Below are 114,314 nucleotides of genomic sequence, written 5' to 3' on the forward strand. Positions count from 1 at the left end.
CCGCCGACGTGGACGCCGGCCGGGCCACGCAGGACCAGCTGACCGACGCCCCGCAGGCGCTCGTGGTCGTCCCCACCCGCGAGCTGTGCCAGCAGGTCACCAACGACCTCCTGACCGCGGGCAAGGTCCGCAACGTCCGGGTGCTGGCGATCTACGGCGGCCGCGCCTACGAGCCCCAGGTCGAGGCGCTGAAGAAGGGCGTCGACGTGGTCGTCGGCACCCCGGGCCGGCTGCTCGACCTGGCCGGCCAGCGCAAGCTGAGCCTGGCGCACATCCGCACGCTGGTGCTGGACGAGGCCGACGAGATGCTCGACCTCGGCTTCCTGCCGGACGTCGAGAAGATCATCCAGCAACTGCCCGTCAAGCGGCAGACGATGCTGTTCTCCGCGACCATGCCGGGACAGGTCATCTCCCTGGCCCGCCGCTACATGTCGCAGCCCACCCACATCCGCGCCACCGCGCCGGACGACGAGGGCGCGACGGTGGCCAACACCGCGCAGCACGTCTTCCGGGCGCACTCGCTGGACAAGGTGGAGATGGTCTCCCGGATCCTGCAGGCCACCGGCCGCGGACTGGCGATGATCTTCTGCCGCACCAAGCGGACGGCGGCCGATGTGGCCGACCAGCTCTCGCACCGCGGTTTCGCCGCGGGCGCGGTGCACGGCGACCTGGGCCAGGGGGCGCGCGAGCAGGCGCTGCGCGCCTTCCGCAACGGCAAGATCGACGTGCTCGTCTGCACCGACGTCGCCGCCCGCGGCATCGACGTCGAGGGCGTCACGCACGTGATCAACTACCAGACGCCGGAGGACGAGAAGACCTATCTGCACCGCATCGGCCGCACCGGCCGCGCGGGCAACACGGGTACGGCCGTCACCCTCGTCGACTGGGACGACATCCCGCGCTGGCAGCTGATCAACAAGGCGCTGGACCTGGACTTCAACGACCCGCCGGAGACGTACTCCACCTCCACGCACCTGTACGAGGCGCTGGACATCCCCGAGGGCACCAAGGGGATACTGCCGCGCGCCGAGCGCACCCGCGCCGGGCTCGCGGCCGAGGAGGTCGAGGACCTGGGCGAGACCGGAGGCCGGGGCAGGGGCCGCGGCCGCGGGGCCGCGACCACCGCCACCGCCACCGCCACCGAGGAGCGCGCGCCGCGCACCCGCACCCCGCGCCGGCGCCGCCGTACCCGCGGCGGCCTGTCCATGGAGCACCCCGGCGCCGACACCGCCCCGGAGCCGGCGGGCCCGGCCGGCGAGGCCGAGGACGCCGGATCGCCGGCGGACGCCTCCGGCGAGACCCGCAGGCCGCGCCGCCGCCGTCGCACCCGCGCCGGTTCCGCTCCCCAGGCAGGCCGGGCCGAGCAGTCCGCGCACGCCGGGGCCCCGGCCGCGCAGGGCGGCGAGGGCGCACCCGCGGACGGGCGGCGGACGCCTCCGGCGATGCCCGCAGGCCGCGCCGGCGCCGTCGTACGCGCGGTGGAGCCGGCGCCCGCTCGGCGACTCCGGAGACCACCCCGGAGAGCTGACGGCACAAACGGCGCGCCCCCGGGCGCGCCGTCGCACACCGGACGCCCGCCCCCGCCGCACCCGCGGCGGGGGCGGGCGCCGTCATGGGTGCGGGTATGGGCGCGGGCGGTGGCCGCTAGCCTCGCCTCCATGAGCAAGCCGCCGACCCTGACCCTGCCGCCCGGCGCCCGGGCGTACCGCCTGAAGACCGCGCGCGGCGAGTTCGCCGTTCACGACGCGGGTGAGCCGCGCGCCGGTACGGCCCTGCTGGTGCCCGGGTTCACCGGCAGCAAGGAGGACTTCATCGCCCTGCTCGCCCCGCTGGCCCGCGCGGGCTTCCGTGTGGTGGCCGTGGACGGCCGCGGGCAGTACGAGACCGAGGGGCCGCGCGAGCTCGGCGCGTACGCCCAGGACGAGCTGGCCCAGGACGTACTGGTCCAGGCGGAGGCGCTCGGCGGGAACGTCCACCTGCTGGGGCACTCCCTGGGCGGGCTGATCGCCCGGGCCGCCGTGCTGCGGGACGCGGCGCCCTTCCGCTCTCTGACGATCATGAGCTCCGGCCCCGCCGCCATCGCACACCTCCAGCAGGAGCGCACCAGGATGCTGATCGAGGCGCTGGCGGTGCTGGACATGGAGTCCGTGTGGCGGGCGATGCGCGACCTGGACCCGCCCGAGGCCGCGGACGAGGCCACCGACCCCGCGGTCGGCGAGTTCCTGCACCGCCGCTGGCTGGCCACCGTCCCCGAGCAGCTCGTCGCCACCGGCCGCCAGCTGCTGACCGAGCCGGACCGGGTCGGCCCGCTGGCGGCCGTGCCCCTGCCCAAGCACGTGCTGTCGGGCGAGGTGGACTACGCCTGGCCGGTCGCGCTGATGGACGAGATGGCGCGGCGGCTGGACGCCCGGCGCACGGTGGTGGCGGGGGCCGAGCACTCGCCGGGGGCCGAGCGTCCCGCGGAGACGGCCGAGGCGCTGGCCGCCTTCTGGCACGACTGCGGGGACGGGGCGGAAAGCGGGACGGGGCCCGGGTCCGGGGCCGGCTCCGTCTAGCCGCCCTGGATGAACCGGGTGACGCCGTTGGCGATCTGCTGCACCGCGATCGCCGACAGCAGCATGCCCGAGAGCCGGGTCACCAGGACCACGCCGCCGTCCTTGATGACGCGGATGATCAGCAGCGAGTACCGCATCACCAGCCAGAGCACGATGTGCAGCACGACGATGGCCGACCACACCGCGGCGTGGTCGGCCGGCCCGTCCGCCCGCTGCACGGCCAGGATGACGGAGACGATCGCGCCGGGCCCGGCCAGCAGGGGCATGCCCAGCGGCACCAGCGCGGCGTTGACGTCCTTGGTCTGCGTGGGCTCCTCGGCCCTGCCGGTGAGCAGGTCCAGGGCGACCAGCAGCAGCAGGAGACCGCCCGCGACCATCAGCGCGGGGATCGACACGTGCAGGTAGTCCAGGATCTGCTGCCCCAGCAGACCGAAGACGGCGATCACGCCGAAGGCGACGGCGGTGGCCTGGAGCGCCATCCTGCGCTGGACCTTGACCGGGCGTCCGGAAGAGAGGGCGAGGAAGATCGGGATGATGCCGGGCGGGTCCATGATCACGAAAAGCGTGACAAAGACGGATCCGAAGAGGGCGACGTCGAACACGGTGCTGCCTTGCTTGATGTGCGCGGTGCGCGCGGTGCGGATCTGAGGGCGGTTCAGGCGGAGACGGGCGCCGTGCCCGACCCGCGGGCGGCGATCTCGGCGTAGACGTCGGGGTCGGTGGTGTACTCCCCGAGCCGGCAGGTCTTGCGGCTGCCGTGGTAGTCGCTGGAGCCGGTGGCCAGCAGACCGAGGTCGCGGGCCATGCCCCGCAGCCGCTCGCGGGTCGCGGCGTCGTGGTCCATGTGGTCGGCCTCGATGCCGTCGAGCCCGGCGGCGGCCAGCTCCGCGATGGCGCTCTCCGGTACGCACCGCCCGCGTTTGACGGCCAGGGGGTGCGCGAAGACCGCGACTCCGCCGGCGCCCTTGATCAGCCGGACCGCCTCGAAGGGGTCCAGTTCGTGCTTGCCGACGTAGGCCCGGCCGTCGTCGGCGATCCACTCGGCGGTGAAGGCGTCGGAGACGGTCTCGACGACGCCCAGCTCCACCATCGCGCTCGCGATGTGGGGACGGCCGACCGAGCCGTCCCCGGCGATCCGGGCGACCCGCTCCCAGGTGATCGGCACGCCCAGCTCGCGGAGTCTGGCGACCATGCCCTGGGCCCGCGGCACCCGGTCGTCGCGGACGAGTTCGCGCTCGCGCGCCAGCTCGGGCTCGGCCGGGTCGAACAGATAGGCCAGCATGTGCAGGCTCACACCGTCCAGGCGGCAGGAGAGCTCCGCGCCGGGGACGAGGGTGAGGCCCGCGGGGAGGGCGGCGATCGCCTCGGCGTACCCGGCGACCGTGTCGTGGTCGGTCAGCGCCACCACGTCCAGTCCGGCGGCGGCTCTGCGCACCAGCTCGGCGGGGGTGTCGGTGCCGTCCGAAGCGGTGGAGTGGGTGTGCAGGTCGATGCGCACGGTATGTGACTCCCACGGCGGACGGCTGAGGCGGACACCCCAGAGTAGAACAGGCGCGCGCCCGGCCCCTCCCCCGCCCGGTCCCTGCCGCGCCCCGCGCCCGTCCCGCCCCCGGCCCGGCCGCCGGTCAGGCCCCTGGGCGGGTGAGCAGCTGGGGGGAGAGCGCCCCGCACGGCACCAGCTCCACCTCGGCCCCCGCCTCCCGCAGATCCGTGAGCACCAGCTCGTCGTACATCAGCATCCCGGACTGCTCGGGCCAGACGATCGCCCACAGCCACAGGCCGCGGGCCTCCCCCGCGAACACCGCCCGGTCCTCGGGCGCCTCGTCCACCAGCCACAGCGGGGTGGGCCGTCCGGCCGCCAGGACCTTCGCGTGCGGGGGCCGGTCCACGTCGATCAGCGGGCCGGGGTCGGGGCCGGGCACTCCGGCGTAGCGCGCCCCCAGTCCGACGCCCAGCTCCTCGGCGACCAGCAGCAGTTCGCCGGGGCCGCCGAGCGGGCCGGGCCCGGAACAGGCCACGGCGGTGGCGCGGCCGCCGCTGCGGTCGTCGCCCGCGTAGGCGATCCCGGTGAACAGCCAGCCGATCGGCAGCGGCCAGGGCATCCACACCGGGACCTGGGCTCTGTGGAGGACCACGCCGAGCGCCTCGACGCTCGGCGGGAGCACCGGCTGCAGCGGATGGACCGTGCCGTGCACATCGCACTGCCAGGAGTCGGCGAAGAGACCGGGCGCCCTGACACGGCCGCCGCACTTCGGGCAAGTGGGTTCGCCCCTCATGGGGCCCACGGTCCTCCCCGGGAAGCCCGGCGTCAAGGACGATCACTCGTACGGATCGTCCGGGGCGCGCCCGGCGGCGGCCGGCCGGAGGGCGCGGACGGTGCTCCGGACGGGGTCCGGGCGGGATCTCAGTCCGTCAGGGAGACGGACGCCCGCCGGGGATCGCGCAGGTCCGTACCGCGGGCCAGCCAGCGCTCCTGTAGCTCCGCCGCGCCGTGCACCCGCTTCCAGGCCGCCTCGTTGGGCGTCATCGGCAGCAGGGGGAGGAAGCGCACCGGGTCCATCGGCGGATCCAGTTCCAGATCCTCCACCAGTCCTCCGGGCTCGGCGACCAGCACGGAGGTGAAGGGGGCGCCCGGCCACAGCGGCTCGCCCACGTCCAGCGAGGCGCCGGGGGCCACGACCACGCCCTCGACCTGGGGGGAGGCGGCGAGCACGGCGAGCGGGCGCAGCACCTTGTCGGTGTCGGCCAGACCGGCGCGCACCGTCAGCACCAGCTCGGCGCGGGGCCCTCGTTCGGGGTCGGCCAGTACGGCGGCGGGGTCGGCCATGGGAGCGGCGGACATCCCCAGGGTGGCGTAGCGCACCAGGCCGTTCCCGCCGCCGGAACCCTCCCGGGTGTCCGGGAAGCGCAGCACCTCGATCCGGTCGGCGCCCAGGAAGGTCACCGCCGCCCGTGCGTCGGGCTCGCCCAGGGCGCTGCGCAGCCGGGCCTCGACCAGTTCCAGAACGTGTGCCATACGGCGAGCATAGATCGTGTATTGATCAGGCAAAGAGGGTACGAGTCGGCCCCGGAGCGGGAGGTGAGGAGCGTCCGCGGGTGCTACCGTTGACTGCTGGTCAAGGCGTGTACACAGATTTCCCCCAGCGGGGACCGGCCGGAGGAGGTGGGGCTGCGATGGATCCGAGTCGACCGTGCAGTACCAGCCGCTCTTCCGTACGGCAGCCACGTCCCCTTGCCTGAGGGCCTTCCTCCCCCCACCGCCGAGCGGTGAAACCCTGGAAGTCCCTTTTTTCTCCTGCGGACCGGCTTCGCGGAAGAGCGCATGAGTCCCCTGCTCGACCGACGTTCTCAGCGAATGCCGCCTGTGCGTACGGTCCCGCGTGGTGCCCGCTTTGCAGACCTCCGGCCCGTGGACTTCCCGTCGACGGCCCCGTAGGCCCCCATTCCGGGCAGCGCTGCGCCCGTTCACCGGCGGCTCGGCACGCGAAGGAGCCCAGCATGTCGATGATCCGTGACCTGCGCGCCGCGGTCCGCCCCACCCTGCGCCGGGGCGGCCGCTCCCCCTACGCCCACGACGCCTCCGGCGTCGACACCACCGCGACCAGCGCGGTGGTGGACTGCGCCGTCTACCGCGACGGCCGCCGCGAGTCGCGGCACATGACCCCGGCCGAGGCCCTGCGCTCCCTGCGCGCCGGGGAGCAGCAGGGGCCCCAGGGGCCGCAAGGGGGTCCGGGCGGCGGGGCGTTCGTGTGGATCGGTCTGCACGAGCCCACCGAGCGGGAGTTCTCCGGCATCGCCCGCGAGTTCGGCCTGCACCCGCTCGCCGTGGAGGACGCGGTGCACGCGCACCAGCGGCCGAAGCTGGAGCGGTACGACGACTCCCTGTTCACCGTCTTCAAGACGATCCACTACGTCGAGCACGCCGAACTCACCGACTCCAGCGAGGTGGTGGAGACCGGCGAGGTGATGTGCTTCACCGGCCGGGACTACATCATCACCGTCCGGCACGGCGGTCAGGGCTCACTGCGCACCCTGCGCCACCGGCTGGAGGACGACCCCGAGCTGCTGGCCAAGGGCCCCTCGGCCGTGCTGCACGCCATCGCCGACCAGGTGGTGGACGGCTATCTGGCGGTCGCCGACGCGGTGCAGGACGACATCGACGAGGTGGAGATCCAGGTCTTCTCCGAGAGCGCGGGCAAGGGCCGCCGGGGCCGCGACGCCGGGCGGATCTACCAGCTCAAGCGCGAGGTGCTGGAGTTCAAGCGGGCGGTCTCGCCGCTGCTGCGGCCGATGCAGCTGCTGAGCGAGCGGCCGATGCGGCTGGTCGACCCCGACATCCAGAAGTACTTCCGCGACGTGGCGGACCACCTGACCCGGGTCAACGAGCAGGTGCTCTCCTTCGACGACCTGCTCAACTCCATCCTCCAGGCGAACCTGGCCCAGGCGACGGTCGCGCAGAACGAGGACATGCGGAAGATCACCTCATGGGCGGCGATCTTCGCCGTCCCGACGATGATCGCCGGGATCTACGGCATGAACTTCGAGTACATGCCGGAACTCCAGTGGCGTTACGGCTACCCGGCCGTCATGGCCGTGATCGTCGGGATCTGCTACGCCATCCACCGAGGCTTCAAGCGCAACGGCTGGCTGTAGGAACGGCCCGCCGCGGGGCCCGGGGGCGGGGACCGGAGACCGGACGGGGCGTCAGGTCCGCGCGCGGCGCGCGGGCCCGGCGTTGCCCCGGACCACCAGGGCCAGGCCGAGCAGGATCACCGCCAGCGCCCCGTAGACGGCCGCCGGCGGGTTCTGGCCCAGCCAGAGCGCCGCGATGAGAGCCGCGCCCGGTGTCTCCAGCAGGATCGCCGTGGAGGTGACCGACGGTCCGAGCCCTCGCACCACCCGGTTGATCAGCGAGTGGCCCAGCAGTTGCGCGGTGACGGTGAGGACGGCGAGTTTGATCCAGGTCTCGCCGCTGTAGCCGCCGAGGTCGGCGCCGAAGACCAGGCAGGCGGCCAGCAGCAGCACGGACGTGGTGCTGTAGCAGACGTAGGTGTAGGCGGTGGTGGAGACCGTGCGGCGCACCTCCGCCCCCAGCAGGACGTACCCGGCCGCCGCCATGCCGCCGCCCAGCGCCAGGGCGTCGCCCGCCAGCGCCCGCGGCGAGAGCGACAGGTCGACCCCTGTGAGGATCACCACTCCGGCGAAGGCGACCGCCGTGCCCGCCCAGACCAGGGCGGGCGAGCTCTGGCCGCGCAGCCGCAGCAGCAGGGTGGTCCAGATCGGGGTGGTGGTGACCAGCGCGGTCGAGGAGGCGACCGAGGTCATGTGGAGGCTGGGCAGCCACAGCGCGAAGTGCAGCGCGAGCAGCGCGCCGGCGGCGGCGGCCAGCAGCACGTTGCGGCGTCCCATGGCTCGCAGTCCGGCCCGGTGGCGGAGGAGGGCCAGCGGGGTGAGGGCGCCGACCGCCATGGCGTTGCGCCAGAATGCGATGGCCAGGGCCGGGGCGGCGGTGGCCGCGATCAGGGGCGCGGACAGGGAGATGCCGGACACGGCGACCGCCAGCAGGAACAGGTCCAGGCCGGTGCCCGGGTGCCGTCCCGCCACGGCTCCGGCTGCCTGTCGGGGCGCGGCGGTACGGGTCCTGACGGCGCGCACTGGGCTCCTCTCCGGGGCTGCTGAGGTCCCGACCGGGGTCTTCGGGACCCGGTTCGGGACCGGAACGGGTCGGGGCGCCGGTGGGCCGCGCCGCCGGCCACCAGCGTAAGGCGCGTGACCATGCCGCGGTACTGACCGTCCGGCTGCCGGACCCGCCCCCGGGCCTCCGGCACGGCCGGGGCGGCCGGGGCGGCCGGCGCGGCGGTAGGGTCGCCCCATGGCCGATCCGTCCGTTCCCGCCGGCTCCCGGATGTCCCCGGCGCCCCTTCCCGTGTCCGACCGGGCGCTGATCGAGGAGTCGGCGAAGAAGTCCGCGCTGGTGTGGGTGCGCGGCCCCCGGGGGCCGGAGCGTGCGCTGTGGCACGTCTGGCACGACGGCGCCGTGCACCTGGTGGGCGACGGCCCCGCGGAGCAGCCGCTGGAGCCTCTGGGGCTCACCGGCGGCGCCGCCGCCACGGTCTCCGTGCGCAGCAAGGACAAGGGCGGGCTGCTGGCCGTCTGGCCGGCCCGGGTGGTGGAGCTGCCGCCGGGCGGCGAGGAGTGGCGGGAGGCGGTGGCCGAACTGGCGGGCAGGCGGCTCAACGCGCCGGACACCACGACGATCGCCGAGCGCTGGGCCCGCGAGTGCCGTGTGCTGCGCCTGGAGCCCGCCGGAGCGCTTCTGGAGGGACCCGGCTCGATGCCGGAGGGGCTGCGGGCCGCCGTCCCGCCGACGACGCCGGCGACCACGCGCCGCCCGGTCCCGGCCGGGCTGCCGAAGCTGCTGCGCCGCGGCCGGCCTGGGAGGAAGGGCCGGTAGGACGCCGGGGAGCGGCGCCGGGGGACGGGACGGAACCGACCGGAGGGAACCGGGTGGCGGGCGCCCGGCTCCGTCACTCCGCCGTCACTCCGCCGCCGAGATCTTCTTGCCGTAGTCGACGATCTGGTCCTTCTCCGGGGCGCGCAGCGTGAACTCCTTGTCCCACTCCAGCATCTGGACCACACCCGCGTCGCCGCCGCGCTCCAGCCGCAGCGGGTAGGGCGTGCCGATCAGCGAGACGCTGAGTATCCCGCCGTCGCCCTCGGCGGCCCGCACCTCGACCGTCCGCACGCCGTCGACCTCGCCGTGGTCACCGGTCCCGCGCTCGCCGTTCAGGGTGAGCAGCCCGTCGAGCAGCACGTCCTTGTCCGTGAATCCGCTGAGCTGCTTGTAGGCGGGGTCGCCGGAGGGCACCTTGACGTACTTGCCCTCCAGCTTGCGGGCCGCCGTGAGGTCGGCGTCGTCCGGCTTCTCGTCGCCCTTGCCCTGGTCGGCCCAGAAGTCGGCGTTCGCCTTGATGTAGAGGTCCTCGCCGACCCGCAGCAGCTCGAAGCGGGGGCCGCCCCTGGCCGAGACCTCGCCCAGACCGCCGTTGTCCTTCAGCCGCATGTCCAGCCGGTAGGTGCGGCCCTTGCTGACCACGCTGCCCGACAGCCGTACGGACTGCGCCGCCCGGGCGGCCTTGGCCGCCCTCTCCTCGATCTCGGCGGCCGGGAGTCTGCCGACCCCGTTGGTCCCCTCGTTCGGGTCCTTCGACCCGCATCCCGTGAGCAGGGTCAGCAGGACCGCGCAGACCGCCCCCACCGACACGGCCTTGCTCCGGGCGCGAACACCGTGGACCCACGCAGTCACGTCAGCTCTTCCTCCTGATGCCGGGGCAGGACGACGGCACCCTACCGGGGGCACCCGGAGCGGGTCGCGGGCGACCGTACGGCCGGTGCCGCCGCACGGGGCCGGAACGGGGCGCGTTAGCCTGAAAACCGCATTCGGGTTACGCCCCGCATGCGGGCACTCGGCCACACGCGGGTACACGGCACACACGGCAGGTACGGCGCGTACGGCGGATGCGGAACCTGCCGCACGCGGCGGACCGAGTGGGAAGCGGAGGATGGACCATGGTGCTGGGCGCCCAGCGGGTCTTCGTCTCGCACCTCTCCGGCGTGGCCGTCTTCGACCCCGTCGGGGACCAGGTCGGCCGGGTGCGGGACGTGGTGGCGATGCTGCGCGTCGGCGGACGTCCGCCGCGCGTGCTCGGGCTGGTCGTCGAGGTGGTCAGCCGGCGGCGCATCTTCCTTCCCATGACCCGGGTGACCGGCGTCGCGTCGGGCCAGGTGATCACCACCGGTGTGGTCAACATGCGGCGCTTCGAGCAGCGGCCCACCGAGACGCTGGTCCTGGGCGAACTGCTGGACCGCCAGGTGACGCTGGTCGAGACGGGCGAGAAGGTCACCGTGCTCGACATCGGCCTCACCCAGGTCCCCGGGCGCCGCGACTGGCTGATCGACAAGGTCTTCGTACGCCGCGGCGGCGGCGGGCTGCGCCGGCGGCGGGCGGGCGAGACGCTGACCGTGGAGTGGTCGGCGGTGACCGGCCTGTCACTGGAGGAGGAGGGCCAGGGCGCGGCCAACCTGCTGGCCACCTTCGAGCAGCTGCGCCCGGCCGACCTGGCCAACGTCCTGCACCATCTGTCGCCCAAGCGGCGGGCGGAGGTCGCCGCCGCGCTGGACGACGACCGGCTGGCGGACGTGCTGGAGGAGCTGCCCGAGGACGACCAGGTGGAGATCCTCGGCAAGCTCAAGGAGGAGCGCGCCGCCGACGTCCTGGAGGCGATGGACCCCGACGACGCCGCCGACCTGCTGTCCGAGCTGCCGGAGGGGGACATGAACCGGCTGCTGGAGCTGATGGAGCCGCAGGACGCCGCCCCGGTGCGGCGGTTGCTGACGTACGAGGAGCGCACCGCGGGCGGCATGATGACCACCGATCCGATCGTGCTGCGCCCCGACGCCACGGTCGCCGACGCGCTGGCCCGGGTGCGTGTGCAGGACCTCTCGGCGCCGCTGGCCGCCCAGGTGTACGTGTGCCGCCCGCCGGAGGAGACCCCGACCGGCAAGTACCTGGGGCTGGTGCACTTCCAGCGGCTGCTGCGCGAGCCGCCCGGCACCCTGGTCGGCTCGGTCGTGGACACCGATCTGCGGCCGCTGCCGCCGGACACCCCGCTGCCCACGCTGACCAGCTACCTGGCCGCGTACAACATCGTGTCGGTGCCGGTGGTGGACGAGAGCGGATCGCTGCTGGGCGCCGTCACCGTCGACGACGTACTGGACCACCTGCTGCCCGACGACTGGCGGGAGGCCGCCGCCCGGGAGACGTTCGCAGTGCACGAACAGACGGAGAACCGCCAGTACGGCCCAGGGACCGCCGATGGCTGACAGGGAACGGGACGAGCGCATGGCGCGCAGGGAACGCGAGCGGAGCCTTCCGCCGGCCACCGGGCGCGCGGCCCGCGCCCGGCTGGACCAGCCGATGGTGCCGCGCCGCAGTCCGCTGCCGGAGTACGACCCGGAGGCGTTCGGGCGGCTGTCGGAGCGGATCGCCCGTTTCCTGGGGACCGGCCGGTTCATCGTCTGGATGACGTTCACCATCGTGGTGTGGGTCATCTGGAACATCGTGGCCCCACCGGACCTGCGCTTCGACGAGTACCCGTTCATCTTCCTGACCCTGGCCCTGTCCCTCCAGGCGTCCTACGCCGCCCCGCTGATCCTGCTGGCCCAGAACCGGCAGGACGACCGGGACCGGGTGAACCTGGAGCAGGACCGCAAGCGCAGCGAGCGCTCCATGGCCGACACCGAGTACCTCACCCGGGAGATCGCCGCACTGCGGATGGGCATGGGCGAGGTCGCCACCCGGGACTGGATCCGCTCCGAGCTCCAGGACCTGCTCAAGGAGCTGGAGCAGCGCGGCGCCCTGGAGCCGCCGCCCGACCGCGAGCGGTGATCCGGCCCCGTCTCCCGGCTGCCCCCGGCTGCCCCCGGCCCGCCCCGCCCCGTCCCGGTGCCCTCGGGCGGTGACCCGCGTCTCATCCGCCGCCTTCGGCGCCGCCGCCGGTGCGCCGTACCATCGGGGCATGGCTACTGACACGTCCGCGGCATCCAGCCCCGCCCCCACCGAGGACGCGGTCCGCGCCGCGCTCGCGACCGTCGACGACCCCGAGATCCACCGTCCCATCACCGATCTGGGCATGGTGAAGTCGGTGGAGATCGGCGACGGCGGCTCGGTCGCGGTCACCGTCTACCTGACGGTCTCCGGCTGCCCGATGCGCGAGACGATCACCGAGAACGTGACCCGGGCGGTCCGCGGCGTGGCGGGCGTCACGGATGTGGCGGTCTCCCTGGACGTGATGAGCGACGAGCAGCGCCGCGAGCTGGCGGCCACGCTCCGCGGCGGCCAGGCCGAGCGGGAGATCCCGTTCGCCAGGCCCGGCTCCCTGACCCGGGTCTACGCGATCGCCTCCGGCAAGGGCGGCGTCGGCAAGTCCTCGGTGACGGTCAACCTGGCGGCGGCGATGGCGGCCGACGGTCTGAAGGTGGGCGTCGTGGACGCCGACATCTACGGCCACTCGGTGCCGCGCATGCTGGGCGCCGACGGCCGCCCCACCCAGGTCGAGAACATGATCATGCCGCCGTCCGCCAACGGCGTGAAGGTCATCTCGATCGGCATGTTCACCCCGGGCAACGCCCCGGTGGTGTGGCGCGGGCCGATGCTGCACCGCGCCCTCCAGCAGTTCCTGGCCGACGTCTACTGGGGCGACCTGGACGTGCTGCTGCTGGACCTGCCGCCGGGCACGGGCGACATCGCCATCTCCGTGGCGCAGCTCGTCCCCAACGCCGAGATCCTGGTGGTGACCACCCCGCAGCAGGCGGCCGCCGAGGTGGCCGAGCGCGCCGGGTCCATCGCGGTGCAGACCCACCAGAAGATCGTGGGCGTGGTCGAGAACATGTCCGGACTGCCCTGTCCGCACTGCGACGAGATGGTGGACGTCTTCGGCACCGGCGGCGGCCAGCGCGTCGCCGACGGACTGAGCCGGACCACCGGCACCACCGTGCCCGTGCTCGGCTCCATCCCGATCGACGTGCGGCTGCGCGAGGGTGGCGACGAGGGCCGGCCGGTGGTGCTGACCGACCCGGACTCCCCCGCGGGCTCCGCGATCCGCTCGGTCGCGGGCAAGCTGGGCGGGCGCCGGCGCGGGCTGGCGGGCATGTCGCTGGGGATCACCCCGCGCAACAAGTTCTGAGGGCTCCGTCGGGGGCGTGCGGGAGGGCGGTGGGCCCCGGGTGGCATCGCCGCCCTCCCGTACGCCCCCGCGCGGCGTGCGCGCACCCGCGCCGCGCGTACGGCTCCGGGCGGCCGGCGGCCCGCCTCAGTGCCCGTACTCGCCGAGGTCCTTGATCACCGAGAAGCCCAGCCCGTACGCGCTCATCCCCCGCCCGTACGCGCCGATGTGCACCCCCTCGTGCGCCGGTCCGGCCAGCACCCATCCGTACTCCGACTCCCGGTAGCGGAAGTCGGTGGGGGCGCCGTCGACCGGCAGCGAGAGGGTGGACCAGGCGGAGCCCTCCAGGTCGTCCGCCAGTTCCCAGGCGATCGCCGTCTGCTGGTCGAGCCAGCTCTGTCTGAGCCCGCGCTCCATCCGGGCGGGCCAGGTGCACGACAGCAGGCCCGACCCGGCCAGCCAGGCGGCTGACGACACCGAGGTGGCCTCCAGGACCCCCGTGCCGTCCGGGCTGCTGCGCACCGGACGGTCGGCGACCGTCACGACGACGGCGAAGCGCTGGCCTTCCGGGCCGGGCTCGGCCCGGAAGGAGGGCTCGTCCCCGTGGCCGGTCGAGCCGTGCTCGACCGTGCCGTCCGAGGCGGCTCCCACCCGCATCAGCCAGCGCGGGCCGGTGAAGGCCTCGTCCAGGCCGTACCAGGGGAAGCCGGCCATCAGGTAGCCGTCGATCACCCCGTCCGCCCCGGACGCGGGTACCTCTCTCGGCTCTACCCGGCCCGTCGTCTCCATCTGTGCGACGCCTCCTCGTGTGCCCCGTGTCGTGGGAGGCCCGCCCCCCTCGGACGGCCCGACCCCGGACACAGGGAGGATAGCCACCCCTGTGCGCCGAGCCGGGCAGGACCGGCTGCGGAGTACGGGAGGTGGCCCTCCCGGTTCACCGGCGGGAGGCCTCAGGTCGCGTCGGCGTCGTACGGCGGGGGGTCGGTCCTGGGCGCCTGGCCGGGCTTGTGCAGATCGACCCCGGATCCGCCCGCGGAGGGCGCGGCCGTGCCCGTCCCGGAGGCGGCCGAGCCGCCCGGGGCGATCTCCCGGCCGTTGACCGCGTCCGTGACCTCGGCGAGCTCCTGGCGCAGGTCGAAGCCGTTGCGGATCTCCTTCAGGCCCAGGTCCTCGTTCTCCAGCAGGTGCTTGCGCGCGAAGTTCTTCGGGTTGAGGTCCTCGAAGTCGAAGTCCTTGAACTCCGGTCCCAGTTCCCTGCGGATGTCGTCCCGGGCGCTGTCGGAGAACTCCCGGACCTTGCGGATGAACCGGGCGGTGTCCTGGATCACCTTCGGCAGCTTCTCCGGGCCGAAGACGAGGATCGCGAGGATGACGAGAGCGATCAGCTCGAGGGGTCCTATGTCGAAGAACACCGTTCAGCTCCCTCATGTGCGTCCACGACCCGTGCGGCCACAGTCACGGTACCCGGCGCGGCGGCGGGGTGGGAGTCGGCGGGGCGAACAACGGCCGTCGTGGCGGTCCGGGTGACGAGGGTCACGGGCCGGCCGCCGAGCCGAGGACGACCTCCACCGAGCGCCGGCCGCCACCGCGCTCGACGGTGAGCTCCAGCCGGTCGCCGGGGCGCCGGGCGCGGATCCTGACGATCAGTTCCTCACCGCTGCGCACCCGGACGCCGTCCACCTCGGTGATCACGTCGCCCTCCTCGATGCCGGCCGTGTCGGCGGGTCCTCCCGGCACGACCGCCGTGCCCTCCTCCCCGGCGGGCAGACCGACCCGGGCGCCCTCTCCGGGATGCCCCATGTCGACGGTGACACCGATCACGGGGTGGGTGGCGCGTCCGGTGTTGATCAGTTCCTCGGCCACCCGCCTGGCCTGGTTGACGGGGATGGCGAAGCCCAGGCCGATGCTGCCGCCGGCGCCCGTCCGGGGCAGGTCGCCGCCCGCGGAGCGGATCGCGCTGTTGACGCCGATCACCCGGCCGCCGGCGTCCATCAGCGGGCCGCCGGAGTTGCCGGGGTTGATCGGGGCGTCGGTCTGCAGCGCCTCCACGTAGCTGATGTCGCTGCCCCCGCCGCCCTCGCGCTCGCCGCCCGCGGTGACGGGGCGCTGCGTGGCGCTGACGATCCCGGTGGTGACCGTGCCCGCCAGGCCGTACGGCGAGCCGATCGCCACGACCGGATCGCCCACCCGCACGGAGTCGGAGTTGCCCAGCGGCAGCGGGCTGAGACCGCGGACCTTCTCCACCCTCAGCACCGCGAGGTCGTAGCCGCTGTCGGTGCCGACGATCTCGGCGGCGGCGGTCTCACCGCCGTGGAAGATCACCCTGACGCCGCCGCCGTCCCCGGCGGACTCCACCACATGGTGGTTGGTGAGGAGGTGGCCGCGGCCGTCCAGGACGAAACCGGTGCCGGTGCCCTGCTCTCCCGTGCCGCGCACCTGGACGGTCACCACGCCCGGCAGGGCCCGCTCGGCGATCCCGGCCACGCTGTCCGGGGCGCGGCCGGTGTCCTGCGCCGGGGCCTGGGAGAGCCGGACGGTGCCGATGTCGCCGTGGCGCTGCGCGTACGCCCCGATGCCGCCGCCCACCGTCCCGGCGACCAGCGCCAGTACGACGGCCGCGGCGACCGTCCAGCCCCGGCGCGGCGAGGGGGGTCCCGGGGACGGCGGGTGCGGGATGTGCGGCGGGTGCGGGCCCGGCGCCGCGGCGGACGGCGGGGCCCACGGGTCGTAGCGCGCGAAGACCCCGGGCGGCGCGGTGTGCCCGGCGGTGTGCTCGGAGGCGTGCCCGGCGGTGTGCTCGGAGGCGTGCCCGGCGGTGTGCTCAAAGGCGTGCCCGGTGGCCTGCGGCCCGGCCGGCAGCGGGGTGCCCCGGGCCGGTGTCGCCGTGGGCCGCTGGACGGGCGGGGCCGGGGCCCAGGGGCCGAGGCCGCCGTAGGGCGGCGTGCCGTACGGGTCCTCCCCGTGCAGCGGTGCCTGTGCTCCCCGGGCCGTAGGGGCGCCTCCCGCCGCCGGACGCGGGGCCGAGACCCCGCGCGGACGGCTCCACCACGTCGGCCGCTGTCCGGCGGCCCTGCCCTCGTCCATGTCCTCCCCAGCATCGGCCCGCGTCGCGCTTCGCGCGGACTCGCACCACATCCCCACGATTGAACCAGTTCCGCCCCTGCCGGCGAAGCCGGACCGGCCGGGACCCCGCGGGGTGTCCACGGGGAGCCGCCCGGTGCGCCGCCGGGGTGCGTCGCGGCACCCCGGCGGCACACCGGGCGGCGGAGGCTCATGGGAGGCGCGGACGGACGGGCCGCGCGGGGCCGGGGCCGGGGCCGGTCAGCGGCCCGGCGGGAGCGTGGGCGCGGGGGTGGTGGTGCCCACCGGAGCGGTGGCCGAGACCGAGGCCGTGGCCGTGGCCGAGGGAGCCGAGGCCGAGGGAGCCGCGGCCGTGGGAGCCGCGGCCATGGGGCTCGCCGCGATGAGCGGCTGCCTGACGGACTGGTACTGCTCCGGCTGCCCCCCGCCGGGCGGCGCCTGGTGCTGGGTGGGGTGTATCCGCGGCGGGTGCAGGGTGGGCAGCACATCGATCACCGGCACCACCGTCAGCCTGTGGTGCCGGGGGGCGTAGGCGGCCTCCAGGGGCGAGACCGACAGTACGGGCGGCTGTGTCGGCGCCACGGCCGGTCCGCTGGGCGCGCCTGTCCGCCCCTTGCCCGTTCCCTCCCCCTGTCTGCCGCCGCGCTCCCCGCCGCGTTCCGTCCCGACGGCCGCCGTGCGCGGCGAGCGGGCGCTCGTACCGCCGTCCCCGCCCGCGGTGACCGTGGAGCCGCCGGTGGCCGCGGAGGTGAGCGCGCCGCCGATGGCGAAGGCCGCCAGTGAGACCGCACCCGCCGCCGCGAAGGCGAAGCGGCGGCCGCGCGATGACGGCCGGTCCGTCTCGTGGGCCCGGTGGATGCGGAATCCGCGGTCGGAGGTGAGCACGCTGCCGGCCGGCAGGTACTCGAAGTCCCAGGGCGACGCGGAGGAGTCCGGCGGCCCGCCCCTGCCCCCTCCGGGTTCGTCGGCCAGGCCCCCGGGCAGCCCCTGGAGCCTGGCGAGCAGCCCCTCCGAGGGCGGCGGGGGCGCGGCGTCCGCGAAGACGCTCTTCAGCCTGCGCTGTGCGTCGGCCTCCGCCTTGCAGGTGTGGCAGGTCGCCAGGTGAGCCAGGACGCGCTCGCGCGTCTCGTGCCCCAGCTCGCCGTCCACCAGGGCCGCCAGCCGGTCGCCCAGGTGCTGCTCGGCCGGGGTCGGCTCCAGATCGGGTACGCCGTCGTATGTGCCGCTCACGCGGTGCCGCCCTCCCCTCCCACGGCACCGGGGAGCGCCCCGGCCAGAGCGCGCTGCCCGGAGCGCGCCCGGGGGGACCGGTGCTTGAGGGCCTTGCGCAGGTGGGAGCGGCCGCGGTGGATACGGCTGCGGACCGTGCCGAGCTTCACACCGAGCGTCGCGGCGATCTCCTCGTACGACAGCCCCTCGATGTCGCAGAGCACCACCGCGGCCCGGAACTCCGGGGCGAGGGTGTCCAGCGCCTGCTGGACGTCGGCGTCGAAGTGGGTGTCGTTGAAGTGCTGCTGCGGCGAGGGCTCGCGGCTGGGCAGCCGCTCGGCCGCGTCGTCGCCGAGGGCGTCGAAGCGGATGCGCTGCTTGCGCCGCACCATGTCCAGGAAGAGGTTCGTGGTGATGCGGTGCAGCCAGCCCTCGAAGGTACCGGGGGTATAGGTGGACAGCGAGCGGAAGACCCGGACGAAGACCTCCTGGGTCAGGTCCTCGGCGTCGTGCTGGTTCCCGGTGAGGCGGTAGGCGAGGCGGTAGACCCGTGCGCTGTGGGTGCTGACGATCTCCTCCCAGGTGGGAGGCGTCCACGCCGGAGCGTCCGCGTCGGTTGCGAAGGTCGCGGTGGTCACGGAGTCTGCGGCGTGGCGGTGGTCAGCGGTGTCGTTCACGGATTTCGGCTCGCCGGACGACCTGAGGAGGCGCCTGAGCACCCCCCGGTCCCCGGCCGCAGCCGCACCTCCCCTGTCGGCTCTGGTGGTGTCCAGTGGAGTCCCTACCATAGCCACCTCGCCCGTTAGCTCCGGATAAGCTTCTTTGACCCTCTTGCGGCCATGTGCCATGTACGTTCCCCGCCACTCGCCGCACGGCCTCTGCAGAACCAACGCGCGGTCCCATCTGCGGGTTCCCGACGCCAACGGATACAGTCACGGTTGCGGGCACCACGGGGACAGGAGAGGGCGATTACCGGCAACCGGCAGACGAGCTGGGCGTTCGCCGACGCGTACGGCGCGGAGAACGTCCAGCACGCCGAGCGCTCCGAGCACTCGGCGGCGCTGCGCTGGGCTCGCGACCGGGCCCGGGAGGCGGGCCTGCGCGCGGTGTCGGACGGCACGGGCGCCGCGCTGCGGCTGCTGGCCGCGGCCGTGGACGCCAAGGCGGTGGCCGAGATCGGCACCGGCACCGGGGTGTCGGGCATCCACCTGCTGCACGGCATGCGGCCCGACGGCGTGCTGACGACCGTGGACACCGAGCCGGAGTGCCAGCAGATCGCCCGCCAGGCGTTCCGCGCCGCGGGCTTCGCGGCCAACCGCGCCCGCTTCATCCCGGGCCGCGCCCTGGACGTCCTGCCCAGGCTCGCCGACGGCGGCTACGACCTGGTCTTCTGCGACGGCGACCGGATGGAGTGCCTGGAGTACCTGGGTGAATCGTTGCGCCTGCTGCGCCCGGGCGGGCTGGTCTGCTTCGAGGGCGTCTTCGCCGACGGCCGCACCGTCGACTCCTCGTCCCAGCCCGCGGAGGTCCTCAGACTGCGCGAGCTGCTGCGCACCGTCCGGGACAGCACCTCGCTGCTGCCCTCGCTGCTGCCGGTGGGCGACGGCCTGCTGTGCGCGGTCAAGCGCGACCACTGACCGCGGCACCCGCCGCCCCCCGGAGAGCCCCCGGAGAGCACGGCCCCGGGGGGCCGACAGCACACCGCCGCCCCCGGGGCCGTGCTCTCCGGGGGCGGCGGTGGTGGTGCGAAGGCGGTGGTGGCGCCAGAGGTCTTGTATGGCTCCTCAGCCGCAGGCCTTCTTCAGAGCTTCGCCGAGTGCATCCGCCTCGTCAGGGGTCAGCTCGACGACGAGTCGTCCACCGCCTTCGAGCGGAACGCGCATGATGATGCCCCGCCCCTCCTTGGTCACCTCGAGCGGGCCATCGCCCGTCCGCGGCTTCATGGCCGCCATGCTCGTTCCCCTTCCTGAAACCAGCTGATCTCAGCCGGGCAACCCAGGTGTCGCCGGCGTCGAACACATTGCTTCCCGGTCATTATCCCGCATCGCGCGACCTCATGACCAACATCGGTCCGTATCCCTTGCGCAACGCCCTCGCGCAAAACCACCCAATTCGGGGATCGGGCTGCAATACTGCGCCCTTTCTCCCCCCGGAGGGTGCCGCGGCCGTTTGACGCAGGTCACACGCGGCTCGGATGCGGACCCGTACCGGCCCCCGCCGTTCCTTGCCATGCTGGCCCCCATGTCAGACAACGTGGTCTACGAAGTGTCCGGGGGGCTGGCGACCGTCACCCTCAACCGCCCCGACGCCATGAACGCGCTCGACACCGCGCTCAAGGAGGCGCTGCGGGACACCCTGCGGGAGGCGGCCGGCGACCCGGCCGTACGCGCGGTGCTGCTGACCGGCAGCGGGCGGGCGTTCTGCGTCGGGCAGGACCTCAAGGAGCACGTCGAGGCGCTGCGGCGCAGCGGCGGCGGCGCTCTGGACACCGTGCGGGAGCACTACAACCCGATCACCCTGGCGATCGCGTCCATGCCCAAACCGGTGGTGGCGGGCGTCAACGGCGTCGCGGCCGGTGCCGGGGCGGGTTTCGCCTTCGCCGCCGACTACCGGGTGGTCGCCGACACCGCCGCCTTCAACACCTCCTTCGCCGGGGTGGCGCTCACCGCCGACTCCGGGGTGTCCTGGACCCTGCCGCGCCTGGTCGGCCCGAGCCGCGCCGCCGAACTGCTGCTCTTCCCGCGCAGCGTGAAGGCTCAGGAGGCCCTGGAACTGGGCATCGCCAACCGGGTCGTCCCGGCCGACCGGCTGGCGGCCGAGGCCGAGGAGGTGGCGCGGCGGCTCGCCGAGGGTCCGACGGTCGCGTACGCCGCGCTCAAGGAGTCCCTGGCCCACGGTTCCTCGCACTCGCTGGCCGAGACGCTGGAGAAGGAGGCCGAACTCCAGGCCAGGGCCGGCTCCTCGGAGGACCACAGGGCCGCGGTGGAGGCATTCGTCGCCAAGGAGAAGCCCGTCTACCGCGGCCGCTGACGCCCCGTCGGGGAGCGCGCGCCGCGCCCCCCGGCGCGGCGCGCGGGGCGCCGGGCTCAGCCGGCGGCGCGGGGGGCGCGGGCGCAGCAGTCCGCCAGGTGGTCGTCGACCAGGCCGCACGCCTGCATCAGGGCGTAGGCCGTGGTGGGGCCGGTGAAGCGGAAGCCGCGCTTCTTGAGCGCCTTGGACAGCGCCGTGGACTCCGGTGTGACCGCGGGCACCTCGGCGAGCGTGCGCGGCGCGGGGCGGCCGGCCGGGTCGGGGGCGTGGGACCACACCAGGGCGTCCAGTTCGCCCGGCTCCCACTCGGCCGCGACCTTCGCGTTGGCGATGGTCGCGTCGATCTTGGCGCGGTTGCGGATGATGCCCGGATCGGCGAGCAGCCGTTCCCGGTCGGCGTCGGTGAACCGCGCCACCCGAGCGATCCGGAAGCCCGCGAACGCCGCCCGGAAGCCCTCCCTCCGGCGCAGGATGGTCAGCCAGGACAGCCCGGACTGGAACGCCTCCAGGGACAGCCGCTCGAACAGCGCGTCGTCGCCGTGCACCGGGCGGCCCCACTCGGTGTCGTGGTAGGCGGTGTAGTCCTGCGCGGACAGGCCCCACGGGCAGCGCAGCCGCCCGTCCGGGCCGGGGAGCGCCGCACCCCCGGCGGTCACCGCCGCTCCCCGGAGCCGTCGCCGGGAGCCGTGCCGGGGCGGTCCCCGGGGTCCTCGCCGGGCCTGCCGAACATGTCGGGCCCGCCCAGCGCGGCCGCCTGCGTGCCCGCCAGCGACGCCTCCAGCTCGGCGATCCGGGCGTCGCGCTCGGCCAGTTCGGCGCCGAGCCGGTCCAGCACGTCGTCCACCTCCTCCATCCGGTAGCCCCGTACGGCCTGCGGCAGCCGCAGCGCGTCCAGGTCGGAGCGGTTCAGGGGGCGGTCGGGCGGCAGCCAGGCGTCGGTCCGGTCCGGGAGGGCGTCGGCGAGTCCGCCCGTCGCGGTGCGGCCCGGCCCGTCGCCGCTCCCCACCACCGCCAGCGCGACCGCGGCGACCACCACGACCAACGCGATCAGCAGAAACCAGAACACGCCATCTCCCCGGGTCCGACACGCCAAACGGCAGGTACAGGTCTCCTGTGATCGTGCCACGGCGGGAGGGCTAGGGTCGGCTGCGGGGCACTGTGCGGTGCCGGGGGACCGCGGGAGGAGAGGACAGCGGATGCTGCGGCTGGGACGGCGCGAGTTCGGCGAGCACGAGACGGTGGTCATGGCCATCGTGAACCGGACTCCGGACTCCTTCTACGACCGGGGCGCCACCTTCCGCGACGGACCGGCGCTGGACCGGGTCGGCCAGGCGGTCTCGGAGGGCGCCGCCATCATCGACATAGGGGGTGTGAAGGCCGGTCCCGGCGAGGAGGTCTCCGCCGAGGAGGAGGTGCGGCGCACCGCGGGTTTCGTCGCCGAGGTGCGGCGGCGCTGGCCGGACGTGGTGATCAGCGTGGACACCTGGCGGCACGAGGTCGGCGAGGCGGTCTGCGAGGCGGGCGCGGACCTGCTCAACGACGCCTGGGGCGGCGTGGATCCGAAGCTGGCCGAGGTGGCGGCGCGGTACGGCGCCGGGCTGGTGTGCACCCACACCGGCGGCGCCGCGCCGCGCACCCGCCCGCACCGGGTGGCGTACGACGACGTCATGGCCGATGTGCTGCGCCGTACGGTCGCGCTCGCCGAGCGCGCGGTCGCGGCGGGGGTGCGGCGCGACGCGGTGCTGATCGACCCCGGGCACGACTTCGGCAAGAACACCCGCCACTCGCTGGAGGTCACCCGGCGGCTGGAGGAGATGGTGGCCACCGGATGGCCGGTGCTGGTGTCTCTGTCCAACAAGGACTTCGTCGGGGAGACCCTGGACCGGCCCGTCAAGGAGCGGCTGACCGGGACCCTGGCCACGACCGCGGTCTCCGCCTGGCTGGGCGCGCGGGTCTACCGCGTCCACGAGGTGGCCGAGACCCGGCAGGTGCTCGACATGGTGGCCTCCATCGCGGGTCTGCGCCCGCCTGCCGTGGCCCGCCGCGGTCTGGCCTGAGCCGCGCTCCGGCCGGGGCCGCGCCGGCCGGGAGTGCCGCTCCGGTCGGTGGCGCCGGCCGGGGTGCGCCGGGCCGGTCAGTCCGGGTCCTCCGCCCGGAAGCCGTCCCCCGGCGCGCCCTTGCCGGAGGTCTCCTTGGTGACCAGCGCGATCGCCTCGTCCACGTCGTCGGTGAGGTGGAAGAGCTCCATGTCGTGGGGGCTGATCTTCCCGCTGGGCACGACGGTGGCGCGCAGCCAGTCCACCAGCCCCTGCCAGTAGTCCGTGCCGAACAGCACGATCGGGAAGCGGGTGACCTTCCGCGTCTGGACCAGGGTGATCGCCTCGAACAGCTCGTCCATCGTGCCCATGCCGCCCGGCAGGACGACGAAGCCGCTGGCGTACTTCACGAACATCGTCTTGCGCACGAAGAAGTAGCGGAAGTTGACGCCGATGTCGACGTACTGGTTCATCCCCTGCTCGAAGGGCAGCTCGATGCCCAGGCCGACCGAGGTGCCGCCCGCCTCCCTGGCGCCCTTGTTGGCCGCCTCCATCGCGCCCGGGCCGCCGCCGGTGATCACCGCGAAGCCGGCCTCCACCAGCGCCCGCCCGATCCGCACCCCGGCCTCGTACTCGGGTGAACCCTCAGGGGTGCGCGCCGAGCCGAAGACGCTGATGGCGGGGCCGATCTCGGTCAGGGTGCCGAAGCCCTCGACGAACTCCGACTGGATGCGCATGACCCGCCACGGATCCTGGTGCAGCCAGTCCGAGGGGCCGGCGGTGTCCAGCAGACGCTGGTCGGTGGTGCTGTGCTGCACCTGGCCGTGGCGGCGCACCACCGGTCCGAGGCGCTGCTCCCGCGGCGCGTCCCCCTGCTCGAACTCCTCCGCACTGGCCATGCCGTACTCCCTTGTCGACGCCGATGTACAGGCCGCCAGGGTACGCAGGTCCGGATCACGCGGAGCGGAACTTCCCCGGACGCACCGGCGGCCACCGGATGTCGCGGGGCCGCACCGGCGGCGCGGCCCCGCGGATCAGCCGATACCCAGCGGATCAGGCGGTAAGCCAGGCGCGCAGCCGCTCCTCGCAGTGCCCGATCAGCGCGGTCTCGACCCTCTCGTCGCGCTTGTGCGCCAGATTCGGGTCCCCGGGGCCGTAGTTGACGGCGGGCACGCCCAGTGCGCTGAACCGGGAGACGTCGGTCCAGCCGTACTTCGGCCGCACCTCGCCGCCGACCGCCTCCACGAAGGCCGCCGCGGCGGGGTGCGTCAGGCCGGGCCGCGCCGGACCGGAGCTGTCGTCCACCTCGAACTCCGCCACGCCGCAGTCGGCGAACACCTCCCGCACGTGGGCGAGCGCCTCCTCCTCGGTGAGGTCGGGCGCGTAGCGGTAGTTGACGGTCACGGTGCACTCGTCGGGGATGACGTTGCCCGCGACGCCGCCGGTGATCCCCACGGCGTTGAGGCCCTCGCGGAACTCCAGCCCGTCGACCACCGGCCGCCTCGGCTCGTACGCGGCCAGCCGGGCCAGGATCGGCGCGGCGGCGTGGATGGCGTTGGCGCCCGTCCAGCCGCGCGCCGAGTGGGCGCGCTGCCCGGCCGTGCGCAGCCCGACCCGCAGCGTGCCCTGGCAGCCGCCCTCGACCTGCCCCTCGGAGGGTTCCAGCAGCACCGCGAAGTCCCCCGCGAGCCAGTCGGGGTGGGCCTGCGCCAGGTGGCCCAGGCCGTTGAGGTGGGCGGCGACCTCCTCGTTGTCGTAGAAGACGAAGGTCAGGTCGCGGTTCGGCTCGGGCACGGTGGCGGCGATCCTGAGCTGTACGGCGACCCCCGCCTTCATGTCGGAGGTGCCGCAGCCCCACAGCACGCCGTCCTCCAGCCGCGAGGGCACGTTGCCGGCGATCGGCACGGTGTCGATGTGCCCGGCGAGGACGACCCGTTCGGCCCGGCCGAGTGCGGTACGGGCGACGACGTTGTTGCCGTACCGGTCCACGCGCAGGTGCGGCAGGGCGCGCAGCGCGGTCTCGATCGCGTCCGCGAGCGGTTTCTCGCCGCCGCTGACCGAGGGGATGTCGACGAGGCGCGCGGTCAGCGACGCCGCGTCCAGGGTCAGGTCCAGGCCCTCCTCGGGGGCGGGTCCTGGGATTTCGGGGGCACGCTCCATGCGGCCGACCCTACCTGGCGTCCGTCCGTGGGATCCGCATCACGTCCGGGTCCCGGACGCGGTGGGCCCGGTACCTTTGTCGCGTGTCCGAGCGAGCTTCAACTCCGCGCCGCGGCAGGCTGCTGCGCCTGGCCGCCGCGTGCGTCGTACTGCTCGGACTCGCCGGGTACCTCCTCGTGCGCCACGATCCCGGCGGGTCCGGACCGGCGCGTTGCACCGTGACCGCGGCCGGCGGCGAGCCGTACGTCATCGAGCCGCAGCAGGCCGCCAACGCCTCGACCATCCAGGCCGTCGCCTCCGCCCGCGGACTGCCCGAGCGGGCCGTCACCATCGCCCTGGCCACGGCCATGCAGGAGTCGGCGCTGCGCAACATCGACTACGGCGACCGCGATTCCGTCGGCCTCTTCCAGCAGCGGCCCTCCCAGGGCTGGGGGACGGCGGAGCAGATCATGGACCCGGTGTACTCGGCCGGAAAGTTCTACGAGCACCTGGTGGAGATCCCGGGTTACTCGCGGCTGCCCCTGACCGTCGCCGCGCAGCGGGTGCAGCGCAGCGGCTTCCCCGACGCCTACGCCAAGCACGAGTCCAGGGCGGCGCTGCTGGCCGCCGCGCTCACCGGCCGCCGGGCCGCCGCCCTGAACTGCGTGCCCGCGAAGGCCGCTTCCGGGGAGGCGGCCGCCGGAGACCCGGTGCGGGTGCGCGAGCGGCTGGTCCGCGAGTTCGGCGCGGACGTCCTGCCCGAGTCCTCCGGTCTCGACGGCGGCGGCGCCGGGCGCAGCGCGCCCGGCCCGGTGGTCTCCGTCCCCGTCCGCACCCCGGCGCGCGCCGGTGAGGCGGACGCCGACCGCCGCGGCTGGGAACTGGCGCACTGGGCCGTGGCCCACTCCCATGAGCTGGGGATCGAGCGCGTCTCCTACGGGAAGCGGGTCTGGGAGGCCGACCGGGCCGCCGAGGGCTGGCGTACGGCCGGGGACGGCACCGGCACCGAGGTCGTCATCGCCGCCTCGCGCTGACCTCCGCCCCGGCGCCGTGCGGCGGCGCGGTGATACGACGATACGGCGAAGGCTCCGCGCCGCCGCGTCACCGCACGGCGTCTCCCCCCGTCACCCGAACGGGGGTCTTACACCCCGGCGGCCGAGTCCCCGAAAGCCGTCGGCGCGGCCCCTCGCCGGGCCCGGTGAAGTCACGGAAAATCCTTGGCCGCACCGGGGTCCGGCGCTTTCCGGGCCCCCCTCGGGGCGGCCCCTCCCTCCGCTTCCCCCACCACCGGGGCGACCGGCGCATTGCAAATCCTTTACCCGGACGACCGCAACCTCCGAGCCTCCCGGCCCGATAGGCACAGCGTCCGGGGGGCGCCGCCCCGGCCGGATGAGCAACGACGCCCTCCGGGCCCGACGGCCCGCGGGAAACCTCAGCAAGCCTCTTCTCCGTCGAAGGAGCAACATGTCCCTCCCCCTCTCGCGCCGGATCGCACGGACCGCGCTGCTGGTCGCAGCGGGTGCCGCCTCCGCAGTCGGTGCGGCCGGTTCCGCGAACGCCGCCGAACTCCTGCCGCCCGCCAAGAACCTGGGCGGAGTGAGCAACCTGGACGGCGCGAACCTGGGCGACACCATCGACGACACCTCGCGCAGGGCGAGCACCCAGGTGGCCGAAACCGGCGGCAAGGCCGTCGAGAAGACCGTGCCGACCGCGGGCAGGACCGTCGGGGCCGCGGGCAAGGCCGCCGTCCCGGCCGTGCAGAAGACCGCCGACGACACGGTGGGGACCGCCGGTTCCCTCCTCGGTGAGGCCTCCAAGCCCGCCACCGGCGGCAAGGGCAAGGCCGCCAAGGCGGGCAAGGCCGTCAAGTCCGCCAAGGGCAAGATGCCCGCCGTCGGCAAGCAGGCGAAGGCCGACTCCCTGACCGACGGCCTGCCGGGGGCCGGCAAGCTGCCGCCGGTCGGAAAGAACCTGCCGCTGCTCTGACGCCGGTCCGGCGCCGGTCCGGCGCCGGCAGGCGCACGCACCACGGCCGGCGGGGCCCGGGGATCGCGCGATCCCCGGGCCCCGCCCGCTTCCCCGCGCACCTCACGCGGTCAGGCGCCGCACCGCCTCCCCCACACGCTCGTCGGTGGCCGTGAAGGCGACCCGTACGAACCGCTCGCCCGCGGGGCCGTAGAAGTCGCCGGGCGCCACCAGCACCCCGCGCCGGGCCAGCTCCCCGACCGTGTCCCAGCAGGGCTCGTCGCGCGTCGCCCACAGGTACAGCGACGCCTCGCTGTGCTCGATCCGGAAACCGCTCGCCCGAAGCGCCGTGCGCAGCGCCGCGCGCCGTGCCGCGTAGCGCTCGCGCTGCACGGCCACATGCGCGTCGTCGCCGAGCGCCGCCACCGTGGCGGCCTGCACCGGGGCGGGCACCATCATCCCGCCGTGCTTGCGCACCCGCAGCAGCTCCGCCAGGATCGCCTCGTCCCCGACCAGGAACGCTGCCCGGTAGCCCGCCAGGTTGGACCGCTTGGACAGCGAGTGGACGGCGACGATGCCCTCGTGGCTGCCGCCGCAGACGTCCGGGTGGAGGACGGAGACCGGCTCGGCCTCCCAGCCCAGCTCCAGGTAGCACTCGTCGCTGAAGACCAGCACCCCGTGCTCGCGCGCCCAGGCGACGGTGGCCTTCAGCTCCTCCTTGGGCAGCACCCGGCCGGTGGGGTTGGAGGGGGAGTTGAGCCACAGCAGCCGCAGGCCCTCGGGGTCGAGCTCACGCGGCGAGTCGTCGTAGACGACCGGCTCGGCGCCCGCCAGCCGCGCCCCCACCTCGTACGTCGGGTAGGCCAGCCGCGGGTACGCCACCTTGTCGGCGCCGGCGCTCCCGCCGGCGCCCGCGCCCCCCGCCCCGATGCCGAGCTGGATCGGCAGCCAGGCCACCAGCTCCTTGGAGCCGACGACCGGCAGGACGTGGGTGTGCGCCAGTCCCCGCGCGCCCAGCCGCCGCTCGCTCCAGCCGACGATCGCGTCCCGCAGCTCCGCCGTGCCCCAGACCGTCGGGTAGCCGGGGCTGTCGGCGGCCCCGGCCAGCGCCCGGCGGACCACCTCGGGCACCGGGTCGACGGGGGTGCCCACGGACAGGTCCACGATGCCGTCGGGGTGTTCGGCCGCGGTCTTCTTGTACGGCTCCAGCCGGTCCCACGGGAAGACCGGCAGGCGGGAGGACAGGGGTGGCACTTGGCTTCGCTCTCTTTCCTGGAAAAGCCCCGGTCCCGCACGGCTGCGGGGCCGTACGGGACCGGGGTCAGTGCTGCGGGTGGCGCGGGGTCACTCGTCGTGGCTCTGCGGAGGGAGCGCGGCGACGAAGGGGTGGTCGCGCTCGATCAGGCCGAGCTTGCTGGCGCCGCCGGGCGAGCCCAGCTCGTCGAAGAACTCGACGTTGGCCTTGTAGTAGTCCTTCCACTCCTCCGGGACGTCGTCCTCGTAGAAGATCGCCTCGACCGGGCAGACCGGCTCACAGGCCCCGCAGTCGACGCATTCGTCCGGGTGGATGTACAAGGACCGCTGGCCCTCGTAGATGCAGTCGACGGGGCACTCCTCGATGCATGCCTTGTCCTTCAGGTCCACACAAGGCTGCGCGATGACGTAGGTCACGCTGTCGTTCCTCCTCGGTAGGGCGCGGGCAGCCGGTCCGGTTGTGGCTGAGCCGCGTGGCGCGCGGGAGCGCGGCGTCGTCGATGCCCGCCTCTAGTATCTCCGTTCCCGGGCAGGAGACGAACAGGAGGGGTGGTCACGAACGTGGAGTTCACCGTGGGCGGACGACTTGAGCTTCGCATCAGCGCCGACGACGTGGGGAAACGTGTCTCGGTGCGCAGTCTGACCGGATCCGCGGACGCCGGTGCCGCCTTCACCGACACGGTCGGCGTTCTCACATCCTGGGAGGACGGTGTGCTCTCCATCACACGGCGTGGCGGGCAGAGCGTGGTGATCGAGGAGTCGGCCCTGGTGGCGGGGAAGACCGTGCCCGCCGAGCCCGCCCGCCGCCGCGGCCCGGCGGCGGGGGTGCGGGAGCTGGTGGAGGTCGCGGCGCGCGGCTGGCCCGCTGTGGAGACCGCCCGCCTGGGCGGATGGCTGCTGCGCGCCTCCGGCGGTTTCACCGGTCGCGCCAACTCCGTCCTCCCCCTGGGCGACCCCGGCACCGGCCTGGACGCGGCCCTGGCCGAGACCGTGCGCTGGTACGGCGAGCGCGGGCTGCCCGCACTGGTGCAGATCGCCACGGGCGCGGCTGGAGGCGACGAACTGCTGGCCGCCGAGCTGGAGCGGCGCGGCTGGACGGCCGAGCGGTTCGCGGTCTTCTGCACCGGGGCGCTCGCGCCGCTGGCCGACCGCGAGCCGGACGGCCGGGTGCGGCTGTCGCGGCGGCCGGACGCGGCCTGGCTGTCCGCGTACGGCCGCGGCGCCTCGGGGCCGGCCGGCGACGCGCTGAAGGTGCTGGCGGGCGGCCCGTCGGTGTGGTTCGCCACCGTGCCGGGCGACAACCCGCAAGGCGCCCCGGCGGCCGTCGGGCGGTGCGTGGTGGACGGCCGGTGGGCGGGGTTCGCCGCCGTCGAGACCGCCCCGGAGCGGCGGCGCGAGGGGCTGGCCACGGCGGTGATGGCCGAGCTGGCCCGCACGGCACTGGCGGAGGGGGCCTCGGCCGCGTACCTCCAGGTCCAGCCGGAGAACACCGCCGCACGGGCGATGTACGCCCGGATGGGCTTCGCCGATCACCACTCCTACCACTACCGCCGGGCACCGCGCGGCTGAACCGGGCAGGGAGGGCCTGATGGACAGTTCGGAAACCGCGGGCGCCGACTCGGTGCGGGAGCGCTTCGCACGGGCCGCGCGGGCCGAGCGGCCCGATCTGGCACTGCTGTGCCTGCTGGTCGACGCCGAGGCCGACCCCGCCGTACGCGCGGAGGGCGGCAAGGGCGTGGACGGTCTCGTCGACGCCGCCCAGATCGAGCTGGACCGGCTGACGGGTCTGCTGCCGTACGCGCCCTCGCGCACCCCCGCGCAGTGGGCGCACGCCCTGGCCGAGCTCCTCGGCGGGCGCCACGGCTTCCACGGCACGCCCGCCGACTACCGCCGGCTGGAGTCCTCGCTGCTGAGCGAGGTGCTGAGGCGGCGGCGGGGGCTGCCGATCCTGCTGTCGGTGGTGTGGATGGAGGTCGCGCGCCGGGCGGGCGCGCCGGTGTACGGGGTCGCCCTGCCCGGGCACTTCGTGGTCGGCTTCGGCGATCCCCGCGGCGAGCACGTCCTCGCCGACCCCTTCGCGGGCGGTCTGCCGCTGACCGGGCAGGACGTCGAGCTGCTGGTGGCGGGCACGGCGGGAGCGCCGCTGTCGGAGGCGATGCTCCAGCCGGCCGGCCCCGTGGAGATCGTGCTGCGGGTGCTGAACAACATCCGCGCGTGGGCGGCGGCCCGCCCCGAGCACACCGACGTCCAGCTCTGGGCGGTGGAACTGTCCCTGCTGCTGCCGCACCACCCGGCCCGGCTGCGCTACGAGCGGGCGCGGCTGCTGGTGGAGCGGGGCGACTTCGTCGGCGGCGCGCGGGAGATGGAGGCGTACGCCGACATGGTCGCCGCGATGGAGCCCAACGCCGCGGTCGCCGTGCGCCGCGAGGCGCGGGCGGCCCGCTCCCGGCTCAACTAGCGCCGTGCCGGCCGGGGGAACCCCGGCCGGCCGGTGCCGGTGCCGAAACAGCACCGGCACCGGCCGGAGGCGGACCCGCAGCCGTCTACCGCGGGTCGAGCTCGATGACGCCGACCCGCTTGGCCGGGTCCGTCTGACGGAGCGCCTCGCGCAGCGCGCCCGCGACGTCCTGGGGGGTGACCGGCGTCTTGGACCCGTTGCCGCGGGCGATCAGGACGCCGTCGAAGGTGCTGCCGTACAGGTCCTTGAGCACCTTGAGGTCGTAGGTGTCCACGAGCTTGCCGTTCACCGGCTTCATGGACAGGAACTTCGGCAGCGACCCGGTGGGGCTGAACGGGATCGACCTGTCGCCCGCCTTCACCGTGACCAGTCCGGACATCGCCGGCTCGCCGAACTCCCGGATCGCCCGGTCGATCTCCTCCTGGTCGACCGAGGGCTGCCGGAGGGCGACCGGCAACTCGACCGCCTCGCTCCTCCCGGTGGCCACCTGCGCCCGGTAGGCGTCCTCCAGCAGACCGGCGCCCTTGTCGACGTCGACCTGCTTGTGCGGCTTGCCCGGGACGCCGACGGCCTTGCCGTCGACGAACTTCACCATCCCGTCCTGCGGCGCACCGCCGCCGGACGATCCGGTGAGGTCCCTCAGAGCCGCCGTGAGCTTCTCCTCGTCGACCTTGAAGACCGGCTCGGCCTGCCGGGCGCCGCCGAGGAGCGATCCGATGACGGAGACGGGGTTGTAGTCCCGCCCCGAGGCGCCTCGCACGGTGTTCTCGGTGTCCAGCGACAGTCCCGCGACACTCGGCTTGAGCGTCTTCTGCTCGCCCTCCACCTCGAGGACCAGCGGTGTGCGGGCCCGCTCGCCGAGAACGGCGTCGAGCCTGTTCATCGCCTCGTCCTTGCCGGTGCCGCCGATGTCCACGCCGAGCACGGTGGTGCCGTTGGGCACGTCGGCGTGGTCCAGCAGCAGGCCGGCGCCGTACGCGACGCCGAGCACACCGAAGGTGGCGACGCCGAGCAGGACCAGCTTGGAGCGGCCCCGCTTGGCGGGAGCCGGTGCAGGCGGCCGGGCGTCGTGGTCCTCGTCGGAGGGGGCGGACCGGCCGTCGTCGTCGGCCGCGGGCACCCGCGGGATGCCGCTGACCAGGGTGTCGCCTGAGACCCTGCCGCTGGAGGGGCCGGGGCCCGCCTGGAAGTCCGGTCCGGCGGCGGGGCCGCCGAGGTCGAGGGCCGGTCCGCCGGTGCGCGGCGGCTCGGGCGCGGTGACGGGACCGGGGCCGGTGACGGGGCCGGACGCGGGACCGGTGGCCTCGGACACGGTGGGCTGCGGCCCGGTGTCGCCCGGACCGGGCGGACCGGGCGGTGGGCCATCGTGCTGCTGCCGGAACCCCGGAGGCAGCAACGGCATCTCCCCGGTGGCCGGTCCGGTGGTCGGCCCGCTGGGGCCGTCGCCCCGGGCCGACGGCGGCGCGGCGGGGAAGCCGTGCGGCGGGGTGCCGTCCGGCCCGTGCGGCGGAGTACCGCCCGGGCGGACGGCTCCCATCGGGCCGGTGGCGTCCGCCCCTCCGGCCGGGAAGCCGTGCGGCGGGGTGCCGGTGCGCTGCCGCGGCGGTCCCGCGGGGGCCGCGGCCCCCGGGGCGGGCGCGCCGCCGTTCGCACCACCGGGCGCACCCTGTGCGCCGCCGGACGGGGGCTTGCGCGGGGCGAACCACGAACTGGTCTGCTTTCCGCCGCCGTTGGCCGAGGAGCCCCCCGGCCCGGCCGGGCCCGGCTTCGCCGGCGCCCCGTTCGGTCCCGGTGCGCCCGCCGCGGACGGCGCCGCGCCACCCGGGGCGTCCGACAGGCCGTCCGGCCCCGCCGTGCTCCCACCGGCGCCGGACGTCTCGTCGCCGGTCCCACCACCGGCCTCGCCTACGGGCTTGCGCACGACGACCGGCGGGATGGGGCGGGAACCCGGGATGTTGATCCGGATGCGGGTGGTCAGCGTGGTCTCGGTCTTCGGCTCGCCCGGCCGCGCGGTGGGCTCGCCCGCCGGTGCGGCGTACGGCTCGTTCCCCGGCGGACGGGCGGCGCCGCCCCGCGCCCCGGGCCCGGAGGACGGACTGTCAGTTTCACGGCTCAATGCAGGATCTCCCGGTTGGATTCGCCGCCCGTCATGGTTCCGATCGGCTCGCACGAGCGGCTCGCCGGCGCGCACCACCTTACTGGGGGCCGCCGCCCCGGGTCCCGGGAGTGCCGAATCACCGCCCCGGCGGACCATGTGCGGATGCCGCGCCGGCATATCGCCGCGCGGATTCTCGGCCACTTCGGGGCCGGTTGTCGACCGGAGGCCGACCGCCTCCGGTCGTTTCACCTTCCCTTCACGAGATCCGCGGGGCCCGTGGTTCCCGCGGGCGGGAGGTGCCCGGAGGGCGCGACCGTGGCGCACATCACAGCGGCGAACGTCCCGCCCAGCAGGAAGACGTAGGAGCCCAGCCCGGTGCCGAAGACGAAGTCGCCCTCGGGGCGCGACGCGGTCAGCAGCAGCACCACCAGCATCCAGCCCCCCGCCGGGGCCGCCGCTCCCACCTTCGTGCCCGTCAGCCGCGCGCCGCCGTGGAACAGCGCCATGGCCGCGCCGAGCGCCAGCAGCAGCCCCAGCGGGAACCAGCCAGCCTGGACGAGGGCGCCCGCGACGGCCACCAGCGCGCCCAGCACGGTCAGTACGGCGTATGCGGCGATCCGTGCACCGCGCGCCCTCACCGGGGGCCCTCCGCGCTTCCGGCCGTCCCCACCAGCCCCTCGAAGAGGTCGCGCAGCGGCGTGCCGGGGGCCTCCGCGCCGTCGGCCAGCCGGAAGTGCTCGGTGCGCAGCAGCGGCTGGCTGAGCCGGTTGGACAGGGCGAAGGACCCGGGCGGCCCGGACGGGGAGTCGGCGACCACGATCTGGGTGGCGTGGGCGCGCATCGCCGCGGCCTTGGCCGCGGCCTCGGCCTCACCGCCCTCGATGACGGCGTCCACCTCGGCGTCGTCCACCACGCCGGGGACGTCCTCGATCGAGGCGAGTTCCGGGAAGGGGCCGCCGGCGGCGCGCAGGCGGGCGAAGCCCTCCTCGACCGCCGAGCGCGCCGCGCAGTTCCAGTAGACGCGCCCGACCCGGTGCGGCTCCCCGTACCGCTCCGCGCGGTACGCGGGGTCGGCCGCCAGCTCCACCGCGCGCATCGCGACCCGGTGGGTCTGGATGTGGTCGGGGTGGCCGTATCCGCCGTTCGGGTCGTAGGTGACGAGCACCTGGGGGCGCACCTGGCGGATCTCCGCGACGAGGTGGGAGGCCGCCTCGTCGACGTCCGCCCGCCAGAAGCAGCCGGCGCGCTCGTTGGCCGGGGTGCCGAACATCCCCGAGTCCCGGTAGCGGCCCGGGCCGCCCAGGAAACGGTGGTCGGCCACGCCCAGCTCCCGCATGGCGTGCCGCAGTTCGCCGATCCGGTGCGGCCCCAGCCCGTCCTCGCGGTCGGCCGCGAGATGCGCCAGGGCGGGCGGGATGACCTCGCCCTCCTCCCCCAGCGTGCAGGTCACCAGGGTGACCAGCGCACCCTCGGCGGCGTATCGGGCCATGGTGACGCCGTTGGTGATCGACTCGTCGTCGGGGTGCGCGTGGACCAGCATCAGGCGGCGCGCGGGAAGCTCGGTCATGAGGGCGAGCCTACGCCGCCGGTGTCAGAACTTGATGCTGCCGATCATGCCCGCGACATTCGAGGTCAGTTCGCTGATGGTGGGAGCGATCGACGAACTGGCCATGTAGAAGCCCAGGAGCATGCAGACCAGTGCGTGGCCGGTCTTCAGTCCGGATTTCTTGATCAGCAGGAAGACGATGATCGCCAGCAGCACCACCGCCGAAATCGAGAGTGCCACGGCGGTTCACCTCCAAGAGCGCGCGGTCGACACGGAATCAGGATGCTTGTACGACAGGGCAGTTGTGAAACTACATACCCCATCGCGAACCATGCGCAACGGATCATAACTTTCCGTGAGTCGGCACGGATCGGTGCACGGGTGCAGAAGAGGGGCGCACACCCGTGTGACCTTGGACACGTTCCCTTCTGCGGACTGCCTTCCAGGCCCCTGGAAGCCTCTGGAGGACGGGCGGGGACCGGTGGCGGGCGCACACGGGGAAACGGCCCCGGAACGCCGTACGCTCGCCCCATGGTCATGTCGTTTCCACGCCAGTACGCCAGAACGCAGCGCTTCACCCTGGGGGCGCCGCGCGCCTTCACCGTGGCCCCGGACGGCTCCCGGACCGTCTTCCTCCGCTCCCGCGGCGGCACCGACCGGGCGAACCTGCTGTGGGTGCGGGACCTCGGCGGCGCCGGCGGGCCCGGCCCGGACGGGGACGGGGAGCGCGCGGTGGCCGACCCGGCGGAGCTGCTCGGCGGGGCGGACGAGGAGCTGTCGCCCGAGGAGCGCGCCCGGCGCGAGCGGAGCCGCGAGGGGTCGGCCGGGGTGGTCGGCTACGCGACCGACTCCGCGGTGGAGACGGCGGCCTTCGCCCTGTCCGGGCGGCTGTTCACCGCCGATCTGCGCACGGCCGCCGTGCGCGAGGTGCCCACCCCCACCCCGGTGGTGGACCCCCGCCCCTCACCGGACGGCCGGCGCGTCGCCTACGTGGCCGACGGCGCCCTGCGCGTGGTGGACCGCGAGGGCGGGAACGACCGGGTGCTGGCCGAGCCGGAGGAGACCCGCGGCGGCCGTACGACCTGGGGTCTGGCGGAGTTCGTGGCGGCCGAGGAGATGGACCGCTCCCGGGGCTTCTGGTGGTCCCCGGACGGCACCCGGATGCTGGCCGCCCGGGTGGACGACTCGCCCGTGCGCCGCTGGTGGATCGCCGACCCGGCCAATCCCGGGAGCGAGCCGGCCGAGGTGGCCTACCCGGCAGCCGGGACGGACAACGCCGAGGTGACGCTCCATCTGCTCGACGTCCCCGACGGGGAGGACGTCCTCGACGGGGAGGAAGCCCGCGACGGGGAGGAAGCCCGCGACGGGGAGGAAGCCCGCGACGGGGAGGAAGCCCGTGACGGGGAGGAAGCCCGCGACGGGGGCGGGGGCCGCACCGAGGTGGTCTGGGACCGCGTCCGCTACCCCTACCTCGCGCGCGTCCACTGGTCGGCCGCCGGGCCGCCCCTGCTGCTCGTCCAGTCGCGCGACCAGCGCAGCCACCTCTACCTGACCGTCGACACCGTCACCGGCCGCACCGCGCCCCTGCACGCGGACGAGGATCCGGCATGGCTGGAACTCTTCGCCGGCGTGCCCGTCTGGACGCCCGACGGGCGCCTGGTGCGGATCGCCGACGAGGGCGGGGCCCGCGTCCTGGTGGTCGGGGACCGGCCGCTGACCTCGGCCGCCCTGCACGTGCGGGCGGTGCTGGACGTCGGCGACGAGGACGTGCTGTTCTCCGCCTCGGCCGGGCCGGACGCGCCCGAGGACTCACCGGTGGGCGAGATCGCCGTCTACCGGGCCTGGTTCCGCGGCAGCGGCGACCAGGGCGGCTGGGAACGGGTCTCCCCCGAGGGCGCGCACATCGCCTCCGCCGTCCGCGGCGGGGACACCGTGGTGCTGTCCACCGCGGCCCCGGACCGCCCCGGCGCCCGCGCCGAGGCGCTGCGCCTGCCCGAGACCGGCAAGGGCGCCCCGACACCGCTGGCCGTCATCGCCTCCCACGCCGAGACGCCCGTGCTGACCGCCCGTCCCCGGCTGCTGCGCGCGGGTGCGCGGCGGATCCCGGCCGCCGTACTGCTGCCCACCGGGTACCGCGACGGCGACGGGGCGCTGCCGGTCCTGATGGACCCCTACGGCGGCCCGCACGGCCAGCGCGTGGTGGCCGCGCACAACGCGCACCTGACCTCGCAGTGGTTCGCCGACCAGGGGTTCGCCGTGGTGGTCGCGGACGGCCGCGGCACCCCCGGCAACTCTCCCGCCTGGGAGAAGGCGGTGGCGGGCGACCTGGCGGGCACCACCTTGGAGGACCAGGTCGAGGCCCTGCACGCGCTGGCCGGGGACCACCCCCTGGACCTGGGCCGGGTCGGCATCCGCGGCTGGTCCTACGGCGGCTACCTGGCCGCGCTGGCCGTGCTGCGCCGCCCGGACGTCTTCCACGCGGCGGTGGCGGGCGCGCCCGTCACCGACTGGCGGCTGTACGACACCCACTACACCGAGCGCTACCTCGGCCTGCCCCAGGAGCGGCCGGAGGCGTACGCGGCCAACTCGCTGGTCACCGACGAGGGGCTGTCGGCGCCGGCCGAGCCGCACCGTCCGCTGATGATCGTCCACGGTCTGGCCGACGACAACGTGGTGGCCGCCCACACCCTGCGGCTGTCCTCGGCGCTGCTGGCGGCGGGCCGCGTGCACGAGGTGCTGCCGCTGTCCGGGGTGACGCACATGACCCCGCAGGAGCAGGTGGCCGAGAACCTGCTCCTGCTCCAGGTCGCCTTCCTCAAGCGGTCGCTGGGCGTGGCGTGACCGCCCCGGGAGCCGGGCCGCCGCACCGGGCGTCCCGGCTCCCCGCCCGCGTCCCACGCGCACGTCCCGCGCCCGCACCCCGTCCGCGGCCCCGCACAACGCGGACGCCGCCGCGCCCCTCGCGGGGGCGCGGCGGCGTCCGGGGACGGCGGCGCGGTGCTCAGGAGTCCTTGCCCGAGTCGGCGGCGTCGGCGCCCTTGTTCTCCATGGCGGCCAGGCCCGGGTCGAGGACGATCTCCTTGCCGCCCTCGATGGTCCCCTCCTCCGGGAAGTGGCACGCCGTCAGGTGGCCCGGGACGTTGCCCTCGATCTGCACCAGCGGCGGCACCTCCGTCGCGCACTTGTCCTGCGCCTTCCAGCAGCGGGTGCGGAAGCGGCAGCCGGACGGCGGCGAGATGGGCGACGGCACGTCGCCGGCGAGGCGGATGCGCTCGCGCCCCTCGGTCTCGTCCTCGTCGCGCAGCACCGCCTCGGGGACGGCGGACAGCAGCGCGTGGGTGTAGGGGTGCCGCGGCCGGGTGTAGATCGACTCGCGGTCCCCGACCTCCACGATCTTGCCGAGGTACATCACCGCGACACGCTGCGAGAAGTGCCTGACGACCGCCAGGTCGTGCGCGATGAAGACGAAGGCGATGCCCATCTCCCGCTGCACCTGCTGGAGCAGGTTGACGACCTGCGCCTGGATGGAGACGTCCAGCGCCGAGACGGGCTCGTCGGCCACGATCAGCTTCGGCTCCAGCGCGAGCGCGCGGGCCACTCCGATGCGCTGCCGCTGGCCGCCGGAGAACTCGTGCGGGAAGCGGTTGTAGTGCTCGGGGTTGAGCCCGACGATCTCCAGCAGCTCGCGGACCCGCTTCTCACGGCCCCCGGGCGGGTTGATGCCGTTGATCTCCATCGGCCCGCCGATGATCTTGCCGACCGTCTGGCGCGGGTTCAGCGAGGAGTACGGGTCCTGGAAGATCATCTGGATCTCGGACCGGATCGGCGCCAGCTGCTTGCGCTTGGCGTGGGTGATGTCCTGGCCCCGGTAGTTGATCGTGCCGCCCGTCGGTTCCAGCAGACGGGTCAGCAGCCGGCCGGTGGTGGACTTGCCGCAGCCGGACTCGCCGACGAGGCCGAAGCTCTCGCCCGCCAGCACGGTCATGTCGACCCCGTCCACGGCCTGGACCGCGCCGACGGTCCGCTTGATCGGGAAGCCGCCCTTGATCGGGAAGTGCTTGGTCAGCCCCTTGACCTCCAGCAGGGGCTCGCCTGTGCCCGCGGCCGGTTCCGCCGGCCTGGTCAGGGTGAGTTCGTCGCTCATGTCTCGTTGCTCCCTAGCCCAGCCGGGGCTTGATCTGCTCGATGAAGTACGTCCGCTTCTGCTCCGGCGTCAGGTGGCAGGCGGCTCCGCGGCCCTCGGGCAGCAGAGGCCTGTCGCCGCTGCAGGACACACCGCCGGGGACCTTGTCCTTGAACTCGCAGCGCGGGTGGAAGGGGCAGCCCGACGGCGGGTTGAGCAGGCTGGGCGGAGTGCCCTCGATCGGCCGGAGCTTCTGGTTCACGTCCCCGCCGAGCCGGGGCATCGAGCTGAGCAGACCCCAGGTGTAGGGGTGCTGGGGGGCCCGCAGCACCTCGCCGGTGGTGCCCCGCTCCACGGCCCGGCCGCCGTACATCACCATGATGTCGTCGGCCATGTTCGCGATCACGCCGAGGTCGTGGGTGATGAAGATGATCGCCGACCCGAACTCCTGCTGGAGGTCCTTGAGCAGGTCGAGGATCTGGGCCTGGACGGTGACGTCCAGGGCGGTGGTCGGCTCGTCCGCGATCAGCAGGTCGGGGTCGCACACCAGCGCCATGGCGATCATCGCGCGCTGCCGCATACCGCCCGAGAACTGGTGCGGGTAGTCGTCGACCCGGGTCTTGGGGTGGGGGATGCCCACCTTCTCCAGCATCTCGATGGCGCGTTCGCGCGCCTCGCGCTTGGAGGCGCCCGTGTGCTTGCGGAAGGGCTCCCCGATCTGGCGGCCGATGGTGTAGTACGGCGACAGCGCGGTCAGCGGATCCTGGAAGATCATCGCCATCTTGTTGCCGCGCAGGCTCTCCAGCGTCTTCTCGGAGGCGCCGGTCAGCTCCTGGCCGTCCAGGGTGATCTCGCCGGTGATCTCCGTGGACCTCGGGTTGTGCAGGCCCAGGATGGCGAGGTTGGTCACCGACTTCCCGGAACCGGACTCACCCACGATGCCGAGCGTCTTGCCGCGCTCCACGTCGAAGGAGAGGTTGTTCACGGCCTTGACGATGCCGTCCTCGGTGGAGAACCGGACGTGGAGGTCGCGAACCGAGAGGAAGGAACCCGCCCCGGTCGGGGACGGCGCGCCCTCGGTCTTGGTGAGTGTGGTCACGGTCGTTCTCCTAGGACAGACGCACACGCGGGTCGATGAACCCGTACACGGCGTCCACGACGAGGTTGCAGAGCAGGATGAAGGCGGCGCTGACCAGCATGACGCCCATGGTCAGGGGCAGGTCCTTGTACAGCACCGAGTCGACGGCCAGGCGTCCGACGCCGGCGAGGCTGAAGGTCAGCTCCGTCACGATCGCGCCGCCGAGCAGCGCGCCCAGGTCGATGCCCAGGATCGTGACGATCGGGGTCAGCGAACCGCGCCAGGCGTAGCGGAAGAAGACGTACCGCTCGGACATGCCCTTGGCCTTCGCCGTGCGGACGTGGTCCTCCTGCATCTGCTCGATCAGGGTGGACCGCGACATACGGGTGTAGTTCGCGGTGAAGATCAGCGACATCACGAACCACGGGATCAGCAGGCCGACGAACCAGGCCGCCGGATTCTCCGTGATCGGCACGTACTTCGGGGCCGACAGCCAGCCGGTGCTGTAGACCAGCGCTCCCAGCACGATCGGGCCCAGGAAGTAGATCTGCATCGAGCTGAGGACCAGCGAGGCGGAGCTGAAGGTCTTGTCGATCATCGTGCCCTTGTTGCGGGCGGCGATCATGCCGGCGCCGAGGCCGAGGGTGAGGAAGAGGACGAGGCCGCCGACCGTGAGGGAGATCGTCAGGGGCAGCCGGTCGATGATCGTGTCCCACACCATCTGGTCGTTGTTGAACGACACACCGAAGCAGGGGGCGTCGCAGTGGCCGACGGCGAAGTCCCGCCCCGCCACGATCCCCTTCATGAACTCCCAGTACTGCGCCGTGATCGGCTTGTCCAGTCCGAGGTTCTCGTGAATGATCGCCAGGTTCTGCGGGGTGCAGTTCTTGCCGCACGCCAGCAGGGCCGGGTCCTGCGGGATGGCGAAGAACATGGCGAAGGTGAAGGCACTGATCAGGATCAGGATGACGAAGGCGCCGACCGACCGGCGAAGGAGGAATTTAAACATGGTGGTGGTTCGCAGCTCTCAGCACGGCGACAACGACGACGGGGGTGGGACGTGCGAAGCGAAAGCCCGTGGGCGGGCCCCCGGGGGGTTCTCCCCCGGGGACCCACCTCATGAGCCGGTTACTTCTTCAGGTACAGCTGGGTGAGGTCGATGTAGCTCTTGACCGTGCTGTACCGGGCGCCACCGACGTTGGAGCCGTAGATCTGCAGCTGCTTGGTGTAGTACAGCGGAGCGGCCGGGTTGACCTTCTCCACGATGTACTTGTGCAGCTCGACCCACTCCTTGGTGGCCTCTTCCGGGTCCTGGATCTTGGAGATCCGGTCGATCTCGTCGTTGACGTGCTTGTCGTTGATGTGCGAGTAGTTCGACGCACCGTCGGCGATCTGGTCACCGTCGTACACCGGCGGGATGACGGTGGAGATGGACGGCCAGTCCTGGCCCCAGCCGGTCATGTAGATGTCCAGGCCGTTGTCGACCTTGCCGACCTGCTCGTACCAGGTGGCGGGGTCGATGTCCTTCTTCTGGACGTCGAAGCCGGCCTTCTCCAGGGCGGTCTCGATGATGACGGCCTGCTTCTGGCGGTGCGGGGCGTTGGCGTAGGCGTAGGTGAGCTTCATGCCCTCCTTGCCGGCTTCCTTCAGGAGCTGCTTCGCCTTCTCGATGTCGCCGTTGGGCTTGTCGAGCTTGCCGTACGGGTCGTAGCCCTCCTCGTAGCCCGGCAGGGTCGGGGCGAGCAGACCGCCGGCCGGCTCACCGGCGTAGGAGCCGCCGTCGGGACGCAGGATCTGGGCGTTGGGCAGCGCGTAGGTGATCGCGTCGCGGATCTTCTTGTCCTTGAGGCGGTCCATGTTCATGTTGAGCTGCCACACGTAGGGCTGGTAGCCCTTGATCGTGCGGTCATCGGCCTCTTCGATGACCTGCTTGATCTTGGTGGAGTCGACCGAGCCGCTCAGCTGGATGGCGTTGGCGGACTCACCGCGGTCGGACAGGATGCGCTCGGTCTGGTCCGCGCGGTCGTGGTTGAACGTGATGTTCCAGCCGTCCACGTACTGGTGGCGAGCGGGGTCCGTCTCCGCCTTCCACTCGGTGTTCTTGACCAGCTTCATGGACTTGCCGGGCTTGAAGTCGGCGATCTTGTACGGGCCGAGCGCCACGGGCTTCTGGTCGTACTTCGCCTTGGTGTCGTCCTCCTCGGGGACGATGGAGTAGCCCGGCATCGCGAGCGCCTGCGGCAGGTCGGGCTGCGCGGTCTCGAAGTGGAAGACGATCGTCTTCTCGTCCGGGGTCTCCAGGACGGAGTCGGGCAGGTGCTTGCCCTCGTACGGACCGTCGGGCAGGGCCTCGCGGTAGCCGGGGCCACCGGACAGCCACTGCTGGATGTAGGTCGGGCCGTCGGTGATGTGCTTGGCGTACAGACGCTCGATGGTGTGGCGGACGTCCTTGGAGGTGATCGGGTCACCTTCCTCGTCCGTGATGCCGTCCTTGAGCGTGTACGTCCAGGTCTTGCCGCCGTCGGACTGCTTGCCGGAGTCGGTGGCGAGGTCGCCCACGACGGTCAGGCTGCCGTCCTCGGCCTGGGTGTAGGTGGTCAGGCCGCGGTGGATGAGGCCGGCGAGCTGACCGGCGTCGCTGACGTAGATCTGACCCGGGTCCAGGTGGGAGAAGTCGTCCTCCTGGTAGACCCGGATGGTGCCCCCCTCCTTGGCACCCTCGACGGCCTTGGCCGGGCCCTTGGAGGCGGCGGCGTCGCCGTACTCGACCGCCGCGGACTGGGCCTTGGCGGCCTCCTTGTCCTTGGCGCTCTCCTCGCTCTTGTTGCCGTTGTCGCTGCCGCCGCTGCAACCGGTCAGCACCAGCGAGCCTGCCGCGAGGGCGACGAGCGCGCCCCTCAGTGTGCGCGATCGGGTGGGATTCATGATGCTTGTGCACCTGCCTGTCAGTTGGGATCCGTCTGCTGCCCTGTCGCCTCCGGTCGCCCGGGTGCGGGGGTGGCAGCCCCCCTCAGATGGACGTGATCAGCGTCCGGACTTGGGGTCGAAGGCGTCCCGCACGGAGTCGCCGAGAAGGTTGAAGGCCACCACGAAGATCACCATGGCGATGCCGGGGAAGAACATGTACGTCGGATCGTTCTCGTAGATGGTGGCGGCGGTCCTGAACATGCGCCCCCAGTCCGGCGTCGGCTCCACGTAGCCCACGCCCACATAGGACAGGAAGGCCACGGAGAGGATCGTCGAGGGGAGCATGTAGGTGGCCTGCACCAGGATCGGGGTGACCAGGTTCGGCAGCAGCTCCTTGCGGATGATCCGCCAGGGGGACGCCCCCGAGACCTTGGCGGCCTCCACGAACTCGCGTTCGCGCAGGGTGAGGGCCTGGCTGCGCACCAGGCGCGCCATACCCATCCAGCCGAGGAGCCACAGGACGATGATGATCGCGGACGCCCGGACGTAGACCGGGGTCTCGTCGACGGGCGACACGAACACGGCCACCACCACGGGCATCGCCGCGATCAGGGTGAGCTGACTGGGGAGGGCCATCATGAAGTCGGTGACCCGGCCGATCCAGTAGTCGACCTTCCCGCCGAAGTAACCGCCGACCAGACCGATCAGCACACCGGTGGCCACCATCAGGAGGGTCACCGGAAGAGCGGTGTACAGCGAGGTCCGCATTCCGTACAGCAGCTGCATGAAGACATCGCGGCCGAGCTCGGGTTCGATGCCGAACCAGAACTCGGAGGACATGCCTCCGTTGGGGCCGACCGGGAAGCCGAACTCGTCCAGCAGTTCGTACCGCTCCTGTCCGTACAGCGTGTACGGGTCCTTGCCGTAGAGCCAGGAGATCACCGGTGCGAGGGCGGCGATCAGGAAGAAGAAGATCACCACAAGTGCACTGATCACACCGACGCGGTCGCGCTTGAAGCGCAGCCACATCAGCTGGCCGGGTGAACGGCCGGCGAGCTGGCCGCCACTGCCGGCGGTCTGCTCTTTGCTCAGGCTCTCGGCGTCCGGGCCAGGGTTGTCGGCCTGGGCTGTCGCAGCCTGGGTTGGACTCGTCATCGCGTTGCGCCCCCGCGCTGTGGGTGTTGGCGGAACCCGCTCTTTCTTCGGCACTGGGAAATGCCATGGGCTGAGCGGACTTTTGCAATCGGTTCCCAGCTCAGTCAAGAGGTCTTGGCCCTCGGTTGGCCACCCTCCGCACATCTTGAGCGAAGGTTTTGCAGATTGAGGTCCCAGCGTGCTTGACAGACTCCAGAAGAGTCGGACATATAGCCACTTTGGTCCCATAAGGAGTTAATGAATCCGCAACCTAGCCGTCGCTGCGCCGATATACGAACGCGCCGTTCTGAACTGCGTACGGACCTCTCGTGACATGCTCGCAACCCTGGGAACGCCCCCCGAAAGCACGGACGCGCGTAGATCCGCCCCGCGGCGGCGGCCGTCAAAGCTGTTGCGATAGCAAACATTGGCATGTTCACGGAGCCCGCTCCCCGCCGCCGCCCCGACGGGCGCGCAGCCCCGCGGAATCGCCCGCTCCACCCGTCCGCCGCACGCTCCCCGCAGGTGTCCGCAGGGCCCGTCCCCGAGCCCGCGGGCGGGCGGGAGGGCCGCCGGCCGCACGGCGGCGCTCCGGGGGCACGGCGGACCGCCGCCGCGGCGGCGGGGGGAACAGCTCCTCGCACGAGCGCCTCCTCGGGGCCTGGGCATCCTCTCTCCGGAGCCATATCACCTCATAAGAGACTTTCATCGCCGCTACGCCGACCGGGCCCGCGGAGCGCTCCGGCGGCCGCCCGGATGCCGGACGGCCGCCGGAGCCGTACGGCCCCGGCGGCGCGAAGGGCGCCCGGACCGGTTCGGTCCGGGCGCCCCTTCGGACGGATCGCCGGGCGCGTCAGGCGTGCTTGGCCCGGGAGGCGGCGCGGGCGCGCTCCTTCTGGTCGAGGACGACCTTGCGGATGCGCACGGCTTCCGGGGTCACCTCCACGCACTCGTCGTCGCGGCAGAACTCCAGGGACTGCTCCAGCGACAGCTTGCGCGGCGGGACGATCGACTCGGCCACGTCGGCGGTCGAGGACCGCATGTTGGTGAGCTTCTTCTCCTTGGTGATGTTGACGTCCATGTCGTCGGAGCGGGAGTTCTCACCGACGATCATGCCCTCGTACACCTCGGTGCCCGGCTCGACGAAGAGCACGCCGCGCTCCTGGAGGTTGGTCATCGCGAAGGCGGTGACGGCACCCGCGCGGTCCGCGACGAGCGAGCCGTTGTTGCGGGTCTTCAGCTCGCCGAACCAGGGCTCGTGGCCCTCGTGGATGGAGTGCGCGATACCGGTGCCGCGGGTCTGGGTCAGGAACTCCGTGCGGAAGCCGATCAGACCGCGGGAGGGCACGACGAACTCCAGGCGCACCCAGCCCGAGCCGTGGTTGGACATGTTGTCCATCCGGCCCTTGCGGGCGCCCATGAGCTGCGTGACGGCGCCCATGTGCTCCTCGGGCACGTCGATGGTCAGGCGCTCGACCGGCTCGTGGACCTTGCCGTCGACCTCCTTGGTCACCACCTGCGGCTTGCCGACGGTCAGCTCGTAGCCCTCCCGGCGCATGGTCTCCACCAGGATGGCCAGTGCCAGCTCCCCGCGTCCCTGCACCTCCCAGGCGTCGGGGCGCTCGGTGTCCAGCACGCGCAGCGAGACGTTGCCGACCAGCTCGCGGTCGAGGCGGTCCCTGACCTGGCGGGCGGTGACCTTGCGGTCCTTGACGGCCGCCTTGGCGTCCGCGCCCTTGCCGGTGCCGCCCCGGCCGACCAGCGGCGAGGTGTTGGTGCCGATGGTCATGGAGATCGCCGGCTCGTCGACGGTGATCAGCGGCAGCGCCACCGGGTTCTCCGGGTCGGCCAGCGTCTCGCCGATGGTGATGTCCGGGATGCCGGCGACGGCGCAGATGTCGCCCGGGCCCGCCACCTCGGCCGGCTTGCGGGTGAGCGCCTCCGTCATCAGCAGCTCGGTGATGCGCACGTTCTGGACCGAGCCGTCGCGCTTCATCCAGGCGACCGTCTGGCCCTTGCGCAGCTCGCCCTGGGCCACGCGCAGCAGCGCGATGCGGCCCAGGAAGTTGTCGGCGTCGAGGTTGGTCACATGGGCCTGGAGCGGGGCGTCCTCCTCGTAGGAGGGCGCCGGGACGTGCTCCAGCAGCGTGGAGAAGAACGGCTCCAGACTGTCGCTGTCGGCCGGGACGGTGCCGTCGGCCGGCTTGGTCAGCGAGGCCACCCCGTCGCGGGCGCAGGCGTAGACGATGGGGAACTCGATCTGCTCCTCGTCCGCGTCCAGGTCCAGGAAGAGGTCGTAGGCCTCGTCGACGACCTCGTCGATGCGGGAGTCGGGCCGGTCGGTCTTGTTGATGCACAGGATGACCGGCAGCCGGGCCTGGAGCGCCTTGCGCAGCACGAAGCGGGTCTGCGGCAGCGGGCCCTCGGAGGCGTCCACCAGCAGCACCACCGCGTCCACCATGGACAGCCCGCGCTCGACCTCGCCGCCGAAGTCGGCGTGGCCGGGGGTGTCGATGATGTTGATGGTGACGGGGGCGCCGCCGTCCTTGGGGTGGTACTTGACCGCGGTGTTCTTGGCGAGAATGGTGATGCCCTTCTCGCGTTCCAGGTCGTTGGAGTCCATCACGCGGTCGTCCACCTGGTCGAGCTGGTGGGCGGCGAAGGCGCCGGCCTGCTTGAGCATGGCGTCGACCAGGGTCGTCTTGCCGTGGTCGACGTGGGCGACGATGGCGACGTTACGGATGTCGTGGCGCGTGGGCATACTGGGGGCGCTTCTCCCGGAATCGTGGATGGCGGCGCGACCGGTGCGTCGCGCGCCCGCCGGGCTGATCATCGCCACGGCCTGTCGTCCCTCCATGTTACGGGCCCGGCGCCGGTGTACGGGGCCCGGCGGCTCCCAGCGGCCCCCGGCCCGCTCCGCGTGCGAGCGCGGACCGCGCGCGCGTCCGCCCGGTGACGCCGGGGCGACCGCCCGCCGACCGGGGGCTTCGCCCCGTGCCGGGGTGCGGGCCGCGGCTCTCCCGCGAGGGCGGTGTGACGTGCGGCACTCCCGCCCGCGCCGCGTGAGCGCACGACGGCCCTGGGGCGGCGCCGAACCCGGCGTCCCGGCCGGTTCCCTCAGAACATGCTCAGCAGGGCCTCGGCCGAGTCCGGTGGTTTGGGCTCACCCTCCTGGGGGAGGGCGAGCTCGAACCAGACCGTCTTCCCCCGCGGGGTGCGGCGGCTGCCCCAGCCCGAGGAGAGCAGGTCGACCAGTTGCAGGCCGCGACCGCCCTCGTCGGTGTCGCGGGCACGGCGGCGGCGGGGCTGGACGAGCCCGGAGTCCCACACCTCGCAGACCAGGGTGCGGTCCAGCAGCAGGCGCACCCGTATCTCTCCTCCCGGAGCGCGTCCGGCCGGGGATGCCCCCGGCTCCGCGGAGGAGACCCCCACCCCGTGGCGCAGGGCGTTGGTGACCAGCTCGCTGACGAGCAGCTCGGTGGTGTCGGTGAGATCGTCCAGGTCCCATGCGGCGAGCTGGCGGCGGGCCAGGTCACGGGCGCGGGCGACCGAACGGGGCTCGGCCGGCAGCCGCCAGTCGCCCACCGACCCGGCGGGCAGCCCCTGGATCCGGGCCAGCAGCAGGGCGATGTCGTCCTCGCCGTGGTGGGTCTCCAGCGTGCCCAGCACCTCGTCGCAGACGTCCTCCAGCGGGCGGTCGGGGCCCGACAGGGTGGTGCGCAGCGCCTGGAGCCCCTCGTCCAGGGACTGGTGGCGGGACTCGACCAGGCCGTCGGTGTAGAGCGCGAGCAGGGCGCCGTCCGGCAGCTCGACCTCGGTCTCCTCGAACGGCTCGCCGCCCACGCCCAGCGGCACGCCCTTGGGGACCTCCAGCAGCAGCGCGGACTGCTCGCCGCCGTCGTCGCGCGGCTCGACCAGCACGGGCGGCAGATGCCCGGCGTTGGCGAAGGTGCAGCGGCGGGTGACGGGATCGTAGACGGCGTAGACGCAGGTCGCCAGATACACCTCGGAGAGGTCCGCGGCCCGTCCGGACTGGTCGCCGCGGCCGCCGCGGGAGGCGCCCAGCCCCTGGGCGATCTCGTCCAACGCGCCCAGCACCTCGGCCGGTTCCAGGTCCAGCAGGGCCAGGGTGCGCACAGCGGTGCGCAGTTCGCCCATGGCCACGGCCGCGCGCAGACCGCGGCCCATCACGTCGCCGACCACCAGGGCGGTGCGGTGTCCGGGCAGTTCGATGACGTCGAACCAGTCGCCGCCCACCTCGCTGGCCGTACTGCCCGGCAGATAGCGGCAGGCGATGTCGAGTCCGGCGGCCTCGGGGTCGTCCGGGGGCAGCAGGCTGCGCTGGAGTATGAGCGCGCGCTCGTGCTCCCTGCGGTACAGCCGCGCGTTGTCGACGCACACGGCCGCGCGGGCGGCCAGCTCCGCGCCGAGGGCGGCGTCCCGCTCGCCGAAGGGCTCGCTGCCCTTGGTCCGGGAGAACTGCACCAGCCCGAGCACCCGGCCGCGCGCGACCATCGGCACGGCGAGGGTGGACTGCACCAGGGTGCCCGTGGCCCGCTGGACGCGGGCGGTGCGCAGCGCGTCGGCGTACGGGGAGCCGGCGGGGTAGCGGTGGATGCTGCCGGGTTCGACGTGGTCCGGGTCGGGGGCGCCGCCCGTGTGGTGGCCGAGGTTGATCGGGCCGTCGGAGACGGCGCTGGCGAAGGCCACGCGCCGCAGCGGACGGGTGCCGTCCAGTCCGTCCACCGCCCGGGGGTCCTCTCCGGAGAACACCTCGGGGTACAGGTCCACGGAGGCCAGGTCGCAGAACTGGGGCACGGCCACGTCGAGGAGTTCGCGGGCGGTGGTGTCCAGATCGAGGGAGTTGCCTATCCGGGCCCCGGCGGCGTTCAGCAGCGCCAGGGCCCGGCGTACGTCGTCGGGCTTTCCCGCCTCGGCCGGAATGTCGCTCAACGCCGCCCCTTCCTGTTCCGGTCCAGCATCCCCCGGGCACAGTCCGCCCGGAACCCGCTGGTCCCGCCCACCGCACGGTTTCCGCCACTTCCGGCGGGACCCGGGCCAGTCCCGTTCCCTCTCTCTCCTAACCAGGCGGAGTCCGCTCGAACCACGCGCCGTGGCGGCGTGACCGTCCCCGACCGGGCCCGGCGGCACCGCGGCTGGGAGCGGAGGCGCGCGATGTGGCGTGGCGTAATTTTTCCGGTGCGTTGGACACAGCGTCAAGGCGCAGGTGAGGCCGCTGTTGCGGTGTCCGGAAATGGGATCGAGCCCACCGCCGTCACGGCAGGCTCAGTTCGAACCAGACGGTCTTGCCGATCGGGCCGTGGCGGGTCCCCCAGCGGCGCGCCCCGCGGGCGACGAGCTGGATGCCGCGCCCGCCCTCGTCGTCCACGGCGGCGTTGCGCTCGCGGGGCGGGGCGGGCAGCGGGTCGGATACCTCCACCAGCAGGGAGGTGCCGCGCACCATCCGTACGCCGATGGGCCCGTGGGCGTGGCGCAGGGCGTTGGTGACCAGTTCGCTGACGAGCAGCACGGTGTCGTCGGTCAGCGCCTCAAGCCCCCAGCCGCGCAGGACGCCGCGGACGGCGTCGCGGGCCCGGCGTGCGGCGTACGTCTCGGCGGGGAAGGTCCAGGATGCGGAGCTGCCCTCGGGGAGGCCGCCGAGCCGGGCCAGCAGCAGCGCGACGTCATCCACCGAGCCCACCGGGCCCGCGGAACGCGCCGAGCCGGCGGGACCGGAGGAGGCGGTGCCCCGGCCGTCCGGCCCGGTGCCCTGGTCCAGGTCGCCGAGCACCCGGTCGCAGACGTCCTCGAGGAACGGCTGGGCGGGCAGGTCGGCGAGCAGGGACATCAGGCGGTCCAGCCCCTCGGTGATGTCCTCGCCGCGGTGTTCGATCAGCCCGTCGGTGTAGAGCACGAGGACCGATCCGTCCTCCACCCCCAGGCTCACGGGCTCGAACTCCACCCCGCCGACGCCCAGCGGGGCGCCCGAGGGCGCCTCGACCGGGGTGACGTCCCAGCCGCCGCCCCGGCCGGTCAGCAGCAGCGGCGGCACGTGCCCGGCGATGGCGAGGGTGCACTGGCGGGTGGAGGGGTCGTAGACGGCGTAGACGCAGGTGGCCATCAGGGGCTCGTCGGGGCCCTGGGCGAGGTCGTCGGCCAGGTCGTTGACGCGGCGCAGCAGTTCGTCGGGCGCCAGGTCGAGTGCCGCCAGGGTGCGCACGGCCGTGCGCAGCTGCCCCATGGTGGCCGCGGCGCGCAGCCCGTGGCCCATCACGTCGCCGACGACGAAGGCGACCCGGCCGCCCGCCAGGGGGATCACGTCGAACCAGTCGCCGCCCGCCTCGGCCTCGGCCTCGGCGTGGCTGCCCCCGGGAACGTAGCGGTAGGCGATCTGCACACCGGGGGGCGAGGGCACCTGCTGGGGCATCAGGCTGCGCTGGAGCATCAGGGCGCTCTCGCGCTCGCGGGCGTAGAGGCGGGCGTTGTCCAGGCTGATGCCGGCGCGCCCGGCCAGTTCCATCGCGAGCGCGAGGTCGTCGCGGTCGAAGGCGGCGCGGCCCTCGGCGCGGTTGAGCAGCAGCAGCCCCAGGACGGTGCCCCGGGCGCGCAGCGGGACGACCATCAGGGAGTGGATGCCCAGGTCGAGGGCGGCCTGGACCTTGGGGTCGCCCGGATAGGAGGCGGAGACCAGTTCCTCGCGGGACATCACCAGGTGGGGGACGGCCGAGTTGAGCACGCTCTCGAAGATGGACCCCCTCTCCAGCGCGATGTCCTGACCGACCCTCAGCATCCGCTCCACCACCGGGCCGCGGTCCTTGGCCGCGGCGCCGAGCTGGAGCAGTGGGGCGCCGGGCGGGCGGTCGGCGCGGGGCAGTTCGCCGCCGTGGGCGACGGCGCCGTAGAGCATCACGCTCGAGTAGTCGGCGAAGCGCGGGACGAGGGCGCCGGCCAGCGTCCTGGCGATCCTGGGGACGTCGAGCAGGTCGCCGAGGGCCACGCCGACGTCGTCCAGGAGCTTCAGCCGCTGCCGGGCGCGCTCGATCTTCTCCATCGCGTCACGCCGCTCGGTGACGTCCATCACCGTGGAGCTGACGCCGAGGACGCGTCCGTCTGGGCTGGTGAGCCTGCCGTACGACACCGAGCGCCAGCCGTGCCCGTCGGGTGCGGCCAGGACGGTGTCCACCACGGGGCGGCCGGTCCTCAGCACGAGGGACTGGATCTGGGCGAGGGTGTCGGCCATGGCCTGCGGCAGGACTTCGTGGACGGTCCTGCCGAGGGTCTCGTGGACCGGCCTCCCGTTGAGCCGGGCCAGTGCCTCGTTGGCGCGGACGTAGCGGCACTCGTTGTCGAAGACGGCGATGCCGAGCGGGGAGGTGGCGAAGAGGGCGTCGAGTGCGGCGAGGTCCTGTTCGACGGCGCGCAGCCGGGAGGTCTCGACGATGTTGGCCAGAACGAACGGTTTGCAGTCGGGCGGTGTGAGCAGGGAGGCGCGGGCCTCGACCTCGACGGTGTAGCCGTCGCGGTGGCGGACGCGGAGTTTCCCGCGCCAGTACCTGTTCTCCTCGATGGCCCGGTAGATCCCGCCGCGCGGGACGGGGGCGCCCGAGGATGCCTCGGCGGGATCCTCGGCGAGGTAGCCGCCGTAGTAGTGGCCGACCATGGCTTCGGCGGGCCACCCGAGGATCTCCTCGACCGTGGGGCTCCACAGCATGATGTAGCCGTCGGTGTCGAACATGACGACACCGACGCGCAGGGTGTCGAGCAGCGAGGTGGTCACGCCCTCGACCGCGCCGTGGAATGCCTTGGGTGGGTCGTTCACGCCGTCCTCGTCCACGCTCGGGCCCTCGCCCGGGCGCACGCCCGGGCACTTTGGGACTGTTTGTCCGTATACCCGATTGTGCATTGGGTCAGGCGTGATCACCGCCTCCGCGGCGCATGCGCTCGACCAGGTAGCGCCGCTCTCCCGCCCTCCCGTCCGCCCCTTCCGCTCCGGCGCCGCCCGCCCGGTGCCCGCTCAGCCGCTCGGCCATGCTCTGGGCCTCGGCCCGGGTGGCATAGCGGCCGACGCGGTAGCGGTTGCCGTTCGGATCCTGCCGTATGACCATCCAGGGGAGCGCGGTTCTGCTCTCACTCATCGCGCGCCCCTCCCGCCCGGCGCCCCGCGCCGTGCGACTTCCCCCAGCGATCCACCGGTCTGCATATGCCCGAGCCTACGCCCGGGCCTCACTCAGCGCATTCGTGTTGGCACAATGAGGCATGATTTCGGCCATGTGTGCGAGTGGCCGCGGCTCCCGGAGGGGCGCACGGGAGCGCCTCAGCGCACGGGGAGGTGGTACACCGCGCGGTGGCGGTCCGCGGGCACGATCACGTCCGCGGTCTCCACCGGGCGCCCGCCGGCGCGGTACGTCCGTTCGATCACCAGCACGGTGTGCCCGGGCACCCCGCCCAGCACCAGCATCTCCTCCGCCAGGCCGGGACGGGCCCCGACCTCCTCCACCACGTTGTCCACGACGATGTCGATGGCCGCCATCCGCTCGACCACCCCCCGTCCGCCGAGCGGCCCCTCCTCCGGCAGCATCACGGGGGTGCGCCCGGTGATGGCCAGCGGCTCCCAGGAGGTGGAGAGCATCGAGGGCTCCCCGTCGACACGGAACAGGTAGCGGGTGCGCATCACCCGCTCCCCCTCCTTGATCCGCAGCCGCTCCGCGATCGCCGGGCCCGCCTCCTCCTGGTCGCTGTGCGACTCCCAGGTGCCCGACACCCGTTCGTCGGCCTGCTCCTGCCGGAAGGGGCCGACCTCGCCGGCCGGCCGGTAGCCGGTGCGGATCACCCTGCGCGGTACGGGCCGCTCGCGCACGTACGTCCCCGACCCGGAGCGGCCCTCGACCAGTCCCTCGGCCATCAGCACCTTGCGGGCCTCCAGCGCGACGGTGTCCGAGACGCCGTACTCCGCGCGGATACGGGCCTGCGACGGCAGCCGGGTGCGCGGCGGAAGCGTGCCGTCGGCGATCTTCCGGCGGAGATCTCCGGCCACACGCAGATATGCGGGCTGCTCACCGAAAGGCACATGTCCTCCCAACGGCTTGACGGTGTGCAACAGCTTGGCAACGGAAGGTTGTACGCCGCAACAATCGGCCTGGGTTTCACCCGATGTGATGAAGTGCTGCTCAGAGCAGGTTTCGAGCACGAACCTGCCCCCACGGCGGGGCCGTGGGGGCAGGCGCTGTGCACGGGTTGCGCACGAGGCGGTGCGTGTTCGGCGCACGGGCGGTCAGGACCGCCGGAGAGCCGCCTCGCCCGGGCTCAGAACTGCAGCGCCCAGGAGTTGATGTAGCCGGTGTCCCACCAGGCGTTGTCGCTGACCCGCAGCTTCCAGGTCCCGTTCGCCGTCTCCGAGGAGGCGTCGACGGTGTAGGTGCCGATCACGTTGTCGGCGCTGCCGCCCGTCCCGTAGCTCTTGATGCGGTAGGCGGTGCCGTCGGGGGCGACCAGGTCGATCTGCAGGTCGCCTATGTAGGTGTGCCGGATGTCGACCTCGACCTTCAGGTCGGAGGGGGCGTTGCCGCTGACGCCCGAGACGGTGATCGGGGACTCCACGGTGGAGTTGTCGCGGATCGGGTAGTCGGTGGTGTTCTCGAAGCGGCCGCCCGGCTCGCCCGGGTCACCGGGGTCGCCCGGGTCGCCCGCGCCCACGTTCAGCAGCTTGTTCGGGGAACCGGTGCCGGGGTTGGAGACCACGCCGGTGACGGCCGCGGAGTCCAGGCCGGCCGCGACCTGGGACGGGGTGGCGCCGGGGTTCTCCCCCAGGTACAGCGCGGCGGCGCCGGCGACGTGCGGCGCGGCCATCGACGTACCGGAGATGGTGTTGGTGGCGCTGTCCGAGGTGTGCCAGGCGGAGGTGATGGACGAGCCCGGCGCGAAGATGTCCAGGATGCTGCCGTAGTTGGAGAAGGACGAGCGCGCGTCGGAGCTGGTGGTGGAGCCGACGGTGAGCGCCTCGGCGACCCGGGCGGGCGAGGAGGTGGAGGCGTTGGTGTTGGAGTTGCCCGCGGCCACGGCGTAGGTGACGCCGGAGGCGATGGAGTTGCGCACGGCGGTGTCGAGGGTGGAGTTGGCGCCGCCGCCCAGGCTCATGTTGGCCACCGCGGGCTTGACGGCGTTCCGCGTCACCCAGTCGACGCCCGCGACCACGCCGGAGATGGTGCCGGAACCGTTGTTGTCCAGCACGCGCACGGCGACGATCCTCGCCTTCTTGGCGACGCCGTGGGACGTGCCCGCGACGGTGCCGGCGACGTGGGTGCCGTGGCCGTTGCCGTCCTGCGCGACGTTGTCGCCGTCCACGGCGTCGTAGCCGTTCACGGCCCGGCCGCCGAAGTCGCTGTGGCTGATCCGCACACCGGTGTCGATGATGTAGGCGTTCACGCCCTGACCGGCGGAGTCCGGGTAGGTGTAGCGGCTGTCCAGCGGCAGAGCCCGCTGGTCGATCCGGTCCAGGCCCCAGGACGGCGGGTTGGTCTGGGTGCCGGCGATGGAGACCTTCTGGTCCTGCGCCACCGCGTCCACGGACGGGTCGGCGGCGAGCTTCCTGGCCTCGGCCTCGGTCAGCCGGACCGCGTAGCCGTTGAGCGCCTCGCGGTAGGTGCGCTTGATGGTGGCGCCGTACTTCTCCACCAGCGACCTGCCCTTGGAGGAACCGGCGTCGGCCGCGTCCTCGTCGAGGGTCACGATGTAGCTGTCCTTGATCGCTCCGGGGGCGCCGGCGTTCTGGATCACGCCTTCGGCCGGCGGCGCGGCCGCGGCGGCCGCCGCGGGCACGAAACCGATGGCCAGGGCCGCGGCGGTGACCGCGGCCACTCGGGCACGTCTGCGTCGGGTGGGACGCATCGCTGCCATGGGGGGTCCTCCTCCTGTGGGGTGCGCTACTGAGGGGATGCGCATGAGCATGACAAATCAAGCACCGGGAGGTGCGGGGTGCCGGAACGATTCGCCGCTCGAAAGATTCGCCGATCCATAGGAAAGACACAAGGGTGCGTGCACAAAGACACGTACATGTCACATGCCGTCAACACGTTTCCGGCCACGGCGCTCGGACGTGCCGGTCCGGTCCGGGCCGCACCGCCCCGCCCCGCCCCGTACCGCGGGGCGGAGCAGGGCCCGGCGGTTGTATCCGCTTTGTATGGGCGCCCCCTTCAATCGCCCCGTCACCGACCACAAGGGGAAGCCCATGCAGAGACGTTCCCGTCGGATACTCGCGGCCGCGAGCGCGGTCGCCGCCCTCGCGGCCACGGCTCCCGCAGCCGTCGCGACACCTCAGGAGACCTCGCCGGACGCCGTACAGACCCTGTCCCGGCCCGCCTTCAAGATGCCCTTCGCCTGCGGCCAGGTCTGGCGCGGCAGCAACTGGAACGGACACAGCCCGGCCCACTCGGTCGACTGGAACCACTACGACGCGAACGGCAATCCGGACGACTTCAAGCGCCGGGTGTTCGCCAGCGCCGGCGGCACCGTCCTCTCCTCGCACTACTCCACCACCACCGGCTACGGCAACACCATCGTGATCGGGCACGGGGACGGCTGGCGGACGCGCTACGCGCACCTGTACAACCGCGAGGTCAGCAAGGGCGACAAGGTCAGCGCCGGCCAGCTGATCGGCCGGGTCGGCAAGTCGTCCGCCACCTACAGCCTCTCCCCGCACCTGCACTACGAGCAGATCCACAACGGGGCGGTCGTCACCGCGGTCGTGCAGGGGGTCGGCTACCCCGACTACACGACGCGCTACCAGACGAGCACCAACAGGTGCTGACCTGACGTCCGCGCGGTGACGGGGGCCGGGCCGCCGCGCCTCCCGGCCCCCGTTCCGCGGGGCGCACCGCCCTCGGCGCCGAGGACGGCGCGCCCCGCGGAACGCGTCAGCGCGGCGAACGCAGCTTCGCGTCCACGAGTTCGGCCTGGTCGCACGCTTCGAGCCGGCGCCACGTGGACAGGGAGCGGTGGAAGTAGCGCCTGGCGGTCTGCTCCCGGCCGGTCGCCCGGTGCAGTTCGCCCAGCAGGCACGCGACACGCGCCTCCGCCCGGCGGTCGCCGAGCTGCCGCTGCACGGCGAGCGCGTCCACCAGCAGCACCGACGCCTGGCCCGCGTCGCCCTGCCGCAGGCACAGCTCCCCGATGCTCTGCTGCACGTAGGCCGCGCAGTGCGTGTCGGCCAGCTCGTCGAAGATGCCGAGCGCGTGCTCCAGTTCGGCCCGCGCGGCGTGCGGTTCGCCGCGCAGCTCGTGCAGCACCGCGATCCGGCGGCGCACCTGCGCCTCCCGGTGCCGGTCGCCGATGCCGCGGGACAGCTCCAGGGCGCCGTCCAGCCACGGCGCCGCGGCGTCCGGGTCCCGGCGCTCCAGCCACACCGAGGCGATCGCGTTGTGCGCGACCGCCTCCCCGTGCCGGTCGCCCACCCCGCCGAATCCGCGCAGCGCGTCGGTGAACGCCTTCAGGGCTGCGCCGAGATCGCCCACGACCCGGTGCACGGAACCGGCCCCCACCGCGGCGACCGCCTCGCCCGACGGGTGCCCCAGCCCGGCGAAGAGGGCGCGCGAGGTGTCGAACGCCGCGAGGGCGTCGGCGTACCGGTCCTGGTAGAGGTGGAGCTGGCCCAGGTTGCGCAGCAGCGCCGCGGCCCGGGCGCCGGCCGGTTCCGGCATCGCGTCGAGTACGAGCCGGTGCGTCCGCAGCCAGTCGCCGTAGTAGCCGCGCATGTCGAAGAAGCCCGCCAGCTCGATGGCGAGATCGGCGGCCCGGGAGACGTGGCCGAGCCGCAGCGCCGACTCCACCGCCCGGACCAGGAGCCGGCGCTCGGTCTCGAACCACTCGACGGCCCGTGCGCGCACCGCGCGCACGACCGCGGCGGCCGGCCCGGTCGGCCGGGCCGGTTCCCCGAGCACCCCGAGGAAGCGGGTGGGCATGGCCGAGTTCGCACAGCGGGCGAGCGCGATCAGGGCGTCGACGACCTGCAGCCGGCGCCGCAGGAGCACGTCCGTGCCGTCCTCCTCGGCCAGCTCCCGGGCGTAGCAGCGCAGCAGGTCGTGCATCCGGTATCGCTGCAGCCCCAGCCGGTCGGTGCCCACCACCTCGACCAGGTGCTCGTCGGCCAGCGTCTCCAGCTCCCCGGCGGCCCCGTCGGGGCGGCCCATCGCCACCGCGACGAGCCAGCCGGGCACCGCGTCGCCGGTCAGGTGCCCGAAGGCCCGGAAGGCCGTCGCCGCCTGCTCGGGCAGGTGCCGGTAGCTCAGCTCCGCGCTCGCCCTCACCTCCATCTCACCCGTCTGGAGCTGGTCCAGCCGTCCGCGCTCGTCGTGCAGGAAGTCGGCCAGCGTGCCGACGCTCCAGCCCGGCCGGTTGGCCAGCCGGGAGCCGGCGATCCGTACGGCCAGCGGCAGCGAGCCGCAGCCGGCGAGCACCCGGTCGGTGTCGGTCCCCTCCCGGCGCAGCCGCTCCTCCCCCACGATCGCGCCGAGGAGCGCGCGGGCCTCGTCGCGCCTCATCACACCGATGGGGAAGTGGTGCGCGGGCAGCCCCGGCATCCGGCGGCGCGAGCTGACGAGCACCGCCGATCCGCCGGTCCCCGGGAGCAGAGGGCGCACCTGCGCGCCGCCCGCCGCGTCGTCGAGGACGACGAGGAAGCGGCGCTGCGCCATGCGCGAACGCAGCAGCGCCGCCCGCTCGGCCGGTTCGCCGGGGACGGCGCTGTCGATGACGCCCAGCCCCCGCAGCATCTCGGCCAGGACGTCGGCCGGCTCGCGCGGCCGGTCGCTCATCCCGCCCAGGTCGACGAAGAGCTGGCCGTCGGGGAAGGCATGGCGTACCCGGTGCGCCACGTGGACCGCCAGGGTCGTCTTCCCCGAGCCCGGCGGGCCCGACAGGACGGCGACGACCGGCTGCCGGCCGGCCGCCGACAGCAGCCCCTCCAGCGCGGCGACCTCCTCGGACCGGCCGGTGAAGTCCGGCACGTCCATCGGAAGCTGGCACACCGGCTCGGCCGGCACGGGCCGGCGCCGGCCGGTGTAGCCGTTGACCTCCTCCCCGGTGCGGCGCAGGGAGGCGCCCGGTTCGACGCCGAGTTCGGCCGCCAGGATCCGCTCGGCCTCGGCGTACGCGGCCCGGGCCCGCGCGGTGCGGCCCGATCCGTGCAGCGCCCGCACCAGCATCTGCCACAGGTCCTCCCGTAACGGGTCCTCGGCGAGACGGGAGCGCAGCTCCGCGACCAGCGGCGCGTACTCGCCCATGCGCAGCCGCACTTCGAGGCACTCGCCGACCGCGGCCGACCGCGCCTCCTCGGCCCTGGCGATCACCGGATCCCACACCACGCTGGACGGCACGTCCTGCAGCACGCCGCCGCGCCAGAGGCCGAGGGCCGACTCGTAGTGGCGCAGCGCCGCGTCGTCCTCGCCGCGGTCGCGCTCCGCGCGGGCCTGCTCCAGCCGCTGCTCGAAGAGCGACATGTCGATGTCGCCGGGCGCGGCGTCGAACGCGTACCCCGACGGCCGGGTGCGCAGTCCGCCGGTGGCGACCCCCGCCTCCGACAGGGCCCGGCGGAGCGCACGCACATAGGTGCGGACGTTGGCGACGGCGGAACGGGGAGCGCCGCCGGGCCACAGGACCTCGACCAGCATGTCGAGCGAGACGAAGGCCCCCGGCTGCAGCAGCAGCGTGGCGAGGACCGCCCTCGGCTTGGGGCCCCCGATACGGACCTCGGCGCCCCGCGCCCGTACCCTCAGCGGCCCCAGCACCCCGAAAGTCGGATCCCCCATCCACGCGCCTTTCACGACGGTCCGTGGCTCCGGGCACAGCGTACTGGCGTACGGAGGCATCAGACAGGGCCCTGCGGAACGCCGCTCCCCACGGCGGCGCAGGGGAGACGGGAAGGGGCCGGACCTCCGGGTCCGGCCCCCGTACCGCGGTCCCTCACACGTTGAAGCGGAACTCCACGGCAACTCGTTTGACCTGCGGGTGTGCGGGCGCTTCCCAGCACGGGCAGGGTGACAAAGCACGAGAGGCGCGGCGCCGTTCACGGCACACGACAGCCGCACCTGTGATCCGCTGCCTACAGCGGCCAGGCGGTCAGCAGATCGCCGGGGCCATAGGCGGCATCGAGCCCCGGGCAGTCGACCCCGCCGCGCGAGACCGCCACGACCGGGACGGGTTCGGCGGTGAGCGCAGCCCGGTGGCGGTGGAGGGCTGCCAGGTCATGCCGGTCGAAGGGTGATTTCTCCAGCCACTTGATGGAACCGACGAACAGCAGTTCCTTGGCGATCGGGGAGCGGTCGGCCCCGACAATGTCGATCTCGACGTCGTTCGTACGGGTCCAGTAGCCGCCCACCGCGGGGGCCGCGGGCAGCTGGTCGTCGGGCAGTATCCGGGCGAGTGCCTCGCGGATGAGCGGCTCGACAGCCCGACCGCGCCAGCTGGTCCAGTTCTCCCGGATCCGTGCCAGAGTCAGGTCACCCCGTCCCCGCTCGATCTCCTGCATGGAGGGACCGAGAAGGTGCAGCCAGAACCGCAGGTAGGGATCCGCCACCCGGTAGCGGCGGTCCTTCGACGGTCGCAGGGACACGGGCAGCTCCGCGGCGACGATCCGCTTGTCCGTGAGCAGCTCCAGTGCTCGCTGCAGCGGTGTTGCCCCGATCCCGCCGGCCGCGCGGGCGATGTTGGTGAAGGTCCGCTCACCGCTGCCGATCGCCGCCAGCACCGCACGGGCCTGGGCCTGCGGCGGGAATTCCGCGGCCAGCGAGCGCTCGGCGGACACCAGTAGTGCCGAGACGGGGTCGTTCAACGCCTCGCCGAGGAAGTCCCACAGCCCCGCGCCGTGCGGCCACTCCGCGCAGATCAGCGGCAGCCCGCCCGTGACCAGCGCGGCGTCGAACGCCTCGGCCGGATCCAGTCCCAGCATCCGCCCGACCTCGGCGGGGTTCAGCGGCCCGAGCACCATCTCCCGGCCGCGTTGGTGGAAGGGGCGGCCGTAGCTGTTCAGAGCCTCCATCATCGACAGATCCGAGCCGATGAGGACCAGCAGCACTGGCTTGGTCTCCAGCACCCGGTCCCAGGCCCGCTGCAGCATCCCCTCGAAGGCCCCGCCCGCATCCATCAGGTACGGCACCTCGTCTATGACCAGGACGCTCGCCCGGTCGGCGGGCAGCACCGCGGCCAGCACATCGAACGCGGCGTCCCAGCTCTCCGGCCGCGCAGCGGTCACCAGCCGCGCCAGCGGCAGCGTCGATGCCTGAGCGTCCCGGGCCAGCCGTGCCAGATCGTCCGCAGGGGACGCGCCGGTGGCCGCGTAGAACAAGAACGGTGCCCCGGAGCGCTCCACAAACCGCTCGACCAACCGTGACTTGCCCACCCGGCGCCGCCCGCGCAGCATCACGCACCGTCCGGGCCGCTCCCCGCCAACCCCTGCCGCCACCTTCTGCAGCTCGCGCTCGAATACCGTCAGCTCCTGCCGCCGACCTACAAATTCCACCATGTCGCCGACCTCCACACACGAGACTAACGGATATGTTAGTAACGACAGCGTTACTAACATAGGGATTTGCAGATGGACTCGCCGGTCGCCGCCCACGATCGCGAGCCATGGACCTACGTCTCGAGGACCGTGCCGCGCCGGGCCCGGTCGCGTAAAGCGGGGCAAGGGCCGGCTCCCGGCCGAACGCGTCGTCACCGGTTGCCGCGCCGGCGTCGTCGGCGATCTTCACATCAGTCGCGGCCTCGGCCACGTAGCCACTGGTTATCGGTGCATCCCCCTCGATTGGGAGCCACACCGAACGTTTTGCAGTCCGCTCTGCGGCGCGATCGACAAAACCTCATCTCCCGCCATGCTCGATCGCCCTACCCCGAGCGTGGTCGGCCCCAGCCACAGCAGGGAGCAGACGGAGAGCAGCGGAGGACAGAAGACGCAACGGGCAACCCCACCGGACCACAGTTCTTGAAGCGCCCCTCGTGCCAAACCCACCATCGGACGCGAAACGAAACGGCTCCATCACGAAGAGTGTTCACCGTCGGCCTTCGCGTCGGCCGGTGAATGCCGAACGAACATCCCTGTGAGGGCTCACGGCTCTACGGTCGCTGCTCAAGGGGAGGTTGCTGATGAGTGCAGATTTACGTTCTGGCCCGGAGCTTCGCCGTTTACGACAGGAAGCGCGACTCACTCTGACCGAGTTCTCGGTGGCACTCAACTACGACAAGGGGCACCTCAGCAAGGTCGAGCGCGGGGAGCGTTCCGCGTCCCCCGAACCGGCCCGTCGGTGCGACGCCTTCCTCGGCGCGAACGGCGAGCTGCAGCGCCTGGTGATCCGCCCCGAGACCGACTCGGGCACCGCCGAAACCCCCGCCACCCCGAGCCTCCGGCTCGTCGGGCGCCGGGCGGTCCTCTCGGCGGGCACGGGCACGCTGATCGACCTCGGCCTGAAACTCAGCGGTCGGGCGTCCTTTGCCGGCGGCCCCCTCCTTCCCTCCTTCCGCGCACAGTTCGACCAGCTACGAATGCTAGGCCAGTCCACCGCGCCGAGGGTCCTGCTTCCCCTGCTGGAGACGCAGACACGCACGGCCGCCGGGCTGGTGGCCGACACTCCGTCCGCCGCCCGGGCCCCCGCGCTCCTGCTCGCGTCGCGGTTCGCGGAGTTCACCGGCTGGATGGCCCAGGAGGCCGGGGACAGCGGCGCGGTGCTCGACTGGACCGGTGAGGCCGCCGAACCGGCGCGCGCCGGCGGCGATCCGTACCTCGGTTCCTACGCGCTCGTGCGCCGTGCCCTGGTCACGCTCTACGGCGGGGACGCCGCGGGCACCGTCGCCCTGGCCCGCCGGGCCCAGAGTGACGAACTCCCGCCGCGCGTCCGAGGACTCGCGGCCCAGCGGGAGGCGCAGGGACACGCCCTCGTCGGCGACGAACGCGACTGCCTCCGCAGCCTCGACAGGGCGCGGGAGCTGCTCGGCAGCGACGACGCCCGCAGCGGCGCCGATCCCGTGATCGGCACCACCAACCTGAGCGATCCGGCGGCGATGACGACCGGCTGGTACCTGCACGACCTCGGTCGCCCCAAGGCCGCCGCCGAGATCCTCGACCGGGAGTGCCGCCGCATCCCGCCGCACGCGCTGCGAACCCGCGCCCGGTACGGCTTCCGCTCCTGACCTGCACGTTTGCCAGATCAGCCACGTGGTGACATGCCACGCCCTACACGTTGAAGCGGAACTCCACCACGTCGCCGTCGCGCATCACGTAGTCCTTGCCCTCCATGCGGGCCTTGCCGCGGGCGCGGGCCTCGGCCACCGAGCCCGCCTCGACCAGGTCCTCGAAGGAGATCACCTCGGCCTTGATGAAGCCCTTCTGGAAGTCGGTGTGGATCACGCCGGCCGCCTCGGGGGCCGTGGCGCCCTTCTTGATCGTCCAGGCGCGGGCCTCCTTCGGGCCCGCCGTCAGGTACGTCTGGAGGCCGAGGGTGTCGAAGCCGACGCGGGCGAGGGTGGCCAGACCCGGCTCCTCCTGGCCCACCGACTGGAGCAGCTCCAGGGCCTCGTCCTCCTCCAGCTCGGCGAGGTCGGACTCCAGCTTGGCGTTGAGGAAGATCGCCTCGGCCGGGGCGACCAGCTTGCGCTGCTCCTCCTTGAAGGCCTCGTCGGTCAGCTCCTCCTCGTCCACGTTGAAGACGTAGAGGAAGGGCTTGGTGGTGAGCAGGTGCAGGTCGTGCAGGAGCTCGGCCCGCTCGGAGCCCTGGACGATGCCCGCCGAGAACAGCGTGCGGCCCTCGTCCAGGATGGCCTTGGCCTCCTCGACGGCCTTGACCTTGGGCTGGACGTCCTTCTTGATCCGGGACTCCTTCTGGAGCCGGGGCAGGACCTTCTCGATGGTCTGGAGGTCGGCGAGGATCAGCTCGGTGTCGATCGTCTCGATGTCGTCCTTCGGCGAGACCCGGCCGTCGACGTGGACCACGTTCTCGTCGTCGAAGGCGCGGATGACCTGGCAGATCGCGTCCGACTCGCGGATGTTCGCCAGGAACTTGTTGCCCAGTCCCTCGCCCTCGCTCGCGCCGCGCACGATGCCGGCGATGTCGACGAAGTCGACGGTCGCGGGCAGGACGCGCTGGGAGCCGAAGATCTCCGCGAGCCGGGCGAGCCGGGCGTCGGGGACGCCGACGACGCCGACGTTCGGCTCGATGGTGGCGAACGGGTAGTTGGCCGCCAGGACGTCGTTCTTGGTCAGGGCGTTGAACAGGGTCGACTTGCCGACGTTGGGCAGGCCGACGATTCCGATCGTGAGCGACACGTGGCGACTTCCCGTAGCGAGAGGATCTTGGTGGACCGGCCCGGATGGGGGCCGATCCACCAGTCTACGGGCACTCCAAAGGGCGGCCCTGGCGTGTCCGTCCCGGGCTCCGGGCCGGTCTCCGGCCTACGTTGGTGTGGTGGAGCAACACAGTGCGCGCACCCCCCGTCTCCGTCCGCGACGCCGGACGGCGCAGCCCGCGTCCCCCGAAGCCGAGGAGGGCCCGCTCCGGCGCGCTCCCGCGCGGCCCGCGCCGGGCCCGCCCCGCGCGGGCGCCGGGGCCGCCCGGCGCGAGTGGCCGCCGGGCGCGCGCCTGACCGGGCTCGGCTGCGGGCTGCTGGCCACGGGCGCGATGCTGCTGGCCGGCGGGCTGGACGCTCTGCTGCTGGACGGCCGGCCGGCCGTCTACGGGATCTCCTTCGTGCTGGTGAGCGCCGTGTGCGCGCTGTGGGTGCGACCGGCCGACCTGGCCACCGCACCGATCGCCGCACCGATCGCGTTCACGGCCGGACTGCTGTTCGTCAGCGGAGGCTCGGGCGGGCCGGTGGAGCGGCTGGTGGAGTTGGTGACCGCGCTGGCCGTGCACGCCGGATGGCTCTACGGGGGCACGCTGACCGCCGTGGCCGTCGCCGTAGCCCGCGGACGGGCCGGCCGCAGACCCGGCACCAGGCGTGCCGGGCCCCGCGGGGCGGGGAGGACCGGAGCACGGAGGGCCGCCGGAACGCGGAAGCGGCCTCCGGCCCCCGCCGCCCCCGCTCGCGCGGAGGGCGGGGACCGGCCCGCCCAGCAGCCCGCCGGTTAGCCGGCGGCCTTGCGCTCGGCCTCGGCGCGCAGATCCCGGCGCAGCTCCTTGGGGAGGGAGAAGGTCAGCTTCTCCTCCATCGGCTGGACGACCTCCACATCGCCGTAGCCGCGCTCGACCAGCCACTCCAGGACGCCCTCGACCAGCACGTCCGGCACCGAGGCGCCCGAGGTGACGCCGACGGTGGCGACCCCCTCCAGCCACGCCTCGTCGATCTCGGAGGCGTTGTCGACCAGGTGGCCGGCCCCGGCGCCCGCGCCGAGGGCGACCTCGACCAGGCGGACGGAGTTGGAGGAGTTCTTCGAGCCGACGACGATGACCAGGTCGGATTCGGCGGCGACCTGCTTGACCGCGGTCTGCCGGTTCTGGGTGGCGTAGCAGATGTCGTCACTCGGCGGGCTGACCAGGCCCGGGAAACGCTCCTTGAGCGCGTCGACCGTCTCCATCGTCTCGTCGACCGACAGCGTGGTCTGGGAGAGCCAGACGACCTTGTCCGGGTCGCGCACCTCGACGTTCTCCACGTCCCCGGGGCCGTCGACCAGCGTGATGTGGTCGGGCGCCTCTCCGCTGGTGCCGATGACCTCCTCGTGGCCCTCGTGGCCGATCAGGAGGATGTCGTAGTCCTCCTTCGCGAAGCGGACGGCCTCCTTGTGCACCTTGGTCACCAGGGGGCAGGTGGCGTCGATGGTCGCAAGCTTCCGCCGCTCGGCCTCCTCGTGGACGACCGGGGCGACCCCGTGGGCGGAGAAGATCACGATGGATCCCTCGGGCACCTCCTCCGTCTCGTCGACGAAGATCGCGCCCTTCTTGCGCAGGGTCTCCACGACGTACTTGTTGTGGACGATCTCCTTGCGCACGTAGATCGGCGCGCCGTACTGCTCCAGCGCCTTCTCGACGGCGATCACGGCGCGGTCGACGCCCGCGCAGTAGCCGCGGGGCGCGGCGAGGAGGACCCGGCGTGCGGTCGTAGCAGTCATGGGGCCATCGTACGGGCCCGGGACGCGGGCCCCCGGCGGGGCGGAGGCTGTCGGGGGGTGCCGCTAGCCTCCTTCCATGGCTCTCAACACGTCGCCCGAGGCGCCGGTCCCCGTCGGCGAGGTGTCGCGGCTGATCGGCGGATGGATCGACCGGCTCGGCGCCGTGTGGGTCGAGGGGCAGATCACCCAGCTCTCCCGGCGCCCCGGCGCGGGGGTGGTGTTCCTGACCCTGCGCGACCCCTCCTACGACGTCTCGCTGACCGTGACCTGCTACCGCGCCGTCTTCGACAAGGTGGCGGACGTGGTGGGCGAGGGCGCCCGGATCGTGGCCCTGGGCAAGCCGGAGTGGTACGCGCCGCGCGGTCAGCTCTCCCTGCGGGTGAGCGAGATCCGGCCGGTGGGGATGGGCGAGCTGCTGGCGCGGCTGGAGCAGCTGAAGAAGTCGCTGGCGGCCGAGGGCCTGTTCGCGGCCGAGCGGAAGAAGCCGCTGCCTTTCCTGCCCGGCCTGGTCGGTCTGGTCACCGGCCGCGCCTCCGCGGCCGAGCGGGACGTGCTGGAGACGGCGCGGCAGCGCTGGCCCGCCGTCCGCTTCGCCGTGCGCAACGTGGCCGTGCAGGGCGTGCACGCGGTGGCGCAGGTGATCGACGCGGTGCGGGAGCTGGACGCCGATCCGGAGGTGGACGTGATCATCGTGGCCCGGGGCGGCGGCAGCGTGGAGGACCTGCTGCCCTTCTCCGACGAGCGCCTGGTGCGGACGGTGGCCGACTGCGTCACCCCGGTCGTCTCGGCCATCGGGCACGAGCCGGACACCCCCCTGCTGGACCTGGTCGCCGACCTGCGCTCCCGTACGCCCACCCACGCCGCCAAGGACGTCGTGCCGGACGTGCGCGAGGAGCTGGACCGGGTGCGGCAGCTGCGCGAGCGGGCGCTGCGGGCGGTCGAGGGGATGCTGGAGCGGCAGGAGCGGGGGCTGGCGGACACCATGAGCCGCCCGGTGATGGCCCGGCCGCACGCGATGGTGGCCGAGCGCGAGGAGCAGGTCGCGGCGGTGCTCGACCGCGCCCGGCGGACGTTCGGGCATCTGCTGGCGCGGGCCGAGGCGGAGCTGGAGCACACCGCCGCCCGGGTCGTCGCCCTCTCCCCCGCCGCGACGCTCGCACGCGGCTACGCGGTGCTGCAGCGGGCCGACGGGAGCGCGGTGCGGGCGGCACGGGAGGTGGCCGACGGCGAGCGGCTGCGCGCCCGGGTGGCCGAGGGGGAGCTGACGGTGGTCGCGCGGCGCGGCGAGGACGGGTGAGGGATCCGCGCTGTCAGGCCCCGGGCCTAGGCTGAGGCCCATGGAAGACACGAGCACCGGCACCCCGCCGGCCGGGGAGATGGGCTACGAGCAGGCGCGCGACGAGCTGGTCGCCGTGGTCCGCCGTCTGGAGGCGGGCGGCTCCACGCTGGAGGAGTCGCTGGCCCTGTGGGAGCGGGGCGAGGAGCTGGCCGCGGTCTGCCGCCGCTGGCTGGAGGGCGCCCGTGCGCGGCTGGACGCGGTGCTGGCCGAGGACGAGGAGGGGCCGTCGGACGACACGGGAGCCGCGGACGGCCCGGGGTGACGGGGACGGCCCCGGCCCTGCCGCGCCCGGACCACCCGGCCTGCGAGGGCGTCCTCACCACCGTCCGGGACGCGCGGCGGGCCGCCGGACTTCCGGTCCGGCGGCCCGCCTCCGCTCAGTCCCTGCCGGGCGCCGCGGTCTCCAGTGGCTCGCCGGACTCCCCGGTCCCGCCGGCCCGCTCCGGGCCCCCGGCCGGCTCCGCCTCCAGCGCGCCGGCCAGCCTCGCGAGGCTGTCGAAGGACGCCGTGCCCGTCACCACCGTGGTCACCCCGGACTCCCGCCGGACCAGCGCGTCGTACTTGGCGCCCTCGTAGCGCTCCCACTCCTCGCCGTCGACCGTCCGGGTGCGGTCGGCCGGCTCCGCCCCGTGGGTGACGCTCCTGATGAACTTCTCCGGGTCGCCGTCGCTCTGCCCGACGGCCGCGTACTGGTCGTCGGGGTCCATGAAGCCCAGACGCCACACGGCCCCGAGGTCGCTCTGCCGCTTGTAGTCCACCGAGGTCGCGCGCCAGGTGTCCGGCAGGCCCACGGGGGCCGCCACCGGATACGGCGCCGCGCGCCGCGCCGTGACCAGCTCGATGTCGTAGCTGATCGGGCGCACCGGGTCGAGCGAGTCGTCGTGCGGGACGAGCAGGTACACGAACCCCGCGCCCAGAAGGATCACCAGCAACGACAGCACCATGTCCCGGGCCGTCTGCCTACCGCGCTTGTTCTCCGTGCTTGCCACGGTTCCATGGTCCCCCATGCCCGTTTCCGCCCGGACCACCACCCCCTTTCCGCTCATCCGTGGGGCACTCTGCTCACTTTGCCACTGCTCCGGATAGGGTCGAAGGCACCCTCAACACTTCGGCCGTCGCGTTCGGACGCCGTACAGACGTGCAGAAAGGTGCGTCACGATGACCGATCACAACCACCTGCCCTCCCCGCTCGAAGTAAGCCCCGAGGCACCCGACCGCAACCTCGCACTCGAACTCGTCCGCGTGACCGAGGCGGGCGCCATGGCATCGGGCCGCTGGGTCGGCCGCGGCGACAAGAACGGCGCGGACGGGGCGGCCGTCCGCGCCATGCGCACCCTGGTCTCCACCGTCTCGATGAACGGCGTCGTCGTCATCGGCGAGGGGGAGAAGGACGAGGCCCCGATGCTCTACAACGGCGAGCGCGTGGGCGACGGGACCGGCCCGGAGTGCGACGTGGCCGTGGACCCGGTGGACGGCACGACGCTGACCGCCAAGGGCATGGGCAACGCGGTGTCGGTGCTGGCCGTGGCCGAGCGCGGCTCGATGTTCGACCCGTCGGCCGTGTTCTACATGGACAAGCTCGTCACCGGCCCGGAGGCGGCCGAGTTCGTCGACATCACCGCCCCGCCCTCGGTCAACATCCGCCGGGTCGCCAAGGCCAAGGGCGGCGCGCCGGAGGACGTCACCGTCGTCATCCTGGACCGGCCGCGCCACGACGGCATCGTCAAGGAGGTCCGGGAGTCCGGCGCCCGGATCAAGTTCATCTCCGACGGCGACGTGGCCGGCGCGATCATGGCCGCCCGCGAGGGCACGGGCGTCGACCTGCTGCTGGGCATCGGCGGTACGCCGGAGGGCATCATCGCCGCCTGCGCGATCAAGTGCCTGGGCGGTGTGATCCAGGGCCGGCTGTGGCCCAAGGACGACGAGGAGCGGCACAAGGCGCTCGACGCGGGCCACGACCTGGACCGCGTCCTGACCACCGACGACCTGGTCAGCGGCGACAACGTGTTCTTCGTCGCCACCGGCATCACCGACGGCGACCTGCTGCGGGGGGTTCGCTACCGCGCGGAGACGGCCACCACCCAGTCGCTGGTGATGCGGTCGAGGTCCGGCACCATCCGCCAGATCGACTCCACCCACAAGCTGTCGAAGCTGCGCGCCTACAGCGCCGTCGACTTCGACCGGGCCCGCTGAGGTACGGGCGCGGAAGGTCCCGGGGCCGGCCGGAAGGCTGAGCCGGCGCCGGGACCGGTACCGGGGCGGGGGGCGGGAACGGCTGGAACGGCGGGGAGCCGTCAGGCGATGCGGGGCACCTGGGCGGACTGCCCCAGGTCGGCGTCGCGGCGACGGCGGCGGGCGAGCATCACTCTGCGCTCGGCCGCGGTCAACCCGCCCCACACTCCGTACGGTTCGGGCTGGAGCAGCGCGTGCTCACGGCACTCGACGAGCACCGGGCAGCGTGCGCAGACCCGCTTGGCCGCCTGCTCGCGCGAAAGGCGGGCCGCCGTGGGCTCCTTGGAGGGCGCGAAGAACAGGCCTGCCTCGTCCCTGCGGCAGACCGCCTCGGAGTGCCACGGTCCGGTTTGCTCGCGCGAGGAGGTGCGCTGGACTGGGACGACGGCGGCCTGCGGAGACTGATGCGGCGTTTGCAGCACGGTCCACTCCTGACGACGGCTACGGCTGTTCGATCTTTCGATTGAGTCACCCTGACCCGCCTTGCTGCGCACGGCAGTTCGCGCTGCGGCCGTACGAGAGACGATGCATCGGCTCTACCCACTGTGCGCACGCTTATGCATACGGTGGCGTACCGCCGGGCGGCCCGCCGCGCGCCCGGGCGGCGGGGCCCGGCGGGGGTACGGCCGCCGTGTGCGCAGCGTGACGTGCGGCGGGCCGGGCCGGCGTGCGAATCCGGCGCACCGTCAGTCCACGATGCGCACCGGAAGCGGACGCATTGCCTCCCGCAAATCCTTGGCGAGCACCGCGAACTCGTCCCGCCGGGCCGTTCCCGCCCGCATCGCCAGGCCGATCCGCCGCGAGGGCGCGGGGTCGGCGAAGCACGCGGTCGCCAGCAGTTCGTTGCGCTCGGTCTCCACGTGCAGCGAGGTGCGCGGCAGCAGCGTCACGCCCAGTCCGCCCGCGACGAGCTGGACCAGGGTGGACAGGCCCGCCGCGCTCGTGGTGGCCGGCACCCCGTCGGTCCGCCCGGCCTCGCGGCACACGTCCAGGGCCTGCTGGCGCAGACAGTGCCCCTCGTCCAGGAGCAGCAGGTCCAGGCCGCGCAGCGTCTCGCGGGGCAGGCCGTCCCGGCCGGCCAGTTCGTGTCCGCTCGGAGTCACCAGCACGAAGTCCTCGTCGAACAGCGGCACCGTCTCCACCCCGCCGGCGCCCGCGGTCTGCGGTGCGCCGGGCGGCACCGCGAGCAGCAGCAGGTCGAGCCGTCCGGCCACCAGGCCGTCGAGCAGCGAGGCGGTCTGCTCCTCGTGCACCTGCAGATCCAGTGCCGGATAGCGATCGTGAACGAGCCTCAGGACCGTCGGCAGCAGGTAGGGGGCACAGGTCGGGATCACTCCCAGTCGCAGCGCGCCCGTGAAGGGCGCACGCGCCGCCTCCGCCTCCTCCAGCAGTTCCTCCATCGCGTCCAGCACTGTCCGGGCTCTGGACGCCAGACGCTCACCCGCCGGGGAGAGCAGTACTCTTCGCGTCGTACGCTCCAGCAGCCTCACCCCCAGTGACTCCTCCAGCGCCGCGACGGCACCCGACAGGGCCGGCTGGCTCATCCCGATCTCCGCGGCGGCCTCCCGGAAGTGGAGGTTGTCCGCCACGGCGGTGAACGCCCGCAACTGGGACAGCGTGGGCTGACGGGTCCGCCGGCCGTGCGGTGCCGGCCCCTGGTGGGGGCGCCCGCGGGACTCCTGGCGCGGCCTGTGCGCCGGCAGGGTCACTGATAACCACCTCCGATCAATGCCAGCGAGTCTAGCTATTTCTTTGATCAATGTCGGCTGTGGCAGTGTGGATCGCGTCCAACCCTCAGGAAAGCCCCGTTCCGGGGCGTTTCCACGCAACAAGGAGCGAGCGTGCTCACTGTCGGTGACAAGTTCCCCGAGTTCGATCTGACCGCCTGTGTGGACCTCGACGCCGACAAGGCGTTCGAGCAGATCAACCACAAGACGTACGAGGGCAAGTGGAAGGTCGTCTTCTTCTGGCCGAAGGACTTCACCTTCGTCTGCCCGACCGAGATCGCCGCCTTCGGCAAGCTGAACGACGAGTTCGCCGACCGTGACGCCCAGATCCTCGGTGTCTCGGGCGACTCGGAGTTCGTGCACCACGCCTGGCGCAAGGACCACGCCGACCTGCGCGACCTGCCCTTCCCGATGCTGGCCGACCCCAAGCACGAGCTGATGCGGGCCTGCGGCGTCGAGGGCGAGGACGGCTACGCCCAGCGCGCCGTCTTCATCGTCGACCAGAACAACGAGATCCAGTTCACCATGGTGACCGCCGGCTCCGTCGGCCGTAACCCCAAGGAGGTCCTGCGGGTCCTGGACGCCCTGCAGACCGACGAGCTGTGCCCCTGCAACTGGTCCAAGGGCGAGGAGACCCTCGACCCGGTCAAGCTGCTCGCGGGCGAGTGAGGACTGGGACGACGACATGGCTCTCGACGACCTGAAGTCGGCCCTGCCCGGCTACGCCAAGGACCTCAAGCTCAACCTCGGCTCGGTGATAGGGAACTCCGAACTGCCCCGGCAGCAGCTGTGGGGCACGGTGCTGGCCTGCGCGATCGCCTCGCGCTCGCCGAAGGTGCTCACCGAGCTGGAGCCGGAGGCCAAGGCCAACCTCTCGCCCGAGGCGTACACCGCCGCCAAGGCCGCCGCGGCCGTCATGGCGATGAACAACGTCTTCTACCGCACCCGGCACCTGCTGTCGGACCCGGAGTACGGCACCCTGCGCGCGGGCCTGCGGATGAACGTCATCGGCAACCCGGGCGTGGACAAGGCCGACTTCGAGCTGTGGTCACTGGCCGTCTCCGCGGTCAACGGCTGCGGGCAGTGCCTGGACTCCCACGAGCAGGTGCTCCGCAAGGCCGGTGTGGACCGCGAGACGATCCAGGAGGCCTTCAAGATCGCCTCCGTCCTCCAGGCCGTCGGCACGGTGCTGGACGCCGAGGCCACGCTGGCCGGGGCGCAGGCGGATGCCCCGGCCGCCGAGGCCGCCGCGGTCTGACGACCCGCCGGAGACCTCCGCGCGCACGGCCCCGAGGACCGGCGCGCAGCCGGGCGGGCCCGCACCCCGAGTGGTGCGGGCCCGCCCGGTCGTTCCGCGGCCGTCCGCCGGCCGCCCGGGACCCGGCCGGAACCGGCCCGCCGCGGCCGCGCTACGGCATGGGCAGCTCGAACCACACCACCTTGCCGGTGCTCAGCCGGGTCGCGCCCCAGCGCCGGGCGAGCCGGTTGACCAGGTACAGGCCCCGCCCGCCCTCGTCCGTGGCTCTGGCCTGCCGCAGCCTGGGGAGCTGCGGCACGTCGTCCCCGACCTCGCAGCGCAGTACGTCGGTGCGCAGCAGCCGCAGGGTGATGGGCCGCTCGGCGTAGCGGACGGCGTTGGTGACCACCTCGCTGACCAGCAGCTCGACGGAGTCCGTCAGGTCCGTCAGGTCCCAGCGCTCCAGCGCCCGCCGGGCCAGGCGGCGGGCCTGCCGCGCGGTCTGGGCGCGCGGGTCGAGGTACCAGTAGGCGACGTCGCTGGGCGGGATGCCGTCGAAGCGGGCCGCCAGCAGCGCGATGTCGTCGTCCCGGTCGCCGGGGCCGAGGATGTCCAGCACCTCGTCGCACAGCGGCTCCAGCGGCGGCGGGGTGTCGGGGCGGGTCAGCCCCGCGGTGTCGGTGAGCTTCTCGCGCAGCTGCTCGATGCCGGTCCACACGTCCCGGTGACGGGACTCCACCAGGCCGTCGGTGTAGAGCAGCAGCGTGGCACCGGCCGGGGCGTCCAGCTCCACCGCCTCGAAGTCCACGCCCCCAACCCCGATGGGCGCCCCGGCCGGGATGCGCAGCACCTCGGCGTGGCCGTCGCGGTGCAGCATCACCGGCGGCGGGTGCCCGGCGTTGGCCACCACGATCCGGTGGGCGACGGGGTCGTAGACGGCGTACAGGCAGGTCGCCATGCGGTCGCTGCCCAGGCGCTGGGCCTGCTCGTCGAGGTGGTGCAGCACCTCCTGCGGCGGCAGGTCGAGGCCGGCCAGGGTCTGGGCGGTGGTGCGCAGCTGGCCCATGATCGCCGCGGAGGTCATGGAGTGCCCCATGACGTCCCCGACGACCAGGGCCACCCGGCCGCCGGGCAGCGGTATCGCGTCGTACCAGTCGCCGCCCACCCGCGCGGTCTCGGCCGCCGGGAGGTAGCGGCTGGCCAGCGTCACCCCGGTGGGCTGGGGCAGCTCGTCGGGGAGCATGGTGCGCTGGAGCTCGTCGGCGATGTACGCCTCACGCCCGTAGAGCACCGCCTTGTCCACGCCCAGCGCGGTGTGCGTGGCCAGTTGCGCGGCCACCAGCAGGTCGTCGCCCTCGAAGGCGGCACGGTCGGGGCGGCGCAGGAACACGGCCGCGCCGATGACCCGGCGGCGCCCCCGCAGCGGGGCGAGGATCGCCCGGCGCCCGGCCGGGATCTCGCGGGCGGGGCCGAGCAGTTCCGGCAGCGCCTCGCGGACGGTGGGCGCGTCGCCGAAGACCGGGCGCACCCCGCGCAGCACCTCGGCCAGCGGGCCTCCGCCGCGTACCTCGATCAGCTCCGGCGTCCCGCTCGCCACGCCCTCCGGCTGGGGGGCGAGCAGGGGCAGCGGAAACTCCCCGGTGTCGGAGGGGTCGGCGTCGGCGGGCGCCGGGGCGGCGTAGTCGGGCAGCCGGTCGGTGCGGCGCAGCCGCAGCAGGAAGGGCCCGGTGGGCCGCTCGTCCCCCACCGGCAGCGGATCGCGCAGATAGACCAGGATCGCGTCCGAGAACGCCGGGACGCTGGCCCGGCACAGACCGAGCACGGTCTCGTCCAGATCGACGCCGCGGGCGATCCGCCGGGTGGCGGCTCCGACGAAGCGCAGCCGGTCGCCCCCGCGCCGCTCCCGCTCGGCCCGCTCGTCGGGCTCCTCCGCGCCGGGGTGCCCGGCCGCCACCGGCCCGGCGTCCCGGTCGGCGGGCTCCGGCGCGGCGGGACGGCTGCGGCCGGCGGGCTCGTCGCCGCCCGCGGGCCGGGCGTGGCCGGTGTGCGGGCGGCATCCGGCGGCCGGTGCGGGCACCTCCGGCGGGGCGGGGGCGTCCCGGGGCGCGGCGGCCGCCAGGTCCGACGCGCCCGGCTCGTCCCGGGGATCGGGAAGCGCGGCGTGCGCGGCGTCGGCGCGCCCGGCCGTTCGTTCCGGCGCGGGCGCGGCCGTACGAGCACCGCCGCCCGTCGGCCGGGCAGCGGACTGTCGGGGGGTCGGGTACTCCGTCACGCGTTGGGTTTCCATCCGTCCGGGGCCGCGCCGTGCATCGGGCGGGCCCAGCGCTTGGGGACTCAAGGACGTCGGCAGTTCAGGAAGACCTGTATCTCGGGGGATACGTCCGTACTGGCCGGCGCGTACGCGAACGACTCCTCCCCCTCGATCTCGAAGCCCGCGTCGGACACCACCTGGCGCAGCTCCTCCCGCAGGTAACCCGATACCCGGATCGTGTGGCCCAGGAACGGGATGGCGAAGTCGTCCACGTCCGCCTCGACCATGCCGAGCGCCAGCAGCCCGCCGGGGCGCAGCTGCCCGTGCAGCATCCGCAGGGCGACGGGGATCTCCTTGCGCGGCAGCATCAGCAGCGAGAAGAAGGCGGTGGCGCCGTCGAAGGGCCCCAGGCCGGCGGCCTCCAGGTCGGCCAGGTCCATCAGGCGGAAGTCGGCGCCGGGGACGTTGGCCCGGCCGAGCTCGACCATGCCGGGCGAGATGTCGATGCCGGTGACCCGGTGCCCGGCGTCGGCGAGCTGGCGGGCGGTGGGGACCCCGGTGCCGCAGCCGACGTCGAGCACCCGCGAACCGGCGGGCAGCTCCTTCGCCAGCCAGGCGCCGGCGGCCAGCTGGCCCTCCTTGTGGGGGAAGACGTCGTCGTAGCGGTCGCCGATCGCGTCGAACGCCTCGGCCTGGCCGGCGCGGTCGATCGCCGCTCTGTCGTAGCCCGTGTACACCTGGTGGCCTTCCGTGTCGCTCACGCTGGGGCTCCTCTCGCGGCGGTGCGCCAAATCCCTTGTGGAAAAGGGGAGTTCGCTGTGGTGGGCGTTCCGCCGAGTCCGGGGGTGATCCTACTTTCGACGCCCGGGTGCGCAGCAAGGGACTGCGGAACGTCCTCCGCCATCATGCGAGACGCGCGGCCACCCCACCAGCCCTTTCATCCGATCCGTGCAGGTTCGCGGTCCCAGTCGCGCGGCAGCGGGGGAATCCGCCAGGCGGGATCGGGCCGCCAGTCCTCCCAGCCGTCCCGGAAGGGGCTGCCCCAGGCGCGGACCACCTCCACCGCGCGCCGCCCGGCGGCCCGTACGCGCTCGGCCTGGGCGGCGCCCATCAGGCCGGCGCGCTGCGCCTGCTCGAACTCGTCCTCGTCCCGCCACCGCCAGGTGCGGTCGGGGTTGACGGTGATGTCCAGGAAGTGGTCCTCGGAGTCCACCCCGCCCGCCCAGCGGCGCAGGGGCTCCTCCAGGTTGACGTACCAGTTCCGGAACCGCCAGCCGCGGTCCCAGAACAGCCACACCGACCAGGGCTCGCCGGCCCGTGCGAGCTTGAGGACCCCGGTGCCGAACCACCGCGACCGCACCGTCCGGCGCGGCTTGGTGTAGCGGGTGGCGAGCGGCTCGCGGTGCACGGGCGTGCCGTCGGCGAGCTCCGGCTTGACGCAGACGGTCCCCGGCGCCATCCACACGGCGAGCAGTTCGGGGGCGTCGCGGACGACGGTCACGGGACGGCAGATGTGCAGGGCGTCGCCGCCGTTGGCCCGGTACCGCCACAGGATGTGCTCGCCGGCCCTCCAGCGGGTGCCGCCCGCCGCGTGTGTGTGATCCGCCGTGTCCGCCGTCATGCACGGATCTTAGGCCCGCGCACGGGGCCGGGCCCAGGATCCGCGCCCGGTACCGGCCCCGTGCCGCGGGTCAGGGATGGGTCAGGGGCGGGTCATGCGCAGTACGTCAAGGGCCCGGTCGAGCTCCTCCGGGGTGAGCACGCCCCGCTCGACGTAGCCGGCCTCCAGGACGACCTCGCGGATGGTCTTGCGCTCGGCCAGGGAGCGCTTGGCGACCTTCGCGGCCTCCTCGTAGCCGATGTAGCGGTTGAGCGGGGTCACCACGGACGGGGAGGACTCGGCGTACTCCCGGGCCCGCTCCGCGTCGGCCTCGATGCCGTCGACCGTTCGGTCGGCCAGCAGCCGGGAGGCGTTCGCCAGCAGCCGGATCGACTCCAGCAGGTTCCGGGCGATGACGGGGAGCATGACGTTCAGCTCGAAGTTGCCCGACGCGCCGGCCACCGCGACCGTGGCGTCGTTGCCCATGACCTGCGCGGCGACCATCAGGACCGCCTCGGGGACCACCGGGTTGACCTTGCCGGGCATGATCGAGGAGCCGGGCTGGAGGTCGGGCAGGCGGATCTCGGCCAGCCCGGTGCGCGGGCCCGAGGACATCCAGCGCAGATCGTTGCAGATCTTGGTCAGGCTCACGGCGATGGTGCGCAGCTGCCCGGAGGTCTCCACCAGGGCGTCCCGGGCCCCCTGGGCCTCGAAGTGGTCGCGGGCCTCGGTCAGCGGCAGCCCGGTGGTGCGGGCGACCTCGGCGATGACGGCCGCGGAGAAACCCGGCGGGGTGTTGATGCCGGTGCCCACCGCGGTGCCGCCCAGCGGCAGCTCGGCCAGGCGCGGCAGGCAGGCGTGCAGCCGCTCCGCCCCGTAGCGCACCTGCGCCGCGTAGCCGCCGAACTCCTGGCCGAGCGTGACGGGCGTGGCGTCCATCAGGTGGGTGCGGCCGGACTTGACGACCTCGGCGAACTCCTCCGCCTTGCGCCCCAGCGCCCGCTCCAGGTGCTCCAGTGCGGGGATCAGGTCCCCGGTGACGGCGGCGGTGGCCGCGATGTGGATGGAGGAGGGGAAGACGTCGTTGGAGGACTGGCTGGCGTTGACGTGGTCGTTGGGGTGCACCGGCGTGCCCAGCCGCTCGCTCGCGAGCGTGGCCAGCACCTCGTTCATGTTCATGTTGGAGGAGGTGCCGGAGCCGGTCTGGAAGACGTCCACGGGGAAGTGGTCGTCCCAGCGGCCCTCGGCGACCTCCTCGGCGGCCTGTTCGACGGCCCGGGCCAGGTCCGCGTCCAGGACGCCGAGCTCGGCGTTGACCCGGGCCGCGGCGGCCTTGATCCGGGCCAGCGCCTGGATGTGCGCGCGCTCCAGGCGCCGGCCCGACAGGGGGAAGTTCTCCACGGCGCGCTGCGTCTGCGCCCGCCACCTGGCGTGGGCGGGCACCCGCACCTCGCCCATGGAGTCGTGTTCGATCCGGTATTGCTGCTTGTCGTCGCTCGTCCCGGTCATGGGGACGAATCTAACCGGGGCGGGCCGTCAGTCCGCGGAGCGCACCGGGATGGAGGTGACGAACGGCTGGGCCGGGCCGGGGTCGGTGAAGAAGTCGTTGCCCTTGTCGTCGACGACGATGAAGGCGGGGAAGTCCTCGACCTCGATCCGCCAGACCGCCTCCATGCCCAGCTCCTCGTACTCCAGGACCTCCACCTTCCTGATGCAGTCCTGGGCCAGGCGCGCGGCCGGGCCGCCGATGGAGCCGAGGTAGAAACCGCCGTGCCTGGCGCAGGCGTCGGTGACCTGCTTGCTGCGGTTTCCCTTGGCCAGCATCACGAAGGAGCCGCCCGCGGCCTGGAACTGCTCGACGTAGGCGTCCATGCGGCCGGCGGTGGTCGGTCCGAAGGAGCCCGAGGCGTAGCCCTGCGGGGTCTTGGCCGGGCCCGCGTAGTACACGGCGTGGTCGCGCAGGTAGGACGGCATCTCCTCGCCCGCGTCCAGCCGCTCCTTGATCTTGGCGTGGGCGATGTCGCGGGCGACGACCAGCGGGCCGCTCAGCGACAGCCGGGTCTTGACCGGGTACTTGGACAGCTCGGCGCGGATCTCGTCCATCGGCCGGTTGAGGTCGATCCTCACCACGTCCGAGTCGAGGTCGGCGTCGGTGGTCTCGGGCAGGAAGCGCGCCGGGTCCCTCTCCAGCTGCTCCAGGAAGACGCCCTCGGCGGTGATCTTCGCCAGTGCCTGGCGGTCGGCGGAGCAGGAGACGGCGATGGCCACCGGGCAGGAGGCCCCGTGGCGGGGCAGGCGGACGACGCGCACGTCGTGGCAGAAGTACTTGCCGCCGAACTGGGCGCCGATGCCCAGCTTCTGGGTGAGCTCGAAGACCTTCTCCTCCAGCTCCAGGTCGCGGAAGCCGTGGCCGGCCGGGGAGCCCGAGGTGGGCAGGGAGTCCAGGTAGTGCGCGGAGGCGTACTTGGCGGTCTTGAGCGCGTACTCGGCCGAGGTGCCGCCGACGACGATCGCCAGGTGGTACGGCGGGCAGGCGGCCGTTCCCAGGGAGCGGATCTTCTCCTCCAGGAAGCGCATCATGGCGCCCTCGTTCAGGACGGCCTTGGTCTCCTGGTAGAGGAAGGACTTGTTGGCGCTGCCGCCGCCCTTGGCCATGAACAGGAACTTGTAGGCGTCGCCGTCGGTGGCGTACAGCTCGATCTGCGCGGGCAGGTTGGTGCCGGTGTTCCTCTCCTCCCACATGGTCAGCGGGGCCATCTGGGAGTAGCGCAGGTTCAGCTGGTCGTAGGCGTCGAAGACGCCGCCGGACAGGGCCTTCTCGTCGTCGCCCTCGGTCAGCACGTTCTGGCCGCGCTTGCCCATCACGATCGCGGTGCCGGTGTCCTGGCACATCGGCAGGACGCCCGCGGCCGCGATGTTGGCGTTCTTCAGCAGGTCCAGCGCCACGAAGCGGTCGTTGGGGGACGCCTCGGGGTCGTCCAGGATGCGGCGGAGCTGGGCCAGGTGGGCCGGGCGCAGGTAGTGGGAGATGTCGTGCATCGCCTCGGCCGCGAGCTTGCGCAGGGCCTCCGGCTCGACCTTGAGGAAGGTGCGCCCGCCCGCCTCGAAGGTGCTGACGCCCTCGGCGGTGACCAGGCGGTAGGGGGTGGTGTCCTCGCCCAGGGGGAGGAGCTCGGTGTAGGCGAACTCCTCGGAGGCCGGGCGGGAGGCGGCCGCGTGGGACGGGCGGGGGTCGGCAGGCATGGACGGTCTCTTCCTCTCGACGATGGCGCCTCACAGGGTATGACTCCCGGACCGGTGGCGGCGGTGTGAGGTGCGGCTCAGCCGGCGGGCCGGACTCCCCGGCCGATGCGGGCTGGTCGCGATGTATCGCGTTCGCTAGGGTGGCGGCGTGGACGAGAAGACCCCCCTGCGCAAGCGGTCCGCGGCACGGCACACGGCACGGCCCCCCGCCGCGTCCCCGGCGGCCGGGTCGGACGTACGCGCCTCCGACGCCGATCGCGACCGGGTGGCGGAGGTCCTGCGCGAGGCGCTCGCGGAGGGGCGGCTGGACGCCGACGAGCACGCCGAGCGGATCGAGGCGGTGTACCGGGCCAGGACGATGGGCGAGCTGCGGCCGCTGGTGCGCGACCTGCCGGCCGGGCACCCGGAGGCCCCCCTCCCGGGCCGCTCGGCGTCCGCTGCGCACGGCGCGGACGGCGACAACGTGATCGCGGTCTTCGGCGGGGCCTCCCGCAGGGGGCGCCGGCGGGTGGGGGCGAGGACCAACGCCTTCGCGCTGTTCGGCGGGGTCGAGATCGACCTGACCGAGGCGCTCTTCGAACGGCGGGAACTCGTCGTCAACGCCACGGCGGTCTTCGGCGGCATCGAGATCAAGGTCCCGGAGAACGTGACCCTGCGCGGCTCGGGCAGCGGGATCATGGGCGGCTACGACGTGGAGGCCAGGGAGTCGGCGGATCCGGACGCCCCGGTGGTCGTGGTGCGCGGCGCGGCGGTATTTGGCGGTGTCGAGGCGAAGGCGGAGCGCGGCAAGCGCCTGCGGGACCTGCGCCGCTGACGCTCTGCCCCGCCCTCCGGCCCGCCGCGGGGACGCGCGGGTGCGTGACGCCCGTACGGCCCTCCCCCTGTCCGGGCCGTACGGGCGTCGTGCGGCGGGCCGGCGCCCGGCACCGCGCGCGGGCGGTCACTCCGTGCGCAGTCCGTCCGGGCGCATCATCCGCCACAGCGGCGGCAGGCTGAGGACGGTCACCAGCAGGACCACCCCGGCGCCGATGCCCGTCATGGCGCCCAGGCTCGTCCAGTGGACGGTGACCGGGGTGGAGACCAGTTTCAGCAGCACCGTGCCCAGCCCGATCCCGCCGATGACCGACAGCGCCAGTCCGAGGGCCACGGGCAGCGCGGTCTGCCACAGCACCGACCAGCCCAGCGTGGAGCGCCGGGTGCCGAAGGCGACCAGCACCGACAGCAGCTTCCTGCGCTCGCGCAGCTGCTCCAGGGTGGAGACGACCATGCTGGCGCCGATCAGCAGCATCACCCCGGCCGCCCCCGCGTACAGCGCCCGCTGGACGGCGGCGAACCTGTCCGACTGATCGGTCGCGCTCAGCGCCATGACCCGGGTTTCGGGGGATCCGGTCTCCACCGCGTTGCGGATGTGCTCGGCCGCGTCCGGCACGGCGGGGTCGAGCTTGACGGAGACGTCGGCGTGGGCCTGTGTCACCCGGGTGAGGTCGAGCGCCCCGGGGGTGGCCAGGACGCCCGCGGTGTACCGGCCCATGACGTCCGGCCGGGCCACGACCACGGGGGCGTCGGCGGGGACGGACCAGGGGCGGGGCTCGCCCGTCCACTCGTACGCCTCCTTCTCCTGCGAGTAGGCCGGGATGTTCAGGTCGAGACGCGCACCGGGGCGGGCGCCGGGCTCCTCCGCCCCGTCCTCGGTCGGCGGCGCGAGGAAGACGTCCCCCTCCTCGCAGGAACGCAGCCGGGCCAGCTGCTCCAGGGTGGCGCACCCGGCAACGGTGATCCTCGTCCACGAGAGGTCGCCGTTGGGGTCCGTCCCGGCCTCCGGGGCGTGCAGGACCGCCGCCCCCAGCACCCGGTCCACCCCCCGGGTGTCCTCCAGCCGCCCGGTCAGCTCCCATGCCTGGCGCCCGTCCCGGAGATCCCGCATGATCCGGAGGTCCGCACGGGAGGTGTCGTGGCCGGTGGACCGCGTGTAGTCGCCCTCGACCCCGCCGAACAGCATCTGGACGGCGATGGCGCCGGCGACCGCGACGGTGATGCCGCTGACCGCCCGGGCTCCGGGGCCGCTGTCGAGCTGGAGGCGGCGGACGGCGAGCTGGAAGGCCAGGGGGCCGCCGCGCATCCGGTTGACGACCCACTCCACCAGCCAGGGCAGCACGGTCGTGACACCGACCAGCAGCAGCACGATGCCCGCGGCGATGCGGTAGGTGTCGATCGCCCCCCGCTCCGCGTCGATCCCGCCGACCAGTGGCAGGAGCAGCGCCAGCCCGATCCCGGGCGGCACCAGCCGCCACCACAGCCGGCGCCTGCGGACGCCCGCGTCGCGCACGACGCCGAGCGGTTCGATGGCGACCCCGCGCAGCGCGAACAGGGTGACGACGACGGCGGAGACGGGTACGGCCGCCGCGATCAGCGCGACCAGCGGGGCGCTGGGCTGTACGTCGGCGGGAAAGACGCTGATGCCGAGGAACTCCGCCCGCCCGATGAGCCCGCGCACCGGCAGGAGCAGCGCGGCGCCGACGGCGAGTCCGAGGAGCGCGCCGACCAGCGACTCGCCGGCCGCGATACGCCGGACCATCCGGCTGTCGGCGCCGACCAGGCGCAGCGCGGCCAGCCGGCGGTCGCGGCGTTCACCGCCGAAGCGCACCGAGGTGGCGATGAACACCCAGACCGGGAACAGCAGCACCACGCAGACGACGACCACCAGCAGCAGCAGTACGGCGTCCAACGGCTCCGGCTCGCCGACCTCGTCGAAGCGGTCGATCCGCATCGCGCTGTCCGGGAGGTCGGAGAGGGTGTCGCTGCCCGCCAGGAAGGTGAGTTCCCTCGGGCCGAGCAGGCCCTCGTCGCCGATGGTGCCGACGACCCGCTGGGAGAGACGCTCCCTGAGGAGCTCCCCCTCCGGGGAGGCGAGTAGTTCCCCCAGCGCCGGTGAGACGAGCATCTCGCCGGGGCCGGGCAGCCGCTCCACGCCCGGCGGCACCGGCGGGTTGCCCCCCTCCGGCTCGATGTACCGGCCGCGGATGCCCTCGCCGCGGAACTCGGTGTCGCTCCAGGTGTAGAGGGCGCTGCGGTCGGAACGCTCGACGGGGCCGAAGCCGAAGTTCTCCCGGGCCTCCCCGCGCGCCTCGCGGGCCCCCAGCATGTTCGGCACGGAGGCCGCGACCATCAGCACGGCGACGCCGAGGCCGACGCCGACGGCCGTGAGCACGGTGCGTATCCAGCTCTCGCGGCCTCCGGTGAGCGCGAAGCGGGCGCCCATCGCCAGGTCGGCCGCCCAACGGGCCGCTCCCCCGGGGCCGGTGGGCGGTGCGGGCTCGGGGGCGGGCTCCGGTGCGGGGGGCGCCTGCGGCGTCCTGGAGTCCAGTGTGCTCACAGGGCGCTCGCCATGTCGCGCACCCTGCCGTCGCGGACGACGATCTCGCGGTCGGAGTACGCGGCGACCCGGGCCTCGTGGGTGACCAGCATGACGGCCGCGCCGGTGTCGCGCGCGGCGTCGGTCAGCAGCTGCATCACCCGCTCGCCGTTGAGGGAGTCCAGCGCGCCGGTCGGCTCGTCGGCGAAGATCACGCGCGGCCCGGTGACCAGGGCCCGGGCGACGGCGACGCGCTGCCCCTGGCCGCCGGAGACCTGTCCGGGGCGGTGGTGGCGCACATCGTCCACCTCCAGCCGCTCCAGCCACCCGGCGGCCCGCTTCTCGGCCTCCCTGCGGCCCATGCCGGTCAGCCGCAGCGGCAGGGCGACGTTCTCGGTGCAGGTCAGTTCGGGCACGAGCTGGCCGAACTGGAAGATGAAGCCGAACTCCGAACGGCGCAGGGCGCTGCGTTCGGCGTCGGACATGGCCGACAGCTCACGGCCCCGGTAGTGGACGGTGCCGGAGTCGGGCCGGATGATCCCGGCCAGGCAGTGCAGCAGGGTGGACTTGCCGGAGCCGGAGGGGCCCATCACGGCGACGACCTCTCCGGGGCCGGCGGTGAAGTCCGCGCCGTCCAGGGCGGGGGTGGGGCCGTAGGACTTGCGCAGTCCGGCGGCGCTCAGCAGCGGGTCGGCGGTGGTCATCCGCGTACCTCCTGGGCGAGTTGGCCGAGGCGCGCGGCGGTCAGTTCCAGCCAGCGCAGATCGGCTTCGAGGTGGAACAGTGCGTGGTCGCAGATGAGCTGGTCGGCCAGATCGCCGATTCTCTTGCGCTGCGTCAGCTCCCGCATCAGGCGCAGGTGTTCGGAACGCTGGACGTCCAGCAACTCCCCCGCGTCGCGCCCGGTCAGCAGGGCGAGGACGACCTTGGTGTAGAGGGTGGACTGGAGGTACGGCTCGGGCTTCTCGGGCCGGCCGAGCCATCCGGCGACGTCGGTGATCCCGGCGTCGGTGATGGCGTAGCGCTTGCGCTCGGGGCCCTCGCCGGGCTCGATGCCCTCGACCTCCACCAGGCCGTTCTTCAGCAGCCGGGACATGGTCGAGTAGACCTGCCCGTAGTGGAGCGGGCGGTCGTGACCGAAGCGCTCGTCGAAGGCGCGCTTGAGGTCGTAGCCGTGGCGGGGCCCGGTTTCGAGAAGTGCCAGCAGGGTGTGGCCTATGGACATGCCGACGACTGTACACCATGCGTATACACACGATGTATACGTGCGGCGCATACGCCCCCGCCCCAGCCCGGACCGGGTCCGGCGTGGGCTGGGGCGGGGGTTGCGGGCTATCCCTCCGAGCGCGGCGGGCGGCCCCGGCGCGGCTGGGGGCGTGCGTCGCGGGGCATGCGTCCCGCCTCGGCCAGGGCCCTGCGCAGCAGGTAGTCGATCTGGGCATTGGTGCTGCGCAGTTCGTCCGCCGCCCATTTCGCGAGCGCGTCGTGGACGGCGGGATCCAGCCGCAGCAGCACCTGGCGGCGTTCGCGCCGGGCCCGCTGCCGCCGCTCCTGCTCGGGGCCGCCGTCCTCCGGCGACCCCTCCGGCCGGGCGCTCACTGGTAGAGCGACCCCGTGTTGAGGACCGGCTGCGGGGAGCGGTCGCCGCAGAGCACCACCAGTAGATTGCTCACCATGGCGGCCTTGCGCTCCCCGTCCAGCTCGACGAAGTCCCGTGAGGCGATCCGCTCCACTGCTTCCTCGACCATGCCGCACGCCCCCTCCACGATGGTCCGGCGCGCCGCGACCACCGCGCCCGCCTGCTGGCGCTGGAGCATGGCGGCGGCGATCTCGGGGGCGTACGCCAGGTGCGTGAAGCGCGACTCGACTATCCGCACGCCCGCCGCCCGCACCCGGGCGGTCAGCTCGACGGCGAGCTTCTCGGTGATCTCCTCGGCGTTGCCGCGAAGCGACAGACCGTTCTCGTCGTAGGCGTCGTAGGGGTACTCGATGGCGATGTGCCGCACGGCCGCCTCGGTCTGGGTGGAGACGAACTCCACGAAGTCGTCCACCTCGAAGGTGGCCTGGGCGGTGTCCTCCACCTGCCAGACGACGACGGCCGCCAGTTCGACCGGGTTGCCGTAGGCGTCGTTGACCTTGAGGATCGCCGTCTCGTGGTTGCGCACCCGGGTGGAGACCTTCTTGCGGGTGGTCAACGGGTTCACCCAGCGCAGGCCGTCCTTGCGGATGGTGCCGGTGTAGCGCCCGAAGAGCTGGACGACCCGGGCCTCCCCCGGCGCGACCATGTTGAGCCCGGCCATCGCGAAGACCGAGCCGATCACCAGCAGCACCCCGGCGACGATCAGCGCCGCCCCGGCGCCGCCCGTACCGCCCTCCACGAGCCCGGCTCCCCCGACCACTGCGCCTGCTCCGGCCAGCAGCCCCAGCAGGCCCAGCAGCAGGGCGAGTCCGCCGGGGACGGAGTGCGCGGGCCTCTCGCGTACCTGCGGGGCGGGCATCTCGGGAAGGTCCTTGGCGGTCTGCGCGGTCTCAACGGACATGGCGGTCCCCCGTTTCCATGAGAAGTTCTCTAGCAAAGTGATATCACTTTATCGTGGCGCCGCGCCCTTGCGGAAGGGGGGTGCGGAAACGTCCCGGGCCCCGCCGTGCGGCGGGGCCCGGGACGGAAGTCGTGCGCTCGGTGCGCTTCGGGACGGTCTAACGCCCTCCGTTCCGCGGCGGGCCGGCGGACTCCCCGCCCTCCCCCGGCCGCGGAGGCGGCGCCGCTCCGGGCGACTTGGGCGACTCGGGGGCCTTGACGGCGGGCGGCGGCGCGGCCGACGACGGATCGGCGGTGCCGGCGGGCACGCTGTGGCCCGCGGCGTACGACCGCAGGGAGGCGACGACGGACTTGAGCACCGCCACCAGCGGAACCGCCGTCACCGCGCCGGGGATGCCCGCGATCAGACTGCCCCCGGTCACCGCCAGCACCACGCCGAGGGGGTGCACCCGCACCAGCCGGCCGAGGATGAGCGGCTGGAGCACATGCCCCTCCAACTGCTGCACGGCCAGCACGACCGCCAGGACGAGCAGGGCGGACACCACGCCGTTGGCCACGAACGCAACGACCACCGCCAGCGCTCCGGAGACCACCGCACCGACGATGGGGACGAAGGAGAACAGGAAGATGATCACGGCCAGCGGCACGGCCATCGGCACGTCCAGGAAGTACAGCCCGACGCCGATGAAGAAGCCGTCGATGAAGGCCACCAGCACCGTGCCGCGCACATAGCTGGTGAGCGTCATCCACGCCTTGGGCCCGGCGCTCGCGACGGCGTCGCGAGCGGCCAGGGGCACGAAGTTGAGCGACCAGTTCCACACCGTCCGGCCGTCGTAGAGCAGGAAGATCGTCACGAACATCGCCAGCAGCGCGCCGGAGAAGAACTCCAGGACCACGGTCACGCCCTGGAGCCCCGCGCTGGTGATCTCCTGGCTGTTGCTGCCGAGCCAGTCGTTGAGACCGTCGGCGATGTTGTTGATCTGCGCCTCGGTGACGTGGAAGGGGCTGTTGAGCAGCCAGGTCTTCAACTCCTCGATGCCGTCCTGCACCTGCCGGGTGAGGTCGTCGAGGTTCTCCAGGACCTGCCAGACCACGAACCAGCCCACCAGGCCCACCATCGCCACGCCCGTCACGAAGGTGATCGCGGCGGCCGGCCCGCGTCCTATCCCCAGCCGCCGCAGCCAGGCGGCCGTGGGCTGGAGCAGCGCGGTCAGCAGCAGGCCGATGGTGAAGGCGAGGACGACCAGGCTGATGGTGCTGATCACCTTCATCAGCACGTAGATGACCCCGGCCAGGATCAGCAGCCGCCAGCCGGCCTCGGCCGCCACCCTCACCCCCCACGGCACCATGGTCTCGGGCGGGGGCGGAGCCAGCCGGAAGGGTGCGGGGCCCGGATCGTCCGGAGGCGGCCCGGCGGGGGCCGCGGGCGGCGCCGGCCTGTCGGCGCCGTCTTCCTCCTCGGCGCGTGCCAGCCGCTCGGACAGCCGGGTGGCGGCACGCGACACCCCCGCCTTAAGACTCCGAAGTCTCGACATGCCGCTTCCTTCGCCCCCCGGTGTTCTGTCCGACCGGACCCAGTATGGCCCGTTCACCCCGATCCGGCGTGTCCGCCGTATCGGTCCGTCCCATCTGGGGACGACGCTACCGGGGTAAAGGGTTGCTCCTCGGGCGACATGCCAAACCCCCCGCCGGTGGGCGGGGGGTTCGTGAGCGGAAGCCGGAACGGCCGCTGGGCGGCTCGGCACGGAGGCTCAGTACCAGTGGTTGGCCTGCCAGAAGTCCCAGGCGCCGCAGGGGCTGCCGTAGCGCTCGTTCATGTAGTTCAGGCCCCACTTGATCTGGGTGGCCGGGTTGGTCTGCCAGTCGGCTCCGGCCGAGGCCATCTTGGAACCCGGCAGCGCCTGGACGAGGCCGTACGCGCCGGAGGAGGGGTTCTGGGCCTTGTAGTTCCAGCCGCTCTCGCGCTCGACGATGTTGGAGAAGCACTGGAACTGGCCGGCGCCCACGATCTGCTGGGCCATCGCCTTGACCTCGGCGACGCTGTAGGAGCTCTGCACCGCGAAGTCGGTGCGCTCCGCGGAGCGGCTGGCGGCCTGCTGCCTGGCCTCCCGCTTCTTCGCCTCCTCGGCGGCCTTGGCGGCCTTCTCGGCCGCCTCCCTCTTGGCCTGGGCGTCCTTGGCCGCCTGCTTGCGGGCGGCCTCCTCGGCAGCCTTCTTCGCCGCGGCGTCGGCGGCGGCGGCGGCGTTGTCCGCCTGCTGTGTGAGGGAAGCGGTCTGGGCCTGCTGGCCTGCGGGTATGTCTGCGAGGAGCGTCGCGTCAGCGGCAGTGGCCTCGACCGGCTCGGCCGTTCCCTGCTCACTGCCCGAGGCCACACCGACGACGGCGCCGACGGTGGTGACCGCGGTGGCGGACGCCACTGCGAACCCCCGGACCGAGATCCGAGTCACACGGTTTCCTTCCACACTGCCCGCTTAGGTGACCTCGCGGGCGCAATCGTGCCCCTGGCACGGGCCTCCCCAAGTACTGGCCACGGGAGGCGCTGGCCCGGCCGGGCCCTTCCCGGGGAGGAGGGGCCGCATGGTGCTTCGGGCGGCATACGGCGCGCTGCTGTTGACTTGTGGATCCGCGCCGGGTGGTGCGGATGGTGCCTGGGTGCCGTATGCGGGGCCTGACAGGACCCACACACTGCCGGAGACGGAACGGTGGATGCAATTCTGTGACACGTGGGAAAGCTCACACCCCGTTTCGCGCACCGGTTGGAAGGAAAGGGCGCGCGAAAAGCCCCGCACGGCTAGGCTGCTGCGCTTCGCCGCGCGGGGCCGTTCGACGGCCGGCTCAGATCCGGCCGTCCTCCAGCATCTCGGTCACCAGCGCCGCGATGGGCGACCGCTCGGACCGGGTGAGGGTGATGTGCGCGAAGAGCGGGTGGCCCTTGAGCCGTTCGACCACCGCGGCCACCCCGTCGTACCGCCCCACGCGCAGGTTGTCGCGCTGGGCGACGTCGTGGGTGAGGACGACCCGTGAGCCCTGCCCGATCCTCGAAAGGACCGTCAGCAGCACGTTCCGCTCGAGCGACTGGGCCTCGTCGACGATCACGAAGGCGTCGTGCAGGGAGCGGCCGCGGATGTGCGTGAGCGGCAGCACCTCCAGCATGCCGCGGGCCGTGATCTCCTCGACCACCTCGCGCATCGTCACCGCCGAGAGGGTGTCGAAGACCGCCTGCGCCCAGGGGTTCATCTTCTCGTCGGCGGTGCCCGGCAGATAGCCCAGGTCCTGGCCGCCGACCGCGTACAGCGGCCGGAACACCATCACCTTGCTGTGCTGCCGTCTCTCCAGCACGGCCTCCAGGCCCGCGCACAGCGCCAGCGCGGACTTGCCGGTGCCGGCCCGGCCGCCCATCGAGACGATGCCGACCTCCGGGTCGAGCAGCAGGTCCAGGGCGATGCGCTGCTCGGCGCTGCGCCCGTGGATGCCGAACGCCTCGCGGTCCCCGCGCACCAGTCCGATCCGCCCCTCGGGCGTGATCCTGCCCAGGGCCCTGCCGCGCTCGGACTGCAGGACCAGACCGGTGTGCACGGGCAGTTCGGCGGCCTCGGGCACGTACACGCTCTCCGCGGCGAAGAGTTCGTCCACGTCCTCGGCCGCCAGGGTCAGCTCGGTCATCCCCGTCCAGCCGGACTCGGTGACGGCCAGCTCGGCCCGGTACTCCTCGGCCAGCAGGCCGACGGAGGACGCCTTGATGCGCAGCGGCAGGTCCTTGGAGACGACCGTGACGTCGTACCCCTCGGCCTGGAGGTTCCTGGCCACCGCCAGGATGCGCGAGTCGTTGTCGAGCGGCCTGCCGTGGTCGCCGCGCATGGTGGAGGGCAGCACGGCCGGATCCGAGTGGTTGAGCTCGACCCTGAGCGTGCCGCCCAGCTCGCCGATCGGGATCGGTGCGTCCAGCCGCCCGTGCAGTACGCGGTACTCGTCCAGCCGCCTGAGTGCCTGGCGGGCGAAGTAGCCCAGCTCCGGATGGTGGCGCTTGGCCTCCAACTCCGTTACCACGACCACCGGGAGCACGACCTCGTGCTCGTCGAAGCGGGTCATGGCCGCCGGATCGGCGAGCAGGACGCTGGTGTCGATGACGTAGGTGCGCCGGTCTTCCCGGCGCTTGGTGCTGGTCACCACGGATGGACCTACCCCCTCGGAAGAGGTCGGGGTGCGACGGCGTCGCGGGGGATGAGGCCGGGCTCCGGTCCCGTGCACGGGCCGGGCACCGGCCCTCCGCGTCCTCGCGTGCGTCTGCCCGCACGGTCGTCCGTGGTGTGCAAAGGGCCTCCCGGGGCCGCCTCCCTGCGTCGGGAGCCGGCCTGGAGGGGATATTCCCTGCCGGGACCGCCCCCATGCCCCGGCATATGCCTACGGTGCGATGAACGGCCGGTATCCCCCGTGAGGGGGACACCGGCCGCGGCCGGTCTCGCGTCCGTCAGCCCCCGTAGCGGCGGTGGCGGGCCGCGTAGTCGCGCAGGGCGCGCAGGAAGTCCACCTTCCGGAAGGCGGGCCAGAACACGTCGCAGAAGTAGTACTCCGAGTGGGCGCTCTGCCAGAGCATGAAGCCCGACAGCCGCTGCTCGCCGCTGGTGCGGATCACCAGGTCCGGGTCGGGCTGCCCGCGCGTGTACAGGTGCTCGGCGATGTCCTCCAGGGCGAGGTCCTCCGCGAGCTCCTCCAGGGTCGCGCCCCGCGCGGCCCGGTCGGCGAGCAGGGAGCGCACCGCGTCCACGATCTCCTGCCGGCCGCCGTAGCCCACGGCGACGTTGACGAGGATCCCCCGGTTGCCCCGGGTGCTCTCCTCGGCCTCCTTCAGCACGCGCTGGGTGTGGTCGGGCAGCAGGTCGGGCGTACCGACGTGGTGCACCCGCCAGCGGCCGTCCGAGGCCAGGTCGCGCACCGCGTCCTCGATGATGCCCAGCAGCGGCCTGAGCTCCTCGGCCGGCCGGCTGAGGTTGTCGGTGGACAGCAGCCACAGGGTGACCACCTCGACGTCCGTCTCGGCGCACCAGCCCAGCATCTCGCGGATCTTCTCGGCCCCCGCCTGGTGGCCCTGCTCGGTCGTGCCTCCGGAGGCCCGCGCCCAGCGGCGGTTGCCGTCGAGGATGACGCCGATGTGCTTGGGCACCTGCTCGTGGTCGAGACGCCCTTCCACCCGGTGGGCGTAGAGCCTGTAGACCAGGCGGCGCAGCCACCGGGGATACCGGGTGCGTCCCCGGGAAGATTGCAGCATCGGTTTGTTCAGCCCCTCCATGCAGGTCCCGAGCGCCAGGTCCTGTCCGGTCGCGTCTTCGCGGATCGGCCCGCGACACCCTGTGGCCCCTCATCCGGGTCTCCCCGGTCTCTCCGGCTCCTCCCCGCCGACGGCGCTTCCGCCCGGACGAACCCGGGAGGGGTGTGGGGGAGACCGCGGTTCGCGCCCGGCCGTACCCGCGCGGTGCCGTGGCGCCGTGCGGAACCCGGACCGGGTTCGGGCCGCCCGGCCGGGGCGGGCCGCGAAGACCGGTACGGACAGGCCCTCAGCACCTTACTGCGCCGCCGTGCGGCGCACGAGCCGGGAATGTCACAGAACGGCGATAAGACAGTGATAGGCAGGGACCCATGAACGACGCGTCCCCGTACCGCCCGGACGGCTCCCGCTACGACACCATGCGCTATCGCCGCACCGGCCGCAGCGGACTGCTGCTCCCGGAGATCTCCCTGGGCCTGTGGCACAACTTCGGCGACGACAGGCCGCTGGACACCCAGCGGGCGATCCTGCGCCGCGCCTTCGACCTGGGCGTCACCCACTTCGACCTGGCCAACAACTACGGCCCGCCCCCCGGAGCGGCCGAGGCCGACTTCGGCCGCCTGCTCGCCCGGGACTTCCGCCCCTACCGCGACGAGCTGGTGATCTCCACCAAGGCGGGCTACCGGATGCACCCCGGCCCGTACGGCGAGTGGGGATCGCGCAAGTACCTGCTGTCCTCCCTGGACGCCTCGCTGAGGCGGACGGGCCTGGAGTACGTCGACGTCTTCTACTCCCACCGCCACGACCCCGACACGCCCCTGGAGGAGACGATGGGCGCGCTGGCGTCCGCCGTCCACCAGGGCAAGGCGCTGTACGTGGGCGTCTCCTCCTACAGCGCGCGGCGCACGCGCGAGGCGGCGCGGATCCTGCGCGAGATGGGGGTGCGGCCGCTGATCCACCAGCCGTCCTACTCCATGATCAACCGCTGGACGGAGGACGACCGCCTGCTGGACACCCTGGAGGCGGAGGGCATGGGCTGCATCTCCTTCGCCCCGCTGGCCCAGGGGCTGCTCACCGACAAGTACCTGGGCGGCGTCCCGGAGGACTCCCGCGCGGCCCGGGGCACCTCCCTGGACCCGGGCCTGCTGACGCAGGAGGTCGTCGGGCGGCTGCGCGCCCTGGACGCCGTCGCCGGGCGGCGCGGCCAGACCCTGGCCCAGCTCGCGCTGAGCTGGGTGCTGCGGGATCCGCGGATGACGTCGGCGCTGATCGGCGCGAGCAGTGTGGCACAGCTGGAGGCGAACGTGGCGGCGGTGCGGGGCCCGGAGCTGACCGACGAGGAGCTGGCGGAGATCGACGCGTACGCCGTCTCGGCGCCCGGTGCGAACATCTGGGCCCTCAGCAGCGAGAGCTGAGGGCCGGCCGCGGCGCCCCGGGGCGCCGCGGCCGGGGGCCGGAAAGGGGGCGCCTGGGCGGGCCCGGAGCGGGCGGGAACGGGAAGCGGGCCGGTCCGTGGGGGGGGGATACGGACCGGCCCGAGGGGGTTTCCACCATAGCCCCTGCCGCGCCGTACCGCGCGCACCCGCGGCCCCATTCACACGGTCAGTCCCCCCGCCAGCAGTCCCACGAGGGCCCCCGCCACCATGAACGGACCGAACGGCATGGCCGTCTTGCGACTCGCCCGCCGGGCGAGGACCAGCGACATCCCGTAGACCGCGCCGAACAGGAAGCCCGCGAACGCTCCGCCCAGGAGCACGCCCCAGCCGTACCACCCAAGGGCTACCCCCACCGGGATCGCCAGCTTGACGTCCCCGAAGCCCATGCCGCGCGGATTGACCAGGAACAGCACCAGGTACGCCCCGCCCAGCGCCGCCCCGCCCAGCAGGGCGCGCACCCAGCTGCCGCCCGCCCCGGGCAGCAGGGCAGCGACACCGAGCAGGACGGCGCTGCACGCGGCGAGCGGCAGGGTCACCACGTCCGGCAGCCGGTGGACCCTGCGGTCCACGACCGCCAGCAGCACCGCGCACGGCACCAGCAGCAGCCACACGCCCAGCTCCGGCCGCCCCCCGACGGCCGCAGCCACCAGCGCGCACGCCGCCGCCGTGACGGCGGCCGCCGGTGCGGCACCCGGCCCGTACAGCCCGTCCCGCCCGCTCCCGCACTCCCCGCACCGGGCGGGCCCGAGCCATCCCGGCAGCCTGTGCCCGGCGGGGCAGTGCGCGCGCCACGGCGTTCCCGCCTCGACGGCGAGCCGGTAGGCGGCACGTGGCACGAGCAGCCCGGCGGCGGTGCCGTAGACGGCGGCGAGAACGATCAGTGTGAGGCGCACGCGGCGAGCGTACGGCGGACGGCCGCACCGGGCATGGGCCCTGGGGCCCATGCCCGGGCCCATCTCCTGTCCCGTGCCCGCTCCTTCTGGTAGAACGGCGCTGCGCGGACTGCGGGGAACGGACGGCACAAGCAGGTGAGCTGCGCGGACGGACGGACGGGCGGCGCGGCAGGGAGGCCGGACATGGGGCGCTGGCAGGACGGCAGGGGCACGCTGTGCGTGGCGGAGGAGGGCACGGCGGACCGGGCGGACCGGGCCGGTGTGCCGGTGGAGATCGCCGCCTCCTACCGGGCCCGCACCCGCGGCCTGCTGGGGCGCGACGGCATCGCCGGGGCGCTGCTGCTGACCCCGGCCAACAGCGTGCACACCTTCCGGATGCGGTTCGCGATCGACGTCGCCTACCTCGACCGCCGGCTGAACGTCCTGGCCGTACGGACGATGCGGCCCGGCCGCCTCGGCCTCCCGAGGCCGCGCGCACGCCACGTACTGGAGGCCGAGGCGGGAGCCATGGCGCGCTGGGGGCTGCGGCCGGGCGTGCGGGTGACGCTGGAGGCGTGACGCCGGGCGCCCGCGCCGCCGGTCAGCGCCGGGAGTCCATCACCAGGTCGGCCGCCATCCCGGCGGCGCATCCCGCCAGTGTGGCCGCGCCGGACAGCGCGATCCCCTGGCCCGACATGTCCGTCCGCGAACCGATCATCAGCAGGCTCGCGCCGTACGCCACCAGGGGTACGGTCAGCGCGGCCGTCAGATGCGCGGCGGGCGAGCCCCGGAAGGGCTCGCGGTGCAGTCGCGCGGCGGCGAGGGTGGCCAGCGCGACGCACAGGGCGGCGGGTATGTGGAACAGCGCCATGCGCCAGCCGAACGACTCGACGCGCTCCGGGGTGACGGCGTACTCGCCGAGCGTCCGGTCGACGAGCGACTGCGCCACCAGCAGGACCACGATCCCCGCCGCCCACGACCGGAGCACCGCCGGCAGCGCGGACCCCGCTGCCCCGCCGTCCCCGCGCGCCGGCGCGCCGTACGGGTGGCCGGCCCCGCTCCTGTGTCCGCCACCGAAATCCATGCCCAACCGCCTTACCGTCGTCGTGTACACCCCCCTCGCCGCACGACGCTAGGGCGTATCCGACGGCCGGCCATGAGCCCGCGGGCCCAAGCCCGGGCCCAACCCGGGCGCGGGTCCAACCCGGGCGCGGGTCCGGGCCCGGGCGCTCCTCAGAACTTCGGCCGGTCCATGGGCAGCGGCAGGGGCGCCAGCGCCCCGGTCCCGCGCAGGGCCTCGTTCACCGAGAGCACCAGGTCCGTCCCCGGCGCCTCCCCGTCCGGGCCGGACAGGTCCACGACCACCCCGCCGTGCGCCACGGGCAGCCTCCTGCCCGGCAGGTCGCCGGGGACGAGGGCCGCGCGCCCGGCGGAGAGGTGGACGGCCCGGCCGCACCGGGGACTGGAGTTGTCCAGGCCGAAGGCGTCCCGGACCGCGGACATCAGGGCGCGGTCGGCGAAGTCCCCCCAGTCGGTGTCCCAGGCGTCGGCGAGGGCGGCCAGCGCGTGCGGCAGCCGGCCGATCAGCGGATCGTCCTCGTCCGTCTCCCCGGAGCGCAGCTTCAGCACCACGCTCTGCGGGACGCCGTCGGCGACACCGCCCGCCGAGACCCCGATCTCGGCCTTCGGCCTCCCCTCGCGCCGCGTCCACACACTGGTCCGGTATCCGACGGGATACGCGTCGAGGTCCGGGTCGCTGCGGACGATGTACGCCGCGAACCCCTCCGGGTCGAGCGCGGCCCGCGGGGAATCGGCCCCGGTCCCGGCGACCTCCCGCCAGTCGGAGAAGACCTCCTCGTCGACCTCCTTCAGCCGCCCCAGGAAGTCCAGCCAGCGGTCGGCCAGTTCGCGCGGGCTCTCCTTCCTCGGTCCCCAGAAGCCCCGTACCGTGACATTGATCATGGTTTCGGTCCTATTTCCTCACGGGCGTGTGGACGACCTTCACGTTAATACCCGCGTCCTCGAATGCCTCCTGCGCGGCCTCGGCGGCGCTCTTGTTGGAGAAGTGCCACTCCACGGGTTTCCCGCCGGCGGCGTTGACCTGGCTCTGGGCCTGCTTGATCCACCGGTCCCGGACGTCCTGGGGGAGTTCGCCGTCCTTCACGTACTTCCCGTAGCCGAACTTCGCCTCCAGGTACGTCTGCCGCTGGGAGTCCCAGCCGTCGAACTCGACGTCCCGGCCGCCCTTGGGGTTCTTGACGAGGTACTCCTTGCCCCGCTTCACCCCCGACACCTGCTCCTGGTACCGGATCCACCGCTCGGCGGCCGCGGAGTTCGCGGCCCGCTTCCTCGAACCCCACGCGCCGTCGCCCTTGTCCTTGGAGCCGAGCCTGGGATTCTTCAGGTTCTTGTGCCAGGACGGCTTCGGCCACTTCCGGTGGTCGCCGGGCTTGTCGGTTCCGGGCTTCTTGACCGGGCAGTTGTGGACGAGGGCCGCGGCGGAGCCCACCTCCACGTAGTAGGTGTGGATGTCCTCGATGGACAGGTCGTGGGTGCGCTGCCGCCGCTCGTAGCGCTCGACCTCCACCACCCGCAGAGCCGCTCCCCCGGGAGTGCGCAGCTCGTCCCCGGGCCGGATCCCGCCCGCCTCCGCCCAACGGGCCTCGTCCGCCAGCCAGAACGGATGGGTGTCGGTCGCCGTCAGCGTGGCCGCACGCCCCCCGACCAGCACCGTCAGCCGGGTGAAGTCCTTGTCGTCCTCGGTCGTGATCGTCCCCGCCACCGGCCGGACCGTGGTCAGCCCCCGGTACGGATCGGTGACCGTCACCAGCTCCCCGGCCCGCACCTCCTCGATCGGCCGACGGCTCCCGTCCGCCAGCAACACCGGCGTACCCGGCGGAAAACTGTGGTCGCAGGCGTCCTCGGCGTTCTTCAGCCGCTGCCGGGCCTTCTTGAGCCTCCCGGACTTGTCGATGATCCCCTTGAGGCCGTCGTAGAGGTCACCGCCGTGCTTCCTGATCTTCCTGACGAGCTCGGCGGCCTTCTTCCACTTCCACGGCGCCCCGTACTTCGCCGCCAGCTTCCCCACCGCACCGCCGATCAACGACGTCAGCACATTGATCAGCGTCTCCGTACACGCCGCACCGTCCCCCTCGGTGATGCAGTCCAGCGCATCGGTGATCCCCAACTCCTCGGCGAGGATCTTCGCCAGCTCCTTCGCCGCCTCCTTCGCCTTCTCCTCGTCCCCCTCCAGCGCCTCCTCGAGGTCCTGGACCTGCTTCAGGGCCTCCTGGTACTCCTTGTCCTCCGGGGAGTCGGGCAGTTCGCCCTCCGAGTAGGGCTCGTCCGCGGCGGCCTGATCGGCGTCGGGATCGTCGCCGGTGTAGCCGTCGTCCCCGCCGGGGTCGCCGGTGGGGTCTCCGGTGGGGTCTCCGCCGTCGGGGCCGTCGGCGACGGGCTGCTCACCGGCGGAACCGCACTGCCCGCCCACGACCCGGCAGATCTTCGCACCGACCGACTGCCCCAGCTCGGTGGTCACCCCCGCCGCCACCAGACCACCGACGATCGCGACCACCACCACGACCATCCCGACGTACTCCGTCGAGGTCTGACCACCCTCCGAACACCGCAACCGCAGCATCCGCGCCAGGGAGAAGCCCCTGGGACGCCGCCGCAGGGCCCTCCGCTCCCGTGCCAGGGCGAACCAGGAGCGCGCACGCGGCGTCGAGAGCAGCGCCACCACCAGCAGCGGCAGGAGGATGTGGAGCGGCCCCCACCACAGGCCGTCCCCGGTGTTCTGCCACGCCCGGACCAGCACCCAGGCCTGGACGGGGAAGACGCCCGCCCACGCCCGGCGTCCGGCCGTCCGCATCCCGCCGGCCAGCAGGACCCCGGCCACCCCGGGCGCCAGGGCGTACACCGCCTCCCGGCCCGCCGCACCGGCTGCCGCGTCAGCGACCGACAGGCCGAGCAGCGCCAGGAGCACGAGCCTCGCCGCGACCACCGCGCTCGGCATCGGTGTGCGCCCGGCGTACCCATGGTCCGAAGGCGCTGAGGATACGAGTCCCGACATACCGGGGAGGCTATTGAGCAACCCCCGGGGAGGCATGGGCCCGGGGGCCCAAAACCGGGCCCAACTCCCTTTACGGCAGGCGGTTTTGCCAAGCACCAGCCGGCCCCGGGGACACTGCCGTGCTCACCGTCGCCCCCGGCCGTCCCCGTCCCCGTCCCCGGGCAGGCCCTCCGGCCGGCGATCCGGCCGGCCGCCACAGCTTGCGGGAGCCGCCCTCACCCCACGCGCCGCAGCCCTTCGGGGGTGATGGCCAGCCACCACAGGGCGCCGAACGGTTCCCAGCCGACCGACTCGCAGCCGTCGGCGAACCGCCGCACCTGCTCCCCCACCGGGGAGCTCCACGCCTCGAAGCCGCTCTCGCCCAGGTCTCCGAGTTCCATCAGGTGCTCCTCCAGCAGGACCCCCAGCAGAGCGACGGCGACCTGTCTGAAGTCCTCCCCCGACCGTTTCGCCTCCTCCCGGGCGTGCCAGAGCAGCATGTCGACCGGAATCCAGTCGTCGACCGCTTCGGCCAGTACGCGGTCCACGAGCCCGGCGCGGCCACCGGCCTCGCCCTTCTCGTCAGCTCCCATGGTCTATGTGCACCTTCTTCGGCTTCTGCCCCGGTGGGAAGATGTCGATCGTCTCACCACCGGACGCCGAGGTCTTCCGCCACTGGATGACCGTGCCGTCCTCCAGCCTGTAGACGTCCGGGATCTTCTCACCGCGCGGGGGGAGCTTCTCGGCGCCCTTCGTCCACTCGTCGAAGTGCTTCCGGAGCTCGCCGACGTCCTTGACCACCTTGACCGACCCCTTCTGCTTGCCGTCCGGCAGCTTGTCGAAGGACTCGCTCCAACTGCAGTTGTGGACCAGGGCGTTCTCGGTCCCGACGCCCACGTAGTAGGTGTGGATGTCCTCGATGGACAGGTCGTGGGTGCGCTGCCGCCGCTCGTAGCGCTCGACCTCCACCACCCGCAGAGCCGCTCCCCCGGGAGTGCGCAGCTCGTCCCCGGGCCGGATCCCGCCCGCCTCCGCCCAACGGGCCTCGTCCGCCAGCCAGAACGGATGGGTGTCGGTCGCCGTCAGCGTGGCCGCACGCCCCCCGACCAGCACCGTCAGCCGGGTGAAGTCCTTGTCGTCCTCGGTCGTGATCGTCCCCGCCACCGGCCGGACCGTGGTCAGCCCCCGGTACGGATCGGTGACCGTCACCAGCTCCCCGGCCCGCACCTCCTCGATCGGCCGACGGCTCCCGTCCGCCAGCAACACCGGCGTACCCGGCGGAAAACTGTGGTTCCTGCAGGCCACGGGCTTCCTCGTACCGGGCTCGCCGGGCTTCCTGTCCCTGTCCGGGAGCTTCTTCCCCAGCTCCTCGACCTTGTCCTCGAGCCGGTCGACCTTCTTCGAGCCGTCGATGATCCCCTTGAGGCCGTCGTAGAGGTCACCGCCGTGCTTCCTGATCTTCCTGACGAGCTCGGCGGCCTTCTTCCACTTCCACGGCGCCCCGTACTTCGCCGCCAGCTTCCCCACCGCACCGCCGATCAACGACGTCAGCACATTGATCAGCGTCTCCGTACACGCCGCACCGTCCCCCTCGGTGATGCAGTCCAGCGCATCGGTGATCCCCAACTCCTCGGCGAGGATCTTCGCCAGCTCCTTCGCCGCCTCCTTCGCCTTCTCCTCGTCCCCCTCCAGCGCCTTCCTGGCGGCCTCCAGGTCCCTGACCGCCTGCTCGTACTCCTTCTCCTCCCGGGTCCTGGTGTCACCGGCCGGCGCCTGACCGCCGTCGGGGCCGTCGGCGACGGGCTGCTGCCCGCCGTCCCCGCCGTCGGCGGAACCGCACTGCCCGCCCACGACCCGGCAGATCTTCGCACCGACCGACTGCCCCAGCTCGGTGGTCACCCCCGCCGCCACCAGACCACCGACGATCGCGACCACCACCACGACCATCCCGACGTACTCCGTCGAGGTCTGACCACCCTCCGAACACCGCAACCGCAGCATCCGCGCCGGGGAGAAGCCCCTGGGACGCCGCCGCGTCCGTGCCCTCCACCCCCGCATGTCCCGCCCCCGTTCGTTCCCCGCCGCCTTCCGCCCCGCTCTACCGCTTCGGCGTCTCGAACTTCTCGAGCTTCTCGACCTGGGCGGTGACCACCGACTGCGGGATCCCGGGCTCGGCGAAGTCCATCAGGTTCATCGAGTAGAAGATCGCCACACTGGAGCCCGAGCGGACCGCCTTGAACAGCAGCGGCACCCTGTCGCCCTCGAAGTCGCCGTCCACCTGATAGGCCAGGGCGTCGTCGGCGCCGGTGGGGGCGGTGAGCTCCCTGACGCCGGAGTACCTGCTGGTGTCGCCACCGGTCTTGGTGGTGAAGCCGCCCGCACACGCCTTGACCGCCTTGCGCAGCCCCTCCATCAGGCGGTTCGCGGACTCCTGCTCGTACGCCCCGAGCATCTCGAAGAGGATCAGCCCGCCGGCCTCCTCGTCCTTGGACGTGGTGATGAACTGCCGGTAGACCATCTCGGCCGGCTCCGGCTGGGGCACGCCCCCGATCACCGAGGCGATCGGCTGGCACTCGGCCCGGTCGGCCTTCTCCCGGCCCGCGCCGGAGACCTCCTCCTTCGAGGGCGTCTTGACGGTGTAGCCGGACACGTCCGCCGTCCTCAGCGCCGCCTTCTCCAGCTCTTCCCGGGACAGGGTCCTCGCCGGCTCCGCCGGGGTGGTCCGCGCCGGGGTCGGGGCGGCGGACGAAGAGGTGCCGGTCTGCCCGGGTTCCTTCACGTCCTCCCCGTCCGCGGCCCCCGAACCGGAGCCGCCGCAGGCGGAGGCGAAGCCGAGCGCCAGCACGGCGGCGGCAGCGGGCAGGAGACGGGAGATGTGTGTCTTCACGGTGACGGTGCTCCTGTGCACATGGGCTTCACGGCGGCGGGGCGGGGGCGCGGGCGGTGAAAGGGGCGGTACGCCCGGACCGGTCCGCCGGTACGGCGACCGGTCCGGATCCGTGGAGGGTGCGACACCGGCCGCGGGCGGGCCGGCCGTGGAATCAGTCGCCGCGCGGGAAGGAGATCTCCACCCGGCGGTTCTTCTTCCTCCCCTCCTCCGTGGAGTTGTCGGCGATCGGGTTGTCCTCGCTGTATCCGCGGATGTTGAACGTGATGCCCGAGCCGAGGTCCTTCAGCAGTTGCTTGTGCACCGCCTCGGCGCGCTTCTTGGACAGGACCTTGCCGTGCTCGTACGAGCCGAGGTTGTCCGTGTACCCGAAGACGTTCACCTCCGTGGCACCCTGCTCCTCGATCTCCTCGGCGATGCCCCTGATCCTGTCGTTCGCCTCGGAGCTGAGCTTGGCGCTGTCCCTGCCGAAGAGCACTTCGGCCTGGAGCGTGAACTTGGTGTTGGACGGTGAGTCCTCCCGCTGCTCCTCGCCGGCCTCGTCACCGACGATCTGCTTGATCTCCAGGACCTTGGGCTCTGCGAGGGTTCCTCCGTCGCCCAACATGAGATCGGGATCGCCCGCGTCGATCTCGCCCTCGAACACCGAGCCGGCCGAAGGTGTCGGATCGTCGGCGAGTGCGGTGGGTACGGTGGCGACGCTCAGGCCGGCAGCGAGTACGGCCGAGCACGTCAGCGTGACGGCGTGCCGATGTGCTCTCACGAGAGCAGCGGTACGGGTGATCATCATCGTGTCACTCACCCGTGATCTCAAGGGTGGCGTTCTGGAAGGTCGGGATCTGGAGGTCCACCTCGGCGGTGCTCTCCGGCGGCGCGGGGAACTGCATGAAGACGTTCTGCTCGGAGTTCGCCTTGACAGTGCCGATCTTCATCGTGGCCAACGGACGGTTCTCCGTGTCACGCAGGACGTAGTAACGCTTCTTCTCCGCCTTGTCGACAAGAGTGGCGCCAGCCAGAGAACCGCCAGCGGCTCTGATCAGTTCCAGTTCCGGCCCCGTCCAGCGGGTAGCACCAACGAAATCCTCGTCCGACGTGTTCTTGAGTACTCCATTGACTGTGACGAACCCTCCGGAGTCTCTGACCACGGAGTTGATATCAAGGACAATGCTCTCCGGCCCCTTGACCGAGACGATGACCTCACTGTCGTCCGCAACCCTGCCCTTTCCTCCCGTTCCGCCCTCTTGGGAGTCGGCAGTCCGCCCGGCCGAGGGCTTGTCCGTCGTCTTGTCTCCACCACCGTCTTCACCTCCTCCACAACCGGCCAGCGTGAAGGCCAGAGTCAGCGATGCCGTGATAGCCACCGCTGTCCGACGGATTCGGGGGATCTGCCACCTGATCATTAATACTGGTCCTCTGCTCATGGATCGCATTGTCGGTCAGCCTGAAAGCCGAACGGTGAAGAGGTCCGCCGCGTCGGGGAAGAAGTCCAGGTTCTCGGGGTCGATGAACCGGTCCCTTCCGTCGCACGTCAGTCTGCCGGGGAAGACGGGCTTGTCGTTGCCGCCCCCGTTGTCCGGGTCCTCTCCGTCCTCCGGTTTCTCCTCGTCGGGCCTGAAGGTGCAGCGCGGCTCGATGACCGCGGTGGCCTCCGCCGTCATGTGGATGTTCTCCGTGCCCGGGACGACGGTCTTCCCGAGTGGCTCCTGAGTCCTCACCTTCACGGTGAAGCCCAGCCGTCCGTCGGCCAGACGACGGCAGCCGTCCGGGGACACGTCGGACTCGTTCCGCGCCGCGAAACGCCGGGCCTCCTGGCAGGCGCCGTACGTTCCGAACCCCTTGCCGTTGAGGAGATCGCTCCAGTTGCGGGGATTCAGGACCGAGGCGAGCAGACCCCGGCGGAGCTGGTCCCGTGCGTCCTGGGCAGCGGCCAGGGCGGCGGCGTCGGCCGCCGACTGAGCCCCGCTGCGGGAGGCGGATGCCTGACCGACCACGAAATACGCGAGCGCGAGGAAGAGCAGGCTCGCCACCACCGTGATGTAGATGGGGACGGCCTGCCCTGCCTCGCGGCGCTTCCGAGCAGTCACAGACCCAGTCAGCCGGCTGTGCCGACAACCTCCCTGATCTTGTTGCCGATGGTCTCGCCGATGTCCGTCATACTCGCCACCACGGCGATGATCGCGATGATCGCGACCAGCATGCCGATGTACTCGACCGCGGTCTGGCCCTTGTCGCCCCGGCGGGCGATGGCCTCGACGGTGGTCTCGGCCCAGCCGTTCACGCGGATCCTGGTGTCGGTCGCCAGCTTCAGAGCGGTGTTCTTCATGGTGTTCCCCTCCAAGTCCGGTCGACCGGTCGACGGCCGACGGATAGGTCTCTGCGGTGCCGCAGGCGTCTCCGGCCTCCTCCCGGCCGGTCTCGCCTGCGACATGGGGAACGTACGCCGGAACACCACCGGCCCGCATGGGTCCGTGGGCCCAAGTGCGGGCCCAAAACCGGAGTCCGGCCTCCTTCGCCGCTGCCCGGGCTCCGGGGTCCGCCATGTGGTCAGCCACGGCCGCCCGCCCCCCTTCGCGCCGTGCCCAGCCAGACCGCGATGGCCTCGCTGCGGCTTCCGGCGTGCAGTTTGGCGAAGATCCGGTTGATGTGGTTCTTGACCGTCTTCTCGCTGATGAAGCAGGCGGCGGCGATCTGCGGATTGGCCATGCCGGATGCGATCAGCTCCATCACCTCCGCCTCCCTGCCGCTCAGGCCGAACCGCTCCGCCCCGGAAGCCCCCGGGACAGGAACAGACTGTGCCACATGAGATTGCTTGTGCGAAGTACTTCGGAATGAATGTGGCGCATCAGATGCCGAACCCCCTTCGGACAAGCGCAGTTGATTCGTCGAGTGACGGGGGATTTGCTCAGAATCATCGTGTGCGGTCGCACGTATCCGTCCCGGAACCGCGGGCCGGTAGCCGGAGCCGGTGAAGGCCGTGCCGAGCCCCTCGGGCAGCGGCTGCCCCGGAGCGGCCGCCGCGCCGCCGCGCAGGCCCGCCAGGAGCGCGTTGGAGGCCGTGGACGTGAAGTGGGCCCGGCCCTCCCTGGTGTCGCGGACGGCCGCGACCAACTGGTCGGCGGTGAACTCCCCGTGGACCAGATAGCCTCCGGCCCCCAGCCGCAGCGCCTCGTGGACGACCTCGCTCTCGCGGCTGTACGTCAGCATCAGCACGGGTGCCAGGCGGACCAGGTGCGGCAGGGCCGAGATGCCGTCGACGCCCGGCATGCGGACGTCCAGCAGCACCACGTCGGGCCGGTGCCGCCGGGTGGCCTCGTACGCCTCACGGCCGTCGGCCGCCTCGGCGACCACCCGGATGTCGTCGCGCCCCTGGAGCAGCACGGTCAGGCCCGCCCGCACGACCGGGTTGTCGTCGGCGACGACGATCCGCAATGGTGCGGCGGCGGGCGCCGGGGGCAGGGGCGGGAGCGGGCAGTTCTCGGGTGCCGCCGCCGGCGGGGGCGCGGGGGCGCGGTCCGGGGTGTTCCCCGGCCGGGGGTGGTCGGTGCCGTACGGGGACTCGGGGCAGTGCCGTCCCGGAGCGGGGGGAACGTCGTCCGGCATGGTGCGGCCTCCTCTCGGGTGTGGGGGCGGGAAACGGTCGGTCAGGAATGGATGTACCGGTGCCGCTGTGCGACGGCGGCCAGGCCCTCCGGGAGCAGGGCGGCCATCGGGAGGTCGAGGCGCACCTCGGTTCCGCGGGCCGCCCTCCCCCTGCCGATGCGGATGCGCGCGCCGATCCCCGCGGCGCGCTCCACCATGCCGACGAGGCCGAAGTGCCCGGCGCGCCTGAGCTGTTCGAGGTCCGTGCCCGCGGGCAGGCCGTGTCCGTCGTCGTAGACGCTGACGCGCAGCGAGTCGTCGACGACCCCGATCGAGACGTCGACGCGGGTGGGGTGCGCGTGCCGGTACGCGTTCTCCATGGCCTCGGAGGCGATGGTCAGCACCTGTCCGGCCACCGCCTGGGGGACCGCCGGCACGGGGGTGCCGTTCAGCGGGCGGAAGGCGGCCTCCAGGCCCGTCCGGCGTGCGAAGTCCGCCGTGCGGGCGGACAGTTCGCCGGCGATGTCCACCCCGCCGTCCAGGCCCGACTCGCGTCGCAGGTCGGACAGCAGTTCCCGGGATTCCACCGCGGCGCGGCGCGCGGAGCGGGCGACGAGCTCGGCCTGCCGTCTGAGGGTGTCGGGGTCCAGGCGGTGGGCGGAGCCGGCCAGTCCGTCCGCCGCCAGGGCGAGGCCGTGGAGGGTCTTGGCGACGGAGTCGTGCATCTCGCGGGCCAGCCGGGCGCGTTCGCCCGCGACCGCCTCGTTGACGGCCAGTCTGGACTGCATCTCCAGCAGGGCTTCGGTGGCGCTGCCGAAGCGCAGCATCAGCCCTCGCAGCGTGACTCCCACCGCGCCCGCGAGGACGCAGACCCCGGGCAGGAAGGCGGTGGCGGCGAGCGACGCGCCGAGCATGCCGTTGCCGGCGTACGCGACGGCCACGATCAGCAGGGTGAGGGCGGTGAAGAAGCCCGCGCCCCGCCACCCGTACACCAGTCCGGCGAGCAGCGGGGTGCAGATCGTGACGTAGCTCAGCGGACTCGCCGGTGTGGCCGTGAACAGCAGGAGGGCTCCGAAACCGGCGTCGACGCCGAGGAGCGCGGGGTGCCGGAGCAGCAGGGGGCCGAAGCGCTCCCAGTCCCGGAAGAGCAGGTAGGAGCCCATGAAGGTGAACACGATCGCCGCGCCGACCAGCCAGGTGGGCCATCCCGGGCCCGTGCCGCTCAGTGCGAAGGGGGTGGTCAGCACGATCATGCCCAGCCGGAAGCCGAAGACCTGGCGGCACAGCGCCTGGAGCGCGCTGAGCTGGATCCTGAGCGTGGGCGCGGCCGCCGGCTCCTCCCGCGGCGCGGTACCGCCGCCCGCGGTGGCGGCTCCCGGCGGCCCCGCCGGAGTGAACGGCATCGGCACGGTTCCCCCTCTCACTGGTCGGCGGCCTGGCGGCGCGTGCGTCTACAGGCCGGTGCCGGTGCCGAGGAACATCCCCGTGCCCAGCAGCAGGATGGTGGCGGGCACCATGAGCATGGTGACGATGGACGTGGCCTTGGGCACGGCCTTGGCGGCTTCCCGGCGGGCGTTCTGGGCGTCGGTGCGCCGCATGTCGTTGGCGATCTGGATGAGCGTCTCGACGATCGGGGCGCCCAGTTCCTCGCCCTGCTGGAGCGCCGTGACGAACTGGGCGACCTGTTCGGAGTCGTTGCGTCTGCGCAGTTCGTCGAACGCCTGCCGTCGGCTGACCCCCATGTCCATCTGGCGCAGGGTGATGCGGACCTCGTCGGCCCAGGGGCCCTGGTACTTGTCGGCCGTGCGCTCCAGTGCCTGGCGGAAGCCGAGTCCGGCGGAGACCACGACGGCGAGTACGTCGAGGAAGTCCGGGAGGGTGCGGTCGATGGCCTTGCGGCGCTCCCGGATGGCCGACCAGATGCCGACCTCGACCCAGAAGACGCCGAAGGCGATCATGCCGACGGCGAGGACGGTGTGCCCGTTCACCAGCATGGCCAGGGCGCCCAGCCCGCCGAGGAAGCCGTAGACGGCACGGCGGGCCGCGTAGCGGTCGATGGTCAGGCCGCCGGGGTTGCCCGCCATGTCGATCCTCTTGCGGACCTTGTTGACCCGGTCGGGGCCCATCATGCGCAGCACCATGGGCGCGTAGCGCATGCCCATGCGGTCGATGCCGGACCCCACGGCGCCGGTCCGTGTGGAGCCGACCTCCAGCGCGATGGCGAGGTCCCCGGGGAGCTTGGCCTCGGAGCGGTAGAGCCGTATGCCGGCGATGGCTCCGTAGACGCAGAGGCCGATGACGGCGGCGAGGAGGATTCCCATGTGTCCGTCTCCTCTCAGACTTCGATCTTGCCCAGGCGGCGGACGAGGAAGAACCCGATGCCGTACAGGGCCATCGCGACGATCAGCGCTCCCTGGCCCAGCGGGGAGGCCGTGATCTTGTCGAGGGCGCCGTCCCAGATGTTGTCCATCAGCAGCATGGATCCCAGGCCCATCGCGGGGACGATGTAGGCGGTGCCGGTGACCTGCGACAGCTGGGTCCTGACCTCGCGCCGGGTCTCCTTGCGGTCCTCCAGGGTCTGGGTGAGGTTGTGCAGGGAGCTGACGAGCGTGCCGCCCGCCCTGTTGGACAGCACGAGCGTGGTGACCAGGACGGCCAGTTCGCGGGAGGGCAGGCGTTCGGCGAGTTCGCCGAGCGCGTCGTCGAGGGTGTGGCCGACGGCGAGCCGGTCGGCCACCCGGCTCAGTTCCTCGCCGGCCGGGTCCTCCAGTTCCTCGGCGGCCATGGTGATGGCGGTGCGGAGCGCCAGTCCCGCCTGTGTGGCGTTGGCCAGGACGCGGGTGAGTTCGGGGAGCTGGCCGATGAACCGCTCGGTGCGCTTCTGCCGCTGCCAGTTGAGGAAGGTGAAGGAGCCCCACAGGGCGACGGCGGCCGCGATGGGGCCGAAGAAGGGCGCGAGCAGGGCGGAGGCGATCAGCCACAGGCCGATGACGGAACCGACCATGTAGACGAAGAACTCGCCCGGGGTCAGGTCGAGGCCGGTGGCCGCGAGCCTGAGTTCGATCCTCCTGCCGAACCGGGTGCCGCGCAGCCGCCGGTCGACGCCCTGGAAGTTGCGCCGACGGCCGGACGTCTGCGTCTGCCCGGTGTGGGAGAGCCGGTCGATCAGCTCGGCGTGCTGCGCTTTTCCCGAGGCGTACGCGTGCACACCCGTGACCGCGAGCACGCAGCACAGCAGCGTGACGCCGATCGTCAGCAGTGCGAGATTGTCCATGTCCGGTGCGGGCTTCCTCGGTGTCGGGCGGCGGGATCGGGCGGCGGGGCGGTACGGGTGGGCCGTGGTGGTGTCAGGCGGTGGTCCTGCGCGTGGCGAGCTGCTCGTCGCTGTCGGCGACTCCGAAGGCGGGCGGGACGGATTCGTTCTTCATGCGGAGGCGTTCGGCGACCCGGCGCGGCAGCGGGAAGTAGGAGAACTCCCCGTGGACCTTGCCGTCGCCGCCCATGGGCCGGGCGTCGAAGCGGCACACGGTGACGATCCTGTAGTCCTCCCGTCCGTGCGAGTCGACGACGGCGATCTCGCTGATCTTGCGGGAACCGTCGGCGTTGCGGGCGAGCTGGACGATGACGTCCACGGCGCTGTTGATCTGGTCCTTGATCGCGGCGAACGGGATCTCCACCTCGGACATGGACGCCAGGGTCTGCAGGCGCATCAGGGCGTCCTCGGCGCTGTTGGCGTGGACCGTCGCGAGGGAACCGTCGTGGCCGGTGGACATCGCCTGGAGCATGTCGAGCGTCTCCCCGCCGCGGACCTCGCCGACGATGATCCGGTCGGGGCGCATGCGCAGGGAGTTGCGGACCAGGTCGCGGATGGTGATCCGGCCCTTGCCCTCGACGTTCGCGGGCCGGCTCTCCAGCGTGATCACATGGGTCTGCTGGAGCTGGAGCTCCGCCGAGTCCTCGATGGTGATGATGCGCTCCCCCTCCGGGATCAGCCCGGAGAGCGCGTTGAGCAGCGTGGTCTTCCCGGTGCCGGTGGCTCCGGAGACGATCACGTTGAACTTGGCCCGGACCAGTCCGGCGAGCAGCATCGTCATGTGCTCGTCGAGGGAGCCGAGCCCGATCATCTCCTGCAGGGTGTAGGCCCTGGGGAAGCGCCTGATGGTCAGGGTCGCGCCCGAGAGCGCGAGCGGCGGGATGATCACGTTGACGCGCTCGCCGGAGGGCAGCCGGGCGTCGACCATCGGATTGGCCTCGTCGACGCGGCGGTTGACGGTGGAGACGATGCGCTCGATGGTCTGCATCAGCTGCTCGTGGGAGGCGAAGCGCATCGGGAGGAGTTCCAGGCGGCCGCCTCGCTCCACGAAGATCTGGTCGGGGCCGTTCACCATGATCTCGCTGATGGAGGCGTCCTCCAGGAGCGGTTCCAGGATGCCGAGGCCGAGCGCCTCGTCCACGACGCGGCGGATGAGCATGGCGCGCTCGTGGGTGGAGAGGACGGGGCCCTCCCGGCTGATGATGTGCCCCAGCACTCGCTCCAGCCGGACGCGGCGCTCCGTCGCCGCGAGGGAGGACATCTCGGCGAGGTCGATCTCCTCGAGCAGTTTGGCCCGGTAGACCGCGACGAGGTGACTCTCCTCCTGCTGGTTGGAGGGCGCCTCGGGGGCGTTGATGCGTGCCCTCAGGCTCATGGTTTCAGTTCTCCTTCCGGTCCCCGCCGGCCGACGCCGCCGGCCGCCTCAGTCGCGGGGCATGGTGGTCGTCCGCTCCGTGTCGCCGAAGGAGACCCCCGGGATGATCGAGGGGATCCTGACCGTGGCGGTCACCTTCACCTCGTCGTGGGCGCCGGCCCACTGCCGGAACCGGGCGCCGTCCGCGAGCCAGTCGCTCATCGCCTCCCGGCCGGCCTGCGCGGGGGGCATCTCGGGGCGGTCGTGCGAGGCCATGCGGGCCGCGGCTCGGGACGCCGTGCCCGCCTGCTGGATCGTGTACGCGGCGAGGCCGAACTGGATCAGCGCCAGCCCGACCAGGATCAGGATGGGGAGCATGCCGATGTACTCGACCGCGACCTGTCCCCTGTCGGAGCGTCGTCTGCGCAGCACCATGTCTCAGTTCTCCTTCGCCGCCGCCGCGTTTCCGGTGACCGAGAAGGGGAAGTCGACGATCCCGGGGAAGAGGACGGGCACCTTGAGGGCGACCTCGGCCTTGACCAGGCCGGAGTCGACCCAGCATTCGGTCCTCGCCGACTTCCTCCAGTCGCCTTCCAGACCCTCCTTGCCCGCCCGCTCGCACGCCTCGCCCCGGCTCTCCCTGCGGAGGTCGGCCACGGCCGCCTGGTGCGCCGCCCTGTCGGCCGCGTCGCCGGCGAGGGTGTAGGTGTAGCCCAGCAGCGCGCACTGCCACAGCAGCACGAGGGTGGCGGTGATGATCGGCAGCATGCCGACGAACTCGACGGCCACCTGCCCCTGGTCGCCGCCGGTGCGTGAGCGCGCCGTGGTCCGGTCCTGGCCCGTCCCCGTGTCGACTTCCCCCATCAGCCGGTTCTCCCGCTCGGTTCGGTGGTGTCGTTGTCGTGGCGTCCGCCGCCGCGGCGGCGGCGCAGGCCGATCGATCCCCTGTCCCCGTACCTGCCGCCCTTGCCCTGCTGCGTCCTGGCCGCGTCGACCAGTCCGAGTTCCCCCGCCAGGGCCCACATCGCCTGCCTGACGGAGCCGCGGGAGTCCAGGTCCTGCACACGGCCGGAGTCGACCGCCGCCTGGAGTTCCTTGAAGCCGGCCGGGATCGCGCCGCGGGCGACCGGGGTGCCCACGATCCGCTGGACGAGCGGGGGCTGGATCTCGGTGTTGCGGGTGTGCCGGTTGACGACGGCCAGCGTCTCCTCCGCCTTGCGGATCTGCAGCCGGTCCCACAGCCGGATCATGCGCTTGGCCGCCCGGACGGCGACGACGTCAGGGGTGGTGACCAGCAACGCCGTGTCGGCCATCTCCACGGCCGCGGCGTTCGCCCCGTTCATCTGCGTGCCGCAGTCGACGACCACGACCTCGTACCGGGAGCGCAGCGCGCTGATGATCTGGCGGGCGGCGCGCTCGTCGACCTCCTCGCCGCGTTCGCCCTCGCCCGGGGCGAGGAGCAGGGCGAGGCCGGTGGGGTGGGAGAAGAGGGCGTCCTGGAGGACGCGCGGCGAGATGTCGGTGATGCTGGCCAGGTCCGCGATCGAGCGGCGGAACTGGACGTCGAGGTACGACGCCACGTCGCCCGCCTGGAGGTCCATGTCGACCAGCGCCACGCTCCTGCCGGAGGCGCGGGCGGCGAGCGCCAGCTGGACGGAGAGCAGGGTGGCGCCCACGCCGCCCTTGGCGCCGCTGACCGTGACCGCGGTGCCGCCGGGGCCGCTGAAGACCTCGCCCCCGGAGCCCAGGTGGCGCCGCACCCCCACGGCCCACTGGGCGGCGGCGGAGACCCGGGCGGAGAGTTCGTCGTACGACAGCGGCAGGCCGACCAGTCCGCGCGCGCCGGAGTCCATGGCGGCCGAGTACAGCCCGGGGCCGGCGTCCGCGCTGATCAGGATCACCCCGACCGCCGGGAAGCGCAGCGCGACCTCCCGGATCAGCTCCAGCGCGGGGACCGGCCCGATGCGCTCGTGGACGAGCACGACCTCGGGGAGGTCGCCCACCGACTCGCCGGCGAGTGCCGCGAGGGTGTCCAGGAGCAGGGTGGAGTCGCCGACCGGCTGGGCCGGCTCGGCGTCGGGAAGCTGGCTCAGCAGTGCGGAGACGGAGCGGGCCGCGTCGGCGTCGCCGACGGCCGGGAGGATTCTCGTGACCATCCGTTGTCTCACCTGTCTCCGACGAGGGTGTAGGTGCGTTCTTCCTCGGAGATGGTCGTGTCACTCCCGGGCGCGACGAGGGCGAGCCGGACGTTGACGGCGAAGGACTCGGCGAAGGCCACGCGCTGGGTGTCGAGGGTGTTGAGCGCGAAGGTGATCGGCACCGCCTCGGACTCGCGGTTGACCTCGTCGTTCCTGGTGATGGGGGTGAGCTCGCCGACGTCGATGACGCGGGCGTTGCTGACGATCACCCGGGAGATCTCGTTCTCCTTCTTGTCCTGGAAGGTCGCGTAGATGTTGACCGTGGAGCCTGGCCGGATCTTGCCCGCGACGCCGGTGGCCGCGTCGATCATGATGGCGATCTCCTGCTCGCCCTCCCGGAGTTCCGGCTGATCGGTGATCATGTCGCTCTGGAGGAGCGACCCCTTCTTCAGCGGATTGGTCGCGATCTTGCCGCTGAACTCGTCGGTCGCGGTGACCGCGGTCTTCGGCAGCCAGCGCCTGGGTATCCGCACCTTCTCCACGACGCTCTCGTCCAGGGCCCGGTAGGCCGGTACGTTCTTCGACAGGCGGTACGCCGTGACCTCCGGGCCGACCTTCGACTCCACGTCGCTGATCACCGACAGGACGCCCGCGAAGGCGGCGAAGGCGCACAGGACGGACAGCAGCAGCAGGATGACGCCGCGACGCTGGCGTGAGTTCATGGTTGCGGGCTACCTCGTTCGGGGACGTTGGCGTTGGGCGGTTCGTGCGGGCCGCGTGCGGCGGAGGCCACGGGCCTTCCGGTGCGGCCGGCGGCGGCGCGTCTCAGTGCGGCCGGCCGGAAGCGGAGGCCCCCTGACTGACGACGTCGGCGGGTCCGCTCCGGTTCTCCGGCGGTGTCACGGGTGAGGAGCAGAAGACACAGCGGTCGCCGATCAGTTCGAGACCGCACCAGCGGCACTCGTCGCGCCGCACCGAGCTGACGAGCTGGTAAAGGACGGACACGTCCGGGATGGACGCGGCGAACTCGACCAGTTTCCCGGTGCCCCACCAGCGCGGCGAGTCCGCCGGCAGCCGCGCCTCCTGGGTGCCCGTCACCCGCCACTGCGGGGCGAGTGTGCCGGTCACCCAGTCCGGGGAGAGCTGGGAGGCGGCGTAGGTGAGCCGGGTGGGGAACTCCGGGCCGGGCAGCGTGCCGCCGTCGCCGATCCGGACCAGCCGGGAGGCGGGGGCGGCAAGCACTCCGAACTGGGTGCCGGGCATCCAGGACTTGGCGTGCTCCTTGAGGCCGACCGGGACGTGGTCGAGCCTGGTGACGGAGTTCAGCAGCGCGCCGGCGTGGATGTAGTGCGCCAGCAGGCGCGCGGTGGCGCCGAGGACTCCGGGGCTGAAGCCGCAGGTGGACAGCTGGCGCATCTGGTGCACCAGGACGCCGGTCGCCAGCGGCGGCAGGTCCGTTCCCAGCAGGGCGATGCGGTCGCTCTCCAGCACCGAGCGAACGGTGTGCAGCCGCCGCACGAAGGGGGCGGGGAGGGAGGACTGGTACAGCACGACGACGTAGCCGTGCTGCTCGACGAGGACCTGCATCTCCGCGAGGGCGGCGTCCAGCGGCTGCCGGTCGGGAGGCGTCAGGACGTGCGCCGTCGGCGTGTGCGGATCCGGCGGTGGCAGCACCAGATCGGCGCTGGTGACAGCTATCGCGGTGGGCATCCGAGGTTCCCCGTTCAAAACTGCTCCGGCCTGCCGAGTTCTATACGGCTCGTCAACTCAGCAGCTTATCCGCGCCTTAAGCGGCAGAGAATACTCACCGAAGACCAGTGGGTGCGCTTCCACCGCTTCCCCGGGTCAAAGGCGGACACAAGGTGACGCAACGCCGCCCTGCCGACCGCTTCCCGCGCAGGGCCGCGGGGGAATTCCCCGGACTTCCGTTTTCGCCGGCCCACCGCGTGAAGCATAATCAGTTGAACCATGAATTTACACTGACGGTAACATCGATCACCCCCGGTACCGATCCGGTCCGATAAAAGGCCAGGTCCCTGACCCGGCACCGGACTGTACCCCCCTTCCCCGCGCACTTTCCGTCATCGCGGAAGCTTTGGGCCCGTTTTTGGGCCCACGGGCCCACGCCCCCCTCCTCCCGCCTGCCTAGCCTCACCGGCGTTCGGTCGAAAGCCCACGGCACACAGGACAGACACAGGACAGGGGGCCGTCGCATGGCGCCGAGAGGTGACGGCGGGTCGGGCATACGGTTCGGCGACCGGGGCGCCACCGCGACGGAGTACCTCGGCATGCTCGTGGTGGCCGTCGCGGTCCTCGCCGCCGTGTCGGCCACCGGGGTCGGGCAGGCCCTCGGCGAGCGCATCGGATGCGTCGTCGCCGGCATCGGCGGTGGCGGCGGGGGCTGCGGGAGCGAGGGCGGCGACCGGGCCGCGCCCAGGACGGACGCCGAGTACGAGCCCACCATGTGCAACACCCACAACTTCTCCGACAAGGCCGGCGCCAGGGGGAGGTTCATGTGGATCGAGTGGGGCGAGGAGTACGGCTTCAGACAGCAGACCCACCGCGCCAACACCGACGTCAACGAGGACGGCCGGGTCGACGGGGACGACAGGCTGGTCTACATGACCTTCACCGACGCCGCCTCCGTCGGCGCCAAGGGCTCCGTCAGGACCGGGCTCAAGGTCGGCAAGCTGGGCACGGAGGACGTCTCCCTCGGCGCCGGGCTCAAGGTCACCAACGGCGACACCTGGGTCTTCAGGAGCGAGGAGGAGGCCCAGAGCTTCCGCGACGACATCGAGATGCTGAAGACCTACGAGCTCACCAACCGGCACGCGGGCGAGGCCAGCGCCGGCAACGCCATCCTCGCCATCTTCGGCAAGGGGCCCATCGCCGAGGAGCAGCGGCTGCGCGAACGGCTGGAGGAGCGGATCGGCGACCGGCACATCAGCTACGGCACGATCGGGCTCAACGGCACCGCCGCGGCCGGGCTCAAGCTCTCCGCCGGGGACGACAGGAAGCTCTCCGCGCGGCTCGGCGGCAACGTGGAGTTCGCCCCCGAGGCCACCGTCGCCAACGACAGGTTCCGCGGCACCAGGTCGTACACCTACACCGCCAGGCTCACCTACGGCGGCGGTACGGGCTACGAGGCCGGGTTCCTCAAGGGCGACCACCACGGGGAGACCGCCCGCACCGGCTCGATGACCGTCGTCCGCGACGACGGCACCGGCGAACTGCTGCGCATCGTGATGACCCAGACCATCGAGACCGGGGGCGGCGGCCACAGGGGGGAGGCCGGAGGGAGCAACGGCGAGGAGGGCGGCGGCAAGCGGGGCGGAAGCGCCTCGGTCACCGACGACTCGGGAGCCTCCGGGATCGAGGTCGTCACCAACATGGTCTCCTTCCCCCCGGGCGCGGAGGGGGAGGCCGCCCGTGAGACCGCCCAGCGGTGGCTGGACGGGAACGGGGACAACACCGCGCCCTTCGCCTACATGTTCGGCGACCGCGCCCCGACCACCCGGCCCGGCTCCGACGACCCCTTCGGGCAGCTGATGTTCGACGAGGGCATGTCCAGCAGGATGTCCTACGAAGGGGAGACCGAGGCCGCCGCCTACGGCTTCGAGGTGAACCTGGGGATGAGCCTGGGCTTCTCGGTCTCCACCGAGCAGAAGGAGGAGACCCTGGGCGACGCGCGGTTCCTCGGTGCGCCGAGGGACGGCAGGCGCGAGTACGTCCCCTACAGCTACTGTGCGAACTGAGCGGCCTCCCGGCGCCCGCCGCTTCCGCGGCCCCGGCCCGGGGAGGGCCCGGCCGGGAGAGCCGGCCCAGGAGAGCCCGGCCGCAGAAGTCCGCCCAGGAGAGCCCGACCAGGAGAGCGAGTACCCGATGAGCACCATCGCCCGGACCGCCGCACGCGCCCTCCCGGCGCTCGCCGCCGCCGCGCTGCTGCCCCTCCTCGCCGGCTGCGGCGGGCAGGAGGCGGGGAGCGCCGCGGTGCCCGAGGGCTGGGGGACGCTGGAGACCGAGCGGCTCTCCGTCGCCTACCCGGGGGGATACCGGGAGCTGGGCGAGGCGGAGCGCGGTGAGCACAACGACGCCGCGGCGGTCCTCACCGACGGCGGCCGGACCACGGGCATGGTCTCCGTCCAGCTCGACTTCATGAAGGCGGGGGACGCCGACATGGCCGCCACCGGCGCGGAGGCCCGCATCCAGCTCGGCGCGACGCCCACGGGACGCGAGGAGGCCGAGGTGGAGGGGACGGACGAGGCCCGGCGCATCGACTACGAGTTCACCTCCGGCGGTGAGCGCGGCACACCCGCGAAGGGCACCCGGATGAGGGGCGTGATGGTGGCCGGGCTGGACTCGCACGACAAGGCCTTCCTGGTCACCGTGGACACCGTCGAGGGCGGGCTGTCCGAGGCGGATCTGGACAGGATCGTCGGCAGCGTCACGGTCCGGTAGGGCGGCCGGCATGGAGGTACCGGGCGGCGAGCGGTTCTTCCTCGCCATGGCGGCCGCCCTCTTCGGGGCACTGGCCGTACGCGGCGCCGTACGGCTGCTCGCCGCCGTGCGGGCGCTGCGCGCCGGGGCGCGGGCGGAGGCCGAGTGCGTACGGGTCTCCAGGGCGAGCCGGCCGACCGGCACGGATCTGTACCACTTCGCCTTCCGCACGCCGGACGGGCGGCCGGTGGAGTTCGAGGAGTACGTCTCGGGGGTGCGGGTCGGCGACCGGGTGCCGGTCCGCTACGACCCCGCCCGCCCCGGCAGGGCGACGGTGGCCGGTCCGGGCCGGCTGCTGCCCGTGGTGATGCCGGCGGTGCTGGCCGCGGGCTGCGGGGCGGCCGCCGTCCTGCTCGCCCTGGCGTTCGCCATGACCCTCTGAACCCCGTTCCGGTTACGTCCCGTTGTGCCCCGTTGCGGAGACCGTCCGCGGGCCCGTCCCGGTGTCACGGAAAAGTCCGCCCCCCTTGACATCCTCATTGGTCTGAACCATTCTTCCGGCTCAGCACGGTGGCCACCGTCTCCCCACGCGCGCTCACCCCCCAACGCACGGAGGCAGTAGTGGAACGCAGGACGCGAACAGACACCACGGGCGGCGGGAGAGACGCGGCGCCCGGCGCGCGCCGTACCGCGCGCATCCGCTCCAGAATCGTCGCGGCGCTCGGCGCGGGGGCGGTCGCGGTCGGCGCCGTGGCGTTCGGCGGATTCTCGGGCAGCGCCGGGGCAGCCGAGCCGAACCTGGTGCGGAACGCCGGCTTCGAGTCCGGCCTGAGCGGCTGGACCTGCTCCGCCGGCAGCGGCACGACCGTCTCCTCCCCGGTCCACGGCGGCACCGCCGCACTGAAGGCCACCCCCACCGGCAGCGACAACGCCAAATGCTCCCAGACCGTGACCGTGCGACCGGGCTCGAAGTACGAACTGAGCGCCTGGGTACAGGGCTCGTACGTCTACCTCGGCGCATCCGGCACCGGCACCACCGACGTCT

General features: G+C 72.9%; 104 protein-coding genes (2 of these 104 only partly in view). 29 read left to right on the top strand and 75 right to left on the bottom strand.

The features are described from left to right. Positions 1-2,555, top strand: partial view of an alpha/beta fold hydrolase gene (locus QPK52_RS08580; RefSeq protein WP_410536616.1) — the 3' portion only. The gene continues 109 nt to the left of window position 1, outside the view; 2,555 of the gene's 2,664 nt are visible here — the last part of the coding sequence; the start codon falls outside the window, past its left edge; the stop codon is at positions 2,553-2,555. On the opposite strand, the gene QPK52_RS08585 is transcribed toward QPK52_RS08580, so the two are convergent. The 4 genes from QPK52_RS08585 to QPK52_RS08600 all read right to left on the bottom strand — a co-directional run bounded on the left by QPK52_RS08585 (position 2,552) and on the right by QPK52_RS08600 (position 5,571). Further along, positions 2,552-3,157 carry a MarC family protein gene (locus tag QPK52_RS08585; protein ID WP_410536618.1) on the bottom strand — a complete coding sequence of 202 codons (606 nt, stop codon included), beginning with the start codon at positions 3,155-3,157 and terminating at the stop codon, positions 2,552-2,554. The genes QPK52_RS08580 and QPK52_RS08585 overlap by 4 nt on opposite strands. Before the next feature lie 53 nt (positions 3,158-3,210). Continuing rightward, complete coding sequence (locus QPK52_RS08590; RefSeq protein ID WP_410536619.1) at positions 3,211-4,053, bottom strand: PHP domain-containing protein; 843 nt, start codon at positions 4,051-4,053, stop codon at positions 3,211-3,213. A 127-nt stretch (positions 4,054-4,180) separates the two neighbouring features. After that, on the bottom strand, positions 4,181-4,831 hold the full coding sequence (locus tag QPK52_RS08595) for a DUF6758 family protein (protein ID WP_093661262.1): 651 nt from the start codon (positions 4,829-4,831) through the stop codon (positions 4,181-4,183). A gap of 128 nt (positions 4,832-4,959) precedes the next feature. Next, a complete protein-coding gene (locus tag QPK52_RS08600) occupies positions 4,960-5,571 on the bottom strand; it encodes a suppressor of fused domain protein (protein WP_410536621.1) in 612 nt (203 codons plus the stop codon). 482 nt (positions 5,572-6,053) lie between these two features. Between QPK52_RS08600 and QPK52_RS08605 the strand changes: the two genes are divergently transcribed. Beyond that, positions 6,054-7,208, top strand: a complete 1,155-nt coding sequence (locus QPK52_RS08605) for a magnesium and cobalt transport protein CorA (protein WP_410536623.1) — start codon at positions 6,054-6,056, stop codon at positions 7,206-7,208. Positions 7,209-7,259: 51 nt separating this feature from the next. On the opposite strand, the gene QPK52_RS08610 is transcribed toward QPK52_RS08605, so the two are convergent. Continuing rightward, a complete protein-coding gene (locus QPK52_RS08610; RefSeq protein WP_410536625.1) occupies positions 7,260-8,210 on the bottom strand; it encodes a DMT family transporter in 951 nt (316 codons plus the stop codon). A gap of 217 nt (positions 8,211-8,427) precedes the next feature. Here QPK52_RS08610 and QPK52_RS08615 point away from each other — a divergent pair, with 217 nt between their 5' ends. Beyond that, positions 8,428-9,009: a hypothetical protein gene (locus QPK52_RS08615; protein WP_410536627.1), complete on the top strand. Its 582-nt coding sequence runs from the start codon at positions 8,428-8,430 to the stop codon at positions 9,007-9,009. Positions 9,010-9,093: 84 nt separating this feature from the next. Here the strand turns inward: QPK52_RS08615 and QPK52_RS08620 are convergent, their stop codons facing one another. After that, positions 9,094-9,861, bottom strand: a complete 768-nt coding sequence (locus QPK52_RS08620) for a hypothetical protein (protein WP_410536629.1) — start codon at positions 9,859-9,861, stop codon at positions 9,094-9,096. Between the two features lie 263 nt (positions 9,862-10,124). Here QPK52_RS08620 and QPK52_RS08625 point away from each other — a divergent pair, with 263 nt between their 5' ends. From QPK52_RS08625 to QPK52_RS08635, 3 genes are all read left to right on the top strand, one after another. After that, positions 10,125-11,438, top strand: a complete 1,314-nt coding sequence (locus QPK52_RS08625; protein WP_410536630.1) for a magnesium transporter MgtE N-terminal domain-containing protein — start codon at positions 10,125-10,127, stop codon at positions 11,436-11,438. Then, complete coding sequence (locus tag QPK52_RS08630) at positions 11,431-12,003, top strand: DUF1003 domain-containing protein (protein WP_410536631.1); 573 nt, start codon at positions 11,431-11,433, stop codon at positions 12,001-12,003. The genes QPK52_RS08625 and QPK52_RS08630 overlap by 8 nt, the downstream gene beginning before the upstream one ends. Before the next feature lie 130 nt (positions 12,004-12,133). Beyond that, entirely contained in the window at positions 12,134-13,300 is a 1,167-nt protein-coding gene (locus QPK52_RS08635; protein ID WP_410536633.1) for an Mrp/NBP35 family ATP-binding protein, read from the top strand. Between the two features lie 126 nt (positions 13,301-13,426). Here QPK52_RS08635 and QPK52_RS08640 read toward each other — a convergent pair whose 3' ends face one another. The 5 genes from QPK52_RS08640 to sigE all read right to left on the bottom strand — a co-directional run bounded on the left by QPK52_RS08640 (position 13,427) and on the right by sigE (position 18,357). Next, positions 13,427-14,068, bottom strand: a complete 642-nt coding sequence (locus tag QPK52_RS08640) for a hypothetical protein (RefSeq protein WP_410536635.1) — start codon at positions 14,066-14,068, stop codon at positions 13,427-13,429. Positions 14,069-14,229: 161 nt separating this feature from the next. Then, entirely contained in the window at positions 14,230-14,691 is a 462-nt protein-coding gene (locus tag QPK52_RS08645) for a sec-independent translocase (RefSeq protein WP_410536636.1), read from the bottom strand. A gap of 121 nt (positions 14,692-14,812) precedes the next feature. Then, positions 14,813-16,363 carry a trypsin-like peptidase domain-containing protein gene (locus QPK52_RS08650; RefSeq protein ID WP_410536638.1) on the bottom strand — a complete coding sequence of 517 codons (1,551 nt, stop codon included), beginning with the start codon at positions 16,361-16,363 and terminating at the stop codon, positions 14,813-14,815. A 237-nt stretch (positions 16,364-16,600) separates the two neighbouring features. Further along, complete coding sequence (locus QPK52_RS08655; protein ID WP_410536640.1) at positions 16,601-17,590, bottom strand: anti-sigma factor family protein; 990 nt, start codon at positions 17,588-17,590, stop codon at positions 16,601-16,603. Further along, on the bottom strand, positions 17,587-18,357 hold the full coding sequence (gene sigE, locus QPK52_RS08660) for an RNA polymerase sigma factor SigE (protein WP_410536642.1): 771 nt from the start codon (positions 18,355-18,357) through the stop codon (positions 17,587-17,589). Before sigE ends, QPK52_RS08655 begins: the two co-directional genes overlap by 4 nt. A gap of 150 nt (positions 18,358-18,507) precedes the next feature. Here sigE and QPK52_RS08665 point away from each other — a divergent pair, with 150 nt between their 5' ends. Then, positions 18,508-19,206, top strand: coding sequence for an O-methyltransferase (locus QPK52_RS08665; protein WP_093661244.1), 699 nt, complete (start codon positions 18,508-18,510; stop codon positions 19,204-19,206). 147 nt (positions 19,207-19,353) lie between these two features. On the opposite strand, the gene QPK52_RS08670 is transcribed toward QPK52_RS08665, so the two are convergent. Further along, on the bottom strand, positions 19,354-19,521 hold the full coding sequence (locus tag QPK52_RS08670; protein ID WP_014137929.1) for a DUF3117 domain-containing protein: 168 nt from the start codon (positions 19,519-19,521) through the stop codon (positions 19,354-19,356). Between the two features lie 289 nt (positions 19,522-19,810). Between QPK52_RS08670 and QPK52_RS08675 the strand changes: the two genes are divergently transcribed. Then, positions 19,811-20,599 (top strand): enoyl-CoA hydratase/isomerase family protein, encoded by a 789-nt coding sequence (locus QPK52_RS08675; RefSeq protein WP_410536646.1) that lies wholly within the window; start codon positions 19,811-19,813, stop codon positions 20,597-20,599. A 56-nt stretch (positions 20,600-20,655) separates the two neighbouring features. On the opposite strand, the gene QPK52_RS08680 is transcribed toward QPK52_RS08675, so the two are convergent. Together QPK52_RS08680 and QPK52_RS08685 are read right to left on the bottom strand one after the other, a co-directional pair. After that, the gene (locus QPK52_RS08680) at positions 20,656-21,255 is read right to left on the bottom strand and encodes a DNA-3-methyladenine glycosylase I (RefSeq protein ID WP_410536648.1); all 600 of its coding nucleotides are present in this window, start codon (positions 21,253-21,255) and stop codon (positions 20,656-20,658) included. Beyond that, on the bottom strand, positions 21,252-21,665 hold the full coding sequence (locus QPK52_RS08685; protein ID WP_410536650.1) for a DivIVA domain-containing protein: 414 nt from the start codon (positions 21,663-21,665) through the stop codon (positions 21,252-21,254). The genes QPK52_RS08680 and QPK52_RS08685 overlap by 4 nt, the downstream gene beginning before the upstream one ends. 130 nt (positions 21,666-21,795) lie before the next feature. On the opposite strand from QPK52_RS08685, the gene folP reads away from it, so the two are divergent. Then, a complete protein-coding gene (folP, locus tag QPK52_RS08690) occupies positions 21,796-22,656 on the top strand; it encodes a dihydropteroate synthase (RefSeq protein ID WP_410536652.1) in 861 nt (286 codons plus the stop codon). A gap of 77 nt (positions 22,657-22,733) precedes the next feature. Here the strand turns inward: folP and QPK52_RS08695 are convergent, their stop codons facing one another. Both QPK52_RS08695 and dapE read right to left on the bottom strand, forming a co-directional pair. Beyond that, the gene (locus QPK52_RS08695) at positions 22,734-23,534 is read right to left on the bottom strand and encodes a TIGR00730 family Rossman fold protein (protein ID WP_410536653.1); all 801 of its coding nucleotides are present in this window, start codon (positions 23,532-23,534) and stop codon (positions 22,734-22,736) included. Positions 23,535-23,688: 154 nt separating this feature from the next. Then, the gene (dapE, locus tag QPK52_RS08700; protein ID WP_410536655.1) at positions 23,689-24,795 is read right to left on the bottom strand and encodes a succinyl-diaminopimelate desuccinylase; all 1,107 of its coding nucleotides are present in this window, start codon (positions 24,793-24,795) and stop codon (positions 23,689-23,691) included. 83 nt (positions 24,796-24,878) lie between these two features. On the opposite strand from dapE, the gene QPK52_RS08705 reads away from it, so the two are divergent. Together QPK52_RS08705 and QPK52_RS08710 are read left to right on the top strand one after the other, a co-directional pair. Beyond that, complete coding sequence (locus tag QPK52_RS08705) at positions 24,879-25,808, top strand: heavy metal transporter (RefSeq protein ID WP_410536657.1); 930 nt, start codon at positions 24,879-24,881, stop codon at positions 25,806-25,808. Between the two features lie 430 nt (positions 25,809-26,238). Next, on the top strand, positions 26,239-26,760 hold the full coding sequence (locus tag QPK52_RS08710; protein ID WP_410536658.1) for an ATP-binding protein: 522 nt from the start codon (positions 26,239-26,241) through the stop codon (positions 26,758-26,760). 102 nt (positions 26,761-26,862) lie between these two features. Here QPK52_RS08710 and dapC read toward each other — a convergent pair whose 3' ends face one another. Both dapC and fdxA read right to left on the bottom strand, forming a co-directional pair. Further along, positions 26,863-27,993, bottom strand: coding sequence for a succinyldiaminopimelate transaminase (dapC, locus tag QPK52_RS08715; protein WP_410536659.1), 1,131 nt, complete (start codon positions 27,991-27,993; stop codon positions 26,863-26,865). Positions 27,994-28,083: 90 nt separating this feature from the next. Continuing rightward, a complete protein-coding gene (gene fdxA / locus QPK52_RS08720) occupies positions 28,084-28,410 on the bottom strand; it encodes a ferredoxin (protein WP_093661226.1) in 327 nt (108 codons plus the stop codon). Positions 28,411-28,554: 144 nt separating this feature from the next. On the opposite strand from fdxA, the gene QPK52_RS08725 reads away from it, so the two are divergent. Both QPK52_RS08725 and QPK52_RS08730 read left to right on the top strand, forming a co-directional pair. Continuing rightward, entirely contained in the window at positions 28,555-29,562 is a 1,008-nt protein-coding gene (locus QPK52_RS08725; RefSeq protein ID WP_410540259.1) for a GNAT family N-acetyltransferase, read from the top strand. Positions 29,563-29,581: 19 nt separating this feature from the next. Then, the gene (locus QPK52_RS08730; protein WP_410536661.1) at positions 29,582-30,451 is read left to right on the top strand and encodes a tetratricopeptide repeat protein; all 870 of its coding nucleotides are present in this window, start codon (positions 29,582-29,584) and stop codon (positions 30,449-30,451) included. Between the two features lie 85 nt (positions 30,452-30,536). On the opposite strand, the gene QPK52_RS08735 is transcribed toward QPK52_RS08730, so the two are convergent. The 4 genes from QPK52_RS08735 to QPK52_RS08750 all read right to left on the bottom strand — a co-directional run bounded on the left by QPK52_RS08735 (position 30,537) and on the right by QPK52_RS08750 (position 34,335). Continuing rightward, on the bottom strand, positions 30,537-32,567 hold the full coding sequence (locus tag QPK52_RS08735; RefSeq protein ID WP_410536662.1) for a hypothetical protein: 2,031 nt from the start codon (positions 32,565-32,567) through the stop codon (positions 30,537-30,539). A gap of 227 nt (positions 32,568-32,794) precedes the next feature. Continuing rightward, positions 32,795-33,187, bottom strand: coding sequence for a DUF6113 family protein (locus tag QPK52_RS08740; protein WP_410536664.1), 393 nt, complete (start codon positions 33,185-33,187; stop codon positions 32,795-32,797). Next, entirely contained in the window at positions 33,184-34,116 is a 933-nt protein-coding gene (mshB, locus tag QPK52_RS08745) for an N-acetyl-1-D-myo-inositol-2-amino-2-deoxy-alpha-D-glucopyranoside deacetylase (RefSeq protein ID WP_410536665.1), read from the bottom strand. Before mshB ends, QPK52_RS08740 begins: the two co-directional genes overlap by 4 nt. Positions 34,117-34,140: 24 nt before the next feature. Further along, positions 34,141-34,335: a hypothetical protein gene (locus QPK52_RS08750; RefSeq protein WP_093661216.1), complete on the bottom strand. Its 195-nt coding sequence runs from the start codon at positions 34,333-34,335 to the stop codon at positions 34,141-34,143. A gap of 297 nt (positions 34,336-34,632) precedes the next feature. Between QPK52_RS08750 and QPK52_RS08755 the strand changes: the two genes are divergently transcribed. Further along, positions 34,633-36,936 (top strand): prolyl oligopeptidase family serine peptidase, encoded by a 2,304-nt coding sequence (locus tag QPK52_RS08755; RefSeq protein ID WP_410536667.1) that lies wholly within the window; start codon positions 34,633-34,635, stop codon positions 36,934-36,936. Between the two features lie 160 nt (positions 36,937-37,096). Here the strand turns inward: QPK52_RS08755 and QPK52_RS08760 are convergent, their stop codons facing one another. The 11 genes from QPK52_RS08760 to QPK52_RS08810 form a co-directional block, all read right to left on the bottom strand. After that, positions 37,097-38,239 (bottom strand): ABC transporter ATP-binding protein, encoded by a 1,143-nt coding sequence (locus QPK52_RS08760; RefSeq protein ID WP_410536669.1) that lies wholly within the window; start codon positions 38,237-38,239, stop codon positions 37,097-37,099. Positions 38,240-38,252: 13 nt separating this feature from the next. Then, a complete protein-coding gene (locus QPK52_RS08765; RefSeq protein WP_410536670.1) occupies positions 38,253-39,317 on the bottom strand; it encodes an ABC transporter ATP-binding protein in 1,065 nt (354 codons plus the stop codon). A 10-nt stretch (positions 39,318-39,327) separates the two neighbouring features. Further along, positions 39,328-40,305 (bottom strand): ABC transporter permease, encoded by a 978-nt coding sequence (locus QPK52_RS08770; RefSeq protein ID WP_410536672.1) that lies wholly within the window; start codon positions 40,303-40,305, stop codon positions 39,328-39,330. A gap of 119 nt (positions 40,306-40,424) precedes the next feature. Beyond that, positions 40,425-42,221, bottom strand: coding sequence for an ABC transporter substrate-binding protein (locus tag QPK52_RS08775; RefSeq protein WP_410536673.1), 1,797 nt, complete (start codon positions 42,219-42,221; stop codon positions 40,425-40,427). 99 nt (positions 42,222-42,320) lie between these two features. Next, positions 42,321-43,358 carry an ABC transporter permease gene (locus QPK52_RS08780; protein WP_410536674.1) on the bottom strand — a complete coding sequence of 346 codons (1,038 nt, stop codon included), beginning with the start codon at positions 43,356-43,358 and terminating at the stop codon, positions 42,321-42,323. A gap of 832 nt (positions 43,359-44,190) precedes the next feature. Beyond that, a complete protein-coding gene (gene typA, locus QPK52_RS08785) occupies positions 44,191-46,098 on the bottom strand; it encodes a translational GTPase TypA (protein WP_410536676.1) in 1,908 nt (635 codons plus the stop codon). Positions 46,099-46,454: 356 nt separating this feature from the next. After that, positions 46,455-48,290 carry a SpoIIE family protein phosphatase gene (locus QPK52_RS08790; protein WP_410536677.1) on the bottom strand — a complete coding sequence of 612 codons (1,836 nt, stop codon included), beginning with the start codon at positions 48,288-48,290 and terminating at the stop codon, positions 46,455-46,457. A 322-nt stretch (positions 48,291-48,612) separates the two neighbouring features. Beyond that, positions 48,613-51,156 carry a SpoIIE family protein phosphatase gene (locus QPK52_RS08795; RefSeq protein ID WP_410536679.1) on the bottom strand — a complete coding sequence of 848 codons (2,544 nt, stop codon included), beginning with the start codon at positions 51,154-51,156 and terminating at the stop codon, positions 48,613-48,615. 88 nt (positions 51,157-51,244) lie between these two features. Then, complete coding sequence (locus tag QPK52_RS08800; protein WP_410536680.1) at positions 51,245-51,472, bottom strand: SPOR domain-containing protein; 228 nt, start codon at positions 51,470-51,472, stop codon at positions 51,245-51,247. Between the two features lie 179 nt (positions 51,473-51,651). Further along, the gene (locus QPK52_RS08805; RefSeq protein WP_410536682.1) at positions 51,652-52,404 is read right to left on the bottom strand and encodes a GntR family transcriptional regulator; all 753 of its coding nucleotides are present in this window, start codon (positions 52,402-52,404) and stop codon (positions 51,652-51,654) included. Positions 52,405-52,640: 236 nt separating this feature from the next. Then, entirely contained in the window at positions 52,641-54,230 is a 1,590-nt protein-coding gene (locus QPK52_RS08810) for a S8 family peptidase (RefSeq protein ID WP_410536684.1), read from the bottom strand. Between the two features lie 331 nt (positions 54,231-54,561). On the opposite strand from QPK52_RS08810, the gene QPK52_RS08815 reads away from it, so the two are divergent. After that, entirely contained in the window at positions 54,562-55,140 is a 579-nt protein-coding gene (locus QPK52_RS08815; protein ID WP_410536686.1) for a M23 family metallopeptidase, read from the top strand. Positions 55,141-55,246: 106 nt separating this feature from the next. On the opposite strand, the gene QPK52_RS08820 is transcribed toward QPK52_RS08815, so the two are convergent. Both QPK52_RS08820 and QPK52_RS08825 read right to left on the bottom strand, forming a co-directional pair. After that, positions 55,247-58,135 (bottom strand): BTAD domain-containing putative transcriptional regulator, encoded by a 2,889-nt coding sequence (locus QPK52_RS08820; protein ID WP_410536687.1) that lies wholly within the window; start codon positions 58,133-58,135, stop codon positions 55,247-55,249. Positions 58,136-58,428: 293 nt separating this feature from the next. After that, positions 58,429-59,847: an ATP-binding protein gene (locus tag QPK52_RS08825; RefSeq protein ID WP_410536688.1), complete on the bottom strand. Its 1,419-nt coding sequence runs from the start codon at positions 59,845-59,847 to the stop codon at positions 58,429-58,431. Positions 59,848-60,545: 698 nt separating this feature from the next. On the opposite strand from QPK52_RS08825, the gene QPK52_RS08830 reads away from it, so the two are divergent. Next, a complete protein-coding gene (locus QPK52_RS08830) occupies positions 60,546-61,508 on the top strand; it encodes a hypothetical protein (protein ID WP_410536690.1) in 963 nt (320 codons plus the stop codon). 43 nt (positions 61,509-61,551) lie between these two features. Here QPK52_RS08830 and ychF read toward each other — a convergent pair whose 3' ends face one another. Continuing rightward, entirely contained in the window at positions 61,552-62,640 is a 1,089-nt protein-coding gene (ychF, locus tag QPK52_RS08835) for a redox-regulated ATPase YchF (protein WP_410536692.1), read from the bottom strand. Between the two features lie 139 nt (positions 62,641-62,779). On the opposite strand from ychF, the gene QPK52_RS08840 reads away from it, so the two are divergent. After that, positions 62,780-63,442: a DUF6542 domain-containing protein gene (locus tag QPK52_RS08840; RefSeq protein ID WP_410536693.1), complete on the top strand. Its 663-nt coding sequence runs from the start codon at positions 62,780-62,782 to the stop codon at positions 63,440-63,442. Here the strand turns inward: QPK52_RS08840 and QPK52_RS08845 are convergent. Further along, complete coding sequence (locus QPK52_RS08845) at positions 63,439-64,419, bottom strand: 4-hydroxy-3-methylbut-2-enyl diphosphate reductase (protein WP_410536695.1); 981 nt, start codon at positions 64,417-64,419, stop codon at positions 63,439-63,441. The two genes, QPK52_RS08840 and QPK52_RS08845, sit on opposite strands and share 4 nt — an antisense overlap. A gap of 76 nt (positions 64,420-64,495) precedes the next feature. On the opposite strand from QPK52_RS08845, the gene xseA reads away from it, so the two are divergent. Continuing rightward, on the top strand, positions 64,496-65,716 hold the full coding sequence (gene xseA, locus QPK52_RS08850) for an exodeoxyribonuclease VII large subunit (RefSeq protein WP_410536697.1): 1,221 nt from the start codon (positions 64,496-64,498) through the stop codon (positions 65,714-65,716). A gap of 40 nt (positions 65,717-65,756) precedes the next feature. Then, the gene (locus tag QPK52_RS08855) at positions 65,757-66,020 is read left to right on the top strand and encodes an exodeoxyribonuclease VII small subunit (protein WP_410536699.1); all 264 of its coding nucleotides are present in this window, start codon (positions 65,757-65,759) and stop codon (positions 66,018-66,020) included. A 115-nt stretch (positions 66,021-66,135) separates the two neighbouring features. Here the strand turns inward: QPK52_RS08855 and QPK52_RS08860 are convergent, their stop codons facing one another. After that, positions 66,136-66,765 (bottom strand): DUF4245 domain-containing protein, encoded by a 630-nt coding sequence (locus tag QPK52_RS08860; protein ID WP_410536701.1) that lies wholly within the window; start codon positions 66,763-66,765, stop codon positions 66,136-66,138. Positions 66,766-66,916: 151 nt separating this feature from the next. Between QPK52_RS08860 and glpX the strand changes: the two genes are divergently transcribed. Further along, positions 66,917-67,951: a class II fructose-bisphosphatase gene (glpX, locus tag QPK52_RS08865; RefSeq protein ID WP_410536702.1), complete on the top strand. Its 1,035-nt coding sequence runs from the start codon at positions 66,917-66,919 to the stop codon at positions 67,949-67,951. Positions 67,952-68,052: 101 nt separating this feature from the next. Here the strand turns inward: glpX and QPK52_RS08870 are convergent, their stop codons facing one another. Both QPK52_RS08870 and QPK52_RS08875 read right to left on the bottom strand, forming a co-directional pair. Continuing rightward, positions 68,053-68,412, bottom strand: a complete 360-nt coding sequence (locus tag QPK52_RS08870) for a WhiB family transcriptional regulator (protein WP_093661177.1) — start codon at positions 68,410-68,412, stop codon at positions 68,053-68,055. A gap of 264 nt (positions 68,413-68,676) precedes the next feature. Beyond that, positions 68,677-69,597, bottom strand: coding sequence for a hydrogen peroxide-inducible genes activator (locus tag QPK52_RS08875; protein ID WP_410536704.1), 921 nt, complete (start codon positions 69,595-69,597; stop codon positions 68,677-68,679). 234 nt (positions 69,598-69,831) lie between these two features. On the opposite strand from QPK52_RS08875, the gene QPK52_RS08880 reads away from it, so the two are divergent. Both QPK52_RS08880 and QPK52_RS08885 read left to right on the top strand, forming a co-directional pair. Beyond that, the gene (locus QPK52_RS08880) at positions 69,832-70,386 is read left to right on the top strand and encodes a peroxiredoxin (protein ID WP_093661175.1); all 555 of its coding nucleotides are present in this window, start codon (positions 69,832-69,834) and stop codon (positions 70,384-70,386) included. Positions 70,387-70,402: 16 nt separating this feature from the next. Then, the gene (locus tag QPK52_RS08885; RefSeq protein ID WP_410536705.1) at positions 70,403-70,975 is read left to right on the top strand and encodes an alkyl hydroperoxide reductase; all 573 of its coding nucleotides are present in this window, start codon (positions 70,403-70,405) and stop codon (positions 70,973-70,975) included. Positions 70,976-71,126: 151 nt separating this feature from the next. Here QPK52_RS08885 and QPK52_RS08890 read toward each other — a convergent pair whose 3' ends face one another. From QPK52_RS08890 to QPK52_RS08910, 5 genes are all read right to left on the bottom strand, one after another. Then, positions 71,127-73,241 (bottom strand): SpoIIE family protein phosphatase, encoded by a 2,115-nt coding sequence (locus QPK52_RS08890; protein WP_410536706.1) that lies wholly within the window; start codon positions 73,239-73,241, stop codon positions 71,127-71,129. A 47-nt stretch (positions 73,242-73,288) separates the two neighbouring features. Beyond that, the gene (locus tag QPK52_RS08895) at positions 73,289-73,966 is read right to left on the bottom strand and encodes a class I SAM-dependent methyltransferase (protein WP_410536708.1); all 678 of its coding nucleotides are present in this window, start codon (positions 73,964-73,966) and stop codon (positions 73,289-73,291) included. 176 nt (positions 73,967-74,142) lie between these two features. Further along, positions 74,143-74,826: a DUF402 domain-containing protein gene (locus QPK52_RS08900; RefSeq protein WP_410536709.1), complete on the bottom strand. Its 684-nt coding sequence runs from the start codon at positions 74,824-74,826 to the stop codon at positions 74,143-74,145. 81 nt (positions 74,827-74,907) lie between these two features. Continuing rightward, on the bottom strand, positions 74,908-76,314 hold the full coding sequence (locus QPK52_RS08905; protein ID WP_410536710.1) for a class II fumarate hydratase: 1,407 nt from the start codon (positions 76,312-76,314) through the stop codon (positions 74,908-74,910). A gap of 27 nt (positions 76,315-76,341) precedes the next feature. After that, complete coding sequence (locus QPK52_RS08910) at positions 76,342-78,048, bottom strand: fumarate hydratase (protein WP_410536712.1); 1,707 nt, start codon at positions 78,046-78,048, stop codon at positions 76,342-76,344. A 148-nt stretch (positions 78,049-78,196) separates the two neighbouring features. On the opposite strand from QPK52_RS08910, the gene QPK52_RS08915 reads away from it, so the two are divergent. After that, positions 78,197-78,862, top strand: coding sequence for a DUF1707 domain-containing protein (locus QPK52_RS08915; protein ID WP_410536714.1), 666 nt, complete (start codon positions 78,197-78,199; stop codon positions 78,860-78,862). A gap of 126 nt (positions 78,863-78,988) precedes the next feature. Here the strand turns inward: QPK52_RS08915 and QPK52_RS08920 are convergent, their stop codons facing one another. From QPK52_RS08920 to QPK52_RS08960, 9 genes are all read right to left on the bottom strand, one after another. After that, positions 78,989-81,421, bottom strand: coding sequence for an ABC transporter permease (locus QPK52_RS08920; protein ID WP_410536715.1), 2,433 nt, complete (start codon positions 81,419-81,421; stop codon positions 78,989-78,991). After that, a complete protein-coding gene (locus QPK52_RS08925; protein WP_410536717.1) occupies positions 81,418-82,104 on the bottom strand; it encodes an ABC transporter ATP-binding protein in 687 nt (228 codons plus the stop codon). The genes QPK52_RS08920 and QPK52_RS08925 overlap by 4 nt, the downstream gene beginning before the upstream one ends. Beyond that, positions 82,101-82,625, bottom strand: a complete 525-nt coding sequence (locus QPK52_RS08930) for a PadR family transcriptional regulator (RefSeq protein ID WP_410536718.1) — start codon at positions 82,623-82,625, stop codon at positions 82,101-82,103. The genes QPK52_RS08925 and QPK52_RS08930 overlap by 4 nt, the downstream gene beginning before the upstream one ends. A gap of 107 nt (positions 82,626-82,732) precedes the next feature. Then, positions 82,733-82,999: a hypothetical protein gene (locus QPK52_RS08935; RefSeq protein ID WP_410536719.1), complete on the bottom strand. Its 267-nt coding sequence runs from the start codon at positions 82,997-82,999 to the stop codon at positions 82,733-82,735. Then, positions 82,996-83,940 (bottom strand): SPFH domain-containing protein, encoded by a 945-nt coding sequence (locus QPK52_RS08940; RefSeq protein WP_410536721.1) that lies wholly within the window; start codon positions 83,938-83,940, stop codon positions 82,996-82,998. The genes QPK52_RS08935 and QPK52_RS08940 overlap by 4 nt, the downstream gene beginning before the upstream one ends. 157 nt (positions 83,941-84,097) lie before the next feature. After that, positions 84,098-85,474, bottom strand: a complete 1,377-nt coding sequence (locus QPK52_RS08945) for an AI-2E family transporter (protein WP_410536722.1) — start codon at positions 85,472-85,474, stop codon at positions 84,098-84,100. Between the two features lie 216 nt (positions 85,475-85,690). Continuing rightward, complete coding sequence (locus QPK52_RS08950) at positions 85,691-86,386, bottom strand: transglycosylase SLT domain-containing protein (RefSeq protein WP_410536723.1); 696 nt, start codon at positions 86,384-86,386, stop codon at positions 85,691-85,693. Positions 86,387-86,774: 388 nt separating this feature from the next. After that, positions 86,775-88,109 (bottom strand): PhoH family protein, encoded by a 1,335-nt coding sequence (locus tag QPK52_RS08955; RefSeq protein ID WP_410536724.1) that lies wholly within the window; start codon positions 88,107-88,109, stop codon positions 86,775-86,777. A gap of 298 nt (positions 88,110-88,407) precedes the next feature. Then, positions 88,408-89,205 carry an isoprenyl transferase gene (locus QPK52_RS08960; protein WP_093848148.1) on the bottom strand — a complete coding sequence of 266 codons (798 nt, stop codon included), beginning with the start codon at positions 89,203-89,205 and terminating at the stop codon, positions 88,408-88,410. Between the two features lie 368 nt (positions 89,206-89,573). Here QPK52_RS08960 and mgrA point away from each other — a divergent pair, with 368 nt between their 5' ends. After that, the gene (gene mgrA, locus QPK52_RS08965) at positions 89,574-90,617 is read left to right on the top strand and encodes an L-glyceraldehyde 3-phosphate reductase (protein ID WP_410536726.1); all 1,044 of its coding nucleotides are present in this window, start codon (positions 89,574-89,576) and stop codon (positions 90,615-90,617) included. A gap of 179 nt (positions 90,618-90,796) precedes the next feature. On the opposite strand, the gene QPK52_RS08970 is transcribed toward mgrA, so the two are convergent. Continuing rightward, positions 90,797-91,531 (bottom strand): prepilin peptidase, encoded by a 735-nt coding sequence (locus QPK52_RS08970; RefSeq protein ID WP_410536727.1) that lies wholly within the window; start codon positions 91,529-91,531, stop codon positions 90,797-90,799. Between the two features lie 183 nt (positions 91,532-91,714). On the opposite strand from QPK52_RS08970, the gene QPK52_RS08975 reads away from it, so the two are divergent. After that, positions 91,715-92,089, top strand: coding sequence for a DUF192 domain-containing protein (locus tag QPK52_RS08975; RefSeq protein ID WP_410536728.1), 375 nt, complete (start codon positions 91,715-91,717; stop codon positions 92,087-92,089). Positions 92,090-92,111: 22 nt separating this feature from the next. Here QPK52_RS08975 and QPK52_RS08980 read toward each other — a convergent pair whose 3' ends face one another. The 20 genes from QPK52_RS08980 to QPK52_RS09075 all read right to left on the bottom strand — a co-directional run bounded on the left by QPK52_RS08980 (position 92,112) and on the right by QPK52_RS09075 (position 110,542). After that, the gene (locus QPK52_RS08980) at positions 92,112-92,498 is read right to left on the bottom strand and encodes a hypothetical protein (protein ID WP_410536729.1); all 387 of its coding nucleotides are present in this window, start codon (positions 92,496-92,498) and stop codon (positions 92,112-92,114) included. Positions 92,499-92,743: 245 nt separating this feature from the next. Next, entirely contained in the window at positions 92,744-93,472 is a 729-nt protein-coding gene (locus QPK52_RS08985; protein ID WP_410536730.1) for a hypothetical protein, read from the bottom strand. Between the two features lie 10 nt (positions 93,473-93,482). Further along, entirely contained in the window at positions 93,483-95,525 is a 2,043-nt protein-coding gene (locus tag QPK52_RS08990) for a Tox-REase-5 domain-containing protein (protein ID WP_410536731.1), read from the bottom strand. Positions 95,526-95,797: 272 nt separating this feature from the next. Further along, positions 95,798-96,154, bottom strand: coding sequence for a hypothetical protein (locus QPK52_RS08995; protein ID WP_410536732.1), 357 nt, complete (start codon positions 96,152-96,154; stop codon positions 95,798-95,800). Beyond that, positions 96,144-97,508 carry a Hint domain-containing protein gene (locus tag QPK52_RS09000; RefSeq protein ID WP_410536734.1) on the bottom strand — a complete coding sequence of 455 codons (1,365 nt, stop codon included), beginning with the start codon at positions 97,506-97,508 and terminating at the stop codon, positions 96,144-96,146. The genes QPK52_RS08995 and QPK52_RS09000 overlap by 11 nt, the downstream gene beginning before the upstream one ends. Positions 97,509-97,659: 151 nt before the next feature. Next, entirely contained in the window at positions 97,660-98,448 is a 789-nt protein-coding gene (locus QPK52_RS09005; RefSeq protein WP_410536736.1) for a hypothetical protein, read from the bottom strand. A 154-nt stretch (positions 98,449-98,602) separates the two neighbouring features. Beyond that, the gene (locus QPK52_RS09010) at positions 98,603-99,211 is read right to left on the bottom strand and encodes an OmpA family protein (protein ID WP_410536737.1); all 609 of its coding nucleotides are present in this window, start codon (positions 99,209-99,211) and stop codon (positions 98,603-98,605) included. Positions 99,212-99,242: 31 nt separating this feature from the next. After that, a complete protein-coding gene (locus QPK52_RS09015) occupies positions 99,243-99,869 on the bottom strand; it encodes a hypothetical protein (RefSeq protein WP_410536739.1) in 627 nt (208 codons plus the stop codon). Positions 99,870-99,884: 15 nt separating this feature from the next. Continuing rightward, positions 99,885-100,532 carry a pilus assembly protein TadG-related protein gene (locus tag QPK52_RS09020; protein ID WP_410536740.1) on the bottom strand — a complete coding sequence of 216 codons (648 nt, stop codon included), beginning with the start codon at positions 100,530-100,532 and terminating at the stop codon, positions 99,885-99,887. A gap of 8 nt (positions 100,533-100,540) precedes the next feature. After that, positions 100,541-100,771: a hypothetical protein gene (locus QPK52_RS09025; RefSeq protein ID WP_410536742.1), complete on the bottom strand. Its 231-nt coding sequence runs from the start codon at positions 100,769-100,771 to the stop codon at positions 100,541-100,543. A gap of 221 nt (positions 100,772-100,992) precedes the next feature. Continuing rightward, positions 100,993-102,048 (bottom strand): response regulator, encoded by a 1,056-nt coding sequence (locus QPK52_RS09030; RefSeq protein ID WP_410536744.1) that lies wholly within the window; start codon positions 102,046-102,048, stop codon positions 100,993-100,995. A 41-nt stretch (positions 102,049-102,089) separates the two neighbouring features. Further along, complete coding sequence (locus QPK52_RS09035) at positions 102,090-103,430, bottom strand: sensor histidine kinase (RefSeq protein ID WP_410536746.1); 1,341 nt, start codon at positions 103,428-103,430, stop codon at positions 102,090-102,092. 48 nt (positions 103,431-103,478) lie between these two features. Further along, positions 103,479-104,348, bottom strand: a complete 870-nt coding sequence (locus QPK52_RS09040; protein ID WP_410536748.1) for a DUF5936 domain-containing protein — start codon at positions 104,346-104,348, stop codon at positions 103,479-103,481. 14 nt (positions 104,349-104,362) lie between these two features. Then, positions 104,363-105,301: a type II secretion system F family protein gene (locus tag QPK52_RS09045; RefSeq protein WP_410536750.1), complete on the bottom strand. Its 939-nt coding sequence runs from the start codon at positions 105,299-105,301 to the stop codon at positions 104,363-104,365. 73 nt (positions 105,302-105,374) lie between these two features. After that, positions 105,375-106,715, bottom strand: a complete 1,341-nt coding sequence (locus QPK52_RS09050; protein WP_410536752.1) for a CpaF family protein — start codon at positions 106,713-106,715, stop codon at positions 105,375-105,377. A gap of 48 nt (positions 106,716-106,763) precedes the next feature. Continuing rightward, complete coding sequence (locus tag QPK52_RS09055) at positions 106,764-107,129, bottom strand: TadE/TadG family type IV pilus assembly protein (protein ID WP_093661113.1); 366 nt, start codon at positions 107,127-107,129, stop codon at positions 106,764-106,766. A 3-nt stretch (positions 107,130-107,132) separates the two neighbouring features. After that, a complete protein-coding gene (locus QPK52_RS09060) occupies positions 107,133-107,558 on the bottom strand; it encodes a TadE/TadG family type IV pilus assembly protein (RefSeq protein WP_410536754.1) in 426 nt (141 codons plus the stop codon). Further along, on the bottom strand, positions 107,558-108,850 hold the full coding sequence (locus QPK52_RS09065; protein ID WP_410536756.1) for a CpaE family protein: 1,293 nt from the start codon (positions 108,848-108,850) through the stop codon (positions 107,558-107,560). Before QPK52_RS09065 ends, QPK52_RS09060 begins: the two co-directional genes overlap by 1 nt. An 8-nt stretch (positions 108,851-108,858) precedes the next feature. Continuing rightward, the gene (cpaB, locus tag QPK52_RS09070) at positions 108,859-109,554 is read right to left on the bottom strand and encodes a Flp pilus assembly protein CpaB (RefSeq protein ID WP_410536758.1); all 696 of its coding nucleotides are present in this window, start codon (positions 109,552-109,554) and stop codon (positions 108,859-108,861) included. Positions 109,555-109,657: 103 nt separating this feature from the next. Next, entirely contained in the window at positions 109,658-110,542 is an 885-nt protein-coding gene (locus tag QPK52_RS09075; RefSeq protein ID WP_410536760.1) for a hypothetical protein, read from the bottom strand. Positions 110,543-111,045: 503 nt separating this feature from the next. Here QPK52_RS09075 and QPK52_RS09080 point away from each other — a divergent pair. From QPK52_RS09080 to QPK52_RS09095, 4 genes are all read left to right on the top strand, one after another. Continuing rightward, positions 111,046-112,587, top strand: coding sequence for a hypothetical protein (locus QPK52_RS09080; RefSeq protein WP_410536762.1), 1,542 nt, complete (start codon positions 111,046-111,048; stop codon positions 112,585-112,587). A 127-nt stretch (positions 112,588-112,714) separates the two neighbouring features. Continuing rightward, positions 112,715-113,290: a hypothetical protein gene (locus QPK52_RS09085; RefSeq protein ID WP_410536764.1), complete on the top strand. Its 576-nt coding sequence runs from the start codon at positions 112,715-112,717 to the stop codon at positions 113,288-113,290. 10 nt (positions 113,291-113,300) lie between these two features. Next, complete coding sequence (locus tag QPK52_RS09090; protein WP_410536766.1) at positions 113,301-113,711, top strand: DUF3592 domain-containing protein; 411 nt, start codon at positions 113,301-113,303, stop codon at positions 113,709-113,711. Positions 113,712-113,890: 179 nt separating this feature from the next. Then, positions 113,891-114,314: the 5' portion of a chitinase gene (locus tag QPK52_RS09095; RefSeq protein ID WP_410536767.1), read on the top strand. The gene runs 1,349 nt beyond the window's last position; the window shows 424 of its 1,773 coding nt (coding positions 1-424); the start codon lies at positions 113,891-113,893; its stop codon lies off the right edge, out of view.

Source organism: Streptomyces sp. KL2 (assembly GCF_046529545.1).
Classification (GTDB): Bacteria; Actinomycetota; Actinomycetes; order Streptomycetales; family Streptomycetaceae; genus Streptomyces; species Streptomyces radiopugnans.

Coding starts and splice junctions, on each gene's coding strand:
- QPK52_RS08595 (WP_093661262.1), bottom strand. CDS start 4,831: ATGAGGGGCGAACCCACTTGCCCGAAGTGCGGCGGCCGTGTCAGGGCG.
- QPK52_RS08600 (WP_410536621.1), bottom strand. CDS start 5,571: ATGGCACACGTTCTGGAACTGGTCGAGGCCCGGCTGCGCAGCGCCCTG.
- QPK52_RS08605 (WP_410536623.1), top strand. CDS start 6,054: ATGTCGATGATCCGTGACCTGCGCGCCGCGGTCCGCCCCACCCTGCGC.
- QPK52_RS08615 (WP_410536627.1), top strand. CDS start 8,428: ATGGCCGATCCGTCCGTTCCCGCCGGCTCCCGGATGTCCCCGGCGCCC.
- QPK52_RS08625 (WP_410536630.1), top strand. CDS start 10,125: ATGGTGCTGGGCGCCCAGCGGGTCTTCGTCTCGCACCTCTCCGGCGTG.
- QPK52_RS08630 (WP_410536631.1), top strand. CDS start 11,431: ATGGCTGACAGGGAACGGGACGAGCGCATGGCGCGCAGGGAACGCGAG.
- QPK52_RS08635 (WP_410536633.1), top strand. CDS start 12,134: ATGGCTACTGACACGTCCGCGGCATCCAGCCCCGCCCCCACCGAGGAC.
- QPK52_RS08640 (WP_410536635.1), bottom strand. CDS start 14,068: ATGGAGACGACGGGCCGGGTAGAGCCGAGAGAGGTACCCGCGTCCGGG.
- QPK52_RS08650 (WP_410536638.1), bottom strand. CDS start 16,363: ATGGACGAGGGCAGGGCCGCCGGACAGCGGCCGACGTGGTGGAGCCGT.
- sigE (WP_410536642.1), bottom strand. CDS start 18,357: ATGGTAGGGACTCCACTGGACACCACCAGAGCCGACAGGGGAGGTGCG.
- QPK52_RS08670 (WP_014137929.1), bottom strand. CDS start 19,521: ATGGCGGCCATGAAGCCGCGGACGGGCGATGGCCCGCTCGAGGTGACC.
- QPK52_RS08675 (WP_410536646.1), top strand. CDS start 19,811: ATGTCAGACAACGTGGTCTACGAAGTGTCCGGGGGGCTGGCGACCGTC.
- folP (WP_410536652.1), top strand. CDS start 21,796: ATGCTGCGGCTGGGACGGCGCGAGTTCGGCGAGCACGAGACGGTGGTC.
- QPK52_RS08695 (WP_410536653.1), bottom strand. CDS start 23,534: ATGGCCAGTGCGGAGGAGTTCGAGCAGGGGGACGCGCCGCGGGAGCAG.
- dapE (WP_410536655.1), bottom strand. CDS start 24,795: ATGGAGCGTGCCCCCGAAATCCCAGGACCCGCCCCCGAGGAGGGCCTG.
- QPK52_RS08710 (WP_410536658.1), top strand. CDS start 26,239: ATGTCCCTCCCCCTCTCGCGCCGGATCGCACGGACCGCGCTGCTGGTC.
- QPK52_RS08730 (WP_410536661.1), top strand. CDS start 29,582: ATGGACAGTTCGGAAACCGCGGGCGCCGACTCGGTGCGGGAGCGCTTC.
- mshB (WP_410536665.1), bottom strand. CDS start 34,116: ATGACCGAGCTTCCCGCGCGCCGCCTGATGCTGGTCCACGCGCACCCC.
- QPK52_RS08755 (WP_410536667.1), top strand. CDS start 34,633: ATGTCGTTTCCACGCCAGTACGCCAGAACGCAGCGCTTCACCCTGGGG.
- QPK52_RS08760 (WP_410536669.1), bottom strand. CDS start 38,239: ATGAGCGACGAACTCACCCTGACCAGGCCGGCGGAACCGGCCGCGGGC.
- QPK52_RS08770 (WP_410536672.1), bottom strand. CDS start 40,305: ATGTTTAAATTCCTCCTTCGCCGGTCGGTCGGCGCCTTCGTCATCCTG.
- QPK52_RS08775 (WP_410536673.1), bottom strand. CDS start 42,221: ATGAATCCCACCCGATCGCGCACACTGAGGGGCGCGCTCGTCGCCCTC.
- QPK52_RS08780 (WP_410536674.1), bottom strand. CDS start 43,358: ATGACGAGTCCAACCCAGGCTGCGACAGCCCAGGCCGACAACCCTGGC.
- typA (WP_410536676.1), bottom strand. CDS start 46,098: ATGCCCACGCGCCACGACATCCGTAACGTCGCCATCGTCGCCCACGTC.
- QPK52_RS08800 (WP_410536680.1), bottom strand. CDS start 51,472: ATGAGTGAGAGCAGAACCGCGCTCCCCTGGATGGTCATACGGCAGGAT.
- QPK52_RS08810 (WP_410536684.1), bottom strand. CDS start 54,230: ATGGCAGCGATGCGTCCCACCCGACGCAGACGTGCCCGAGTGGCCGCG.
- QPK52_RS08815 (WP_410536686.1), top strand. CDS start 54,562: ATGCAGAGACGTTCCCGTCGGATACTCGCGGCCGCGAGCGCGGTCGCC.
- QPK52_RS08820 (WP_410536687.1), bottom strand. CDS start 58,135: ATGGGGGATCCGACTTTCGGGGTGCTGGGGCCGCTGAGGGTACGGGCG.
- QPK52_RS08825 (WP_410536688.1), bottom strand. CDS start 59,847: ATGGTGGAATTTGTAGGTCGGCGGCAGGAGCTGACGGTATTCGAGCGC.
- QPK52_RS08845 (WP_410536695.1), bottom strand. CDS start 64,419: ATGACTGCTACGACCGCACGCCGGGTCCTCCTCGCCGCGCCCCGCGGC.
- xseA (WP_410536697.1), top strand. CDS start 64,496: ATGGCTCTCAACACGTCGCCCGAGGCGCCGGTCCCCGTCGGCGAGGTG.
- QPK52_RS08855 (WP_410536699.1), top strand. CDS start 65,757: ATGGAAGACACGAGCACCGGCACCCCGCCGGCCGGGGAGATGGGCTAC.
- QPK52_RS08860 (WP_410536701.1), bottom strand. CDS start 66,765: ATGGGGGACCATGGAACCGTGGCAAGCACGGAGAACAAGCGCGGTAGG.
- glpX (WP_410536702.1), top strand. CDS start 66,917: ATGACCGATCACAACCACCTGCCCTCCCCGCTCGAAGTAAGCCCCGAG.
- QPK52_RS08885 (WP_410536705.1), top strand. CDS start 70,403: ATGGCTCTCGACGACCTGAAGTCGGCCCTGCCCGGCTACGCCAAGGAC.
- QPK52_RS08890 (WP_410536706.1), bottom strand. CDS start 73,241: ATGGAAACCCAACGCGTGACGGAGTACCCGACCCCCCGACAGTCCGCT.
- QPK52_RS08900 (WP_410536709.1), bottom strand. CDS start 74,826: ATGACGGCGGACACGGCGGATCACACACACGCGGCGGGCGGCACCCGC.
- QPK52_RS08905 (WP_410536710.1), bottom strand. CDS start 76,314: ATGACCGGGACGAGCGACGACAAGCAGCAATACCGGATCGAACACGAC.
- QPK52_RS08910 (WP_410536712.1), bottom strand. CDS start 78,048: ATGCCTGCCGACCCCCGCCCGTCCCACGCGGCCGCCTCCCGCCCGGCC.
- QPK52_RS08925 (WP_410536717.1), bottom strand. CDS start 82,104: ATGACCACCGCCGACCCGCTGCTGAGCGCCGCCGGACTGCGCAAGTCC.
- QPK52_RS08930 (WP_410536718.1), bottom strand. CDS start 82,625: ATGTCCATAGGCCACACCCTGCTGGCACTTCTCGAAACCGGGCCCCGC.
- QPK52_RS08940 (WP_410536721.1), bottom strand. CDS start 83,940: ATGTCCGTTGAGACCGCGCAGACCGCCAAGGACCTTCCCGAGATGCCC.
- QPK52_RS08945 (WP_410536722.1), bottom strand. CDS start 85,474: ATGTCGAGACTTCGGAGTCTTAAGGCGGGGGTGTCGCGTGCCGCCACC.
- QPK52_RS08960 (WP_093848148.1), bottom strand. CDS start 89,205: ATGCTGCAATCTTCCCGGGGACGCACCCGGTATCCCCGGTGGCTGCGC.
- mgrA (WP_410536726.1), top strand. CDS start 89,574: ATGAACGACGCGTCCCCGTACCGCCCGGACGGCTCCCGCTACGACACC.
- QPK52_RS08975 (WP_410536728.1), top strand. CDS start 91,715: ATGGGGCGCTGGCAGGACGGCAGGGGCACGCTGTGCGTGGCGGAGGAG.
- QPK52_RS08985 (WP_410536730.1), bottom strand. CDS start 93,472: ATGATCAATGTCACGGTACGGGGCTTCTGGGGACCGAGGAAGGAGAGC.
- QPK52_RS08990 (WP_410536731.1), bottom strand. CDS start 95,525: ATGCCGAGCGCGGTGGTCGCGGCGAGGCTCGTGCTCCTGGCGCTGCTC.
- QPK52_RS08995 (WP_410536732.1), bottom strand. CDS start 96,154: ATGGGAGCTGACGAGAAGGGCGAGGCCGGTGGCCGCGCCGGGCTCGTG.
- QPK52_RS09000 (WP_410536734.1), bottom strand. CDS start 97,508: ATGGTCGTGGTGGTGGTCGCGATCGTCGGTGGTCTGGTGGCGGCGGGG.
- QPK52_RS09015 (WP_410536739.1), bottom strand. CDS start 99,869: ATGAGCAGAGGACCAGTATTAATGATCAGGTGGCAGATCCCCCGAATC.
- QPK52_RS09025 (WP_410536742.1), bottom strand. CDS start 100,771: ATGAAGAACACCGCTCTGAAGCTGGCGACCGACACCAGGATCCGCGTG.
- QPK52_RS09030 (WP_410536744.1), bottom strand. CDS start 102,048: ATGCCGGACGACGTTCCCCCCGCTCCGGGACGGCACTGCCCCGAGTCC.
- QPK52_RS09035 (WP_410536746.1), bottom strand. CDS start 103,430: ATGCCGTTCACTCCGGCGGGGCCGCCGGGAGCCGCCACCGCGGGCGGC.
- QPK52_RS09040 (WP_410536748.1), bottom strand. CDS start 104,348: ATGGGAATCCTCCTCGCCGCCGTCATCGGCCTCTGCGTCTACGGAGCC.
- QPK52_RS09045 (WP_410536750.1), bottom strand. CDS start 105,301: ATGGACAATCTCGCACTGCTGACGATCGGCGTCACGCTGCTGTGCTGC.
- QPK52_RS09050 (WP_410536752.1), bottom strand. CDS start 106,715: ATGAGCCTGAGGGCACGCATCAACGCCCCCGAGGCGCCCTCCAACCAG.
- QPK52_RS09055 (WP_093661113.1), bottom strand. CDS start 107,129: ATGGTGCTGCGCAGACGACGCTCCGACAGGGGACAGGTCGCGGTCGAG.
- QPK52_RS09060 (WP_410536754.1), bottom strand. CDS start 107,558: ATGGGGGAAGTCGACACGGGGACGGGCCAGGACCGGACCACGGCGCGC.
- QPK52_RS09065 (WP_410536756.1), bottom strand. CDS start 108,850: ATGGTCACGAGAATCCTCCCGGCCGTCGGCGACGCCGACGCGGCCCGC.
- cpaB (WP_410536758.1), bottom strand. CDS start 109,554: ATGAACTCACGCCAGCGTCGCGGCGTCATCCTGCTGCTGCTGTCCGTC.
- QPK52_RS09075 (WP_410536760.1), bottom strand. CDS start 110,542: ATGCCCACCGCGATAGCTGTCACCAGCGCCGATCTGGTGCTGCCACCG.
- QPK52_RS09080 (WP_410536762.1), top strand. CDS start 111,046: ATGGCGCCGAGAGGTGACGGCGGGTCGGGCATACGGTTCGGCGACCGG.
- QPK52_RS09085 (WP_410536764.1), top strand. CDS start 112,715: ATGAGCACCATCGCCCGGACCGCCGCACGCGCCCTCCCGGCGCTCGCC.
- QPK52_RS09090 (WP_410536766.1), top strand. CDS start 113,301: ATGGAGGTACCGGGCGGCGAGCGGTTCTTCCTCGCCATGGCGGCCGCC.